Raw genomic sequence first — 110,413 nt, 5'->3', positions numbered from 1 at the left:
CAGCGCGGCGTTGCCCTGGAACGACTCCCGCTTGTTCCACGCTCGCAGGAACGTCTCCTGCGTCATGTCCTGGGCGTCCTCGTAGTTCGCGAGCATCCGGTAGCAGTGCACCTGCAGCTCACGCCGGTGGCGCTCCGTGATGAGCGCGAACCGCGCCGCATCGCCGGAGCGGGCGGCCGCGATGAACGTGGCGTCGTCGGCATCCAGCGGTCTGGCGTCGGTCATGGTCGTCGATCCTTCCACCGGTGCTAGGGGGCTGCCAGAACTGACGACGCGGCGGAGGATTTCTGATCGGTCAATTTCGGTTGCGCTGCCGGTTGCGGGCCTGCTCCACTGCGCGGGACCAGTCGTCAGGACGAGGAGAGGCACATGCGCGGAGCGTTCATGTTCACCCAGAAGGTATTCGTCGCCTATCTAGAGGACATGACGCTTGTCTCGCACCCTGAACTTGGGCATTCTCGCCCACGTCGACGCTGGTAAGACCAGTCTCACCGAGCGGCTGCTGCACACCGCGGGTGTCATCGACGCGCTCGGCAGCGTGGACGCCGGGAACACGCAGACCGACTCGCTCGCGCTCGAGAAGCAGCGCGGTATCACGATCAAGTCCGCCGTCGCGTCGTTCGTGGCCGGCGGCGTCGCGGTCAACCTGATCGACACGCCGGGCCACCCGGACTTCATCGCCGAGGTGGAGCGGGTGCTGGACGTGCTCGACGGCGCCGTGCTCGTGGTGTCCGCTGTGGAGGGTGTGCAGGCGCAGACCCGCGTGCTCATGCGCACGTTGCGGCGCTTGGGGATCCCGATGGTCGTGTTCGTGAACAAGATGGATCGGCGTGGCGCTGACGGAGAACGTGTGGCGCGCGAAGTCGCCGAGAAGCTGGAGACCGACGCGCCGATCTACTTCGGGTCCGCGATCACCGGTGACGGAGTGGATGAGCTGGTCGACGCCGTCACGACGTTGTTGCCGGTGACCGTCACGGCCGATGGTCCGCTGTCCGGCACGGTGTTCAAGGTCGAACGCGGCACGGCGGGGGAGAAGGTCGCGCTCGTACGGCTGTTCTCCGGGACCGTGCGTACGCGTGACCGGGTGAGAATCGGTGACAGCGAAGGCAAAGTCACCGCGATCGCGGTGTTCGAAGGCGGCTCGGCGGCGCGTCGTGACGTCGCCAGGGCGGGGCAGATCGCGAAGCTCCGCGGCCTCGACGTCCGCATCGGCGACACGATCGGTGCCGCACGCAACGACCGCGTGCACCACTTCGCGCCGCCGACGCTGGAAACCGTGGTGGAATCACGTGACCGGGTGGCTCTGCACGCCGCGCTGAAGCAGCTCGCCGAGCAGGATCCGTTGATCAACCTGCGGCTCGACGGCGACGACATCGTGGTCTCGTTGTACGGCGAGGTGCAGAGGGAGGTCATCGAGGCGACGCTCGCTCTGGAGTACGGCGTGGCCGTGACGTTCCGCGAGACGAGGACGATCCGCGTGGAACGGCTCCGGGGTGCGGGTGAGGCGGTGCGGTTCCTCGGCAAGAACCCGTACGCGGCCACCATCGGACTCCGGGTGGAGCCGGGGCCGGAGGAGTTCCGGTTGGAGGTGGAGCTGGGCTCGTTGCCGATCGCCTTCTTCCGGGCCGTCGAGGAGAGCGTGCGCGACACGTTGCGCACCGACCGGATCCACGACTGCACGGTCGTGATGACGCACTCCGGATACTCGTCGCCGGTGAGTGTGGCGGGCGACTTCCGGAGCCTGGCACCGATCGTGCTGCGAGAAGCGTTGCGTCGAGCGGGAACCGTGACGTGTGAGCCGGTGCACCGTTTCCGGCTGGAGATTCCGGAGGACGCGCTCAACGCGGTGCTCGTCGCACTGGGCAAGGTGGGCGCCGTTCCGCTGACGACCACCGCGACCGTCCTGAAAGGACAGATCCCCGCGGCGCGGGTGCATGAGCTGCAACGGCGACTGCCCTCGCTGACCCGTGGCGAGGGCGTGCTGGAAAGCGAGTTCGATCACTACGCCTAGCGCACGTCACCCCGGTCAGGGCTCGAGCTCCCGCATTGCCGACAGCTCGGCCGGTGGTGGTCCGGGATGGACGACGCCCAGCCGCTGGGTGGCTCTGGTCATGGCGACGTACAGGTCGTTGTGGCCGAGCCGCCCGGCGGTGAGGATCGCTGCCGGGTCGGCGATCAGGACCGAGTCGAACTTCAGCCCCTTGGCCTGGTCCGGGGTGAGCAGCACGATCCTGCCGGTCAGGTCCGGTGCGCTGGCGAGGGAGAGCGCGGCGGCCAGGAGCTCTATGTGTGCTCGCGGGGCGATGATCGCCAGCTGGCCGTCGGTGTGCGGGCCGGCCAGCCGGGCGATGTCGTCGGCCAAGTCGGCGTGGGTTGTGCGGACGCGCCAAGGCCGGTGTCCGGTCGAACGGATCGACCGGGGTGGCCGCATCGCGGGGTGGTGGGTGGTGATCAGGTCGGTGGTGGCGGCCATGATCTCGGCCGGGGTGCGGTAGTTGACGGTGAGCTCGGCGAGCCGCCAGCGGTCGTCCACGTGCGGCCGCAGCACGCGTTCCCACGACGAGGCGCCGGCCGGCGTCCCGGTCTGGGCGAGGTCACCGACGATCGTCATCGACCTGGTGGGACACCGGCGCATCACCATCCGCCAGTCCATTTCGGACAGTTCCTGGGCCTCGTCGACGACGACGTGCCCGAACGTCACGAGGCCGTCGCCGTCGCCGATCAGCGCGGCGGCCTCGTCCAGCAGCGGGATGTCCGTGACGCTCCAGTCGCCGGCCGGCCTGCCGAGCAGGTCCGACACCACGCGCTGCGCGGTCAGCGGCGGCCACAGGCCGTCGAGGGCGAGCTGGACGCCGGAGTCGGCGAGCAATGCGTCCCGCAGACCGGCCCGGTCGGTCTCGTCCAGCAGGGCTCTCGGACCTTCGTCCTGGCCGATCACGACACCCGCGGAGGCCAGCGCGCGCAGGTCGGCCTCGCTCAGCCGGCCGTCGGGGCTGCCGCCGTCGATCGCCTCACCGGTGTCGGTGAGCACGACCGCCTCCATGCCGTCGGCCAGGCCCTGCGCGAGGACGTCCACGATCTCCCGCTGGAAGACCAGCCTGGCCTGGTTGTGCGGCAGCCCGGTCTGCCTGGCCCTGCGCACGGCGCGGCGGCAGGCCGGCGGTTCGAGCCGCAGGACCTGCTGCTCGAACTCGACCTCGACCGGCTCGCCGGGAATCCGCACCCGCGACCGCACCGCGGCTGCCAGCCGTCCTGCCATGGCGGAACGGCCCTTGAGCACGGCGTCCTCCGGCGGATCGACCCCGCTGACACCGAAGCCGGGACAGAGGTCTTCGATGGTCGCCGTCACCACGCTGTTCTCGCCGAGGCCGGGCAGCACCTGCCCGATGTAGTCGAGAAAGATCCGGCTGGGACCGACGACCAGCACACCGCGGGCGCGCAGGTGATGATGCCGGTACAGCAGGTAGGCGACCCGGTGCAACGCGACAGCCGTCTTGCCCGTACCCGGACCGCCCTGCACGACCAGCACCCCGCGGTGCTCGTCCCGGATGATCCGGTCCTGCTCGGCCTGCAGGGTCGTCACGATGTCGGGCATCCGCCCGGTTCGGCCGGCGGTCACCGCGGCCAGCAACGCGGCCTCTCCTGTGAGGCTGTCGTCCTCGGGGTTGTCCAAATCCAGCAGTTCGTCGTTCAACGCGACGACGGTCCGGCCGCGCGTGGTGATCCGCCGCCGTCGCCGGACGCCTCGGGGAACGGCCGCGGTCGCCGCGTAGAACGCCTGGGCCGCCGGCGCACGCCAGTCCACCAGCAGCGGTTCGTCGTCCTCGTCCCGGAACAGCCCCAACCGGCCCAGGTAGATCCGCCGACCGTCACGCATGTCCAGTCGCCCGAAGCACAGTCCCTGCTCCGCAGCGTCCAGACGGGTCACCTCCGCCTGCCACACGGCCACCGCGTCCCGGTCCCCGCCGACCGCCAGGCGCGCTGCCGCCTGTGCACGCATGGCGTCCACACGGGCGTACAGGGCCGTCAGGTATCCCTGCTCGTTTGCGATTTCTCCGCTGGCCAAATCTCTGCGCTCCCCCTGCGGATCGGCGATCCGAGGTACCGAGGGTGCGCGACGAACTCAGCGAAGAACAGTCTTGTTCTTCCGGATGGCCTCAGCCGAGTGTCGGCGGCCCGCGCGTGCCCGACGAGGCCGCGCTCGCCCGCCGGCCCTTACGCGGTCGTGACGCGGCGTCCTGGCATCGACACCAGTCCGCGTCCGGTGGTCAGGGGCAGGTCGAGCGCGGTGAGCAGGCCGGGTGGTGCGTCGACCACCGCGGGAACGGCGTTGACCAGACGCATGGCGGTGGACGCCACGCCCGCGGTGTTGTGGTCGCCGTCGCCGCCGGTCAGTCGCAGGTCCAGCACGTAGTTGGGTTCGCCGGTGATCTCCACGCGGTAGCAGCCGGTGCCGACCGGCTGTGGCCAGTCGGGCGCGAGGTCCGGACGCAGTCTGGTGACGTGTTCGAGGACGAGCACCGGTTGGTCCGCGATCATGCCGCTGACGGTGAACCGCAGTGCCGCCATGGTGCCTTCGGCGATCGTGCGGCCCGCGGCAGTGAAGGGGGCCGGTGCCGGGTACCGCTCGTGGTGTTCGACGACCGAATCCAGCGGGACGTCCAGGGCGGCGGCCAGTTGCCGGACCACGCTGCCCCAGGCGAGCGAGAGCACGCCGGGTTGCAGCAGCAGCGGAGTGTGGTCGAGCGGCGTGCCGAAGCCCATGATGTCGAACAGCACCAACGGGTTGTCGTAGGTCGAGTAGTCCGTGATCTCCGAGCAGCGGATGAGGTCGATGCGCTGACAGGTGCCGGACAACAGCAGGGGCAGCCAGTCGTTGGCCCAGCCGGGGTCGATTCCGTTGACCCACAGCGAACTTCCGCCCTCGGCGGCGGCCTGGCGAATCGGCTCGATCAGCTCGGGTGGCACGGTGCCCTCCGGATAGGACAGGAACACCGGGCCACTGGCCACCACGTTGATGCCTGCCCGCAGCAGCAGGCACAGGTCGTCGATCGCCTCGGTCAACCGGTTGTCGGCCATCGCCGTGTAGACCACGCAGTCCGGCTTCGTCGCGATCAGCGCGGCGGCGTCCGTGGTCGCCCGGATTCCGAGCGGGTCCACCCCGGCCAGTTCCCCGGCATCGCGGCCGTCCTTGGCCGGATCGGACACCCACACGCCCGCCAGTTCCAGAGCGGGGTGGTCGATGATGCCGCGCAACGCCCACCTGCCGACGTTGCCGGTGCTCCACTGCACCACGCGCATCCGAGCCTCCTCAGAGATCAGGCAGGTTGAAGTCGAGGTTGGGCGCGCCGATCCCGCCGTCGACGCGCAGCACTGATCCCGTGGTGTAGCCGGAGGCACGTGACGCCAGGAACAGCACCGCGGCCGCGACCTCGTCGGGGTGTCCCAGCCGGCGCAGCGGCGTCGCCTGTTCCATCGAGGTCCTGATCTTCTCGTCGCGGGCGACCACGTCCAGCGCCGAGGTGTGGACCGAGCCCACGTCGATCGCGTTCACCCTGATCCGCGGCGCGAGGTCCGTGGCGGCCAGGCGCGTGTAGTGGGTCAGGGCCGCCTTCGCGGTGCCGTAGGCGAGGAACCCGCGACCGGCGAGCCGGCCCATGACGGAGGCGATGTTGACCACCGACCCGCCACCTCCGTCGAGCATGAGCGGGACGGCCGCACCGGTCAGCGCGTGCGCGGTGGTGACGTTGAAGTGGAAAGCGTCTTCCAGGAAGTCCGGCGTCGTCGTCAGGAACGTGTTCGGCATGGTGCCGCCCACGTTGTTCACCACCACGTCCAGCCGCCCGAACCGCTCGGCTGCCGTGTGCGCCAGCGCGGCCACGGCGTCCACATCGGACAGATCGGCCGGCACGACGACTGCCCGCCGCCCCAGTGCCTCGATCTTGCCCGCGACCTCTGCCAACTGCTCCGCGGTGCGCGCGCTGATCACCACGTCCGCGCCGGCCTCTGCCAGCGCCACCGCCGATGCCGCACCGATGCCGCGGCCCGCGCCGGTCACCACAGCTACCGCGCCGGGCAACCTGAACATGTCCGTCACCACCCGGCCCACTCTTAAGCTCTGGTGCTTAAAAGTCAAGACACGCGTGTTAACGTGGTGCCGTGGCCAGCGCGGACGCCAGGGAACGGATCATCGTCGCCGCCGAGCGGTTGATCGCCGAGCACGGCCCCGAGGTGCCGTTGCGCGACATCGCGACGGCCGCGGGCCAGCGCAACAACTCGGCGGTCCAGTACCACTTCGGCTCGAGGGACGGGCTGATCGACGCCGTCGCCGAGCACCGCATCGCCGACCTGGAGCAGCATCGCCTCGAACTGCTCGCCGAGAGCGAGGCGGCAGGCGTCGCGCAGGACGTCCGCGCTCTGGTCTCGGCGCTGGTGGTGCCGATGCTGACCGTCCCCTACGAACACGGCGCCACCCACTACGCGCGGTTTCTCGAACAGGTCCGCACTCACTCCGCGCTGGCCGCGGACACCAACCTCGACCGAGCAGGACGGGCCGCGGTCCGGCTGATCATCATTCGCCTCGACCGCGCGCTGCGGGACCTGCCGTCCGCGGTCAGGCGCCGCCGGCTGCGCGTCCTGCCCACCGTGCTGTTCGCCCTGCTCGCCGACCGCGAGCGGGCCGTGTGCGCGGGCGACCTGCCGCCGGACGACCCGCACTCGGCCGCCGAGCTGGTCGACCTGATCGTCGGCATGCTCACCGCCACGGTGTCCACCGCCGCGTCACGGTAGTGCGGGCGCCGGTCACGCGGAACCGGCCGCTCCGAAGGCGCGGGCCGCGAGCGCGCGCAGCTCGACGCGGCGGACTTTGCCGGTGGCGTTGCGCGGCAACGTGTCGACGAACCGCAGGTGCTTGGGCACCTTGTAGCGGGCGAGGCCGGCCTCGAGGTGCTTGTGCAGCGCGTCCTCGTCGAGGTCGGCGCGGGTGACGACGTAGGCGACGCCGACCTCGCCCCAGCGTTCGTCGGCCACACCGACGACGGCACAGGACTCGACCTCGTCGAGCTCGGCGATGACGGCCTCCACCTCGGCGGGGTAGACGTTCTCCCCACCGGAGATGATCAGGTCCTTGACCCGGTCGACGACGTGGGTCCAGCCGTCGTCGACGCGGACCACGTCGCCGCTGCGGAACCACTCGCCTTCGACGAAGCTGTCGCGGGACTCCCGCGGCCGGTCCCAGTAGCCGGCGAACACGTTCGGGCCGCGGACGAGCAGCTCGGCGGGCTCCGCGCCGAGCGGCGTGACGCGGTCGTCCTCGCCGAGCGCGGCGATGTCGGTGAAGAAATGTGGCACACCAGCGGAAACCGGGTGTTCCAGCGTGCCGTCGTGGGTGGCCATCGACACGCCGGGGGAGGCCTCGGTCATGCCGTAGCCCTGCAACAGCCGGACACCGCGGTCGAGCCAGGCTCGGGCGACACGTTCCATCACCGGTGATCCGCCGTAGAGCACACAGGTCAGCGAGCTGAGGTCGGTCGTGTCCCAGGACGGGTCCTGGCACAGCATCTGCAACATCGTGGGCACCGCGGAAAAGCCGGTGATGCCCGCCTGCTCGATGCGCGCGAGGATCGCGCCCGGATCGAACTTCGCGACCGGTTCGACACTGCCGCCCTTGAACAACGTCGGCAGGGTGATCTGGCCGAGGCCGACGCAGTGGAACAACGGCGCGACGCACAGCGCCCGGTCGGTGCTCAGCACGTCGAAGTGGGCGAGCTGGTTGACGGTGTTCCAGGTCAGGTTGCCGTGCGTGAGCACCGCCGCCTTCGGTTTCCCGGTCGTGCCCGAGGTGTAGAGCAGCAGGCACGGGTCGTCCAACGTCACCCCGGCCGCGGGCGGCTCACCCGCGGCCGGGATCTCCTGGTCGAAGTCCGAGGTCCGGAGCACGCGCGGCAGCGGACCGGCCGCCGCGACCAGCTCGTCGGCGTCCGCGCTGTGCACCAGCAGGGACGCGCCGCTGTCGGCGAGCATGTAGCCGATCTCCCGGCCGGACAGGCGGTGGTTGAGCGGTACGAAGATCGCACCGCACAGCGTGGTCGCGAACAACGTCTCGAACACGGTGATGTCGTTGACCCCGAGGTAGGCGACCCGGTCGCCGCGGCGCACGCCGAGCCCGGTGAGCACGGCCGCCAGCCGTTCGACCCGGTGTGCGAGCTCGGCGTAGGTCAGGGACCGGCCGGCCTGCACGAGCGCCGTGCGGTGCGGGGAAATGCGTGCCCGTCGCGCCGGCCAGCTGCCGAGGCCGGTGTTGGCGGGCCCGATGATCGACGAGCTCACGGTCGTCACCTCAAGCCAGTCGCAGCACGGGTTTGATCGTCACGCCGGCCAGCACGTCGTCGACGGCCTGCTGGATCTCCTCGAACGCGTAGTGGGTGACCAGCCGGTCGATCGGCAACCTGCCGGCGGCGACGAGGTCGACGAGCGCGGGGATCAGCGACTGCGTCTCGGCGTCGCCCATGGTGAGCCCGACGACGCGGCGGCCGGGCAGCATGAAGTTCACGTCGACGGGCACCTCGGTGCCGAACGGGGGCGCGCCGACGATCACCGCGGTGCCGCGGCTCGCGAGTGCGGAGATCGCCGTGCGCAGCACACCGGCGTTGCCGGTCGTCTCCACGACGCCGTCGACACCGCGGCCGGAGGTGAGCTTCGCGATCGCGTCGCCGAGGTCCTGATGCGTGGTGTCGACGGTGTCGGTGGCGCCGAGTTCGGTGGCCAGCGCCAGCCGATGCGGCACGCGATCGGCCGCGATGATCCGGGTCGTCGGGGTGAGCAGGGCCGCCATGATCGCGGACAGCCCGACCGCACCGGCTCCGGTGACGAGCAGGGTGGCGCCGGGGCGCGGGGCGAGCACGTTCCAGACCGCGCCCACGCCGGTCATGATCCCGCAGCCCAGCGGGGCGAGCAGGTCGAGCGGTGCGTCGGCGGGGACCTTGACCAGACTGCGCTCGTCGACGACGGCGTGGTGGGCGAAGCTCGACTGGCCGAAGAAGTGACCGCCGAGCGGGACGCCGTCGCGGGAGATCGGCGACGTCCCGTCGGCTCGTTCGCCGCCGATCAGGTTCGACGGCAGCCAGGTGTCGCAGTAGGCGGGGTGGCCGTCGCGGCAGTGCGGGCAGCGGCCGCACGAGCTGTAGCTCAGCAGCACCTGATCGCCGGCGGCGACCTTCGTGACCGAGGAGCCGACGTCCTCGACGATCCCGGCGCCCTAGTGGCCGAGCACACCCGGCAGCGGGAACGGCAGGTGGCCGGCGGCGACGCCGAGGTCGGTGTGGCAGACACCCGCGGCGACCACGCGGACGCGGACCTCGTCCGGTCGCAGGTCGTCCAGCGTCACCTCGGAGAGCGCGAACCCGGAACCGGCGGACTCGACGACGGCCGCCGTCGTTGTTGTGGGCATGGGGTTTCTCCTGCTGGGATCAGGGTGAGGGGATCGTTCTGCGGGATCAGGCGAGCGGAACGGTGACGGCCGGAGAGTCAGGCCAGGGAGATCACGACGGACTTGGTGCGCGTGTAGGAGGCGAGTGCCTCCGGGCCGTACTCACGGCCGTAGCCGGAGTCCTTGACGCCACCGAACGGGATCGCCGGATCGAGCATCGCCCAGTCGTTGACCCAGACGATGCCCGCCTGCAGCCGGGCCGCCACCCGGTGCGCACGGGCGAGGTTCTCGGTCTGCAGCCCGGCGGCGAGGCCGTAGGACGTGCCGTTGGCCATGGCGACCGCCTCGTCCTCGCTGCCGAACCGCTGCACGGTCAGCACCGGGCCGAAGATCTCCTCCTGCACGACGGGGGAGTGGTCGGGCAGGTCCGCGATCACCGTCGGCTCGAAGAAGAAGCCGTCCCGGTCCACGCGCCGCCCGCCGGTGACGATCCGGCCGCCGTCGGCCTTCGCCTGTGCGACATAGCGTTCCACTTTGGACAGATGACGTTCGCCTGCCATCGGGCCGATCACGGTCGCCGGGTCGAACGGGTCGCCGAGCGGGACGTGCGGCACGGCGTCGGCGAGCGCTCCCAGAACGGTGTCGTACAACGACGACGCGACGAGGAGACGGGGTCCGCCCATGCAGAACTGGCCAGTGTTGAACACGAACCCCTTGATCGCCGCGCCGATCGCCTTCTCGAGGTCGGCGTCCTCGAAGACGATGTGCGCCGCGTTGCCGCCCAGCTCCATCGTCATCGGCTTGAGCTGCGCGCCCGCCACGCTCGCCGCGTGCCTGCCGACCGCGGTGGACCCGGTGAACGCCACCTTGTCCACGCCGGGGTGGCGCACCAGGTGGTCGCCGATGTCCGCGCCGAACCCGGTGACCACGTTGACGACACCCGCGGGCACGCCGGCCTCGGTGAGGATCTCGGCCATCAGCAACGCGCTGAGCGGCGTGTCCTCCGCGGGCTTGTGCACCACCGTGTTGCCGGCCGCGAGCGCGGGCGCGATCTTCGAACTCGACAGGATCAGCGGGAAGTTGAACGGGGTGATCGCCGCGACCACCCCGATCGGTTCGCGGCGGGTGTAGGCGTGCGACGGGATCGGGATCTGCCGCGTCGCCCCGTCGATGCCCTGCGCCAGCGCCGCGTAGTACTCGTACTGCTCGGCGGTCGTCTCCACGTCGACCGGGCGGCACAACGAGACCGGCTTGCCGACGTCGAGGCTCTCCGTCGCGACGAGCTCGTCCGCCCTGGCCCGCACGACGTCGGCGACGCGGTGCAGGATCCGGGCGCGGTGTCTGCCGGGTGTCGCCGCCCAGCCGTCGAACGCGGCGCGTGCGGCGGCGACCGCGTCGTCCACGTCCGCTGTTCCGGCTCTGGCGACGGACGTCACGACGGACCCCGTGGAAGGGTCGACGACGTCGATCCGGCCGCCATCCGCGGACTCCTGCCACCGACCCCCGATGAACAACCTGCCAGGCGTGACGTCGGGGCGGCGCAGCATTGCGGCCGGCCGGTCGTCCAGTGTGGTCATGGTGGATTTGCCTTTCTGTGACAGGCTTCGGAGGAGAGGCAAGATCGAGTCGGGGAAGGTGAGGCGCTTGCGACCGTCGCTGATGTACGAGGTCAAGCAGGTGGAGCTCGCGGTGCGGGCACTCATGGACGAGGTGCTGCGCCCCGCCGGCGTGACGACCCTGCAGTACACCGCGCTGACGGTGCTGGCCGGCCGCGACGGCCTCACGTCAGCGGAACTGGCGCGCAACTCGTTCGTGACCGCGCAGACGATGACCGACATGGTCGCCGCACTGGAGCGGCGTGAGCTGATCGTCCGGGAGCAGGACCCCGCGCACGGCAGGAGGTTGCTGATCAGCCTCACGGCCAAGGGCAGGGCGTTCCTGGACGAGCACGCCGCCGAGGTCGCGGCGATCGAGGAACGGATGGTGAGCAGGCTCAGCAAGAACGAGCGAACCGCGCTGCACGACCTGCTCAACCGGTGCCGCGCCGCTCTCGCAGGCTCCTAGTGACCACGCATGGTTCAGCTCCTCGTCGAGCGGCGGTATCAGGGTCTCGAATATCAGGAATCCTGATATAGGGAGGATGCGCCTGCTTTGTTGAACTGTCAAGAAGTTCTTGGGTCTACCTCAGAGGTCCAGCACCAGGCGGGGTGACCGGGACCGGGACACGCAGATCATCATCGCGTCGCCCACCGCCCGTTCCTCGTCGGTGAGCACGGAGTCGCGGTGATCGGGTGTCCCGGCGAGCACGGTCGTCTCACAGGTGCCGCAGGTGCCTTCCTGACAGGACGACAGCACGGACACGCCCGCTCGTTCGACGACCTCGAGCACGGACTGCCCGGCCGGCACCCGCAGCACGGCACCGGTCCGCGACAGCTCGATCTCGAAGTCGTGCCGGGGCCCTTGTGCCGCACCGGTTTTCGGTGCGAATCGTTCGAGGTGGAGTGCGCCTTCCCGCCAGTCCGCACAATGCCGCTCGGCGGCGGTCAGCAGGCCTTCCGGGCCGCAGCAGTAGACGGCGGTGCCCTCGTCCGGCTGGCCGAGCACCGCCCGCAGGTCCAGCAGGCCGTGCTCGTCCTCCGGCCGGATCTCAACGTGGCCGAGGTGCTCGAGCTCGTCGCGGAACGCCATGGAGGACCGCGTTCTGCCGCCGTAGAGCAACCGCCAGTCGTGACCCGTCGCCTCGACCTGGGCGATCATCGGCAGGATCGGGGTGATGCCGATGCCACCAGCGATGAACAGGTAGCGCTTCGCCTCGACGAGCTCGAAGTGGTTGCGCGGCCCGCGCACCTCGATTTGCTGTCCCACGGCGAGAACGTCGTGCACGTGCCGTGAACCGCCGCGGCCGTCCGGTTCACGCAGGACGGCGACCTGCATGATCGAGGTGTCGTTCGGGTCGCCGCACAGCGAGTACTGGCGCACCAGGTCGTCGGCGAGTACGAGGTCGACGTGGGCGCCGGGTGTCCAGCCCGGCAGCGGGTCGCCGTCCGGGTGCCGCAGCGTCAGGAGCACCACGCCGTCGGCGATCAGTTCCTTGTTGTCCAGCAAGAGTTTCATGACGTGTGCCCCACGGGGTGATCGAGCAGCCACTCCCACAGCTCGACGGGATCTTCGAACTCGCGCTCGGCGGAGCAGTGGCACACCGCGCGGAGCCGGTCCGTGCCCAGCACCCAGTGGATGCGGAACACGCGGTCGCCGGTGAGCGCGTTCATGCCTTCTCGCACAGGCGCTTGAGCATCCGCCGTGCGGCGAGCCCGCCGGTGTCGATGTTGATCGACAGCTCCTGGTAGCCCTCCGGCTCGTTCGCGATGACCTGCTCCAGCACGTTCAACGCCACGACGTCCTGCATGACGACGGTGCGGTTGTTCTCGGCGAGGAACGCGGAGACCTCCTCGTCCCCGAGTGCGAAATCCCTGGCTACGCACCAGAAGTCGTGCGTCGAGGTCTCGGTCTCCGGTGTGATCGCGTACACGACCTCGACGTGGAACGCGTCCGGGTCGGTGCCGTCCGGGTTGGGCGCGGAGCCGACCGGCGCGATGCGACTGTGCAGTTTGTACAGGCACGGTGGCGTGTACTCGATGTCCTGCCAGCGCGCGATCCTGCCCTGCAGGCCGGTGGACTTGGCGTAGAACGGCGGGCATTCCGCGTCGTCCATGTGCCGGGAGACGTAGACGATGCCGGCGTCCTCGTCGACCTCGGTCGTGATCGGGGTGGAGGCGACCTCCGGTGTGCCGATGTAACCGCCGTGCAGGTATGTCTCGTGCGAGAGGTCCAACAGGTTGTCGACGAGCAGCTCGTACCGGGCGTTCAACGGTTCCATGCCGGCGACGGTCGTGTAGTCCGGCGAGACGAGCCACGGCGCACGCGGGATCCGCGAGGCGTCGGCGTTCGCCGGATCGCCGATGAAGACCCACACGAACGAGTCCTGCTCGACGACGGGGTAGGGGAGAAGCCGTGCGGTGCGCGGGATGCGGGTCTGGCCGGGCACGGCGACGCACTTGCCGCCGGCGTCGTAGGTGAACCCGTGGTACCCGCAGACCACCTGGTCGTCGACGAGCCGGGAAGGCTTCTGCGACAACGGGAAACGGCGGTGCACGCAGCGGTCCGGCATGGCCGTCACCGCGCCGTCGCGGGTGCGCCAGAACAGGATCGGCTCGCCGCAGATGGTGCGGTTGAACAGATCGTGCTCGATCTCGGAACCGTAAGCCGCGACGTACCACTGGTCGCGCGGGAAGCCGGTCATCGACGCTCCTCATCCGTGGTGGGAAACCACAGAGTGGCCCAGGCCACAGCCCGTGCCGTAGAGCACTTTCCGGAAAATGGAAGTCGATCCTAATTCGACAGTGCGCGGGAGATCGCCTGGGCGCTGGTGCGCACGAGCCGCGCCAGTGCGTGCGCAGTGGTGCTGCCGTGCCGCACGACCAGCGACACCGCGGCGACGACCTCGCCCTGCCGGTCGTGGATCGGTGCGCCGACCGACAGGGCGTCCATCGTGACCTGGCGGTCGCTGATCGAGAAGCCGTTCGACCGGACGTCGGCGAGCATCCGCCGCAACTGCGCCGGATCGGTGACGGTCTTCTCGGTATACCGGGCGATCGGTCCGTTGAGCACCTCCTCCTGCACCTCGGCGGGGGCGTGCGCGAGCAGGACCAGGCCGACACCGGTGGCGGTGAGCGCGAACCGGTCGCCGACGCGGGTGAGCACCGGCACCGCGCCGGAACTCGCGATCCGTTCGACGAAGACGAGCTCCGTGCCCTCCCTGACGGCGAGCTGCACGTTCTCCCTGGTGATCCGGGAGAGGTCTTCGAGGAACGGCAACGCGGCGTCGCGCAGCCCCGGACCGCGCGGCGCGAGCGAGCCGAGCTCCCACAGCCGCAGCCCGATCCGGTACAGCCCGTCCGCGCCTCGTTCGACGGCGCCCCACGCGCAGAGCTCCTGCATCAGCCGGTGCGCGGTGGACAACGGCATGTCCGCACGCCGGGCGAGATCGCTCAACGTCAGCTCGCGGCGTTCGGCGTCGAACGCGTCGAGGAGCCGCAACGCGCGGCCGATCACCGGCCCGGTGGGGCCCGCGGGCCTGCCCCTTCTCGACGTGGTCATTCCGCCATCTTCCCCCGGAACCGTCCAGGTCCACTTCGGACGAGCTGCGCCTCCTCACCCGCTGGTTGCGGTCTCCATCGGCTCTTGACGGGCTGAACCACCGAACTGCATACTCGCTTAACCTCAAGTTAATCGATTAAACAAGACGGAGACACAAGGAGGGGTGCCGCGATGGTCCGCGTCCGGATGGCAGATGTGGCGGCCCGTGCCGGTGTCTCCACGGCGACGGTGTCGATGGTCCTCAACGGGGTGAACTCGACGCGCATCTCGCCGCAGACTCAGCAGCGCGTGCGGGAAGCGGCTGAGGCTGTCGGCTACAAGCCGAACTCCGTGGCCCGCAGTCTGCGGACGCAGCAGACCCGCATGGTCGGCCTTGTCTCGGACACCATCGCGAGCACGCCGTTCGCCGGGCGGATGCTGGCCGGGGCGAACGATGTCGCTCGTGAGCAGGGTCATCTGGTGGTTCTCGTCGACACCGACCACGACGCCGAGGCTGAGCGCCAGGCTTTGCAGGCGCTGAACGGTCAGCAGGTCGACGCGATCATCTACGCGTGCATGTGGCATCGCGTGGTCGAGGTGCCGGCGGGTCTGCCTGAGGACGCCGTCCTGCTCGACTGCGTTCCCGCGGCGGGTGGTCGTGCCGCGGTCGTGCCGGACGAGCGAGCAGGCGGGGTGGCCGCGGTGCGCGAGCTGGTGGCGGCCGGGCATCGCCGGATCGCCTTCCTGGACGCCGAGGAACGGTTCGGCCTGGTCGCCTCGCGGCTGCGGTACGAGGGCTACCTCGAGGTTCTGGCCGAAGCCGGGATCGAGCCGGACCCGGCCTTGCACGTTCGCGCGGAACCGGTGGCGGGCGGTGGGCGAGAAGCAGCCCGGCGTCTGCTGGACCTTCCCGCCGGGCAACGGCCGACCGCGATGTTCTGCTTCAACGACCGCATGGCGATGGGTGCCTATGCGGCCGTGCACCACCGTGGACTTTCGGTTCCCGGCGATCTGTCGATCATCGGCTATGACGACCAGCAGCTGGTCGCGGCCGAACTCGACCCGCCGCTGACGACGGTCGCGCTCCCGCACTACGAGATGGGCCGGTGGGCGATGGAGGTGGCTCTCGGGTTGCTCCAAGCGGACCCGGCAGTCCCGCATCTCATGCCGTGCCCGCTCATCCGGCGGGCCTCGGTGGGCCCGCCGCCGGCGCAGTTCAGCGACTGACGGCCGACGGCGGATCTCACTTCTGCACTGCGAATCACATGGCAGTTGGCGCTGCCATCCGACCCGGAGGCGACGGCTGGTCGCGCTCCAGAGCAGAGAAAGAGACTCACGGTGAAGCGCAAGTCCCTCTCCACCATAGTAGCGGCAGGTGTGTCCGCGGTGCTCGCGCTGAGCGGGTGCGCTCGCGCGGGCCACGACTCCTCGTCCGGCGGTCCTGGTGAGATCACGATGTGGACCCACTCGGCGGGCAATCCGGGCGAACTGGCGGTGTACCAGCAGATCATCTCCGAGTTCAACGCGTCGCAGACCCAGTACAAGATCGTCCAGCAGAACTTCCCGCAGGGCTCCTACAACGAGGCGATCACCGCGGCCGCGACGGCGCGCAAGCTGCCCTGCCTGCTGGACATGGACGGCCCGGTGATGCCGAACTGGGCCTGGGCGGGCTATCTGCAGCCGCTGGGGCTGCCGGACGACCTGATCAGCTCCCTGTTGCCCACCACCGTCGGCCGCTACAAGGACACCGTCTACTCGGCGGGCTACTGGGACGCGGCGCTGTCGATCTTCGCCAGGAAGTCGGTGCTGGACAAGAACAACATCAGGATCCCGACCGTCGACATGCCGTGGACGCTCGACGAGTTCACTGCGGCCGTCACCACGCTGAAGGCGGCCGGGTACGGCACGCCGCTCGATCTGGGCGCCGCGGACAAGGGCGAGTGGTGGTCGTACGCGTACTCGCCGATGCTGCAGAGCGCCGGCGGTGACCTGATCAACCGCGGCACCATGAAGACCGCGGACGGCGCGCTGAACGGTCCGGACGCGGTGAAGTTCTTCACCTGGTTCCAGCAGGCGTTCAAGAACGGCTGGGCGGACAACGCGGGGCCCGTCGGCAACCAGCGCTTCATCGACGACAAGGTGGCCCTGAGCTACACCGGTGTGTGGAACGCCAAGGACGCACTCGCCGGCGTCGGCGACGACCTGCTGATCCTGCCGCCGGTGGACTTCGGCAAGGGCCCGAAGATCGGCGGTGGATCCTGGCAGTGGGGCATCTCGGCCGGCTGCCAGAACGCGGAGGGTGCTCGCGCGTACCTGAAGTTCAGCTTCCAGGACAAGTACCTCACCGCGTTCGCCGACAGCCAGGTGGTCATCCCGAGCACAGCGGCCGCCGCGAAGGCGTCGAAGTACTTCAGCGACACCGCGGCGCTGCACCAGTTCGCGGTGCTGTCGCAGAAGTTCGCCCTGGCCCGCCCGGCCACTCCCGGCTACCCGGTGATCTCCTCGACCTTCGAGAAGGCGGCGAAGGACATCATGAGCGGCGCCGAGGTGAAGTCCACTTTGGACACGGCGGTGAAGGCGATCGACACGGATATCGCGTCGCAGAACGGTTACGGCTTCTAGGTCGTCACTCCCGCCGGGCGGCAGCGCCCGGCGGGCTGAGAGGGAAGGTGCCTCCCATGACGGCGATCTCCTCGCCGGACTCCCGCGCCGTGAGCGCGGTCCCGAGATCGGTCGCCCGGCGCGGGATCCGCGGCGACCTGCGCTCCGAACGCCGCGCCGGCTGGGCGATGGCGGCCCCGGCGGTGCTGTTGCTGCTGGCGTTCCTGATCGTCCCGGTGATCCTCGGGTTCGCCCTGTCGTTCACCAACACCAGGCTGATCTCGCCGGAACCGACCAGTTTCACCGGATTCGACAACTTCGTCCGGGCCTTCACGGCCGATCCCACGTTCTTCCACTCGCTGCTGAACACGGTCGCCTTCGCCGCCGTCGTGGTTCCGGTGCAGGCCGGGCTCGGGCTGGTCCTCGCCGTCCTGGTGAATCAGAAGATCCGCGGCGCGGTGGCGTTCAGGGTCATCTTCTTCATCCCGGTGGTGACCTCGATCGTCGTGGTCTCGATCCTGTGGAAGTTCCTGTACCAGCCGGACGGGCTGATCAACTCCTTCATCGACACGATCACCTTCGGCGCCTGGCAGGGCATGGCGTGGCTGAACAACCCGAGCACCGCCCTCACCGCGATCATCGTGCTGTCCATCTGGCAGGCCGTCGGCTTCCACATGCTGATCTGGCTGTCCGGGCTGCAGACCATTCCCGGGGAGCTGTACGAGGCCGCGCGGATCGACGGCGCGGGGACCTGGCGGCAGTTCCGCGACGTGACGTGGCCGTGTCTGCGTCCGACCAGGGTGTTCGTGCTGATCACCATCACGATCGCCGCGCTCGGACTGTTCGTGCAGATCGACGTGATGACCCAGGGCGGGCCGGTGGACTCCACCTCGACGCTGGTCTACCACGCCGTCCGCATGGGCTATCGCCAGCAGCAGATCGGCTACGGATCGGCGCTGTCGCTGGTGTTCTTCGTGCTGGTGCTGATCGTCGCGTTGGTCCAGCGCTACCTGACCCGAGACAAGGACTGAGCCATGGCATCGCACACGGGCGAGCGCTCGCTGCGCCGCCGCCGGCGGCTCTGGATCTACCTGGCGATGGCCGGACTCGCCGTCTTCTTCCTGTTCCCGCTGGTGTTCATGTTCGTGTCCAGTCTCAAGCCCGACGGCCAGATCCTGTCCGACGTCGGCGGCTGGCGTGCGTTCCTTCCGGTCGGCGACATCAGCTTCCGCAACTACCTCGGTGTGTTCGACCGGGTTCCGGTCGGCCGGTTCCTGCTCAACTCGTTGTTCGTCACCACGGTCGTCGTGGTCGCGGGACTCGTGATCAACTCCATGGCGGGGTTCGCGATCTCCCGGATGCGCTGGACCGGCCGCGGGGTGGTGCTGAGCATCATCATCGCCACGCTGATCGTGCCGTTCGAGACGATCGCCGTGCCGATGGTCTACTGGGTCTCGCAGCTGCCGACCCTGCTGGTCCAGAACGGGCAGCTCGTCTACGACTTCGGCTGGCTGGACACCTACGAGGTGCAGATCATCCCGTTCATCGCCAACGGGTTCTCGGTCTTCCTGTTCGCCCAGTACTTCTCGACCATCCCGGCCGCGATCGACGAGGCGGCGCGGATCGACGGCGCCGGCTGGTTCACCATCTACCGGAAGATCGCCGTGCCGTTGTCGGGGCCGGCGTTCGCGACGGTCGCGATCCTCACCTTCCTGCCGGCCTGGAACCAGTACCTGTGGCCGAGCATGGTCGTGCAGGACGAGAACCTGCGGCCGGTCATGGTCGGCATGCAGTACTTCTTCCAGGACACCACCGCGTGGGGCGAGATCATGGCCTACACGTCGATGATCACGCTGCCGGTGCTCGTGGTGTTCCTCGCCTTCCAACGTGCTTTCGTCAGCAGCGTCGCCGCGAGCGGCGTGAAGGGCTGACGCGCGATCTCGTTCTCTCACACGACTTCTGAAAGGCTGTGGATGTTCGCGCTGCCCGAGTCCTGGGTCTGGGACTTCTGGTTCGCCGACGACGGCGAGCACTACCACCTGTTCTTCCTCTACGCCTCCAAGGCTTTGCGCGATCCGGACGCCCGCCACTACCGCGCCTCGATCGGTCACGCGGTGTCGACCGACCTGACGAACTGGACCCGGATCGAGGACGCGCTGGTCCGCGCTGACACCCCGGCGTTCGACGACCTGGCCACCTGGACGGGTTCGGTGGTGCGCCACCCGGATGGCACGTGGTTCCTGTTCTACACCGGCTCCACATCCGCTCCGGAAGGCAGGAACGTGCAGCGGATCGGCTGCGCGACGTCAGCGGATCTCGTGACCTGGCACCGTGTTCCGGAGAACCCGGTGCTGGCCGCTGATCCACGCTGGTACGAGACGCTCAACGCCGGCCTGTGGCACGACGAGGCGTTCCGCGACCCGTGGGTGTTCGCCGACCCGGACGGCGACGGCTGGCACATGCTCATCACCGCGCGCGCCGCCTCCGGCGAACCGTTCGAACGTGGCGTGGTCGGCCACGCGGTCTCGGAGGACCTGCGGCGCTGGGAGTTGCGCCCGCCGCTGACCGTTCCCGAGCCGCGGGGCTTCGGCCAACTGGAGGTCATGCAGGTCGAGGTGGTGGACGGCAGGCCGGTTCTGTTGTTCTCCTGCCTGGCCGAGCACGCCTCGCCCGACCGCAGGGCGACCGGGACGACCGGGGGAATCTGGGCCGCCCCTGCCGACGGCCTGCTCGGGCCGTTCGACATCGCGGCCGCAGAACCCGTCACCGACGACCGCTGCTACAGCGGGCGCCTGATCCGCCGCCGGTCCGACGACCGGTGGGTGCTGATCGCTTTCCACAACCGCGGCGAGCACGGCTTCGCCGGTGTCATCAGCGATCCCATGCCGGTGGCGTGGGACGGCAAACGCCTCAGCGTCATCGAATCCTAGAGATCTGGAGGTCGAATGAGCTCAACGACGAGCGGACTTCGCCTGCTGCGGATCGCCTTCGCCGCCGCACTCGTGCTGGCGACCGCGGCCGTGGGCCTGCCGAGTCCCGGTAGCGCCACCCCGGCGCAGGCCGCGGCCACATATCGCGCGCAGTACCACTTCACCGTGCCCGACCGCTGGAAGAACGATCCTCAGCGGCCGGTGTACCTCAACGGGAAATACAACTACTACTACCTCTACAACGCCGACTACCCGACCGAGGTCGGGACCGCCTGGCGGCTGGCGACGACCTCCGACGGGGTCGCCTTCGCGGATCAGGGCATCGCCGCGCCGAAGAAGACGAACGCGAACCACGACCTGTGGTCCGGATCCGCGGTCGTGGACACCGCGAACACCGCCGGTTTCGGCGCGGGTGCGGTGATCCAGCTCGTCACGCAGATGGATCACCCGACCCCTGCGCAGATCGCGAACGGCTCCGGGCCGCAGGCGCAGTTCCTGTGGTACTCGATCGACGGTGGCCGGACCTTCCGGCCGCACGGCGACACACCGGTGATCCCGAACGGCGGCCGCGGCGCCTTCCGCGACCCGAAGGTGGTCTGGGACGCCGAACGCGGACGGTGGGTCGCGGTGATCACCGAAGGAGACCGGATCGGGTTCTTCACGTCACCGGACCTCAAGACGTGGACCCGGCGATCGGAGTTCGCGAGCACCTACGGCACGCTCGAATGCCCGGACCTGTTCCAGATCCGCGCCGACGACGGCACCACGCACTGGGTCCTGGGCGTGAGCGCCAACGGCCGGGCGGCAGGGAAGCCGGAGACCTACGCGTACTGGACCGGCTCGTTCGACGGGAGTGCGTTCACCGCGGACTCGCCTGCGCCGCAGTGGCTGGACCACGGCTTCGACTGGTACGCCGGCGTCACCTGGGAGGACCAGTCCGCGCCGCTGGACCGGCGGTTCGCAATGGCCTGGATGAACAACTGGGCGTACGCGGACACCACGCCGACGAGAGCTTCCGACGGCTTCAACGGAACCGACTCGATCGTCCGGCAGATCACGCTGAAGCGCTATGCGGACGGGTATTCCCTCGCCTCTCAACCGACTTCGGCCCTGGCCTCGCACGCCGCGTCCGTGACGAACCTCGGCACCATCGAGGTCAACGACGGCCTGGTGCCGCTGGCGTACCACGGCACGGCGTACCAGCTGGAAACGGACGTCAGCTGGACCGAGCTGGACAACATCGGGCTGCAGCTGCGGGTGTCGGCCGACGGCACCCGGCACGCGGATGCCGGGATCTACCACGACTACAGCTACCTGAACCGGCGGCAGACCGGGCAGCCGGATCCTGGCGGGCCGCGGGGTGAGAGCAGCGCTCCGTGGAATCCGGCGAAGACCACCGCGCACCTGCGGATCCTGGTCGACCGGACCTCCATCGAGGTGTTCGTCGACGACGGCCGGTACGTGCACTCGAGCCAGGTGTTCGCCGATCCCTCGGACACCGGCATCAACCTCTATGCCACCGGCGGTAGTGCCACCTTCTCCAACACGACGATCACCGAGTTCAACGACCTGAACCAGCGCCCGGCCACAGTCCTCTCGGGGTTCGAAGGCTCCTCCTACGACCCCGGCTGGACCACCACCGGCAGCTTCACCGGCACCGGACCGCTGCCCTGGCACCTGCCGGGCATGGTCGGCAACGCGACGCTGGATACCTTCGCCGGCGGCGGCGACCCGGCCACCGGCACGATCACCTCACCGGCGTTCACCCTGGACCGCAAGCACCTGCACTTCCTGATCGCCGGCGGAAACCATCCGCACGGCTCGCCAGGGGAGACCACGATCAACTTGATCGTGAACGGCCAGGTGGTGCGAACGGCCACCGGGGACGACACGGGAGTGCTCAAACCACTCGACTGGGACGTCAGCGACCTGCAGGGGCAGAGCGCCCAGGTGCGGGTGATCGACCAGGCCACCGGCGCGTGGGGCCACCTCATGGTCGACCACCTGCTGCTGAGCGACTGAGCGGACAGACGGAGGCGAGGGCGGCGCGCCCGTCCTCGCCACTGTGCTCAGATCAGGTCCTTCCAGAACTCGACGGTGGTTTGGGGGTTCCAGGACGGGTCTCGGGCGGCGCTGACTGCTCGACCTCGGCGAGGTGACCGAGCACGGCGGCCAGGTAGTCCACCGGTTCCTCAGCACCACGAGTCAGCACCACGGCACGCCCGTCCTCTTCGAACGTCACCACTGCTCCGGGCCCCGGGTCCGGCCCGAGCCGATAGCCGCTTTCATCACCCAGTGCCGCCGCGAAATCGTCCCAGTCCTCGTGCTGGAACCCCTTGAGCCGGTTGACCCGCCGGATCTGGCGAGCCTTGTCCGCCGGCGGTGTGAAGACGAACAGCCTGCGGTGCGCCCCCAGCTCCCTGATCACCTGGAACTCGTACTGCAGCTCCGGCCAGTCACCCGGCGCCATGACCACGCACCGGGCCCCGGCGACCAGGTCGGCGAACTGCTCGCGCCACGAGTCGTCGGTGGCGTAGTGGCGGTCGAGCCCGTCGGGCGGGAGGTAGTCGCGCGGGTTGCCCAGGCCGTACCCGCGGCCGAGCCCATCAGCGATCGCCGGTGCGAAGTAGTCGTCGAACGGCATCGGCTCCGCGCGGCGGCTGAAGATCTTCCTGAGCTCCGGCCGGGCGCGCGTCTCCTCCTCGCCGCGTCGCCGGAAGCCGAACTGGCGGCGTTCGTTGCCGAAACCACGGATCCACACCACGGCCGGGCGCGGGTCGACCGGTGGCAGCGCGTCGATGCGGTCCGCTCGCCGTGCCGCGGAGTGGCACAGGGCCGAGAGCATCGCCATCGGCAGCAGCAACTGGATGCCGACCGTCGCGGGTTTGCCGTTCAGCAGCAGCGCCGCCATCACCAGCGGCGGTGTCACGGCCGCCAGGTTGCCCACTACCCGGAACGGAGTTCGTGGTCGCTGTCGTCTGCCGGACCGGACGAGCCGTGCGGGCAGCAGGTGCACGGCCAGAGCGAGCCCGCCCAACGCCGCCCCAACGCCGAGCATCATGGCGAGAACGACGAACGCGTCGTAAGCAGGACGGACCAGCACGGCGCCGAGGAACGCCCCGCCCAGCAGACCGACCAAGACGCTGATCATGAGGATCGCGGGCGTGACAGGGCCGGTGTAGCCCTTTGCCTGCGCCCGTCGCCACACCCGCATGAAGGTCGCGATCGCCAGGTAGGTCAACACCGCCGTCACGGCCACCGCTGCCGCGACGGCGAGCAGCGCGAGCACCACGCGGACCGCCACCGGCGTCTCCCCGACGTGAACCTCGACCTGTCCCAGCACGCGCGACTCCACCATCAGCGCACCGCCCCTCCCCGTGGCCGTGGACGAGTCCTGTTCTATGCCCGCCGCGCCCTCGCTCGGCACCGCTGAACAGAGGATTCGCCGAACGTGGCGTGGCCGGGAGGAATCGGGTCGTCAGGCTGTCCGTGCCCGACGATCCCCTCGCCGGAGCGGTCGACGGCTACCCGCGCCACGGCGACGATCCACTGAGGACACTCGCGTGACGGAGTTCAAGTTCAGGTCCACAAAGGACTTATGCGGCATGTTCGCGACGTGTCACGTGCCCGTGTTGCGGTATTGCCGGGCACACGCCGCCGGATGAGGTGTACCATTGCCGCCATCGGGGCCTGACTTCGTCAAATCTTCCCGAACCCCCTAGCGCCGTGCGGCTGCTGCAGCACCATTCACCGCGAGCACGCACAGGACGCAAAGAAAGTCGGAGCCCATGCAATCCCAGTACGTTTCCCGTGACGGCGTGCACGACCGCGGCGCGGATGATGCAGGTGTTGGATCCCATGACGGGACGCAGCCGACGGCCGCGTTCTCAGGGGACGGTCTCTTCAGCCACCCGGACATGGATCACCTCGACGCGAGGCCTGACTCGTCGCCCGACGGTGACCAGCGGTCCTACACCGGCTTGTTCCGCGAACCGGCTGACGCGCCGCAGCACCCCGGCGACACGGTCTGAACTCGTAGTTCGAGCAGTCGGCGTCAGCTCGGCCCGCCGTTGTGCGCTCACGGATCCGTGACGAGTTCGAACTCGGTGTCCAGCAGCCGTCGAGCGTCGAGATCGCCCCAGCCGGCGGCCTGCTCGAGCACGTCGGCGGCTTCGTCCTCATCGCCGTGCTCGAGCAGGAACGCGCCGAGGTGGTAGCCGGCGGCAGGCTCGCCGAGCTCGTCGGCCGTCCGGTACTCGCGTTCGGCGGCCTCGAGATCGTCGCGGCGACGGTGCAGGAACTTGGCGTAGTCGATGTGCGCCTGCTGGGCGTCCAGGTCGATGGCCACGCGCAGCAGCTGCTCTGCCTCGTCCAGGCGTCCCAGCTCGGCGTAGACCTCGGCGAGCGCGCAGTAGGTCGTCGGCCTGGCCGCGTCGAGGTGCTGCTCGGCGACGGTGAGCGCGGTGACGACGTCGCGCCGGTCGTGCAGGTGGGTGCGGACCAGGTTCGCGGGCGCCAGCGTGTCGCCCAGTTCGACGGCCCGCTCGAACATGCCCACGGCCTCGTCGAAGCGGCCCTGCTCGGCCAGGAACAACGCGAAGTTGTTCATCGCCTTGCTGTCGCCCGAGGCGACGGCGAGCAGGTATGCGTTCTCGGCGTCGTCGATCATGTCGAGGTCCGCCAGCACCTCGGCCAGCACGTCGGCGAGATCGTCGCGTCCCGTCGCGACCAGGGGACCGAGCAACTCGTGTGCCTCGATCAGCCGGCCCTGCTCGAGATACCCGAGGGCCAACAGCCGCGCGGCCGTGGGTTCTCCCGCCGCGACAGCCCGTTCGAGCACTTCGATCGCCCGCTCACGCGCTTGTTCGGTGCCGTTGTCGAGCAGTTCGGAGTCATGACGGCCCATCGGGCCTAAGTCAGGCTCACTCATTTGGTCACCCACAATCTGTGCGAAGGCTAACGCACTCGCGCCAGCTGGCTCACCACGCAGCGCCGCTCCCGTGTCGGCGCAAGGAATCCCGAAGCCGCAGGTCGGCGTGCCTGCGTCGCCGGAGCGAACAAATCTGTAGTGGCTGAGGTAGACATTCGCCTCTGGCTGGGTGTAGTGTTCTGCGTGTAGCGAGAGAGACAACGTCTTATCGGCACGGGAGATGACGAACTGCCCGTGGCAAGTGCAAGACGCAGCAAAGTCGGATACCAGAGAAGAAGGGGAGGGTCGCACGCCATCGGATCGCCCGCCGTCGGCTGAGTTCCGCCGGGCGGGTACCGCAGTTCCATCGGATTGGCAGGTGGTCTTCGGTTAAGCACAAGCAACGGTCCCCGCGGACCGCGCCCCTGGTGCGGATCACGCGGACAAAAGAAGCCGATCTCACGGTCGGTTGATGGAAGTGAAACCCACAAACCCTTGGGGCCCCGGTGCTACGCATCGGGGCCCCTCGTGACGCGGAGGCGCGATGACCCCAGAGACACCCCTTGACGATGACCACTACCCCGCCTACACCATGGGCCGCGCCGCGGAGATGCTCGGCACCACACCGGCGTTCCTGCGCACCCTCGACGAGGCGAAGCTGATCGAGCCGCAACGCTCGGCTGGTGGGCATCGCCGCTATTCGCGCATGCAGCTGCGCCTGGCAGCCCGCGTCCGCACCCTGATCGACGACGGCATCGGCCTGGAGGCCGCCTGCCGCATCGTCACCCTGGAAGACCAACTCGATGAGGCCAGGAGCCTCAACGCCCAGGCACCGCCCTCTCCGGCCCCCGGCGAGCCGTACCCGCCTCTGCGAGGTGTGTGACCACAGTGGATCGTCCTGAGTCCTCGTCCGAGAACTCAGGACGTGCGTGGGCAGGGGACCAGAGCCCACACAGACTTTCCCAGCGCACGTTGAACCACGCCCCACTGCTTGGCCAGCTGGTTCACGAGCACCAGTCCACGACCCCGTACCGAATCGGACGAGAGGGGTTGCAGGGCGGGTGCCGACGGTGATGCGTCCTCGACCGCGATCTGGACGACGCACGGCTCAGCCGACTTCCGCAGCCGCAGGCGCGCCGGGAACCGTGCGTGGTCGTAGACGTTGGCGACCAGCTCGGTGACGACCAGCAACACGTCCACGAGCTCATCCTGGTGGATGCCGGACAGCGAGGCCTCGGTCCATCGGCGCACCCGGCTGAGGTCGGCGACATCCCGGTCGAGCTCCAGCACTTGCGTCGCATCAGAGGAGGTCCTGCCGTTCGTCACTTCGTCCTCCTTGTGCATCACACCACCGAGCGAACTGGTCCCGAACATGCTCTTCGCACTGGGTTGGGTGCCCGCTCCTCGCGGTGGTGAACCGTCGCCCAGCCCACGGTTGGATCACCCAGCCGCAGGACAGCACCGGTCATGGGAAGCTGGCAGTCGCACGTGGTGCCGGTTGTACGTGGTGGGACGGAGGTGAAATGGAGAAGGACGGTAGTTCGTCGATCCGGCTGCGTGTCCTGGACGCGGTCACGGACGGGACGCTCAAGGAACTCGACCTCGACAAACTCCTCGAGGTGCTGCTGGAACGCTCTCGTGACCTGCTCGGAGTCGACACCGTCACCGTCCTGCTGATGGATCGCAGTGCCACGCAGCTGGTGGCGAGGGCGACCGCGGGCTTCGAGGAGGAGGTCTTCCAGGGAGTGCGCGTGCCGGTCGGCAAGGGCTTCGCGGGCCGCGTGGCCCAGTTCCGGGAGCCGCTCCAGATCGAACGCGTCGACGAGTCCACAGTGGTCAATCCGCTGCTGTGGGAGCACGGTCTGCGGGTGCTGCTCGGCGTACCGATGATCGCCGAGGGTGAGCTGACCGGTGTCCTGCACGTCGGCAGCACGACGTCGCGCCGGTTCACCGACGAGGAGATCGAGGCGCTGCAGCTCGTGGCCGATCGCCTCGCGGTAGCGGTCTACGTGGACCGGACCCGTTCCGAACGCGTCGCGGCGGCGATGTTGCAGGAAAGCCTGCTCCCCGCCCGTCTGCCGCGCACGGAGGGCTGGGAGCTGGCGGCCCGCTACGTCGCGGGCACGGAAAGCGGCGTCGGCGGCGACTGGTACGACGTGTTCGAGTTGCCCGGTGAGCGCTTGGGCCTGGTGATCGGCGACGTCGCCGGCAACGGACTGCGGGCCGCGGTCGTCATGGGACGGTTGAGGAGCGCGTTGCGCGCCTACGCGCTGGACTACGCGGATCCCGCGGAGGTTCTGGGCAAACTCGACCGCAAGGCCAGCCATTTCGAGCATGACACGATGGCCACGGTCGCCTACGGGATCATCGACAGGGCAACGGACCGGATGAGTCTCGCGGTGGCCGGACATCTGCCTCCCGCCCTCGCGGTGCCAGGCGACGAGACCCGGTTCGCCGATGTCCACGTCGGACCACCGATCGGTTTCGATCTGGGCAGCACCGGCCGCCGGAGCACCGTCGTCGAACTGCCGCCGGGATCCCTGTTCGTGCTCTACACCGACGGTCTCGTGGAACGCCGGGGGCAGGACCTCGACGTCGGTCTGGAGCGGCTGCGCAGGGCTGTCACCCCGGCAGGTCCTGAGGCAGCGTGCATTCAGATCATGGCCACGATGGTCGGTGACCGGCCGGCGACCGACGACATCGCTCTGGTGGCGATTCGCCACGAGTGATGGCGACACACATCGGGTAGCCATCAGCGACACGAGGAACTGGTGGTGATTCGCGGTGGCCGGACAGAACCCGCGCCGGGTGACGATGGTGCCGAACGGCCCGATGCTCGTCGAGGGACCGATCGAGATCGTCACCGACGACGGCATCACGCACACCAGTGACCGGTTCGTGGTCGCGGTGTGCGCTTGTCGCCGCAGCAAGCGCTATCCGTTCTGCGACACCAGCCATCGCAAGCGGGTCCGCAGTGACGACGCGTCCGCCTCCCACGAGGACAACAGGTGATCGGCGAGGCGTGACTCCAGGTGCTCCGTCGCCTGGATGCCGAACACCACGTCCGCCCTGAGCGACGGCTCCTGCTCCAGCAGCGAGCCGATCACGTCGTTTCGCATGATCTGCTCGTGCACGGCGTCGGCCTCGATGTGCTCGGTGAAGAACTCGGCACAACGCGGGTCGGCGTCCAACCGCGTCAACGCCTGCGCCATGCGCTGCGCACTCGGTCCCGTGGTGATCTCGGCGGCGGCGAAGTGGCCGACCAGCGCGCCGCGCAACGACCGGTGCAGGCCGAACATCGACATCATGTTGACGATCGTGATGGCCGGTGCCGGCACGTCGTCGAAGTAGTGCAGGTACTCCGCCGACATTCCCGCGCCCTCGAGGAGATCGGCGTACAGGCGTGAGTGCATCCGGTCGGCCCGGCCGCCCCCGTACTCGTCGAACTCCACCGCCACCAGAGCGGCCTTCGCCTTGCCCCGCAAGCGCGGAATCACCCACGCGTGCGGGTCTGCCTCCTTGTGGTGGTAGACCGAACGATGCGCGAAGTACTCGCACATCTGGTCCCAGGTTCCGTTGTCCCGCAGGTGGTGTGAGACGCCGCTGCCCGGAACGTGCTCGACCAGAATCGCTTCCAGAGTCCCGTCGAGATCGTCCCCGCCGTCCACATCGGACCGCAGCCGGTCGAGGAAGACGCGTTCGATCTGCGCGCGCAGACGCAGCAGCTCAGGATCCCACTCCCACGCAGGGTCCACGCCGTCGAAACCGCGATAATGCAGTTCGTACAACGTGTGCAGGGCGACGGTGAGGTCCTCGCCGTACGGATCGGCGGCCTCGAACACGATCTCGCGTCCGTCCGGTTCACCGTTCAGCGCGGCGACGACACGCTCGGACAAAGGGCCGCGAGGCGAAGGAAGTTGCACCCACCTGTCATACCCGCCCAGTGACGAGCCCATGCACGAGCGCCAGCTCGTCGCGTTCCTCCAAAGCGGACGTCACGTGTTTGAGCAGGTCGTCGAGCAACGCGGTCGCGGGCACCCGGCACTCCCGCCACGGGTCCACGCCGACGCCGTCGATCCCGTGTCTGGAGGCCGTCCACACCGCGGCGGCGAGCACGTCGTCCCGCACCGCGGGCGGTTCCTTCCCGGCGAGAACGTCCTCGTGAGCGGTGTGCACGAGCGCACGGGACAGTGCCGCCTGCAGCACCGCGTCGTCCACCTCGGCGGCCGCGTCCGCCACGCGGAACTCGACGGTCGGCAGCGTCGTCGCCAGGCGCACCAGCCAGAACGACTGCGCCCGGTCCACGAGCGTCCCGCAGGCCACCATCCGGTCGACGTGGGCGTCGTACTCCTCCGCGTCGGAGAACAGCGGAGGCACGCCCGCTCCCGGGAACCGCGACTGCAGCACCGTCCGCCAGCTCGCGTAGCCGCGGTCGGGGGAGTTGGCGGACAGGGCCAGCAGCGTGGGCAGCCACGGCCGCACGTGGTTCAGCACGGCCACCGCGGTCTCGCGGTCCGGCACGCCGACGTGCACGTGACACCCGGAGGCCTCGTAGTCCTCGACGACGCCCGCGTAGGCGGCGAGCACGCGGTGATACCGCGCACCGTCCGTGACGACCGGACGCGTGGCGGGTTTGATCGGCGTACCACGGGAAAGCAGCTCGAGGCCCTCCTCGCGCGCAGCGTCCGCGACCATCGCGCGGGCGTGCGTGAGGGCCTCGCCGAGCCTGGCCACGCTGGTGCACGGTCCGGTCGCGGCCTCGACCTGGGTTCCGGCCAGTTCGGCGTGGAAGTGGGTCAGATCGGTGTGGTGCAACCGAGCGAGCACAGCGTTCGCGCGCATGACCGTGCGCTGGGAGGCCGGATCGAAGAGCAGGAACTCTTCTTCCACACCAACGGTGTCGGCGCACGCGTCTGGCAAGTGACCGTCTCCGCTCTTCCTGGACGTTGCGAACTGCGGTTACCCGTACGGGGCAGGCACGAACCGCCACGGGCAACTCAAGCGTGGCCTGGGCCGACCGTGCTCGCGGTTCGCGGCCTCGTCGTGCGAAGAGGGCCCCGATCTCCGCGGAGATCGAGGCCCTCGTACAGCCGTGTCAGGACCGGACTTCGCCGGCAGCATCGCGGCCGTGCTGAGCCACGTCCTGAGCGGAGGACTTGCCCTGGTCGGCCGTGGTCCTGACCGCGTCCGTGGCAGTCTGCTTCACCTCGCCCGCGGCATCGCGGACGTCCGACGTCATGTCCTCCTTGAGGTGTTCGGCGGATTCGGTCAACGACTGCCTGACGGGCTCGATCACGTCGCTCGCCCGGTCACTGGCTTCGGCCACGAACTGTTGTTCGGCCCGGGATCTGGGCAGGAGTGAAGCGATCAGCAGGCCGCCGCCGAACGCGACGATGCCCGCCGCGATCGGGTTGCCCTGCGTCTGACGCATCGCCTGACGTGGGGCGTCCTGCACTGCTTCCACGGCGCGACCGGCGTTGTCCGCGACGGTTTCTTTCGCCTGGTGTGCGTGGTCCTGCACGGTCGAGGTGGCGTTGGTGGTGCCCATGATGTTGTCCCTCAACGAGGTGAGGCCGTTCCGGATCCGCTGCGTGCGACGCTGCGCGATGCGGCGCGGACTGGTGCGGTCGACGAGACGGTTGGCGTCGTCGACGAGGTCGGCCCTGGTGTGGTCGATCTCGCGCCTTATTTGGTCGGGTGTCGCGCCCATTCGGCGTCCTCCTTCAGGGATTCGACAGTGCGTTCAGGTTTGGGCGCCACCTGGCGGAGCTTGGTGCGGCCGGTGCTGTACAACGCGAAGCCGGCGATGCCCCACAGCGCGGCGACGATCAGGGCCGCCCAGCCGAGAGGCAGGACGGCGCCGAGCGCGAAGACCAGGGCGAGACTGAGCAGCACCGCGGTCATGTACCCGGCGAAGCCGGCGCCGGCGAGCATGCCGCCCGCCTTGCCCGCCTTCTTGGCTTCTTCGCGGATCTCGGCCTTGGCCAGTTCGAGTTCCTGGCGCATCAACTGGGAGAGGTCCTGCGCCAGTTCCCCGACGAGCTCTCCGAGCGACTCACGTTCGGCGGGAGCGGGAGGCAGACCCGTGTCAGGGCTGGACATACCGCGCACCTCCGGAGGGCACCGGATCCGGCGAGTACGGTTCCCGCAGCGCCGGATTCTGTTCGGTGCCGATCGCACCTCGTTCCTCGAAGGACGGAGCGGCGGCCGGCGCGTCCAGTTCATGGGCGGGCGCCGCGGGCGTTGCCGCGAACTCGGGTTCCGGTGCCGGTCGAGGCGAAGCGGCGGGCTGCTGACCGGTCGCGCTCTTCGCGACGCGGCCGACGAGGAACCCGGCCACCGCCGCGCCCAGCAGGAACGCGCCTGGCCGCCGCCGGGCGAAGTCCTGCGCGGAGTCGAGCAGGCCGCGGGCACCCCGCTCCTCCAGGTACCGCGCGGCCTGCCTGCTGGAGTCGGCGATCTGGCGCACGGCGCCTGCCGACATGGAGTCCTGCGAGGCGCCGTCGGCCATGGAGTTCAGTTCGTCGGCGATCCTGCCCAGCTGGGTGGACGCCTTCCTGGCCTGCTGTTCGGCTTCCTCGGAGATCCTGGTCCGCGCGTCGTGCAGCACGTGGTTCGCCTGTGTCCTGGCCTCCTGCGCCACCTGCCCGAACTGGTCCTGAGCGGTCGCCCGCACCTCCTCGGCGGCATCCTTGGCGTGGTCCATCACCGCGGCGCCTTCCTGCTTGGCGGTGTCACGAACACCGCCCATCTGGTTCTCGGTCACGACTGGCTCCTCAATGTCGACGGGTGCTCGCAGTGCGAGCTACCCCACGCAACCCGGTGCAAACCAGGTCGAGGCGGCGGAAGTTATTGCGAGACAAGGGTTTTGCGAGAAAGTTCGGGGGTAGATGCGCACCTCGGCGAACTCGGGGGCCGTTCCGGCGCTACCTGGCGTCCCGGGACGTCAGCAGGGTCAGCATTTCCGGCAGGTCGAAGAACCGGGCCACGTCCAGAGCGGATCGGGTCCCGAGGGCGGGATCCGCTCCCGCGTCCAGCAGAAGCTCGACCGTGCGCTCGGAACGGCGGAAGACCGCCGCCCCGAGCGCTGTCTGTCCCCGGTCGTTGACGCGCCCGGTGTCGGCGCCTCGCTCCAGCAACGCCGCGACGGTGCCGGGGTGGTCGTGATACGCGGCCAGGACGAGCAGGGAGTCGCCCGCGCTGGTGGTGAGGTTCACCGGGATCCCCGCGTCGATCGCCTCGGCCAGCCGGTCGGTGTCGCCGGTGCGGGCGAGGTCGAACATCGACCGCAGGATAGCGAGTTCCTGCTCGGTGAGCGCGTTGGTCACGACCGGACTCCTCAGGCGATCGTCGCGGGGAAGCGTTCCCACACCCGGTGGGCTTCGAGGAGGATGGTCATCTCCTTGAGGACGTCCGACGGGTCGTCGCCGATCACGATTCCCGGCTCGGTGCCGTACCCGGCCGCCTCGACGGCGGTGCGTCCGGTGCCCCACGCGCCTACGGCCTTCGCGTGGCGGAAGCACTCCTGGATCATGAGGACGATGCGGGGATCGACGGCGGTGCTCGGTGCGCCGGCTTTCGCGTCCCTGGCAGGCACGGCGTCCGGTCCGGGCGGTGGGCTGCCCGCGAGCAGCAGGGCGTCGAACTCGACCGATCGCGCGGTGAGTAGCGTCCGCTGGGCGACCAGGCCGCTGTCGGGGGTGAGCGGTCCGCCGGTGGGGGCGATCAGCAACGGGACCATGCCACCGGCCAGGATCGTCTCGCGGACCGTCCGCACGCCGTCGAGATCGGCCGGATCGACCACGATTCCGATGATGCGCCCGTCCGTCGGCCAGGTCCGCCCGATCTGCGACAGGGCAGGGCTCGGCGTGACCTTCCTGGGCCGCACGGTGGCGCTGGGGACGGGCAGTCCGAGTCCGATGGCCACCTCCTTGCACAGCACCGGGTCGACGTTGGCCAGCACTCGCAGCTGGCGTTCCTTGATGGCCTGCTCGTAGCACTTGCCGAGTTCGAAGGTGAACGCGCGCACGACGTGCTCCTTCTCGATCGGCGAGAGGCTCAGCCAGAACAACCTCGGTTGGGTGTAGTGGTCCGCGAACGACGTCGGCGACTGCCGGATCTTCACCGCCTTCGGCAACGGCTGGGCCACCTCGACGAACGGCCGGTCCTCGACTCCCGCCTCGAACGGATTGCCGCCGTCGAGGGAATTCGGCCGGTAAGGGGCGACACCGGCGTGTACAGCGTGCTGGTGGAACCCGTCGCGCAGCATGTCGTTGACCGGCACGTGCGGGCGGTTGATCGGGATCTGGTTGAAGTTCGGACCGGCCAGCCTGCTCAGCTGAGTGTCCAAATAGGAGAAGAGACGGGCCTGGAACAGCGGGTCGTCGGTGACGTCGATGCCGGGCACCAGGTTTCCGAGGTGGAACGCGACCTGCTCGGTCTCCGCGAAGTAGTTCGTGGTGTTGCGGTTGAGCGTCAGCATGCCGACCGGCTGCACCGGGGCGAGCTCCTCCGGCACGATCTTCGTCGGGTCGAGCAGATCGATGCCCTCGAACGTCTGCCGAGGCGTGTCGGGCAGGACCTGCAGGCCGAGCTCCCACTGCGGGTACGCGCCGGACTCGATGGCGTCGGCGAGATCGCGGCGGTGGAAGTCGGGGTCGATGCCGTTGATCATCTGCGCCTCCTCCCACACCAGGGAGTGCACGCCCAGCTTCGGCTTCCAGTGGAACTTCGCGAGCGCGGTCTCGCCGTCGGCGTTGACGAGGCGGAACGTGTGGACGCCGAAGCCCTCCATCGTGCGGTAGGACCGGGGGATGCCGCGGTCGGACATGTTCCACATGACGTGGTGGGTGGCTTCGGTGTGGGTGGACACGAAGTCCCAGAACGTGTCGTGCGCGCTCTGCGCCTGCGGGATCTCGCGGTCCGGGTGGGGCTTGCCGGCGTGGATGATGTCCGGGAACTTGATGCCGTCCTGGATGAAGAAGACGGGGATGTTGTTGCCCACCAGGTCGAAATTGCCCTCCTGGGTGTAGAACTTCGTCGCGAACCCGCGGGTGTCGCGAACGGTGTCGGCCGAACCTCGTGAGCCCAGCACGGTCGAGAACCGCACGAACACCGGTGTCTCGACGCCGTCGCCGAGGAAACCGGCCTTGCAGACGTTCGAGGCCGTGCCGTAGCCCACGAAAACACCATGCGCGCCGTACCCGCGAGCGTGGACGACGCGCTCCGGAATGCGCTCGTGGTCGAAGTGCATGACCTTCTCGCGCAGGTGGTGGTCCTGCAGCAGCGTTGGTCCGCGCTCTCCGGCCTTCAACGAGTGGTCGGTGTCGTACAGCCGTGCGCCGGCCGACGTGGTGAGGAAGTCGCCCTGCTGTCCGTTGGCCGACTGCGGTGCGCCGGTAGGAGCTCCTGTCGGCGACACCGTCTCCGGCCCGGTCTGGTCCGGCTTGGGCGGCAACGGTCCGCGCGGCTCGGTCGGCTCCTCGAGCGACGGCGGCTCGCTGCCAGGGGCACCGGGGATCGGCGGGTTCACCAGCTCGGTGACCTTGTCCACCGCCTTTTCGAGCGCTGCCTTCACGAGCTTGCCCGGCTTGTGGGTAGCCACTGCTTCCTCCTCGGGGCGGGAAACCTACGACTGGCAATACCCGCGCTCCGGCCGGATAAGCGTCGAAAGCTGTGGCTCATGGCAAGTGGCCTCGTACGCGATCTGGCGTACGAGGCCACGTCCTCGTGTTCATCGGGCCCACGCATCACCTGCCTTCCGTGACGGAGGGGAGCGCTGCCGAGCAGGCCTGCCGGTCGGAACGTGGTCCTGCCCGTGCGGGTGGAGCACGTCCCGGTACGGCGTCGGCGGGACCGGTCGGCGTGGTGCTGGGGAGAGCGGGGGCTCTCCCCAGTTCGCCGCGATGATCTCGTCGAACTCGGCGCGCACAAGGTCCTCGTCCTCGCCCACCAGCGCGAGGAACTCCTCGTCCAGCGTCCGCGTGGCCATGACCACCCCTGGTCAGGCGTCGATCTGTTTCACGTCCTGCTCGGTGTTCGTGATGGCGATCCTGCGCGGCTTCGCCTTCTCCAGCACCGGGATCCGCAGGGTCAGCACACCCGCGTCGTAGGCGGCCTGGATGCGCTCGGTGTCGAGAGTGTCGCCGAGGAACAGCTGGCGGGAGAACACGCCCAGCGGCCGCTCCGCGACCTGCATCTCGACGTCGTCGCCGGTGATGGCCGGGCGCCGCTCCGCCTTCACAGTCAGCACGTTGCGCTCAACGTCCAGCTCGATCGCCTCCGCGGACACGCCCGGCAGGTCGAACGCCACCACGAACTCGTCGCCCGAGCGGTAGGCGTCCATCGGCATCGCCGTGGGCCGTGACCACGTGCCCGGTCCGGTGAACACCTGCTGCGCCAAGCGGTCCAGCGCCCGGAACGGGTCAGTGCGCATCAACATCCGGCACCTCCTCGATGTTTCGACTGCTGTCAACGCGCACCTCGATTGTAGGATGTCATCGGAACGACGACAAGATGGATTGTCGTCAAAAAGACGACGGGAGCCGAACCGCAGTTCACCAAGGCGATGCGATCACGCTGATGATCACGTCGTTGATCGGCGTGGGGTTCGGCGCCGGATGGTGGTTCTCCGGCGCGGTCGCGGTGTCCGGCGGTGGGACCGTGCTGATGGTCCTGGGTGTGGTGATCGCCGCGGGCCTCGCGGGCTGGGTGTTCCGCTTCAGCCGGTCCGCGGGGCAGCTGCCTTCCGGCGGCGGACGCGAGGACAGCCCGTTCGGCAAGACGTACGGCATCGCGGTGCTGCTCATGGTGGTCGCGATCTTCGCGGGGTCGCGGCTGCTGACGGTGCTCGACCTGCCGCAGGCGGTGCCCGCCTGGGTGCTGTTCGTCGTCGGCGCGCACTTCGCACCGTTCGCGAAGCTCTTCGGTTCCACCAGGTTCCTGCTCCTGGCGGCGGTGCTGTGGGGCACGGTCGTGGCGGGCCTGCTGGACGGGCGGAAGCTCGCCGCCCTGGCTCAGCGATCTGTCGCCTGACCGGGTCAGCGGAGGCCGGACTGGGGAGTCGGTTCCAGCCGCACCGTGGACTCGGCTCCGCTCAGCAGTGCCGACACCGTGTCGACGACTGCCGCGCATCGGGGGTGGCTGTGGACGGCGTCCAGGACCCGTTCGCGGTCTGCTGCGTCCTCGAAACGACGGATCCAGACGAAGCTGTCCTCGTCGCCGGCCACGGTGAAGGAGCCGACCACGGTCATGCCCATCTCCAGGTGCAGGGGGATGACGGTCCCGTCCATGTACAGCGCCAGTTCGGCGCCGAGGCCGGCGCGGGCGTGTTCGGTGCGGATCTCGTAGAACATCGAGTTCTCCTCGTCGGCCGTCAGGACATCGATGCGGAGCGTTGGGCGGCGAGCGCGTAGACGTCCGGGGATCCCTCCCACGGGCAGGTGCGCCGCACGGCCCAGTGGGTGATCAGCCAGCGTCCGCCGAGCTTGCGCAGCTTCAGCTGCCAGTACCCGCGCATGGTGCAGTGGTCGACAACGCCGGGGTCCGCGGGGACGTGGTGGTAGGCGACCACGTGGGCGCGGCACTCGGCGTCGTCGCCCGACAGGCGCACGTCCAGGTTGGACGTGGCGTGGTGGGTGCAGTCGAAGCCGGTCAGGGTGTTGCTCGCCAGCGCGACCAGATCGGTGGCCGCCGTGGTGGTAGGTGGTGTGCCGAAGTGGTGGGTGGACAGGTCCAGCAGCACTTCGTCGGCGAGCAGCCGGCGCAGCGCGGCCCAGTCCCTGTCGTCCTGGGCGTGGGCGAGGCCGGCGACGACATCGGCGACGGCTGCGCGGTCGACCAGTTCTTCAAGTGTGTTCACGGCCGCACCTCCGCGCGTTCGATCAGCGGCAGCACCAGGCGGCTGGGATGCGCCGGTCCGTGGTGGACCCGGTTGACGGCGACGGTCAGGTCGTCCTCGGTGTCGGTGGCGATGGTGCCGCCGGTGTTCGTGTTGCGGTCGTAGCGGGGGAAGTTGCTGCTGGAGACTTCGAGCCGGATGCGGTGTCCGGCGAGGAAGACGTTCGAGGTGACGCCTGCGTCGATGGTCAGTTCGTACACCGTGCCCGGTTCCATGAGCGCCGGGTCGGTGAGGGAGTCGCGGTAGCGGGCGCGCTGGATGCCTTCGCACAGCAGGATTGCGCGGCCGTCGGGGTGCACGTCGACGAGTTTGCCGGTGAAGTCGGTGTCCGGCGCCGAGCTGGAGACGTGCAGCACGAGAGTGACGTGCCCGGTCACTTCGATCGGGCGCTCGAGGACGTCGGTGGTGAAGCACAGCACGTCGTCCCGCGCTTCGACCGCGGCCTGGTCGGCCGGACCGGGGTAGGCACCGGACGCGCCGGCCAGCACGGTGCCACCCAGCGTGGGAACAGGACGGCATGGATCGTGGAGACAGGTGTCCGTCGCCTCGACCCGCACGCCATCGCGTGTCAGGACTCCGTCGCCCGTGGCGGTGTTGGCGCGACCGCCACCGGCGAGGAAGAAGTCGGTGTAGCTGGTGTCCGGCAACGGCCAGTCCTGCTCGTCGCGCCACCGGTCGATGCCCATGACGAAGATCCGGACGCGGTGGGTGTCCGCGGGAGTGTCCGTCCGGCCGCGGACCCAGCGGTCGAAGAACCTCAGGTGCTCGCCGGTGACGTCGGCGGCTTTGATGCTGCCGGCGAGGCCGAACGACCGGTCCGGGAACGTGCCGAGGTCAGCGCCGTCGGGGTGGGCCCAGGGGCCGACGACGAGCCGCTGGCCGTCACGGGCCGAGGCGCTGCCGCCGTGGTTGCGCATCATCGTGTACGACCGGATGGTTTCGCCGATGAACACGTCGTACCAGCCGCCGATTTGTAGTGCCGGTACCAAGATGTCGCCGCAGTGGTCGATCGGGGCGACCTCCTGCCAGAACGCGTCGTGTTCAGGATGGCCGAGCACGTCGCCGAACCACGGAAGGTTGCGCGTCACGGCGTCTAGCCCGGAGAGCGGCAACGGATCGTGCAGCAGCCGAGGATCGTCCACACTGGACAGGAGTTTCTGCGCGTCGGCAGGGTCACCGCGGCCGTCGGCGAGATCTCGGCGCAGGTTGCGCAGCGCCGAAAGGGTGCTCCACGTGAGCACTGCGTCCTGGGACAACGCGCCGCCGGGGGAGTACCAAGGTGCGTGGTACAGGTCGGCGGAGCTCATCACGGGTGCGATGGCGCGCAGTGCCGGTGAGGCGTGCGCGGCCGCGAGCCATTGGGTGAAGCCCATGTAGGACCCGCCCCACATGCCGACCGTGCCGTCACACCACCGTTGCTCGGCCAGCCATGTGAGGGTGTCGGCACCGTCACGGCTTTCGTGGGTGCCCGGCACGAACGTTCCGGATGAGCGAGAGGTCCCGCGGACGTCCTGCGCCACCACCGCGTATCCGGCTTCCACGAACGCGAACACGTCCGGCAGCTTCGGGTTGCCGTACGTTCCGGCGTCGTCCTTGCCGTAGGGAGTGCGAATCAGCAGAACGGGGAAGGGGCCTGGACCTTCGGGTAGCCACACGTTCGTGGCGAGGGCGATGCCGTCGCGCATCGGCACGGTCAGGTCCACGTCGACGGAGAAGCTCATGCCCGCACCTGGTCCTGGGCCGAATTCTGGGGCGTGATCATCCAGTGGCTGAACGCGGCGTAGTGCCGGGCGAACTCCTGTGGTGTGGGAGCGTGCTCAACCGCCGCGGACAGTTCCGCGACGCGGGCGTACCGCGGCATCCGGTCGGCCTGGTAGGCCGCCAGTGCTGCGGGCACGTCGCCGGTCCCGGCGAGCAGGCCGCCGAGCAGGGCGGCGTCCTCGATGCCCAGCGTCGCACCGGCGGTGATGTGCGGCGACATCGCGTGTGCGGAGTCCCCTGCCAGTGCGACCCGTGCGGAAACCCAGTGCGGCAGCGGAGGTACGAGCATGACCTGGTTGTGCAGGATCAGCTCTTCCGGCGTCGCGCCGATCAGTTGAGCCAGGACTCCGTCCGGGCCGTCCTCCAAGTGGAGGGCGCGCTCCAACGCCTGCTGCTTGCGGGTACCGGTCAGTGGTGGTGACTTGAACTGGTTCACCAGCCAGTAGACGCCGCCGTCGTGGGTGCGCACGTACCCGCCCCGGCATCCGTCGGTGCCCAGGATCAGCCGGTTCCCCGCAACGGCGATGCCGTCGGCCGGAACGACCGCGCGCCAGACCTGATGGCCGCGGTGCTCCTGTGCCGGAGCGCCCGGCACCAGCTGCGTGCGCACCGCCGAGTACACCCCGTCCGCTCCGATGAGCACGTCCGCTTCCGCGCTGCTGCCGTCGGTCAACCGCACAGTGACACCGCCGGCGTGTTCCTCGTACTCGCGGAACCCCGTGCTGAGACGGATGTTCTCGCGTCCCACGGCATCGGCGAGCAGATCGTTCAGCTTCGCGCGGTGCGCCAACAGGTACCGGTGGTCCTCGACACCGAACTCCGGGGTCTCGAGCAGGCGCCCGGCGGGGTCGTGGAAGTACATCTCGCTGGGTTTGCCGATGGCGCGCACCTGCTCACCGATGCCGAGCTCGTCGAACACCGCCAGCGCGTTCGCCCAGAGCCCCAGCCCGGCACCGGCCGCGCGGATCTCCGGCGCCTGCTCGCAGATCACCACGTCGATCCCGGCCCGGCGCAGGGCGATTCCCGTCGTCAGCCCGACGATTCCGGCGCCGATCACCACAGCCCGCGTCACAGTCGTTCCCTCGTCATGTGCTTGTCCTCCAACGATTTCTTCCTGCTTTCGACAGTAGGAGCGATACCGGATTAACTCCAGTGCAACTCTGGCAAGGAACAATTTCGGATGTGATAATCGGTGAGTGGACTACATCGATCTGAATCTGATCGAGGCGCTGGACGCGCTGCTCGCCGAGAACAGCGTGACCAAGGCCGCTGCCCGGCTGCACACCTCGGCGCCGGCGATGAGCCGGGCCCTGGCCCGGTTGCGCCGGGTCTTCGACGACCCGCTGCTCGTGCGGGCCGGGCGCGATCTCGTGCCCACCCCGCGGGCGCTCGAACTGCGCGGTGAGGTGCACGCGATCGCCACCAGAGCCCGAGCGCTGTTCGCGCCGTCCACCACCGCCGATCCGCGAACCGCGGTGCGCATGTTCGACCTGCAGGTCACCGACATGCTCTCCACGACCTTCATCCCCGCGCTCATCGACGACCTGCGCGAGCAGGCACCCGGCATCTCGTTGCGGCTGCGGCCGGAGAACCTCGAGGACACCCCGGCCCTGCGAGAAGGCTTGGTGGACCTGGAGATCGGCAGCATCCGCCCCGGCGACTCGGAGATCCACTCGGAAGCGCTCGTCACCGAGACGCTGATCGGCGTGGTGCGGCCCGGCCACCCGCTCGCTGCGGCGAAGAAGGTGACGCCGCAACGGTTCGCCGAGGCCGATCACATCGTCGTGTCACGGCGTGGCCGGGCACACGGTCCGATCGACGAACAACTGGCAGAGCTGGGACTCAACCGGCGCGTGGTGGCCGTGGTGCCCACGTTCGCGAGCGCGCTGTTCCTCGCCTCGGAGACCGATGTCGTCTGCATCGCCCCGGCCCGGCTGGCACGCCGGATGCTGAACACGTTGGGGCTCCGCACGTTCCCGATCCCCCTTGCACTGCCGTCGGTGACCGTCGCCATGGCGTGGCATCCGCGCAACCACCACGACCGCACGCACCAACTGCTGCGCGAGCGCGCCCGTCACATCATGGCCACCGCCGCCGCGGAGGGCGTCAGTCGGTGACCTGCACGGCGGGATCTCCGCGGTGGCGCAGGCGGCGCACGACCTCGACGAACCCGGTCACCACCAACGCGAGACCGACGCCGACGGCGATCGCCAGGAGCGTGTTCTCCTGGAACAGCACGCCGCCGAGGTAGCCGGTGAGCGCGGTGTAGGCGCTCCAGGAAGCGGTGGCGAACGCGACGAACAGCACGTACCTGCCGAGCGGGAAGCCGACGAGGCCGGTGGACAACGTGGCCAGGTAACGCCCGACCGGGATGAAGCGCGTGGTCACCAGGATGAAGCCGCCGCGGGCGTCGAGCTCGCGGGTGAACCAGTCGTGCGCCGCGCGGCGTTTGGTGCCAGGCGGGAGACGCTTGAGCAAGCGCGTGCCGAACAGCCGTCCTGCCGCGTACGGGACCATGTCGCCGAGGAAGGCGCCGAGTGTCGTGGCGGCGATGACGAGCACGATGTCGGTCTGCCCGGTCGCGGCGTAGACGCCCGCGACGATCACGACGGGTTCACTCGGGATCAGGGGCAGGAACGAGTCCAGAAAGGACACCGCGATCAGCACGGCGTAGAGCCACGGCGAGGAGATGAGCGACTCGGTGAGCCGCAGCCAGTCGATCACGAAGGATCCTTTCGTGAATGGTCGTGAGGCCCGACGACGATCTCCGAGGACACGGCGCACGACACGCGGGCGACCACGCTGGAAAGACGTTCCTCATCGGTCAGCACGGAGTCGCGGTGCTCGACCCCGCCTGCCAGGACTGCCAGGCGGCAGGTACCGCACACCCGAAGCCCGTCCGGAGCCCAGACCGCGGTGAACGGCAGGGAGATTCCGGTGAGGTCGGCGGAGAACTGTTCCAGGTGAATCCGGCTCGCGCGCCAGTGAGCTGTCAGCGTTCGCACGGCTCGCATGAGCGGAGCAGGGCCGCAGCAGTAGACACGCACGTCGTCGTCCGGTTCGGCCAGATGTGGCCACAGGTCGAGCAGACCGTGGTCGTCACTGTGGTGCACGGTGTCCTCTGGGCCGCTGAACTCGTGCAGGAACGGGGTTTCCTCAGCGGACTGCGTCATGTAGAGCAGCCGCACAGCCGGATGACCCTGAGCGCACAACCGGCGCACCATCGCCCGGATCGGGGTGATCCCGATCCCGCCGGCGATGAACAGGTACCGGGGCGAAGGGTGCAGCGGGAACCTGTTGACCGGTGCGGACACCCGGAGTTCGGTGCCGACCGCCACGTCGTCGTGCATGCTCGCGGAACCACCCCGGCCGGCGCGGTCGCGCCGCACGCACACGACGTACTCCCGGGGCTCGCCGCCGCCCGGATCGACGAGGCTGTAACTGCGTTTGTGCCCGGCAGGGGTGCTGCTCCCAGGGCGACCTCGGTCGCAGCACAGCGCTTGGTCCGATGCGCGACTCCAGATCGCGGACCGAGGCCGTGTTGACCACCGAGACCCAGTTCATCGGTCCGTCCCCGGCGATGTTCGCGTCGGTGAAGCGCCTGCCCGGTTCCCCGCGCGAGCACCGGCACCACATCCGCCGGCAGGTCGAGCACGCGGGCGAAGAACCGCATCGCGGCGGCGATGCCTTCTTCCGTGCGCAAAGCGGCTTTCAGTGCCTCGTGTCCGGCCACTTGTGCGGTGAGGACATCTGTCTCCACGTCGAAGTGCGTGTCGAGACCGGAGAGGCGATGGTCCGAGACCAAAGCGAAGAACTCCTGCTTCGACAGCCCCGTCCGTGTCCCAGGTCGATACCCGCCGTCCGGCCGTGCGAACGCGAGCATCCGGTCGTGCGGAATCCCTTCTCCCGGCCGGAGCGCGACCTGGTTCAGTGGCTGCGCGCTGAGCGCTTTCACCGGGTAGCGGAACAGGTCCCGCACCGCGCCTTCGATGCTCACCACGGCGGCGACTCCGCCCAGGCCGTGGACGATGGCAGGGTTGTACGCGCGAATTGATGGGGGAACACGAATTTCTCGCTTTTCTGTCACTGCTCGACAATGGCGATCGCCGTGAGCCTCCCTTTTGAAACTAGGCAGGGATCAATGTGGCGACAAGTGCGTTCTCGGCAATGATGTGTTCGCCCTGGCGCAATCGGAGCGGGCATCGGGCCCCGGCGGGCGGGTAGCCGTGGATCGTGGGACCGACTATGGTCTCTGCCATACTCCCGAGTCAGGGGGAAGGCGCGATGAGCGAGCAGGACAGGCGGGGCACCAAGCAGCGGATGCTGGACAGCGCGGTTCTGCTGCTGCGAGAACGTGGTGCGGCCGGCGTGACGGTCGACGCGGTGCTGGCGCACAGCGGTGCGCCGCGGGGTTCCGTCTACCACCACTTTCCCGGCGGCAGGAACGAGATGGTCCTGGGCGCGGTCCGCCAGGCCGGGGACTACATCGCCGCCATGGTCAGCGAGTCGGCGGCCGAGGGTGACGTCCGGCAGATGGTGGACCGTCTCGTCGCCTTCTGGAAGCGGGCGCTGACCAAGACCGACTACCGGGCGGGCTGTCCCGTCGCCGCGATGGCCATGGACAGCCGTGACGTCGTCCCCGACGCCGGTGACGTGGTGCGGGAGATCTTCACCAGTTGGCAGGGCAGCCTCGCGAAGGCGTTGGCAGCCAACGGTTTCGCGGCACAGCGCGCACAGCGGCTGGCGACGTTGGTCGTGTCCGCGATCGAGGGAGCGATCATCCTCTGCCGTGCTCACCGTGACCTGGGCCCGCTCGACGACGTGCTCGTCGAGATCGCGCCCCTGCTCGAGCGACGAGACTAGGAGCCTGGCCCATGTGGAAACCCAGCGCCTGCATCCTCTGCGAGTGCAACTGCGGGATCGAGATCCTCGTCGGTGACGACGGCCGGTCGTTCGACAAGATCCGCGGCGACAAGCTCCACCCCGCGTCAGCCGGCTACACCTGCAACAAGGCGCTGCGCCTCGACCTGCACCAGAACGGCGACACGGGCCGGATCACGCACCCGCTGCGCCGGCGGCAGGACGGCACCTTCGAACAGATCGACTGGGACACCGCGATCAGCGAGATCGCGGCGCGCCTGGGCGAGGTCCGCGACACCTTCGGCGGCGAGACGATCTTCTACTACGGTGGCGGCGGTCAGGGCAACCACCTCGGCGGCGCGTACTCGCCCGCCTCGATGGCCGCGTTCGGCGCCCGCTACCGGTCGTCCGCGCTCGCGCAGGAGAAGACCGGCGAGTTCTGGGTCAGCGCCCGCATGCTCGGCAACCTGACCCGCGCGGACTTCGAGCACTGCGAGGTCGCGCTGTTCGTCGGCAAGAACCCCTACCAGTCGCACGGCTTCCCGCGTGCCCGTTCGGTGCTCAAGGAGATCGCCAAGGACCCGGCACGGTCGATGATCGTGATCGACCCCGTGCGGACCGAGACGGCGGAGCTGGCCGACTTCCACCTCCAGGTCAGGCCCGGCACCGATCTCTACCTGCTGACGGCGCTGGCCGCCGTGCTCGTGCAGGAGGACCTGATCGCCGCCGACTGGCTCGCCGAGCACGCGGACGGCCTCGACGCCGTCACCGCTGTCCTGCGGCAGGTACCCGTCGGCGACTACTGCGCCATCGCCGACGTCGAGGAAACGCTGGTGCGGGCTGTCGCCACCCGGATCGCCGCCGCGGACTCCGTGGCCGTGTTCGAGGACCTCGGGGTCCAGATGAACCGCGACTCCACGCTCGTGAGCTACGTCGAGAAGCTGGTCTGGCTGCTCACCGGCAACTTCGGCAAACAAGGCGCCCAGTACGTGCCCTCCAGCCTGGTGCCGATCGGCCGCGACCGCGGGCACGCCGACGGCGAGGGCCCGCGCAGCCCGGTCGCGGGCGCACGGATCATCAGCGGTCTCGTGCCGTGCAACGTGATCGCGGAAGAGATCCTCACCGACCACCCAGCCCGCTACCGGGCGATGCTGGTCGAGAGCGCGAACCCGGCGCACTCCCTGGCCGACTCGGCCCGGATGCGGGAAGCGCTCGCCGCGCTCGAACTCGTAGTCGTCATCGACATCGCGATGACCGAAACCGCACGCCTGGCCGACTACGTGCTGCCGGCGCCCACGCAGTTCGAGAAGTTCGAGGCCACGTTCTTCAACTTCGACTTCCCGCGCAACATCTTCCACCTGCGGCACCCCGTCGTGCCCGCGCCGGAGGGCCTGCTGCCCGAACCGGAGATCCACGCCCGGCTGGTCGAGGCGTCCGGCGCGCTCACCGAACAGGACTACGCACCGCTGCGCGCGGCCGCACAGGCCGGCCGAGCCGAGTTCGCGCAGGCGTTCCTCTCCATTCTGGCGGATCCGGCGAAGCGACGGCTCGCGTCCGTCTTGCTGTACCGCACGCTCGGCCCGACGCTGCCGCACGACGCCTCAGCAGCTGCGGTGCTGTGGATGGCCGCGCACGAGTGCGCCCGCAAGAACCCGGCCGGCGTCGAGAAGGCGGGCTACGGGTCCGGGCTCGAGGCGGGGGAGCGGCTCTTCGAAGCGATCGTCAACGGCCAGCACGGCGTGCACATCACCGACGACGAGTACGACGTCTCGTGGCGGCGCCTGCGCGGTGAGCGGATCAACCTCGCTGTGCCGGAGCTGCTCGCCGCGGTAGCCGCCCTGGGCGACCGGCCCGTCCCGCGGCAGGATCCGGACTGGCCGTTCGTGCTGTCCGCGGGAGAACGACGCGCCTTCACCGCCAACACGATCATGCGCGACCCCAGCTGGCGCCGGCGTGACCCGGACGGCCGCCTGCGCATGAGCGTCACCGACGCGACGCGGCTCGGCGTCACGACAGGCGACCGGGTCAAGCTCACGACCCGGCGCGGCAGCGCGGAGGTGTCCGTGGACGCCACGGACACCATGCGCTCCGGTCACATCTCGCTGCCCAACGGCCTCGGCCTCACGGTGAAGGAGCGCACGGGCGTTGCTCCCAACGAACTGACCGCCGCCGAGGACCGTGACGAGTGGGCCGGCACACCGTGGCACAAGCACGTGCCGGCCCGACTCGAACCACTCGCGCCCGAGGCGAGGTGAGGGGCGGCACCGGGTTCACTTCGTGATGCTGCCGGACAGCTGTGCGGTGCTGTCGCTGCCGGGCGAGCTGCTGCCGGCGGTCTGCGTCAGCAGCTGCCCGTTCGCGGTGGATGTCGCGAGCACGCTGCCGCCGCTGTGCCGCAGCACCAGCTTCCACTCGTGGCTGCTCGCCGCGGGGAACTCGAGAGTCCTGCTCCAGGGGAGCGCTACCGACGTCTCCTCGCTGGAACTTCCGTCGACGACCAGCGACAGCGACGAAATGGTGGCCGTTCCCGTCACCTCCAGCACGACCACGTTCGGTGCGGCCTCGGCCTTCGCGGTGGTGGACGACGGCGTCACCGCCACGGACGAGTCCGGCGCAGGCGCGGGCGTCCCGGTGCCGGCGCACCCGCTGAGAAGTCCCACGAGCAGCAATGCGGAGGTGAACCGTCGACTCATCCGCCAAGCCTGGCCGGAACCGGCCGGGACCCCTCCCCACTCCGGTGACCTCGACGGACAGTGCGATGAGGTCGTCATCACGCACAGGGACGTCACTTTCTGTGGCGACGCGCTTACCAGGGGAGATGTGAGCATAAACACTCGCCTATGACGTTGCCGTGTTCATTTCGTAATGTTGCCCGGCGTGTGACCATGCCCCTGTCCCCAACGCAAGGTGTTCTCCTGAATGCAGGGCCGACATAGACCGCCGCCGACAGCCAGCCGGAAGCTGCCCTTCGCAGTCGCCGTCACCCTCGGCGCGAGCCTGGCCGCGACCTTCTGGGTCGTCCGAGGTTCCGACCAGCAGGTCGATCCAGTCGGCGCGGCCGCCCTGCTGGCGGCCCCGTCGACCTCCGTCAGCCAGGACCTGCGGTCTGCCACGTCATCGAGCAACGCGCCGTCGTCCTCGCAACCTCCGGCGACCACGACGCCGCCTCCGGTGACCACGACCACCACGCCGCCCCCGCCTCCGCCCCCACCTCCGCCGCCCTGTCCGACCACGCTGGACGGAGTCAAGCCGCATGTGGCGCAGGTAGGCCACCACATCGCGGGCAAGTTCGGCGTCGAGGACATCGGCGGCGCCGCCGGCCGTGGCGGGTCCGGTGACCATCCCTCCGGCCTGGCGCTGGACTTCATGGTCAACACCGCCACCGGTAACGCCCTGGCCGACTACGTGCTGGCCAACCGCAAGGCGTTCGGCGTCACCTACGTGATCTGGCGCCAGCGCTACAACGACGGCAGCGGCTTCACGCCGATGGAGGACCGGGGTAGTCCCACGGCCAACCACATGGACCACGTGCACGTGTCGTTCCAGGCGAACGCGACCGTCAACGTCACCTGCTGATCTCTTCGAACGGCGTGGAGATGCCGCGGAAGAAGGTGCGGATGTCGTCCGCGAGCAGCTTCGGCTCCTCCATCGCGGGGAAGTGACCACCCTCGGTGAACTCGCTCCAGTGACCGATCGCCTTCCAGGGGTCCATCGCTCGGCGCACGAGCGGGTGGGTGTCGAACACGGCCCATCCGGACGGCACGCCGGCGGCCATGACCAGGTCGAGTCCGGAGTGCTCTGACTCGTAGTAGAACTGCGCGCTCGACGAGCCGCTGCGGGTGAACCAGTACAGGCTGATGTTCGTGAGCAGTTGGTCGCGGTCGACCGACTCGTCCGGTGTCCGGTAGCCGCCGCTGGTCCTGGTCCTGAACTTCTCGGCGATCCACGCGAGCTGACCGACCGGCGAGTCGGTGAGCGCCGGGCCGATCGTGTCGGGACGGTGGTCCTGCATCAGGAGATACCCGCGATCAGCCGCGTCCTCGATGCGCACCGCCTCGATCTGGGCGATCTCGTCATCGGACAGGCCATCGGGGAAGGGGAACTTGTCGCCGAGCAGTCCGAGCAACCGGGGGTCGACGCCGATGTGCGTGCCGATGACGCGCTCCGGGTGGAGCGCGGCGAGGCGGCCGGTGGTGCCCGCGCCGACGTCGGTGCCGTGAGCGGCGAACCTCTCGTAGCCGAGACGCGTCATGATCTCGGCGTAGGCGTCCGTCGTCCGCGCCAGTTCCCAGCCGGTCCCCGACAGCGGGGTGGAGAACCCGAAGCCGGGTAGCGACGGGATGACCAGGTGGAACTCGTCGGTCAGCAGCGGGACGAGTCGCTGGTAGTCGACGAACGATCCCGGCCAGCCGTGGTTCAGGATCAGCGGGGTGGACTCCGGGTTCGCCGATCGAACGTGGACGACGTGGAACGTCTGGCCGTCGACTACCGTCGTGAACTGGTCGTACTGATTGAGCTTCTCCTCCTGTGCACGCCAGTCGAATCCGTCGCGCCAGTACTCGGCGAGCTCCTTCAGGTACACCAGCGGGATGCCGCGGCTGAAGTCGGTGCGATCGTCTCGGCCCGGCACGTGGATCGGCCAGCGCGCGTGCGCCAGCCGGTTGCGCAGGTCGTCGACGTCCTTCTGCGGGATGTCGATGTGGAACGGCGTGAGTGCGGTGTTCTCGTTCATGACCATGACGTTTTCAGGCAATGCGGCAGGGTGGCTTCCGCAATTGCTGGAATGATCGAGAACATGTTGGAGACCTCGGCACGCCTGCTCGAACTGCTGTCGTTGCTCCAGCTCAAGCGCGACTGGACGAGCACCGAGCTCGCCGACCGGCTCCACGTGAGCACGAGGACCGTGCGCGCCGACATCGGCAAGCTGCGGTCGCTCGGGTATCCCGTCGATGCGCGCCCCGGCGTCGCGGGCGGGTACCGGCTGGCCGCCGGAACGGCGATGCCCCCACTGCTGCTCGACGACGACGAAGCTGTCGCCGTCGCGGTCGGACTGGGTGCGGTCGCGACCCAGAGGCTCGGCGTCGAAGAGACCTCGCTCACCGCGCTCGCGAAGCTGGAGCAGGTGCTGCCATCGCGTCTGCGTCGGCGCGTGGAGACTGTCCGCGAGGCGATGAGCGTTGTGCCAGGAGCCTCGCCGCCTCTCGATCCCTCGGTTCTCGGCGCGGTCGCTGCCGCGATCCGCGGCCACGAACGGCTCCGGTTCGGATACACGAAGCCCAGGGGCGAGGAAGAGGCGCGCCATGCGGAACCGCAACGGCTGGTGAGCTGGGGAGCGCTCTGGTACCTGCTCGCGTGGGATCTCGACCGTGACGATTGGCGGGTCTTCCGTGTCGACCGCATGGTTCCGTACGCACTGACGGGTGCGCGGTTCCGGCCGCGCGTGATCCCGGATGACAGCGCCGTCGAGTACGTGGTCAAACGCGTCAGCAAGGGGTCCTGGAAGTACCGCGCCCGGATCCTCGTGCACGCTCCCGCCGCCCAGGTCGCCGCGAAGATCCACATCCCGGTCGCGATCGAGGTGGTCGACGAGTCCACCTGCCGGGTCGAGGTGGGTGCCGACGACCCGGACCGGCTCGCGCTGTGGATGGCCCAGCTCGACGTCGACATCGAGGTGATCGACGGAGACGAGCTCGTGGCGGCGTTCGATCGCCTCGCGACGAGGTTCCGCCGCGCGGCCACACCGGCATAGCGGGTGGCCGGCGAACAGCCCGTTGAACGAGTCGTGTGCGAGATCAAGGCGCGTCCGTGCGGGCGGGACGATGCGCATCGCCGTCCATGATCCCTTGCCGCCGAACGATTTCGAGCGTCTGCACGACGAACTGCCACGGCCCGACGCCGAGCTGTCGCAGCCCTGGCGCGTGGTCGTGCGCGACCGTCACCACGGCACCGACGAACAGCAGCCACCAGAACGCCCGTGCAGGCCACCAAACCCGGCCGAGCCGGGCCTGGTGGAACGGGACGTGCCGCTCCTCGTCCTGCAGAATCCGATCCGCGACCTCAGCGGTGAGCGGGTCACGACTGCCGTCCCGCAACGCCCGGTAGTACCGCAGCGCAACGGTTTCTGCGATGAGCAGCACCATCAGCTCCAGTCGCAGTCCCAGCGCACGACGTAGCCGTACGAACACCGCGTCCGTCCAATGCGAACTGATCGTCGGCTGGCCGGCCGCCCGCAGCAGATGCTCCAGCATCCGCGCGTGGTTCTGCTCCTCGGCGACGAACAACCGCACCGCCGAGCCGTAGGTCCCGCCGCCCGCCTTGGCGATCAGGTTGGCGCCGTCGCCGGACTCGCCGACCTGGAACCGTTGCACGCTCTTGACGACGTCGGGGTGCAACCGGGCTCCGACGGCCCAGTCGGGATCGCCCATGCGCTTCCGGCGCGCGGCTTCGGCCTCGAAGTTCTCGACCCATGTGGTGAACATGATGGGAAGACGGCCGGATCACCGCACGCGTTGGCCGGGTTGTGGGGAGGTTCTGTGAAGGTTCAGCGTGCGTGTTCAGCAGGTGAGCCCACGGGTGCCCGATACGTGGCGACTTCGTGAGTAGCGTGGTGACCATGGAGAACGGCGGACCCAGCCGGACAGCGCTCGTCACCGCGTATGCCCGCGCCTACCACCAGATCGCTGACCGGCCACGGATCTTCACGGACCCTCTCGCGGCACGTCTGCTCGGCTACGCCACGGAAGAACTCCCGAAACTGGGCACGGCCGCCACCGATCGCCTCGGCGGCGCCGTGACAGACCGGTTCCGCCGTCTGTTCTTCGCCTCCAGGGCTCGCTTCGCCGAGGACGCCGTGGCCGGGGCCGTCGCCGCCGGTGTGCGGCAGGTCGTGATCCTGGGCGCGGGCCTGGACACTTTCGCCTACCGCAATCCGCACCGGGACCTGCGCGTCTTCGAGGTCGACCACCCCGCCACCCAGGCGTGGAAGCGGGAACGCCTTGCCACGACCGGAATCGACAGCCCCGAGACGCTGACCTTCGTGCCGGTCGACTTCGAAAGCCAAACGCTCGCAACGGAACTGGAAGCCGCCGGATTCAGCCGGACGGACCCGGCCGTGTTCGTGTGGCTGGGCGTCGTCTACTACCTGACCCCGGACGCCGTCCACGCCACCCTCGCCTACATCGCCGATCAGGCCCAGCCGGTCGAGGTGGTCTTCGACTACCTGAGGTCCGCGACCACCGACGCGGAACGTGCCCACCAGCGCGCACGCGCCGACCGGCTGGCCGCCGTCGGCGAACCCCTGTTCAGCTACTTCACTCCCGACGGCATCGCCGCCCAGTTGCGAGCGCTCGGGTTCACGGGTGTCGAGGACCACTCCGCCCCCGACCTGATCGTCGGCTATCTCGGCGGACCCGCGGCGTTCGAAGGCGAACCACCCCCGGCGCTGCACGCGATCCGCATGCTGCGCGCGAGCCGTTGAGTTCTCAGGGAAACAGCTTCCAATGCCCCTCGGAGACGACCTCGACGGTGCCGTCGGCAACCTTGACGGCCGTCTGGTCGTCGATCGCGTACGCCGGCCCCGCGATCTCGGCTGCCCATCTCTCGGCAGCGGCCATGGTGTTGTCCGGCAGGAGACCCAGGTGCGGGAAGATCGAGAAGTCGACGACCCCGAGGGTGCTGTCGCCCCCGTCGGGTGACGTCCAGTCGACGAAGTCGTCACCGATCCGGGGCGTCATCACCATGCTCCCGGCACTCAGCCCCACCCAGACGGTGTCCTGCAGCGAAGGCAGGAGGTCCGCCAGCCCGGAGTGCCGCATCCAGTGGCACAGGTACATCGCATCGCCGCCGCCCACCAGCAGGACGTCGGCCTCCCGCACCCAGGGCACCCACCGCTCCTCTCCGACGCTGGGCAACGCGGTCAACTCCAGAACTCCCAGCGACTTCCACCCCAGGTCGCACATGGGCAGTGGCGTCTGTCCGGTGATGAAGCGCCAGGCAGAGGCCGGCCCGCCCCAGGGGCTGCCGTACGTCGCCGTGGGGATGCACAGAGCACTGGAGTCGGCGATCGGCCTGCCCAGCAGGTCGGCCAGCGCATCGCGGATGCTCGGGTTCGTGACGCCTGCGGACGTGAGAAGAAGCCTCACGCGTGCCTCCTGTACGTGGCCGTCCTGACGCTCTGCTGGAGCGTCAGGAAGTCGGGTGTGTGGAAGGCAGACTGGACGCCACGGCGAAACTCATCGCCGTTGCTTGGTCAACGTGTTGCGGCGTCCGTGAGGATCGCTTCGAGTCGTGTCCGGCAGTCGGTCACGAAGGCGGGCCAGGTGTTGCGGTAGTAGGAGATTCCGGCGATGCCGACGGCGATGGCCCATGCTCGTGCTTGGGTCCAGGTGAGGTCGTCGATGTTCGTGGCGTTCCAGTACGCCTGTCGCGCTGGGTCGGGCAGGTCCCAGATCGGGGCGTGCTCGGCAGCGGGGAAGCCGACGGAGAGGCACCCGAAATCGATGACGGCGTGCAGCCTGCCCTTCGCGGCCAGGAGGTTGGCGGGCCTGAGGTCTCCGTGGAGCCAGACGTGAGGGCTTGATGGCTCAGGCAGCTCGATGGCTGTGCGCCAGAGTTGTTCCAACGTCTCGACGTCGAGGCTGCTGTCCTCGGTGGCCCGGCAGTTCGCGAAGTAGGCGCTGATGGCCTCCTCGCAGTCCTTCAGGGTGCCTCCGCGGTACCAGCTCAGGTCACCGGCGCGAGCGGCGCCCATGAGGTCGATGTTGTGCAGTTCGTGGACGAACGTCGCCAGGTCGGTTCCGAAGACGGCCCAGTCCTGGACGGCGTTCGAGGAGACTTCGGTCCCGTCGATCCAGCGGTAGACCGACCAGGGCAGCGGGAACTCGGGGGCCGGCGTGCCGGCGTGGACCGGTTCCGGGATCTGGCGCGGCAGGAGTGGTCCGAGCCTGGGCAGCCATGTCCGCTCCTTGTTCAGGGACCGAGCCTTGTCGGCTGTCCGCGGAAGCCGGACGAGGAGTTCGTCTCCCAGCCGGAACATGGTGTTGTCCGTGCCGGCACCCGCCGGGGCCAGTGGCAGTGAAGCCCAATCAGGGCGCTGATTCCGCAGAAGTGCCTTGACGACTGCCTCGTCGGTCGGGATCTCGTTCTCGTGGAGCATCACGGCGTAGATCCTTCCGCCGGTGGAGACACCGGACCAGCCAATTTCTCTGCTGTGTCGTCCGGGAATCAGCCGTCATCGTTGCGCAGCCAGGGCGGGGATCACGTCGAACTTGCGGTCCAATCCGGTGAGCCTGAGCGGCCGGAGGACTGCGCGGGTGCGGGCCACCACGATGAACTCGACCTCGGCGGTCACGGTGGCCTCCCACACGGCCATCAGGGTGGCCAGGCCGGCGATGCCGAAGAAGCTCACCGCGGTGAGGTCGACGATGAGATCCGGGCCTGCCTTGCGGACGTGCTCGTGGAGACGGGTGTGCAGTAGTGGACCACTGCGCAGGTCGACCTCGCCGAGTACCGCGATCACGACGGACCCTCTTCGGACGAGCTGTTCTGTGACGATGAATCGCACGGTGCCGGGGGATCTGCCCAGCTGGCGGGACACGCTCTGGTCGATCACGGGCGCCCTGGGCAGACGGACGGTGCTCACGGGGATTCTCCTCGGGGAACCGTGGCGACCGCGGGGTCCAGGCGGGCGGAGGGATGAGAAGCCGCACGTTAGGTATCAGCGGAGTCCACGCACAAGCCCGCGTCGGGTGCCACCACTCGTTCGGGTCGTCATGTGTGCCCGTTCGGCGGTGCAGCGGTTCGATCGCCGTCCCCGCCCAGAACTGAGGATCGGCCTCAGCCTGGGGAGTGCTGGGGCTGATCCGGCTCAGGCAGCACGGGGACGAGCCTCAGCGCGCGGTTGTGGCGCGGTTCGGTCCGCGTCTTGGCCTCGTCGACCTGCCGGATCAGCTCGTTGCGGACCTCGTTGAGTGCGGCCGGCAGATCCGGCTCGGACGAGGTGGCGACGAGGTGCAGGCGGGGAGTGCGGTTGATCCAGCACTCCAGGGTGACTCGTTGCTCGACGCCGCGACGGTCCTTCACGCTGATCTCGAGGTCGACCTGGTCGTCGTGGAACGAGCGCAGGCGCGAGCCGAGTGCGGCCAGACGTTCCACGACCCAGCCGCGTTCGTTCGAGAGGAAGCCGGTGGCGAGGTGCAGCCGGTTGGTGATCACCGCGCTGTCCTCTGGCAGTTCGCTCATCTGGTCACGATCCTTTGTGGAGTGTTTCTCAAGGTGGCCAGCAGGCCGCGCAGTGATGTGGTGGCCAGCCCGATGGTCGCGTCGCTCGCGCCGTAGGGGATCACGAACGTGTCGTCGTGCAGCAGCAGCGGTTCTGGCAGGGACGCCAGCTTGTCGGAAACAGACGCTCCACTGTGGACGGATCAGGCGAAGGGCCGCCGCGCCTGGTCCGGGATGTGACCGTGCAGGCTCAGCCTGCGCATCTCGACGTGCTCCCGGCGCGCGGGCAGCGTGATGCGATGCCCGTCCAGCGTGGTCAGGTCGATGGTGCGCACGGGGTGTGAGACGAACCCGTCGAGCTGAGTCCGCCGCCATCGGTCGGCGAGGTGGTAGTAGCTCAGCCACAGGGCGTCGCCCAGCTCGGCGAGCAGTGTGCGCGGCGAGCGCCGAAGCCGCTCGGAGACCGGCTCGGTCGATGGAGCGATGGGAAGGTGGGATGCCGACATCATGTCGGGGGCTCCCGTCCCCGGCCGGAAAACAGCCGGTTCAGTTTTTCGCCGAGTACGACGTGAGCTTGACCGCCCACGTACGAGGTGTTCCCAGCAAAATCAACACTACACCAATTCTGATTTGATCAACCAAACGTGCCTCCTGATTTTCTGTTGCGACTCCTCGCAGGTGGGGGCTCATTCGTTGATCCACCAAATGCCGGGCGGAAATATCGTGAGCGCGTAACATGAGGTTGAACACAAAAATCGGTAGAACGTAAACTCCATTCGGCTCGTCGGTGGGCCGCGATGTCCCCGCCCGGCCGCGTGCGCGACCGGGAACGGAGTGACCTGGATCAGTTCGTGGAGCGGATGGCTTGTGGTGTGGCCGGTAGGAGGCAGGCGTAGCTCAGCGGGAGCAGGCTCACGAACGTTCCACCGGCTCCGGTGCAGATGCCGCGGGCCTCCTGGACGCGGCGGTCGGCTGGGCTGAGGGGGTTGAACACGCAGACGTAGCCCACCGGGTTGGCGGTGAGGGAAAGCACGCCGCCGGTCGCGATGCACAGCTGGGTTGCGTTTTCCATGCCCGAGCCGGGGCCCGTGGACGGCGGGGTGCTCGTGTTCTCGCAGCTGGCGTGGATGTCGGGGTCCGGCGCGGGTCCCTGGCAGGTGTCGACGTCGAGACCGCCGTCGAGGCTGTCCTGGCTGCCGTCGACGGAAGCGCCGATGAGGTTGTCGGTGCCGGCGCTGCCGGAGATCGTGTCGATGCCCAGGCCGCCGGTGAGGGTGTCGTTGCCGGTGCCACCGGTGATGGTGTCGTTGCCGTCGCCGCCGTTGATCGTGTCGTTGAGGGCTGAGCCGGTGATGGTGTCGTTGCCGCCGTTGCCGTTGATCGTCTTGGCGGGATCAGTGCCGCCGCAGTCGATGGTGTCGTTGCCGGGACTTCCGGTCACGACCGTGTCGGTCTGGGTCACGCCGGCGCTCACGACGCAGTTGACGGCGGCCTGCGCGGTCAGCGGGGTGACCGCCCACAAGCCAGGGACCGCGAGAACTCCGGCCACCGCGGCGACGATCGTCCGGCGGATCTGACTCTGCTGGATCCTCATGTCTTCATTTCCCGAACACTGTTTGTCATAGCCGCTCGGCGCGAACGCGTCAGCGGAAAAGAATGCGCGAGCGACGCACAGGAGACCTTGTCGAACCAGGCTGTGCGGCGACTTGAGCATGCAAAAACCTCGGCTCGTGTTCTGCCTCCACGATCATCGCGGAGCAGGTCACGTCACCGAGGTCCGGGGTAACGAAAAGCAATCTACCCCTTCGTTCGCGAAGATCGATACCGCAGTCCCCCAAATGGCCCTCTTGGATGGCGTGTAATCATCGTAACCGCATCAAGACGGCTGCTCGGAACCATGTTGGTCGAATGTTCCTCGGCGGCCTGGAATTGTGTTGTCTTATGGGTTGTGTTAATGAATCAGGAAGGTCATCGGGTAGTGGTGGTTGCGCAATGTTGTCCGTTCTCGGTGCGAAAGCTCGGGGTCACGACTTGCAGGTGTCGGGTTCCATCAGCAGCTCGGCGACGGGACGTCGCGGAGCAGGTCATCGCCCGATCGCCGAAGGTCGCTGAACTGACGAGGATCACCAAGCCCAGGCCCGCTGACAGGGAGGCGCCGCACAGTCCATCGGCGTAAGTTCGAGGGTGCCGAGAGCACTTCACGCGCCGGAAACCGAACCGGCGCCGTGCTCGGCGTTTCCCCGAGAACGGTCATCGGACGACCGGGACGGGAGTGCCGGCACGATGTCGAGTCTGCGCACCTACAGGGTTCCTGTGCGGACCATCCTCGCGACCATCGGGCTGACCCTGGCCACGGTCGTCGCCGTGGTGTTCGTCATGCACGTCCAACGAGTTCTGGTGTGGATGCTCATCGCGGTCGTCTTCACCGTCGCGCTCTACCCGGCGGTGAACTGGCTGCAAAGCCACGTCAGGTGGTGCCGCCGCTCACTGGCGACCTTGGTCGTGTTCCTCGTGGTCTTCCTGGCATTCGGCGGAGTGCTCACGCTGTTCGCCATCCCGCTGGCAGAGCAGGGCACACAGCTGGCGACCCGGCTGCCGGACATGATCGCTGATGCCCGCGGCGGCAGAGGCGCGGTCGGCATCCTCCTGGAACGCACCAACGCGCTGGAGTTCGCCCGCGACAACGAAGAGCGCATCCGGCAGTTCGCCACCGGCCTGGGCACGCCGGCCCTGAACCTGCTGAGCAGCGCGGTCACCGGAATCGTCGCAACGATCTCCATCTTCGTCCTGTCCTACCTCGCGGTGCTGCAAGGCCCCAAGGTGGTCGACGGGACCCTCGCGTTGTTCCCCTCGCAACGCGCGCAGCGCATCCAGCGGGTCGGCCGCGAGTGCGCGAAGACCATCACCGGCTACATCTCCGGCAACCTGCTCATCAGCGCGATCTGCGGTGTGCTCACCTACATCGTGCTCAAGATCTTCGGAGTGCCGTTCGCCGAGCTGATCGCGGTCTTCGTCGCGATCGCCGACCTGATCCCGCTGATCGGCGCCACCCTCGGCGCGGTGGTCGCCGGCGTCGCCGCACTCATCCATTCGCTGCCCGCCGCCATCACAGTGATCATCTTCTTCATCGTCTACCAGCAGCTGGAGAACCACCTGCTGCAACCGGTGATCTTCTCCAGGACGGTAAAACTCAACCCGCTGACCGTGCTCGTCGCCTTGCTTCTGGCGACCGAACTCGCCGGAATACTCGGCGCACTGCTCGCCATCCCGATCGCCGGCGTCATCCAGGTCGTCCTCCGCGACATCTGGAACCACCGCGTCGGAGCGCCGGACGCCCGGCCTGATGCGTCAAAGCCAGCCGCGGCGCCGGAAAACCAGGTACAGGCCGGTGCAGACCAGAACCATGAGCAGCAGCGCGAACGGGTATCCCCACACCCAGTTCAGCTCGGGCATGTGGCGGAAGTTCATCCCGTAGATGGTGCCGATCAGCGTGGGAGCGAACAGGATCGCCGCCCATGAGGAAATCCTCTTGATCTGCTCGTTCTGCGCGTTGCTGGCTTCGGCCAGACGTTGCATCTCCTCGTTCTGCGCCTGGGTGACCAGGGTCGTGTTGACGGCGAGGACGTCGGCGAGCACGCCGCGGAAGCCGTCGGCCTGCTCGACCACGACGGTGGCGTGGTCGGCCACGTCGCGCAGGTGCCGCTGCAGTTCCTGGTCGATGCCGTGCTCCGCGAACCCGGCCGAGAGGCTGTCGAGGATCGTGAGCAGCGGGCGGGTGGCGCGCTGGAACTCCATCACCTCACGGGACAGTTCGTAGATTCGCCGCGACGCGTTCGGATCGCGGCTGAACACATCGGTCTCGATCTCCTCGATGTCGTTGCGCAGCCCGGAAATCACGGGCGTGCACCCGTCGACCACCGCGTCCAGCACGGCGTACAGCACCGCCACGGAGCCCAGCCGCAGCAGATGGGGCTGGGCCTCCAACCGGTGCCGCACGCCGGTCAGGCCCGGTGTGTCGCTGTGCCGCACCGTGAGCACGAAATTGGGGCCCACGAACAGATGCAGCTCACCGAACTCGACCCGCTCGGTGTCATCGCGGTAGTCGGCCGAGTGCAGCACCACGAACAGGATGTCGCCGTAGCGTTCGAGTTTCGGCCTTTGGTGGGCTGTGATGGCGTCTTCTACCGCCAGTCCGTGCAACCCGAGCTGGGTGGCCGCTTCCATCAGCTGAGCCTCGACCGGCCGGTAGAGGCCGATCCAGGCCATGCTGTCGGGCTGCCGCTCCAGCAGCCGGAAGGTGTCGGCCAGAGTGGCCGGCGACGCGGCATGCCGCCCGTTCAGGTAGACGACGTTGTTGATGATGCTGGTCATGCCGAGCAGTGCGGACTGGGCTCCGCGCGCGGCATTGGCAGGACGCCGCGATCACCAAGCGATCCACTGATGATCTGTTCGGCGACGGCACCGAAGTGCCGCTGGACGTGTTCGAGGTTGGGATGGACGTCGAACACGTCGTCCAGCCCGGTGATCATCAGTGGTCGCAGTACCACGGGTGTGTCTGCGACCAGGAACAGCCGGACGCCCGCTGCCGTAGCCGCTTCTCCGACAGTGACCAGGACGGTGAGACCGGCTGCTGCGAAGAAACTCACCTCGGTGAGGTCCACGACCAGTTGCCGACAGGTGGGCCGCAAGTGCTCGAGCAGCCGATCACGCAGCAGCGGGCTTGTGCACGAGTCGACCTCACCGCGCACCGCGAGCACGACAACACCGGGCGGGGCCGCGCACATGGTTGCGCTCGCGACCTGTACGTCTGGCTGGACGACTGCTGCGCGTGAGGATCGATCAGCCGACACACGGTGGAGGGCGGGCGTCATGGTGACATCTCCTTGATCGGAAAGCGTCCCTGCCAGAAGTTCGCAGACACAGCGGTCACGTGTCTGTCCAATCAGGACTGATCGGAATGGCTCCCGCTGCGTGCGTGGTCACGAGCGCGCGGATCCGGTCGATCATCAGTTCGGCCTCGGCCACGCTGAACAGGCCCAGCCCGACAGCACGCTGAATGGAAGCGACCGTGCTTCGACGGGGCTCCGCGATCCCCGCGATCGGCGCGCCAGCGGGAAGCTGATCGATGTGCGCAATGAAAGTGCCCCTCGGTCGGATGCCCGCCATGCCGGGGTCCAGGGCACTTTCCCGAAACAGTACGCGCTTCTCCGGACAACGTTGGATCATCACGCGCCCTTGCCGACCGGCGCGGACGCGGACGCCCGGCCGGGCACATGACACGTCGCGTCAGTCCGCTGACCTGTGCGTTCGTTCTCGGCGTGATCGGGCGCCGGACGACTCCGAGTTGGTGTCGTCGGTCTTCGCCGAACTCGAGGAGGCGACGGGGGATCCGGGAGTCACGGAGGCGCTGCTGGGTCGGTGGCTGCGCAGGCGCCCCGATGTCGAGCGCCACCGGGCCACCAGCGACCCGTGACTTCCTGCGAGGTTGTGGGGAAGTGACCGCGGGCCGGGTGGCACTCGCCAGCCACAGTGAGGGGCGATGACGGCGCTGGTGCTCGCCGCGGATGCTCCACCCGATCGGCGTGCCGCCGCGCTGATCATGCTGCAGCCGCTCGCGTTGCGGATGCTGGACGTGCTGGCCATGCGACTGCACGACCAGACCAGGCAGCTGGTCGAGTCAGGCGACGCCGTCTTCCCGTCTGACGTCGCACGACGGCTGAAGCCGATGCCCGTGTTGTTGTGCGCCATCGTGTTGTCCTGCCTGACGCGGGCCACGCGATGACCACCGCCGACGAGACGTTCTCCCCGGTCCTGACCAGTCACCTCAACGCCTTGCGGTGCTGACGACGGGATGAGATGTGACGCTCCAGGTCGCTAGGCGAGGCACTTCCAGCTGTACGGGTCGGCGATGGCGGCAGACCGGGAGAAGACGGCCTGCTCGTGCGGGTTCTGGCGCTGGCAGGCGTCGTCCAGGTTCATGGCCACCTGTGCGCCGGTGCCCGTGACGCAGCGCCAGTCGTGGGCGGTCGTCCCGGCGAGGACGACCCCGTTCACGGCGCCGATGGACGTGCAGTAGCCCTGCAGGTCGAGGCCGCCCTTCTCGGTGAACACCGGCGCCTGTGCGAGGGTCACGGTGACCGAGCTGGTACCGGCCGGCAGCCTGACGACCCCCTTGGCGCTGTCGACGGTGCCCGCGCTCGCCCTGGTGATGTTTCCGAGGAACGCGGGCACCTCGAAGCTCACGCCGCCCGCGGGGGTGGCTCCGGACAAGGTCAGGCTGATGTTCGCCCCGGACACGGTGATCGCCGCACCCATGCGCCTGCCGCCCGCGATGGGGTAGTTGCCGACGCTGGTGGTGGCGCCGTCGCGGAGCCACTGCTTCGGCAGGCCGCGGCCGACGATCACCGTGCCGTCGAGCTTCTCGGCGAGCAGCGAGTCCAGCAGCACCTTGGAGGCGTTGGCCTGTCCCCACATGTGAGGACTCGAGCCGCTGCCCGCGGTGCTGTGGGTACCGGGGGACCAGTTGCTCGTTCCCACGGCCTGAATTCCTTCCCACCACGAGAAAGGAGCGCTCTGCGCGTTCTGGACGAGGTACTGGTAGCCGTAGATGCCTTCTGAGCGGTAACGGGAGGAGGCCAGTCCCGCCGACCCGTAGCCGGCGTTGTAGGAGCTGCTCACGCCGGGGTAGCCGCCGAAGGTGTGCTGGGGCAGGCCCGACAGGCGGCTGAAGCCGTTGTCGTAGGTGGCGTCGATCAGGTCGATCATCGGGCCGGCAGGGCTGCTGCCCCACAGCTGCCCGTCCCACGCCCAGCGTCCGAACAGGAACATCGAGGCCCAGTTGCCGTTGTTGGTCTGGCCGCAGACGTTCGCGCTGCTGTTGGGAACGTCCATGGCACAAGGCAGATAGGACAGGCCGTTGGTCGAGATCGTGGTGTTCAGCCGCGCGTTGACCGCGCGCAGGAGGGTGTCGTACGTCCGGCCGGCCCAGGACGCCTCGGCCGTCTCGCCGAGGGTGGTGGCGATGTACCGGTAGGTGAGAAGCGCGAGCAACGCCGACTGGTTGTCGACGGTCCAGTGACCGGTGTGGTCCACCGCGACGGTCGCCTTCATGATGCCGCCGGGACCGGTGGCGTCGGCCTCGATCCTGCGGGCGGTCTGCCTGATCGTGGCGAAGTGGGCCCGGACGAAAGCGGCGTCGCCGGTCTTGCGCAGGTACACCGCCCAGGGCCAGTTGTACTTCCACGTCCCGTCCGGGTACATCCGGGTGATGTCGTTCGGGTCGTCCTGGGCGATCAGCGTCGGCAGGTAGTCCTTGGCCCGGTTCAGGTCACCCGCCTCCAGCAACTGCACCAGCATGCCGACGAGGTCGTGGTTGAAGATGGCGTCGTAGCCGTTCTCGCCGACGTTGAGGCGGTTGCCGTCCTTGACGAGGTTCGTGGTGATGTACCCGGCCCGGTAGGCGTTGGCCAGCTGTGGGTCGGGCACCTGGATCTGGGCGATCTGCGCGAGCTTGCCGTCCCAATAGGACGTCATGTGCGCGTAGTGGGCGTCGTAACCGCCGGCCGCCGTCAGTTCGGCGGCCGTGGGCCAGGCGTAACCCTGGCCGAACCGGTCGGCCGCGATCACGTAGTCGAAGTCGGTGGTCTGCCCCGGCCCGATGGTCGTCGACGGGCGGTTGAGCGGGAGGGTCCCGCCGGTCGGCGCCGGGTCCAGCACGTGCGCGACCGTGTCGTGGTTGACGACGCGGACCCGCGAGTAGATCGCGACGAAGTCCCGGTTGCCGATCGTCACCTCGTCACCGAAGTTGGTGATGGTGACGGTGCTGTTGTCCCGCTCGAACTGCGTTGTCAGGGCGGGGTAGTAGCCCCCGGCGTTGAACCACTGAACGCGTCCGGGGTTGTTGTAGATCCCGAACCGGACCGTGGTGTTCGGTCCGGAGTGGACGTCGAAGCTCCCGTCCTTGTGCGTGAGCACGCCGTAGTAGTCGCCCTCCCACCCGATCGAGGCGCTGTCGTGCTGCGTCACCGCGGCTCGCGCATCGCTGGAGTGCCACACCGGGGAGCTGCCGGCCAGGACCAGGGCAGCGGTGACGATCACGGCCGGCCACCCGCGCCGCCGTCGGCTGTGCGTCTTCATGATCGGCCTTCCCCTCCGAGCGCGCCCCGGTCGTGGACCTCCGCCGCCAAATTGGATCGTTAAAATTGGCGTGGACCAAACCCAACCACAGGCTCTCTCGGACTGTCAACGCTGGGAAAACTCCTGCAACGCCTTGGCTTTCGACTCGGCGGGGTGCTGTGGACCGATCCACCCCGTCAGCGTCACCCGACGCGAACGATCAGGCCCGGCGCCGGGACGAACCACGCACTACCAGCTCCGGCGCCAGCAGCGCCGCCACGGAAAGCACTGTCCCGTCAGGCGGGCACAGGGCTTCCACGATCCGCCGCCCGATCTCGGGGATCGGCTGGCGGACGCTGGACAGGTCGAGGACCTCCGCCGAAGGCGTGTCGTCGTACCCCACCAGGGCCACGTCCTCCCCAGGAGTCCGCCCAAGATCACGAACGGCCTGCAGGGCACCCGCCGCCAGGGTGTCCGAGGCCGCCACGAGAGCGGTCGGCGCATCGGCCCGGTCCAGGAGACCGCGAGCCATCCTCGCGCCGCTGATCCAGGTGTCCTCGCCACGCACGTTGAGACGGTGGCTGCCGGCCAGCAGACCGTGCCGGTCCATGGCCGTCACCCAGCCCCCGGCCCGATCGTCACCGACCCGGTGGCCGTCCGGAAAACCGAGAAACCCGATCCTCTGATGGCCGCACGCAGCCAGGTGCTCGACGACAACGGCGATGCCCGCCGCGTTGTCGACGTCCACCCAGCCGGTCGCATCGGCGGAGTCGGAGAACCGCCCGAAGCACACGAACGGCACCCCGGCGTCCCGCAGCATCGACGGCCGCGGATCGTCAGGCACCACGTTGTACAGCACGACACCCTCGACCGCCCCGCTGCGAACCAGCCGCACGCAGGTGACCACCTCGTTCTCCGCGTCGTCCACCGCGAACAACATCAAGTGCCTGCCCACCGCCTGACCGGCCTCGGCGAGCGCGTGCAGAAACCGGTCGTGCAGGTGAGCGAGCGAGTGGGAGGAGACGGGCTCGATGCGGCAAGCGATCATGCCGGCCGAACTGGAGCGCAACGCCCGAGCCGCCCGGTTGGGCTGGAACCCGAGGTCCGCGACAGCGAGCAACACGCGTTCCCGAGTCTCCGGCCGCACCTTCTCGGGGTAGTTCATCACGTTCGACACCGTCTGCTTGGACACCCCGGCGGCCACGGCGACGTCGGCGATCGTGACCGGGCCAGATCGCGGCGCGGCAGGCCTGGCAGGCGACTTCGCCACGACGAACACCCCTGACCTCATACCGCGCGCCACTGCGGACGCGATGCATCGAGTCGATCGATGAAATCCGGCTGACCAGTGACATCGTAAGGTAAGCCCGGGCGGTCGCAGGTGTCGTCAGGTGACAACACGGGCGTGATCACGTGGCCGGCGATGCGATCGGGTGTCCAACGTGGACGGTAGCGTGTGTTTCCGTGCGAGTGCTCCTAGTCGAAGACGACCACGAGTTGGGCGACCAGGTGTCCCGCCGCCTGCGGGCACGCGGGTTCGCGGTCGACCGCGCGTCCGACCTCGGCGAGGCGGACCTGAAGCAGTCCGTGCACCTCTACGACTGCGTGGTCCTGGACCGCGGCCTGCCCGACGGTGACGGACTCGACCTGCTCGCGGCGTGGCGGCGTGCTGGAGTGCGCGTGCCGGTGCTCGTGCTGACAGCGCTCGGTGCGGTGACCGACCGGGTGGCGGGCTTCACCGTCGGTGCCGACGACTACCTCGGCAAGCCGTTCGCCGTGGAGGAGCTGGAGGTCCGGGTGGTCGCGTTGTGCCGCAGGGGAGAGGCGCCGCGGAACACCCTGCTGAGCGCGGGCGGTGTGGAGATGGACCTGCCGCGCAGACGCGTCACCCGCGACGGCGTCGTGCTCACGTTGACCGGCAAGGAGTTCGCGGTGCTGGAACTGTTGCTCGCGCGGGCCGGCCGGGTGGTGACGCGGACCGAGCTCATCGAGCACTGCTGGGACGAGATGGCCGAGCCCATGTCGAACGTGGTCGACGCGGTGGTCGCGCAGTTGCGCCGCAAGCTCGGCGATCCTCCCGTGGTCGTCACGGTGCGCGGTGCGGGCTTCGTGGTGGAGCCGTGACCCGGCTGCGCCGGTTGCGGTGGTGGCTCACCGTTCTGTTCACCATCACCACTTCCGCGTGCCTGGCGGTGCTCGCGCTGCTGGTGGCCACGATCGACCTGCGGTCGCGGGAGGCCGCGGTGGACGCCGAGGCGAACCGGCAGGCCACCGGTCTGTCGAGGGCCGTCTACTTCCTCGACGGCGTGCTGCACCTGGAACCGCTCGCCGATGACTACCTCTCGCGCGAGGCCCACGGGATCAGGATTCTGGAGCGTGCGGACACCGGCTGGCAGACGCGGTTCGAACGTGGGAACGCCCCCTCGCCCGGTACCGAAATCGAGCCGGTGTTGCGGGACCAGGACACGGCGCTGCTCGCGCCGCACCTCGTCGGCGCGCCGGTCTGGAACGGCGACGCCATCGGCGCGGTGGTGCTGGTCGCGGCAAGCGACCGCCAGTCGCTGGCCGAGCACGACCTGCTGGTGCGCTGGCTGTGGATCGGCTGCGCGGCGCTCGTGGCGGTAGCCGCGGTGGGTGGTCACCTGCTCGCACACCTGAGCATGCATCCCGCCGTGCGGGGACTCGCCGAACAGGAGCAGTTCCTGGCAGAGGCGGCGCATGAGCTGCGCACGCCGCTGGCGACGTTGCGGCTGGTGTCGCGGGAGGAGGACGTCACCCGGCACGTCGACCGGCTGGGCAGGCTGGTCGACGGGCTGCTGACGCGGGCCCGCGTGCGCGGCGGTGCCCAGGAGGTCGAACACGTCGAGCTGTTCCTCGACCAACTCGTCGAGCAGGTGGTCGCCGAGATCGACGACACGATTCCGGTGCGGGGCGAGCGGACGATCGTGCGCGGCGACCCGGACCTGCTGGGTCAGGCGGTGCGCAACCTCGTGGAGAACGCGGTGCGGCACGGCGGTGGCGCGCGCGTCGAGGTGACCGGGCACGCCGTGGTGGTCGACGACGACGGGCCGGGACTTGGACGCAGCGGCAACGGCGGCAACGGCATCGGCCTCGCGATCGTGCGCTGGGTCGCCGGGCTGCACGGCGGCGACGTGGAGATCGGGGAGCGGGAGAGGGGCGGGGTGCGAGCCGTGCTGCGCCTGCCGCCGCCGTCCTCATGATTTCCTCACGATCCGCCACGCAGCCTGAGGCATGCGCAAAATCCTGATCGTGGCGGCGGCCGTCGCCATTCTGGCGCCGGTCGTGCCCATCGTGGTCCACGCGAGCAGCGAACCGTTCGCGGTCCTGCGGGTCGACCAGGTGGGCTTCGCCCCCGACGAGGCCAAACCGGCTTACCTGATGGCATCTCGCGACGTTGCCGACGAGCGGTTCTCGGTGCTCGACGAGTCGGGCCGCACGGTGCTGCGCGGGAACTTGTCGACCTCGTCCCGTTCGTGGAACGACAGGTACCGCGTGGTGCGGGTCGCCGACCTGTCCGCGCTCACCTCACCCGGCCGTTACGTCGTCGAAGCGGCTGGTGCGCGATCGAACTGGTTTCGCGTCGCCACGCGGCAAGAACTGTTGCGGCCGTTGGTGTCGAGCACCACGTCGTTCTTCCGCGCCCAGCGCGACGGCGCCGAGGTCGACCCGAACCTGCTGCGGCGCAAGCCGTCACACCTCGCGGACCGCGAGGCCGTGGTGTACGCGCCACCGCGCATCGACATGCAGCGCTACGAGCTGCTGGACAAGGCGCTGACCGAGATCGGTGGCCCGATCGACGCGGAAGGTGGCTGGTTCGACGCCGGCGACTTCCTGAAGTTCACCCACACGACGTCCTACGCCACCGCTCAACTGCTGCTGGCCCAACGCGACGGTGCGGCGGACGAACGCCTTGCCGCCGAAGCGATGCACGGAGTCAGGTGGCTCGACAAGATGTGGACCGGCGACGTCCTGCACGCCCAGGTCGGCATCGGCGTCGGCAACGACGGACTGCGCACCGACCACGACGTGTGGCGGCTGCCAGAGGACGACGACGCGCTCGACGTGAAGCCCGGCGATCGCGACTACCACATCAAGCACCGCCCGGTGTTCCCCGCGAACAACCCCGGCGAACCGGTGAGCCCCAACCTCGCCGGCCGAGTCGCCGCCGCGTTCGCGCTGGCCGCCCAGGTGACCGGTGACCGTCACTACCTCGATCTCGCAGCAGCCGTGTACGCCCGCGCCGACCACAGTCCGCGTGCGCTCGTCACCGCTTATCCGCCCGAGTACTACCCGGAGACCGGATGGCGCGACGACATGGAGTTCGGCGCGACCGAGCTCGCCCTGGCAGCGCAACGGTTCGGAGACGAGCGGGCAACCGGCTGGTTCGCCGAGGCCGCCGACTGGGCCACGTCGTACCTCGACGGCGACGGGCGGGGCTCGCTCGGCATCGCCGACGTGAGCGCGATGGCGCACGCGGACCTCGCCCCGCACCTCGGCGGCGAGCTCCGCGACCGCCTGGCGCAGGACCTGCGCGGTCACCTGCGCGACGCCGTCACCCTCGCCGAGAAGGACCCGTTCGGTTCCGGCGTCGCCTACTGGAATTGGGACTCGGTGCCGAAGACGTTCGGCCTCGTGCTCACCGAGGCGTACTACCGCAGGCTCACCGGCGACCAGGAGTTCACGGCCTTCGCCGGGCGCCAGCGGGGCTGGGCGCTGGGCGCCAACCCCTGGGGCAGGTCGTTCGTCATCGGCGCGGGAACCAGCTCACTGGACTGCCCGTCCCACGCGATCGCGAACCTCACCGGACAGTCGCCCGTCGGAGCCGTGGTGAACGGCCCCAACGCGGCCGAACAGTTCAAGGAGCTCAACACCTTCCCGACGATGCGGGCCTGTCCCTCGGACGGGTCGAACGCCCTGGCGGAGTTCGACGGTGCCGGGGCGCGGTTCCTGGACCACGCGGGCGCCTGGGCGAGCGCCGAGGTGGCGATCGACTTCACCTCCACGGCCCTGCTGGCGTTCGCGCTGTCCGCACACTGATGCGGAGGTCAGGCCGCGGGCTCCTCCTGGAGGGCACTGAGTCAGGTGTTCTCGGCCGGGTCGCTGGGACCGATCTTGCCTTCGACGTTCTTGCGCGGGACGCCTTCCACGTCCACGCAGAGCCCGAAGACGCGGTCCCTGGTGGTCCAGCCGTTGATCCGGCCTCGGTTGTTCCCGATCTGCACCCGCTGCCCGGCGATCGCGGTAACCCGGTGCAGGTAAAGGGTTCCGGCGACCCGCACCAGCACGATGTCGTCCACGTCGAGCTTGGCGGTGTCGACCGGAGCGACGGTCACCAACTGGCGGCTGCGGATCAACGGCACCATTGACGAGCCGGTCGGGCGGAACTGCACCTTTTCGCCACGCGCGACCCGAGCCGCAATTCCATCCAACATCCCCACGCGCTTTAGCTTCGGCGGTGGGCCGGACCCGCGCAATGCATTTTCGAGGCAGCGCAGCCACACCGTGTCGTCGCGAGGCACTACGCCGACCGCGTCCCCGCGGCGATATTCGATCGCTGCCACCCGACCCTCTGCGGCAGCATGAGGAGGCCGAGGTGACCGGAGGGGGGCCTGATGATCGCGCCAGGATCGGAAAGGCCTGTCCGCAAGAACGCGGTGCCGCTCGCCCTGCGCCTGTACGGCAAGGAATTGCGGCGCCACGGATTCATCACCGCGGGCGCACTCGTGTTGCCCGCGCTGGGCGTCACGTGTCAGCTGTATCTCGCGCCGTTGGCGGTGGGCGGGCTCGTGGGAAAGCTTGCGGGTGGTGGCGGCACGAGCCTCGGCACGGTCCTGCCGTACGTGCTGGCCTTCGGCGGTTTCATGCTGCTCTCGGAACTGTTGTGGCGCATCGGACTGCACTGCCTCAACCGCGTGGACGGCCGCGGGATCGAGAACCTGTCCGCCCTCGCGATGGACGAGCTGCTGGGGAAGGACGCGGCGTTCTTCCACGACAACTTCGCCGGGTCGCTCACCAAACGGGTGCTGAGCTTCGCGTTCCGCTTCGAGGACTTCGTGGACACGCTGGCGTTCAAGATCTTCGCCAACGTCATCCCGCTGGGTTTCGCCTGCGTCGTGCTGTGGAGCTACCACCCGGTGCTCGTCGCGGTGCTGGTCGGCCTGATCCTGGTCACGGGATGTGTGGTCGCGCCGCTCATCCGCCACCGCCAGCGGCTGGTCGACCAGCGCGAGGCAGCCATCGCCCAGGTGTCCGGCCACGTCTCGGACACGCTCACGAACATGGAGACGGTGCGGGCGTTCGCGGCCGAGCGGCGCGAGGGCGCGGAGCACCGGACCCGTGCCGCCAAGCAGCGAACGCTGGCGCTGCGGTCGTGGGACTACAACAACCTGCGCATCGACACCCTGATCGCACCGCTGTCCGTGCTCACCAACGTGCTCGGCCTCGTGGTCGCGATCGGGGTCAGCGGCGGGCTCGGCGTGGAGGCGATCGTGGTGACGTTCGCCTACTTCGGGAACGCGACGCGGATCATGTTCGAGTTCAACCAGATCTACCGGCAGGTGGAGAGTGCGCTCACCGAGGCGGCTCAGTTCACCGAACTGCTGCTCGACCCGCCGACCGTGCTCGACCTGTCGCACCCGGAACCGTTGCGCGTGAAGGACTCCCAGGTCCGGTTCGAGAACGTCGTGTTCACGCACGGCGGTGGCGAGCCGCTGTTCGACGGGCTCGACCTGGACATCCCGGCGGGCACGCGGATAGGGCTCGTCGGCCGCTCCGGCGGCGGCAAGACGACGCTCACCCGGCTGCTCCTGCGGCTGATGGACGTCGATCGGGGCCGTGTCCTCATCGGCGGCCAGGACATCGCCCGCCTGAGCCAGGCCGACCTGCGCGGCCTGATCGGGTACGTGCCCCAGGACCCGGCCATGTTCCACCGGACGCTGCGCGAGAACATCGCGTTCGCACGGCCGGGCGCGACCGACGCCGAGATCCACCGCGCCGCGCATGCCGCGCACGTGACGGAGTTCGTGGACGCGCTGCCCGACGGGTTCGACACGATGGTCGGCGAACGCGGCATCAAACTGTCCGGCGGACAGCGGCAGCGGGTCGCGCTGGCCCGCGCCATCCTGCGTGACGCCCCCATCCTGCTGCTGGACGAGGCGACCAGCGCGCTGGACTCGGAGAGCGAGGTGCTGGTCCAGGAGGCGCTGTGGCGGCTCATGGAGGGCCGCACGGCGATCGTCGTGGCGCACCGGCTGAGCACGGTCGTGCGGATGGATCGGCTGATCGTGCTCGACCGGGGCCGGATCGTCGAACAGGGCACTCACGCGGAACTGCTCGACGTCGACGGGACGTACGCGAAGCTGTGGCGCCACCAGTCCGGCGGCTTCCTCGACGAGGCGGTCAGTACTCGTTGATCAGTTCTCTCGCGGACTGATCAACGAGTACGAACCCACGAGCCGGAACGCTCATCGCGGGGCGATCCCGGCGAGCGGGACGGCGAACACGATCCGCTTGTCGATCAACGTGTCCGCGGCGTTGAAAGCGTGCTCGGTGGCCGTCCACAGCAGGCCGCTGCCGTGCTCGTAGTACAGGTCCTCCCCGCCGACGGCCCAACTGTAGGTGTTCATGTCCGCGGACCCGGCGAACATGAAGCTGTGCTTGTCGGCTGAGCTGCGGCCCAGGTAGTACTCGCCCTGCCACGTCTGCACGCCCTGGACGTTGCTCTTCGGCGTGGTCACGGCCTTGCTCGGCACGGCCTTGCCAGACGACGACGCGAGTTTTCGGGTGGACGCGTCGACGTCGTAGTGCACGACGCGGCCGCCGTCGATGGACAGGTCGGTGCTGCGGCCGTCCCGGTACTCGCCGACGACCAGCGTGTCCGGCGTCGTGCTGCGGTCCAGCGCCAGCGAGGAGTAGCACAGCGCGTTGGGCTGGGGCACGCACGGAGACGGCGGCGTGATCGCCTGCCGGTACGTCGCCACCTGCGGAACGACGTAGCGGTAGCCGTAGGCGTAGTACTTGCTGCCGATCTTGCCGATCACGTCGTCCTGGTCGGTGGCCACCTCCAGCACGCGTTCCATGTCGAACACCCGCAGGCCGCGCGAGGTGTCCGCGACGTACAGGTAGCGCCCCAGCCACGCCAGGCCGCCCGCGTGGATCGGCACCGCCCGGAAGTTCGACGAACTGGTCGGCTCCACCAGCAGCACGTGCCGGTACTTGCCGCTCACCCGGTCCACCAGGGACAGCCGTGCCCCGTGGTCCGTCTGCGTCCCGGCCTTCGCGGTGTCGTAATGCCAACTCACGGCCATGACCTTGTTCGGTCCCCATTGGCCGTCATCGTCCGCATCGGATGATCCGGTCACGCCCTGAGGCACCCAGTAGGACACCTTGCTGTCGCTGTCGTCCCAGCAGAACCGGTCGCTGCTGCGCAGGATCTGGTTTGCTTGCAACGGGATGTCCGTGCGGTCGTAGTACTCCGGCTGAGCCTGCTTGCGACTGGTGGAGCAGTCGTTCGTGGACCGGTTGGCCGCCGCCAGCACGTCCGACACCGGCAGGCGCGAACCGAGCGTGGACGCGAGCCCCGCTGCCTGCGTGTCCAGTGACCAGTCCGGCGTCAGCGAGAACGCGGAACCGTTCCGTTCGGTGATCTGGTTGGGCGCTGCGGTGGCCGGCGTGCCCGCTGCCAGCAACAACATCGCGACGATGAACCCGAGTCGTTTCACGGCGTCCACGTTCATGCCGTGGGAGTTGTCCAGCAACGGTTTGATCGGCCTGGACAATCATTCGCAGTCGAACAGAGGAGGTGCGGGTGGGACGGCCAGAACGTCCGCTCGACCCGAACGAAGGCCCGGTCCAGCGCTTCGCGTGGGAGTTGCGGCGCCTGCGCGAGAAGGCCGGATCTCCGAGCTACCGGGAGTTGTCCAGGAGGGCTCATTTCTCGTCCACCGCGTTGTCCGAGGCGGCGGGTGGCACGCAGTTGCCGACGCTGGCCGTGACGCTCGGGTACGTCGAAGCCTGCGAGGGGGATGCGGAGTACTGGGAACGGCAGTGGCGGGAGGTGGCCGCCGAGATCCTCGCGCCCGGTGATGAGAGCGCTCCCTATCTCGGCCTCGCGGCGTTCCAACCCGAGGACGCGGCGCTGTTCCGCGGGCGAGAGGAGCTCGTCGAGCACCTGGTGGGGGAGGTGGGGAAGCGGTCGTTCCTGGGGGTTTTCGGGGCGTCCGGATCGGGGAAGTCGTCGTTGCTGAGGGCCGGTCTGGTGCCCTCGCTGTCGTTGCCGGCCGTCGTCCTGACGCCGACCACACACCCGGTGCGGGAACTGACGGCCAAGACCGCGGACCAGCCGGGACTGGTCGTCGTGGACCAGTTCGAGGAGACGTTCACGCTGTGCGCCGACCCGGACGAGCGCGACGCGTTCGTCGCGGCGTTGTTGTCGTGTGACGCCAAGGTGGTCATCGGCTGCCGGATCGACTTCCTGGAGCGGTGTGCGGCGATCCCCGCGCTGGTCACCGCGCTGCGGGACGCGCAGGTGCTGGTCGGGCCGATGACGCCGGAGGAGTTGCGGCGGGTCGTCGTCGAGCCCGCCACTTCCGCCGGGCTGAAGGTCGAACCGGACATGGTGTCGGCGGCGGTGATCGACGCGCACGGTCAGCCGGGCGCCTTGCCGTTGCTCTCCCACGCGTTGCTGGAGACGTGGCGAAGACGGGAGAACAACAGGCTCACCCTGGCCGGGTACCAGGCCAGCGGCGGGGTGTCCGGTGCGATCGCGGCCACCGCCGAGCAGGCGTTCACGGAGCTGGGTTCCGCTGATCAGGCCGCGGCTCGGTCGTTGCTGCTCCGGTTGGTGCAGCCCGGTCAGGGCGCCTACGACCTGCGGCGGCGGGTCGCGCTGGACGAGGTGATGGGGCCGGCGTTGAACGCCCTGGTCACCGCGCGGCTCGTGGTGGTCGCGGACGGCAGCGTGGAGCTGGCGCACGAGGCGTTGACCAGGGCCTGGCCGCGGCTGCGGACGTGGCTCGAGGAACACCGCGAACGCCTTCAGCAGCACCAGGACCTCACGACGGCCGCGCACGCCTGGGACGCCGTCGACCGCGATTCCGGTGCCGTGTACCGAGGTGTGCGGCTGGAGGTCGCGCGGTCGCTGGCCGCGGACTCGCCGGTCGCGTTGTCGCAGCTGGAACGGGAGTTCGTCGCGGCGAGCGAGGCGCACGAGACCGCTGAACGGGCAGGCAGCCGGCGGCAGACCCGGCGGTTGCGCACCCTCGTCAAAGCCCTGGTCGTGTTGCTGGTGGCGTGCCTGGTGATCACGGGTGTCGCAGTGGTCCAGCGCCGTGCCGCCGTCGCCGGGGAGAAGGTCGCGTTGTCCCGGCAGCTCGCGTTGCAGGCCCAGGACCTCAGCGGGTCGCGGCCGGACACGGCGGAAGCCCTTGCCGTGCAGGCTTTCCGCACGTCACCGACGATCGAGGCGCGCGGTGCGTTGCTGAGCACCGCTGCCTACAAACCGCCGCGGGTGTTGCTGAAAGACCACCGCGGTGCGGTGCGGGCAGTGGCGTTCAACCAGGACGGCACGCTGCTGGCGTCCGCAGGGGACGATCGATCTGTGCTGGTCCGCTCGCCTTCCGAGACCGCTGCGCCGATCGCGTTGACCCAGCACTCGAAGCCGGTGCGCGCGCTGGCGTTCCACCCTTCCGCTCCGGAGATCGCCTCTGGTGGTGAAGACGAGCAGATCGTGTTGTGGGACCTGAACACGAATGTCGCCGCGCACGTCCTTCCCGTGGCGCACGGCCGGATCAACAGCATCTCCTACAGCGATGACGGCCGGCTGATGGTGTCCGCGTCGCAGGACGGCACGGTCATCCTGTGGGAAGGCGCTCGGGAGGTGCGGCGGATCCCGCATGCCCTCGGCGAGGTCCACGACGTGGCGCTGGGTGGTGACCTGGTCGCGCTGGCCGGGCAGAACGGCGTGCTCGTGCACAACCGGACCACGGGCGCGCAGCAGGTCTACCAGGACCATCGTGGGCCGGTGCTAACGGTGGCGTTGAGCAGGGATGGCGGTGCGCTGGCCAGCGGTGGTGCGGACAGCCAGGTCGTGCTGCGGGCCGGGGGAGAGCCGAGTTTCCTGCGGCGGCACACCGCGGGGATCAGGTCCGTCGGGTTCGGACCGGACGGCCGGATGCTGATGTCCGCGGCCGACGACGGCAGCGTGCGGTGGTGGTCGGTGCCCGACGGCGGCTGGCTGACCGGGCTGATCTCGCGCACCGGGGCGTTCTTCGCGGCGGGGCTGAGTCCTGACGGGACGAAGCTGGCGGCGGGCGGCGACGACAGCGTGAGCGTGTGGCAGGTCGCCTTGCCCGCGTTCACCGGGCATGCGGTTCCGCCGTTCGGCGTGGCCGTGGCGGCCAACGGCCGGATCGCGACCGGTGGCGCGGACAGGTCCATCAGGATCTGGGACCCGTCCGGGACGCAGATCACCGAACTCGACGCGCCCGCCAGGGTGAAGTCGGTCGCGTTCCACCCCGACGGAACCCTGGTGTCGGCGGGGGAGGACGGCGCGGTCACCGCGTGGGACCTGGAGTCGCGAAAACCCGTGCGCACCATCGCTGAGCACGACGGTCCGGTGACCAGCCTGGTGCTGGCCGGGAACCTGGTCGCCTCCGGCGGCGCCGATCGCACGATCAGGCTGGTGGACCCGGCTTCCGACGCGCCGCCGCGCAACTTCCCGGTCGCGCACACGGCCGAGGTGGAGGCGTTGGCCGTCAGTCCGGACGGCAGGGTGCTGGCCTCCGGGGGCAACGACGGGCGGATCGTGCTCTGGGACGTCGAGCACTCCCGTGAGCTCGCGGTTCTCGGTGAGCTCGGGAACGCGCTGCGGGACATCGCGTTCACGTCCGACGGCCGGACGCTGATCACCGGGGACGCCAGTGGCGCGGTGATCTTCTGGGACGTCGCGGCCCGCCGGCAGAGCGCGACCCTGCCCGGTCACCGCGGCGCGGTGCGGGAACTCGCGCTCAACGGCACCGGAACACTCCTCGCGGTCGCCGGCAGCGACACGGTGATCACGTTGTGGGACACCGGAACCCGCGAGCAGGTGGCCACGTTGACCGGCCACACCGGTCCGGTCAACTCCGTCGCGTTCAACGGCGACACCCTGGCGTCCACCGGCGCCGACCCCCGCGTGATCAGGTGGGACCTCGACCCGGACGCCGTGATCGCCCGCATCTGCGGCGCCCGCGTTGGCCGCTGTTGATTGGCCAGGGCGGTGACCTGCTGCTGGACAACACCGCGACCCCTACGAATGGCGGTGCACAAACCCGTTCGAGGGAAGGAAGACGGATGAAGCGCACCTTCGCGGCACTCGCGGTCCTGGCCAGCACGATGGGCCTGGTGCTGGTGGGCGGCCAGGCCAACGCGGCCCCGGAGTCGCAGGCGAGATTCGAGCTCGGCATCCAGTCGGCGGACGCCGGGATCAACGTCTACCGGGGATCGGACCTGGCGGGGTTCGGTGACTTCAACGCCGACCCGGATGGCAGCGTCCCCGGCGACGCGATCCGGGCCTGCGACTCGCTGGCGGACGGCTGGGGCGTCGAGACCCAGCTGGACGTCAACCCCGGGGCCACCTGGGACACCGACCGCGTGGTCAACACCCGCGGCCACGCGTCGCCGTACTGCAGTGGCTGGGCGAGCGGCAACATCGGGGAGAACACCCCGGTGGCCATCCGGGTCTGCCTGGTGAAGTCCGGCGAGACGCCGATCTGTTCCGGTAGGGCGTTCGGCGAGTCCTGACGCGAACCCCTCGTGGGTGTTCCCTCGCCGGGAGCACCCACGAGGGGTGGTCCAGGTCCGAGGTCGCGGAGGCACTCTTCAGCCGCGGCCGGTGCCGGACTTCTCCACCACGTCGACTGCTTCCCGTCGCGTCGGGCGGGTGCCTGCCGAGTAGTGGGCGACGCCGATCGCTCCGCCGATCGCCAGAACGAATCCGGCGGCCGCGGCGGTGGCGTACCCGGTGCGGACCTGGTCGTCGAGGTAGACGAGCCCGATGAGCGAGGACAGTGCGGTGTTGGTGGTGAACATGACCGCGGTGACCGTGGTCGGATTGCCCTTCTGCAACGACATCGCGAACAGCACCGCCGCCGTGAGTCCGTTGAGGGCCATGGCGATGACAGACGGCTCCAGGACGAGCTGCCACGCCTCGTCAGGGAGATGAAGAGTTCGTGCCGAGATCCCGACGAGGCTGAACGCGATACCGGCGCCGCACGCCAACGCCGCCGCCGCCCAGACGTGGTTGCGGCGCTGGGTGAAGAGGGCGATGGCCACGATCGGAATCGCCATGGCCGCGACGAGCCACCGCCACTGCGGCGGCAGCTCCCGTGCCGGGCCGGGATCAGCGGACACACCGAGCAGGACCAGGCCGACCGCGCCGACACCCAGCGCACTCCATCCCGGCACGCCGATCCGGGTACCCATGAAGGAGGAGATCGCCGCGGTCACGCCGATGCTGAACGCGAGCATCGACTGCACCAGGAAGAGCGGCAGCAGATGCAGGGCCGCGGCCGCGCAGGCGAAGCCGACCAGATCGACGCCGAGACCGAGGAAGTAGAGCCATTGGTGCCGCAGGGCGACCAGATCGAGCGACGTCCCACCGTAGGCGCCCGCACGCCGCACGCCCATCGACTCCAGGATCGAGCCGCTGCCTGACGCCAGGGTCGCCAGCACAGCGAGGACGTAGCCCAGCACCATCCGTCCATTGTGGCATTCGCGGTTCCGGGCGCGCGTTCGGCCTGATCCGCTGGGCGACGGTGGACGTGACGAGGTCGGGGTCGTCCCACATGGGCAGGTGGCCCGCCCCCGGCAGCAGCCGGGACTCGGCCCCGGTGATCTTCCGGCGGTAGCGGGCGGCCGCGTCCGCGGGTGGCAGGACCCGGTCGCGCTCGGCCCACGCCGGCACGACGGGCGCGGCTTCGTGCGGAGTGGCGCGTTCCCCGTGGTGGGTGACGTGCCTGAACGCCGTCCGGCGGGAGGCCGCGGTGCGGAAGGCCAAGGACGCGGACGGATGCGCCAGCCGCGCGTTGCGCACGGTGTTCTCGAAGAACCGGCCAACGCTCCGGGCGATGGGCTCGCCCGGATCCCACCCGCAGGCAGGCGACAGGGCGACGACACTGCGCGCCCGGCCACGCGTGGCGAGCACGATGCGGAGCGCCCCGATCTTCAGCACGTCGAGCTGTCGGTCGAGTGCGTCGGCGATGTCGGCGAGGGTGCGAACGTCACGGGGGAGCGGTGGTCCGCCGTGATGGGTCAGGAGACACGCTGAACCGCTGCGCATTCCACTGCCGCCACCGTCGACCACGTAGAGCGCGGCACTACACACCACCACGTCCGAGTTTTGGCACCCCACAGGCCCGCCGGCTCCGGGGAGAAGCTCCGGAGCCGGCGGAACGGATCAGGTGTGCGTGGGCCGGATCAGCACTCGCGCAGTTCGGACACGTACGCGGCCCTGCCGAGCTTGGACTCGCCGTGGTAGCCACCGGGCTCCAGCGTGAAGCACTCGCCGTCGTCGGCCCAGGCCCAGATGAATCGCATCCGGTAGGTGCCCAGGCAGCTGCTGCGGACGTTGGCGTACGAGCGCACCGGGGTCTTGGTCGTCTCGCCCTCGGTCAGCTTGACGCAGGTCGGGATCGACTGGACCGCCACCGGGGCGGCGGAGGCACCCGTGGTGAGTCCCGCCAGCGCGAGTGCGGCACCTGACACGGCCACCGCCACCCGCATGGTGCCCGCCATGGGCTTGTCAGTCTTCGGCATCGACATCGACATCTTCCTTCCTGGAAGTCGTTCGGAACGATGCCGATCTTGCGGGCCGCCGTCCTCCTCGCGTCCTCGCGCCGTCCTCGTCACTGGTCAGATCACTATGCTCGGCTTCGGGGGAGAGGGAGCCGATGGAGTTCTGCGTGCTCGGGCCGCTGGAGATCTGGACGGAACAGGGGAGGCTCGCGCTACCGGGAATCCGGCACCACCGCGTGCTGGTGGCGTTGCTGCTCGCACCGAACTCGGTGGTGCCGGTGGCGAAACTGATCGACGCCACCTGGGACGACGAGCCGCCGGTCACCGCCACGAAGCAGATCCAGAACAGCGTCTCCGCGTTGCGCGAGCGGCTGGGCGACGCCGGGCAGCGGGTCATCGTCACCGAGGGGCCCGGCTACCGGATCAACGTCCGGGAGGACCAGCTCGACCTGCTGCGCTTCGGCAGGGGAATCGACGAGGCACATCGGCTCGCGGAGAAGGGCGCACTGCGTGACGGCGTCCGTGAGATCCAGGCCGCGCTGAAGCTGTGGCGCGGACCGGTGCTGGACGGGCAGGGCACCGCCACGCTCGCCCGGCGGTCGGCGCGGCTCGAGGAGCAGCGCCTGGCGGCGTTCGAGTCGTGCATCGGCTGGCAGCTCGCACTCGGGCAGCACCGCGAAGTCGTCGAGGAACTGACCGAAGCGGTGGCCGAGCACCCGCTGCGCGAAGGGTTGCACGCACAGCTGATGCTCGCCCTTGACCGTGCTGGACGCCCGAGTGACGCGTTGCAGGTGTTCCAGCGGTTGCGGACGGGACTTGCCGAGGAGTTGGGGATAGACCCCGGCCCCGGCGTGCGCCGGCTGCACGAACAGATCCTGCGCCGCGAGCACCCGCTGGCGGAGCAGGAACGCACCACCGCGGCGCCGCCACCGGACGGGCTGGACCGGGCGGCGGGCGATCTCGCGGTGGCGATCACCCGGCAGTGGACCGCCGAAGCGGAGACGCGCTCGCTGAACCGGCCGGATCCGGTCCCGCTGAAGTGGTCCAGCACCGATCGCGACGTGGCGGCCGTGGCGTCGGCCGTGCTGGGCGGCCAGCCAGGTGTTGGCCCGGAACGGCTGGCGCTGAGCGGGGATCTCACCGACGTGGTCGCGAAGTTCCGGCAGATCCCCGCCCGGCAGCTCGTGGTGCTCGGCGAGCCGGGTGCGGGGAAGTCGGTGCTCGCGATCCTGCTCACTCTCGGCCTGCTCGCGAACACTCCGGCGGACGAGCCGGTGCCGGTGCTGCTGAATCTGGCCTCATGGCATCCGCAGGCCGAACACCTGCATACCTGGCTCGCCCGCCGGATCGTCGAGGAATATCCGTGGCTCGCCGGTGTGGCGGCGTACGGCAAGGGCGCCGCGCTGCGCCTGGTGCTCGAGGGCAGGGTCGTTCCAGTGCTCGACGGGCTCGACGAGATACCGCCGGAGTTGCGCGTGGCCGCGATCGACGCACTGGACCAGGCCGTCGCCTGTGGCCGCCCGCTCGTGGTGACCTGCCGCAGCGCCGAGTACGAGCTCGCCGTCCAGCAGACCGGTGCGTTCCTCTCCAGGGCGGCGGTGGTGGAGATCGAGCCGGTCGAGATCGAGGACGCGGTGAGCTTCCTGACCGCTCGGCGCCGCGCCGGTGAGGAACGCTGGCAGCCGGTGGTCCAGCGACTGCGGCAGGAACCGGCCGGGGCTCTTGCGCAGGCGTTGCGAACGCCTCTCATGGTCGACCTCGCGAGGACCGCGTACGCGAACCCCGCTACAGACCCCGCCCTGCTGTGCGACACCGTCCGGTTCCCCGACCGCGTGGCGGTGGAACTGCACCTGTTGGACTCGTACCTGCCCGCCGTCTACGTCCAGCGGCCGGACCCGCCTGGTCAGGTGGAGCGGCCGGTCCGGCGCCGGAACTACGATCCTGCGCAGGCCCAACGGTGGCTGGGTTTTCTGGCCCGGCAGGCGAGACGTGCCGGAGGGGGCGATCTCGCCTGGTGGCGACTGGAGGCCGCGGTGCCGCGACCGGTCGCCGGTCTCTACCTCGGCCTGCCACCGGCTGTTCTGTTCCTGCTCACGGGCTGGTTCGCCGCAGGCCCCGCCATCGGGATGGTCTACGGGGTGTCCTTCGCCGCCGCCGGGTTCGCCGCACACCGCTTCGGCCGCCGGCCAGGGCCGCGGCGAGTGGAAGCCCGCTTCACCGGCACCGCTGGCAGGTTCGCCCGCCGATTCGTGGTGGGGGCGGTGACCGGCGCCGCTCTCGGCTTCGGCTGGTCGCTCCCATCCGGCATGACCGCCCTGCTCTCCGTGGTCTTCGGCCTGGCCATCGGAGTGCACGTCTGGCTCGGCACGCCGCAGGACGTGAACCGGGTGTCGAGCCCTGGCTCCGTGCTGCGCGACGACCGCACCGCGACGCTGTCGTTCGCCCTGTCCTTCACGGTGTCGCTGGGCCTGTTCTTCGCGCTGGCGCTCATGCTCACTCCGGACGAACCCGCGACCGAGGTCTTGGACGGCCGGTTCGACGTGGTGCTCGGGCTGGCGGGAGGGGTCGCCGCCGGACTGCTGGGCTGGTTCCTCGTGTCGCGCTCCGGTGGGGTCGCCTACGGGATCGCCGGTGCGGTCATCGGCGGCCAGGTCTTCCTGCCGGACCCTGGCACGGCCCAGGCCTGGGCGGGAGGCTGCCTGTTCGGGCTCTCGGTCGGCCTGAGCGTCTGTCTGGCCAGAGCCTGGGGGGCGTTCGTGTTGACCCGATGGTGGCTGGCGGCGCACGGCCGGATTCCGTGGGATCTGCTCGCCTTCCTGGAGGACGCGCATCGCCGGGGCGTGGTGCGGCAGGTCGGTGCGGTCTACCAGTTCCGGCACGTTCGCCTGCAGGAGCGGCTCACGGACCGGTCACTCCCGCGATGACCACCGGTGGCCGGTGCGTCGGGTCGGGCTGACCCTGGTCACGAGCGCGCCTGGGTGCGCGGGCCCAGCAGACCGCGGACGGCGAGGTTCTCCATCAGCGCCGTGATGCCGAACGTCCAGTCTTCGGCGTCCTCGGCCGTGTTCACGACGTTCGTCAACGCGCCCAATCGGGGCGAAGAGATGCGGACGACGTCTCCCACCTTGTGGGTGAATCCTTCGCCGGGCTGGTCCCGGTCCTCGGTCGGGGCGAACATCGTGCCGGTGAACAGCGCGAAGCCGTCGGGATAGCGGTGGTGGGCGCCGAAGGCGTGGGAGACGAGGTCCTCGAGCTCCCGGCTGATCTCGGAGACCGGATTCACGCCGTGCAGCTCGAAACCGTCGGGGCCGGTGATGTCCAAGGCGATCTCGGTGGCTTTGGCGTCCGCCAGGGTGAACCCGTCGTCGAACAGCCGGAGGAACGGTCCGATGGCGCAGGAAGCGTTGTTGTCCTTCGCCTCGGTGAGCAGGAGAGCACTGCGGCCTTCGAAGTCGCGCAGGTTGACGTCGTTGCCGAGCGTCGCGCCGACCGGGTTGCCGCGCGAGTCCACGACCAGGACGAGCTCGGGCTCGGGGTTGTTCCAGGCTGAGCGGGCGAGAACGCCGATGTCGGCTCCCAGCCCCACCGCCGAGAGCACCGGGGCCTTGGTGAAGATCTCAGGGTCCGGGCCGATACCGACCTCGAGGTACTGCGACCACAGTCCCTCGGCCTGGAGAACCCTCTTCACCTCCGCGGCCTGCGCGGACCCCGGCTTCAGGTGGGAGATGTGGCCCTGGACGATCGCGCCCACCTTCCGGCGAACTTCCTCGGCCCGCGTGGGATCCCCGTCGGCGCGCTCTTCGATGACCCGCTCGAGCATGCTGCGGACGAAGGTCACGCCGGCGGCCTTGAGCACCTGCAGGTCGACCGGTGCCAGGAAGCGGGGAGCGGCGTCGGCCGGGTTCGTCGTAGCGGCCAGAACCTCGGCGAGCGGCCACGACGTGCCGCCTGGGTGATTCCTGACGATCTCCAGTGTGTCCGGGCGGTCGAGCAGTGACGAAACGGTCGATGTCAGCGGCGACAGGTCGACGACCTGGTCGCCGCGGATCGTCACGACCGAAGGGCCGCCGGCAGACGGGTCGAAGACCCTCGCGACGAGGGTGGCGTCCGCTGCGTCCTCAGGCAGAACGTTGGTGGCGTTGAGTGAGATCCCCATGGAAATCCTTCCTGCTCCTGCCTCGGCTTCATCGGTTTACCGCCGTACGGTCACGCAACGCCAAGTAACCGGCCGAGAGAGCAGCCGCCACCACGGCTCCGGCGCTGTTGTTGAACAAGTCCTGCGTCTCGCACAGGCCGCGTCCGACGAGCGGCTGCAGGATCTCGATCATCGCGCTCAACGCCACCGCCGAGACCAGCACGGCGAGCGGCCGTCGCGTCGCGAGCGCCGCGCACCACACGAGCGGCACGAACACCAGCGCGTTGAACAGCTCAGACACTCCGTGCAAGGAGAAGCCGTTGAGGAGGCAGAACTGCGTGCCGACCAACGCCCAGCCCGGTTGGGACCGCGAGAACGTCAGAGCGAGCACGAGGCCGAGGAAGATCCCCGCGAACACGGAGGAAACCGGCCGCCACCCGAACCTCCGTGCCGCGAACCACGCGCTCGCGCCCAGCACCACCGCTCCGACCACCACGCCGCCCGCGGTCAGCGGATCCGAGAACACGAAGAGGATGGCGTCCAGTGCCCACCGCACCTGATCCAGCACAGCTCAGAACCCCTCGCCCCACAACGGAATCCGATGTGGCGAAGCCTACTGGGCAGCGGGCCGCCGCCGGGTCGGTCGGAAAAGCAACGAGATCATGGTTGTTGAGGCGGCAAGGGGATGCTAGCTGTCAAGCGTTTGAGTTGACTGAGAGGGTTGTAAGGTCGCGGCATGACGCGGGATGACGATGAGCCGGTCGGTGCCGATGCGCCCAACCGGCTGCTGTGGGCGCTGCGCCGGGCCGAGCTAGGAGCACGGGCCCTCAAGGAGCAGCGGTTGCGCCCGCTGGGCCTGGCGACCGCGCACTACTCCCTGCTGATGTCGGTCCACAGCGAACCCGGCCTCACCGGCGCCGAACTGGCCCGCCGGCTGGACGTCACCCCGCAGGCGGTGGCTTCGCTGGTCACGAGGCTGGTCGACAAGGGGCAGCTGGAGCGTCAGCCGCATCCCCGCCACCGGCACGTCCAGGAGCTGCATCTCACCGACATCGGCCGCGAGGTGCTGATGTCCGCCGACGTTGTGGTCGACTCGATTGAGCAGCAGATCACCGAACGACTCGGTCCCGACGACGCCGCACGGCTCACCGCGCTGCTCGAAGAGGTGATCGACGCGGTCCGCGAGACGAAGCCCGCAGTTGAGGCGCCGGGGTCAGGGGCGCAGTAGGGTTTTGACGGCGCGGCGCTCGTCCATGGCGCGGTAACCCTCGTTGACCTGACCGAGGGGTAGTTCCAGGTCGAATACCTTCCCCGGGTTCATCTGGCCGGTGAGCACCCGGTTGACGAGGTCGGGCAGGAACCGGCGCACCGGAGCGGGGCCACCACGTAGCCCGACGTGGGAGTAGAACAGCCGCTCGCCGGAGATGCTCACGTCGTGTGGAACGCCGACGAAGCCGACGTTGCCGCCTGGTCGGGTCGAGTTCAGCGCCTGCTGCACGGCTTCGTCGGTGCCGACGCACTCCAGCACCGCGTCGGCACCGACGCCGGTCAGTTCTTTCAGCCGGGCCACCCCGGCGTCGCCGCGTTCGGTGACGATGTCGGTGGCGCCGAACTCGATGGCCAGTGTCTGCCGGGTTTCGTGACGGCTCATCGCGATGATCCGCTCCGCGCCGAGCTGCCGGGCGGCCAGCACTCCGCACAGGCCGACCGCACCGTCACCGACCACGGCGACGGTGCTGCCGGGCTTGACCTCGGCGGCCACGGCGGCGTACCAGCCGGTGCCCATCACGTCGGACAGGGCGAGCAGGCTGGGGACGAGCTCGTCGCCGGGCCGGTCGGGGGTGGCGACAAGGGTGCCGTCCGCCAGCGGGATGCGGACCGCCTCGGCCTGGCAGCCACCGACGAACTCGCGGTGCGTGCAGGAGGTCTGGTAGCCGGCTCGGCAGTGCGGGCAGGTGTTGTCGGAGGCGAAGAACGAGCCGATGACGAACTGGCCGGGCCTGATCGTGCGCACGTCGCGGCCGACTTCCTCGACGACGCCGACGTACTCGTGTCCGATCGGGTGGGGCTCGGTGACCGGGTTGATGCCCCGGTAGTCCCAGAGGTCCGAGCCGCACACGCAGGTCGCGGACAGGCGGATGACCGCGTCGGTCGGTTCGATGATCGTCGGGTCGGGAAGTTCCTCGATGCGAACGTCCCCTGGAGCGTGGATGACGGCTCCGCGCAAGGTGATGCTCCTATGTCCGGCGTAGTGGGATTGTCTGTTGTGGACGGATCGGGGTCAGCTGGTGTGGAACAGCTGTTTGGCGACCGCCATCGCGGACATGGCCTTGGGCCAGCCCGCGTAGAACGCCAGGTGCGTGATGGCTTCGATCAGTTCCTGCTCGGTCACGCCGTTGTCCTTGGCTCGGCCGAGGTGGTGGACGAGTTGCTCGGTGGCACCGCTGGTGACGAGGCCTGCCACGGTGATCAGGCTGCGATCACGTGGCGAGAGCTCCGTGCGTTCCCACACCTGTCCGAACAGGACGTCGTCGGTGAAACTCACCAGTGCCGGTGCGAAGTCTCCGAACATCTGCTGCGCGCCGGACGGTTCCTTGTCTGTCATGTGATGGTGTCCTTGTCTTCTGAGTCGGGTCAACGCGTGGTGGTGCCACAGCGGCATCGTCTGCGGTGAACGGGCACACTGGGGGACATGAACAGCGACAACGGCCGGTTGAAGGACCTGGGGGAGTTCCTGCGGGCGCGGCGGGGCGAGCTGAGCCCGCAGGCCGTCGGGCTGCCCGCCGGTCCTGTCGCCCGGCGGGTGCCGGGCTTGCGCCGGGAGGAGGTGGCGCGGCTCGCGGCGATCAGCACCGACTACTACCGGCGGCTGGAGCAGGGGCGGATGGCCGCGTCGGGGCCGGTGCTGGACGAGTTGGCCCGAGTGCTGCGGCTCACCGACGACCAGCGGGTCTACCTGTTCGAGCTGGCCGGGAAGCCCTCCGGCAAGGCGCGTGCCCGGTCGGCCCAGGTGATCAGTCCGCAGCTGCGCCGGCTGCTCGACCAGTTGCCGGAGGCGGCCGCCCTGGTCCTGGGCAGCGGCATGGACATCATCGCCTGGAACCGCCTGGCGGCCGCGCTGATCACCGACTTCGCCCAGATCCCTGAAGAGCGGCGCAACTACGTGCGAATGGTGTTCACCGACCCCGCGATGCGCACGCTCTACCCCGACTGGGCGGACGTCGCCCGCAAGGCGGTGACCAACCTGCACATGGACGCCGCCCTGCACCCGGACGACCCGCGGCTGGCCGAGCTGGTCCTCGAACTGTCCACTCAGGACGCCGACTTCCGGAAGTGGTGGCGCGGTCAGCACGTCGAGGGCAAGGGGCAGGGCACGAAACGGTTCCACCACCCGCTCGTAGGTGACCTCACGCTCGACTGGGACACGCTGATCTGTGACACGGCTCCGGACCAGCACGTGATCGTGCTGACCGCGCAGCCGGGCACCCCGTCGCACGACGCGCTGCGCATCCTGGCGTCCTGGGCCGGCGAGCACGTGCCGGCGGCCGGCACGGGTGACGGGGGACCGCTCGCCGCCGCGCGGCCACTGCGATAGGTGTCCATGTTCGCCGGTCATGTCGATGGTCAGCTCAGGGTCTTCACCAGCCTGTGGGCCAGCGGGACGGCAGAGGCCGGGTTCTGTCCGGTGTGGAGGGTGCGGTCCACCTCCACGTGAGGCGCGAAGGGGTCGCCCTCGCGGTAGTCCGCCCCCAGGTCGCCGACCAACCGGTCCTGCAGCAGCCACTTCGCCCTGTCCGCCAGGCCGTTCAGCTTTTCCTCTGCGTTGCTCAGGCCGGTGAGACGGTAGCCTGCGAACGGGGACTTCCCGGCACCGTCCACAGTGGCCAGCAGTGCCGCGGGACCGTGGCAGACCAGGGCCAGCGGTTTGCCCGAGGCCAGCCAGTCGGTCAGCAGGCGAGCGGACTCCGCGTTGTCGGGCAGGTCCTCCATCGGTCCCCAGCCGCCGGGGACGAACACGGCGTCGTAGTCGTCGACGCGGACGTCCTCGATCCGCATCGGGTGTGCCAGTTCGGTCGCGTCCCGCAGCGCGGCCTTCATCCGCTCCGCGCCTTCGGGACCGCCGTTGAACTCGGTCGCGAGGCTCGCGGGGTCGGCGGTGGGCGGGACACCGCCGGGGGTGGCTGCCGCGATCTCGTAGCCGGCCTCGGTGAACACCTCGTACGGACCGAGCGCCTCTTCTGCCCAGTAGCCGGCCGGCTGTTCGGTTCCGTCGGCCAGTGTCCAGTGGGTGGCAGCGGTGATCAGGTACAGGATCTTCGTCATCGCGTGCTCGCCCCGTTCAGCGCCTGCTGCAGGACGTGGCTGTCGGCGGCCTGCAGGAGGTGTGCGAGCTTGCCGTCCCGGACTGTCCACAGGTGGATGAACCGCGCGTCGGCTGTTTCCCCTGTCTTGGTCTCACCGTGGTAGTGCCCGACCACGAACACGTGGTCGTCGTCGGTGGCGTAGTACTCCTCGGCGTGCGCGGAGAAGGACTCGAATCCCGGCAGGAGCGCGCCGAAGAAGTCGTTCATCATGCTGTCGTAGCCGTGGTAGACCCCGCCGAACGGGAAGCCCGGCGTGATGTCCCAGACGATGTCCGGCGACATGATCTCCTTGGTCACGGCCGGATCGGCGTTCGAGTCGTACAGCCTGCGGGCGAGTGCGATGGTGGATGGTTCAGACACGCGTGTTTCCTTTGTGGACGTTGTGGATCGGTTGATCGATGACCTGCTGTCGTCAGCCTCGCAGTGAGTCGGTCGGAAAGCTCGTCGCGTGAGGGGGAGGGTTTTCTCCCCTGCAGGACCACCGTCGCGAATGGAACTCTCGCTCTGTCACAGGAGAGGGAGGCACATGCCCGGTCTCGAACTCGTCGTGCTGCTCGGTCTGGCGGTGCTGGTGGGTCGGATTGCGAGCGCCCGGTTCGGGATCGCCCCGCCGATCACACTGCTGGCCGCCGGCGTGCTGCTCGGTTTCGGGCCGGCGCTGCGGGCCGTGCACCTGCCGCCGGAGCTGGTGCTGCTCCTGTTCCTGCCGGTGCTGCTGTACTGGGAGAGCCTGAACACCTCGCTGCGGGAGATCCGCGCCAACCTGCGCGGCATTGTGCTGTTGAGCACGACCCTGGTGATCGCGACGGCGTCGGTCGTCGCGGTCGTGGCGCACGCGCTGGGCCTACCGTGGGGACCGGCGTGGGTGCTCGGCGCGGCCGTCGCACCGACCGACGCCACCGCGGTCGGTGTGGTCGCCCGGTTGCTGCCCAGGAGCCAGGTCACGGTGCTGCGGGCGGAAAGCCTGGTCAACGACGGCACCGCGCTGGTGATCTACGGGTTGGCGGTCGGCGTCACGGTCGGCGAGGAGCAGTTGGGTGCGGCGCACGTGGGCTGGCTGTTCCTGCTCGCCTACGTCGGTGGGGCCGCGGTGGGGGCGGTGACCGGCTGGGTCGCGGCGCTGGTGCGCCGCCGCCAGGCCGACCCGCTGACCGGGCAGGTCACCATGGTGCTGATCCCGTTCACCGCGTTCCTGCTCGCCGAGGCGATCCACGCGTCGGGCGTGCTGGCCGTGGTGGTGTCCGGGCTGATCATGAGCCAGGCCGCGCCACGGGTGGTGCGTGCCGAGATGCGCGTGCAGGCGCAGGCGTTCTGGACGGTCGCCACGTTCCTGCTCAACGCCGCCCTGTTCGTCCTGGTCGGGCTGGAGCTCCAGTCCGCCGTGCGCGGCCTGACCAGCACCGGCCTGCCGCGTGCGCTGACGATGGTCGTCGCGGTCACGGCGGTGGTGGTCGCCGTGCGGTTGGTGTTCCTGTTCACGGTGCCGTACGTGGTCCGCCTGCTTGATCGACGACAGGGCGTGCGTCATGGCGACCACCGTCCCCGGCTGGTCAGCGCGTTCGCCGGCTTCCGGGGCGCGGTGTCGCTGGCCGCCGCGCTCGCCGTCCCCGAACAGCTCGCCTCCGGTGAGCCGTTCCCGAACCGGGACATGATCGTGTTCGTGACCGGCGGGGTCATCGTGCTCACCCTGCTCCAGGGCCTGCTGCTGCCCGCGGTCGTGCGATGGGCCCGGTTGCCGCGTGACATCGCTGTGGAGAACGAACATCACCTCGCCGAGACCCGCGCCACCGAGGAAGCCCTGCACGCCATGCCCCACCTCGCCGCCGGCCTCGGCACCGACCCGGACGTCGTCGATCGCCTGAGCCGCGAGCTCGACAAGCGACTCCAGCTCCTGCGGGCCCACGGCGAAGGTGCCGCAGACCATCCGGCCGTGCGCCACGACGAGCACTACACCTCGCTGTACCGGGCGTTGATCGCCCACAAACGCGCCACCGTCGTGCGCTTGCGCGACGAACGCCGCATCGACGACACCGTGCTGCGCCAGGTGCAGGCCGGGCTCGACCTCGAAGAGGTCCGGCTGTCCCCGAACGGACTGGTGGAATGACCGGCTTGATCGACGTTCACGCTCACTTCGTCACCGATTCCTATGTGCGCCAAGCAATCGCGGCCGGCCACGTTCATCCCGACGGGATGGACCGGTGGCCCACCTGGTCGGTCGAGGCGCACCTGGAGTTGATGGACCGCCACCGCATCCAGACCGCCCTGCTGTCGATGTCCTCGCCCGGCGTGCACTTCGGTGACGACGCGGCTGCCCGCCGGCTCGCCCGCGAGGTCAACGAGGACGCCGCTCGTCTTGCCGCCGACCACCCGGCGAGGTTCGGCTTCTTCGCGTCCCTCCCACTGCCCGATGTGGACGGAGCTCTCGCCGAGATCGCCTACGCCGTCGACGACCTCGGCGCGGACGGCGTGGTGCTGATGACGAACACCGGCGGGACGTACCTGGGGGACAGGCGTCTGGAGCCGGTCTTCGCCGAACTGGACCGCCGCCGGGCCGTCGTCTTCCTGCACCCCACGTCTCCGGTGGGCTGGGAACAGTCGACGCTCGGACGGCCGCGGCCGATGGTCGAGTACATCTTCGACACCGCGCGGACGGTGACGGATCTGCTGATGTCGGGTGTGTTCGTCCGCTTTCCGGATCTACCGGTGATCGTTCCGCACTGCGGCGGCGCGTTGCCCGTTTTGGCCGACCGCGTCAACGAGTTCATGACGCAGTTCCTCGGCACGCAGGAGGCGGGCCGCACATCTGACGCGGTGGCGCAGCTTCGGCGGCTCCACTACGACATCGCCGGCCCGGCCTTTCCCCGTCAGGTTCCCGCCCTGCTCGAACTCGCAGACCTCGACCGGCTGCTGTTCGGCAGCGACTACTGCTGGACCCCGCCCTCGGCCGCCGACCGCCACATCGCGGCCATCGACGCCGTGACACCGCCGGTCGACGGTGCCACCTGGCGGTCGCTGACGACAGCCAACGCACGGCGCCTGTTCCCGCGGCTCACCCGATGAGACGACATGTCGGCCGTGGGTCAGGCGGTTTGGTAGTGGGGCGCCAGGCTCGGGCGGTTCCCGCTCGTGAGGAGCGCGCGTTCGCTCGTCTGGAACCGGTCGAGTGCCTCGGGGTCGGCCAGTCCCGGAATGCACACGGTCTCTCCGCGTTCGATGGCGATCGCGGTGGCCAGTGCGACGTCTTCCGCGGACATGGTGTCCGACTGGTCCTGGTGAGCGCCGTTGTTCCATTCGGTGGCCACCCGAGGGGGACAGACCACGGTGGCGCTGACGCCGGTGCCGGTCAGTTCGGCGGCGAGGGTCCGGGTGAACGCGACCGTGGCGGACTTCGCTGCCACGTAGAGGGTGCGAGCGGGCATCGCGGGCGCGTTGACACCGCCACTGAAGGCCAGCATGGAGGCGACCGTGGCGATGCTGCCGGTTCCCGCGGACAGCATCGTCGGCAGTGCGGCATGCGCGAGGCTGATCGGCGCGGTCGCGTTGAGCCGCCACAGCCCGTCGAGGTCGTCGGCCGGCACGTCCGACAGTCGTGCGTAGCCGGCCGTACCGGCATTGGCGACGAGCAGCCGGATGTCACCAGCCGCGGCCCTGGCTGTCGCGAGAGCCAGTCCGTCCGGGGTGGCGAGGTCGACCGGGAGCACCTCCGCGGTCGCGCCGAGGCGTTCGATCTCCGCGGCCATCTGATCGAGGCGATCGCGTCGGCGGGCGAGCAGGACCAGGTCGTAGCCGCGGGTGGCCAGGATCCGCGCTAGCGCGGCGCCGATGCCGCTGCTGGCTCCTGTGATCAGGGCGAGAGGTCGTGTTGACATGACGCCAGACTATCAAGTGCTTGATAGTCTGTGAACGCTTGACTGGGTTAAAGTGCCTGCGATTGGAGGAGGAGCATGACGCACATCCGAACCCTCGGCCAGGGTTTGCGAGTCTCGGCCATCGGTCTTGGCGCCATGGGCATGTCCCAGAGCTACGGGCCCAACCCCGGCGACCGCGACGCCATGATCGCCGTGCTGCGTGGCGCAGTGGAGCGCGGTGTCACGTTCTTCGACACCGCGGAGGTGTACGGGCCCTACGTCAACGAAGAGCTGGTCGGGGAGGCCCTCGCCCCGCTGCGTGACCAGGTCGCGATCGCCACCAAGTTCGGCTGGCGCATCGACGACGGCCGGTCCGTGGGGCTCGACAGCCGACCCGAGCAGATCGGGCGGGTCGCCGAGGCATCGCTGCGCCGGCTGCGGGTCGACACGATCGATCTGTTCTACCAGCACCGCGTCGACCCGGACGTGCCGATCGAGGACGTCGCCGGTGCCGTCGGCGAACTCGTCCAGGCCGGCAAGGTGCGTCACTTCGGGCTGTCGGAGGCCGCGGCGGACACCATCCGCCGCGCGCACTCCGTCCACCCCGTGACCGCCGTGCAGAGCGAGTACTCGCTGTGGACCCGGGAGCCCGAGCCGGAGGTGCTGCCCACGTGTGGTGAGCTCGGCATCGGGTTCGTGCCGTTCAGCCCTCTTGGCAAGGGATTCCTCACCGGCGCCGTCACCGCCGCCACCCGCTTCGCCGCCGATGACGTCCGTGCGAGCATTCCGCGTTTCACCGCGGAGAACCGCACCGCCAACCAGGTTCTGGTGGAGCACGTCACCAGCCTGGCGCGCGTCAAGGACGCGACACCGGGCCAGGTCGCCCTCGCCTGGCTGCTCGCCCAGCACCCGTGGATCGTGCCCATCCCCGGCACTCGCCGCCTCGAGCGGGTCGAGGAGAACGCAGCCGCCACCCAGGTGCCGCTCTCGGCGGACGAACTGGCCGACCTCGACGGCCTCGCGGCACGAACCGGTGTTCACGGCGACCGGTACAACGAGCACCACATGTCCCTCGTCGGCCGGTGACCGCTCGCGCGGTCACGGGACCAGGATCACCTTTCCCGCCGCGTGGCCGGTTTCGCTCAGTTCATGTGCCCTGGCGGCGTCGACCAGCGGGAAGCTCGTGGCGACGCGGACGCCGATCGTGCCGTCCGCGACGAGCCGGGCGTAGTCGGCGAGTTGCTCCCCGAACCGCCGGCTGCTGCCGGAGAACACGACGCCCAGGTCGAAGGCCCGCAGGTCGGTGATCGTCACGATCCGGCCGGTGCCGCCGCGCAGCTCGATCGACACGGGCAAGGCGTCCTGCCCGGCGACGTCGAAGACCGCGTCGACGCCCTGCGGCGCGAGGGCACGGACCCGGTCGGCGAGTCCGTCGCCGTAGGTGACCGGGATCGCGCCGAGCGACCGCAGGTAGTCGTGGTTGCGCGGTGACGCGGTGCCGACGACGGTGACGCCGCGGGCCACCGCGAGCTGGACACCGACCGCTCCCACCACTCCCGCGGCGCCGTGCACGAGCAGCGTCTCCCCAGCCGTCACCCCGAGGGTGTCGAGCACGCGGTCGGCGGTCTCCAGCGCCACCGGCAGCGCGGCGGCCGTCTCCCAGCCGAGGCCGACGGGCTTGAGCGCGAAGTCGTCGGCCAGGGCGTACTCGGCGTAGGAGCCGGTGACGGTCCAGGCCATCACCTCGTCGCCCACCGCGACTCCGGTGACGCCCGCCCCGACCTCGTCGACGACGCCCGCCGCCTCCAGTCCGGGGATCGCCGGCAGCTCAGGCGCCATGTCCGGCATCCATCCGCTGCGGATCTTGTAGTCCACCGGGTTGACGCCGGCGGCCACGACCTTCAGCCGCACCTGTCCTGGCCCGGTGTGCGGCTCCTCGACGTCCTCCAGCCGCAGAACCTCCGGACCGCCGAACTCGGTGTGAACGATCGCTTTCATTTCCCGCTCCCATGCTTCGGTGATGACTCCATCCTGGAGAGGGACCGGCCCCACCCAGGCTGTCCTTTCGGTCAGTTCGCCCTGAACGAAGGGACAGCCGGAACGTGCACTGCGCTGGCTAGGCTCGAAGCCATGGATCTGATGTCGGCCGTCGAGGTGATTCGGGCGCCGTTGAGCGAGACCCAGATGCGGCTGTCCGCGACCTTCGCCGAGGCGATCCCCCACCGGGCACTCGCCCAGCTGGCTGCCAACTGTCCGTTCGCGCCGTTCAAGACGCTCGGAGAGTCGCCCGGCGCGCCGGGGTCGTCCGTCACGATCGGCGACCTCGCCGAGATCAGGCCGCTGGTGCCCGCGCGGGGAACCTGGCAGGGACTGGCCACCGTTGCGGGCGTCGAGGTGCCAGTGGTGGCCCTGTCCAGCGACGCCACCGAACAGGGCGCACTGCTGGTCCTCGTGCGGACCGGGGACACCCCGGTGCCGGAGGAGGATCTAGCGTCCGCACTGGCGATGTGGGACCTGGTGACCGCCCACCGCGAGGGCCTGCGCAACGAGGCCGCGCCCGAATGGCTGGCCGTGTCCCGGGCCGCCGCGGCCGCCCGTGCTGTGGCCATCTCCGACCTCGGCGACGCCCACGGGGCCACGCTGACCGCGCTGCTCGGCGTCCTGCGCGACCGTTCGCTGAGCAGCGACGACGTCAGGACCCGCGCTGTCGATCTCGCTGTCACCGCGTTGCTCGAGTTGCGTGCGCAGGCCGAACTGGACCACGCGATGGCCGAAGAGCGGGCCGGTGCCGCGTTCGACCGGCTTGCCGAGTCGTTGAGCCGCGTGCTGCGCCCCCTCGGCGTGCTGCTGGAACTGGGCACACCCGGCGCGGAGGAAGGTGCCGACCGGGTGCTGCCGGCCGATGTCGCCGCCACGGCCCGCGCGGTGGTCCGGGCCGTCGTGCACGCGATGCTGGACGACCAGCGGCAGGTGCGGCGGCTCCACGTCAGCTGGAAAGTCGGCGCCGCGGAACTGCGCGCAACCGTGCGGGACGACGGTCCCGGCGCGCTGTCACGCAGCGCCCTCGACGCGCGCCGGGTCGGGGAACGGCTGGGCCCGCTCGGCGGACGGCTCGAAGTGGACGCGCTGCCGGGCTGGGGCACGACCGTGACCCTCGAAATCCCGCTCGGACCACCGGACACCCCACGCGAGGACCCGCTGACCGTGCTGGGCGCTCGTGAGCTGGAAGTGCTGGGGCAGCTGGCCCTCGGCCGGCGCAACCGCGACATCGCCCGCGAACTGCACATCAGCGAGTCCACGGTGAAGTTCCACGTGACGAACATCCTGGACAAGCTGGGCGTGGGCTCACGCGGCGAAGCAGCCGCACTCGCCCACGAGTGGGGTGCGGCCACCTCGCACGCCTAGGGCCTTCACGGTTTCAGCGTCACCGTCAAATTCCACCTGGTCTCATGGTTGAAGCAGCACCTTGATGGCGCCCTCCTGCTTCTTCTGGAAGATCTCGTAGCCGTGCCGCGCGTCGGCGAGGGGCAGCTTGTGCGTCGCGAAGGACTCCGTTCCCAAGGGGTCCTCGTCGGACAGCAGCGGCAGGATGTCGTCGACCCAGCGCCTGACGTTGGCCTGTCCCATCCGCAGCTGGATCTGCTTGTCGAACATCGTCAGCAGCGGCATCGGGTCGGCCATTCCGCCGTACACCCCGGCCAGTGAGATCGTGCCGCCCCGCCGCACGATGTCGATGGCAGCGTGCAGGGCGCTGAGCCGGTCGACGCCCGCTGTGCGCATCAGCTTGGCGGCCACGGGATCCGGGAGGAAACCGGTGACGTCCTGCGCCAGCTTCGCGACCGGTGCGCCGTGTGCTTCCATGCCCACCGCGTCGATGACGGCGTCCGGGCCGCGGCCGTTCGTCAGGTCGCGGATGTGGTCGGCCAGTCGTTTGCCGTGCTCCCGCAGGTCGAGCGTCAGGACACCGCGGGCCTTTGCTCGTGCGAGCCGTTCGGGAACGAGGTCGACGCCGATCACCGTGGCGGCGCCGCGGTGCAGTGCGATCCGCGCCGACATGTCACCGATGGGGCCCAGTCCGAGCACCACGACACTGGAGCCCTCACTCACGCCCGCGTACTCCACCGCCTGCCACGCGGTCGGCAGCACGTCCGACAGCAGCACGAAACGATCGTCGGGAGGGCCGTGCGGGACCTTGATCGGCAACGTGTCGCCGAAGGGCACGCGCATGAACTCCGCCTGGCCGCCGGGCATCTGACCGTAGAGCTTGGTGTAGCCGAAAAGCGCGGCGCCGGTGCCTTGTTCACGCACCTGGGTCGTCTCGCACTGGGAGTGCAGGCCCTGCCCGCACATGAAGCAGGTGCCGCAGGAGACGTTGAACGGCACCACGACACGGTCTCCCACGCTCAGCGTGGTGACCTCGGAGCCCACTTCCTCGACCACACCCATCGGCTCGTGACCCAGCACGTCGCCCTCGTCGATGAACGCTCCGAGCACTTCGTAGAGGTGCAGGTCCGATCCGCAGATTCCGGTGGACGTGATCCGCACGATCACGTCGGTCGGTTCCTCAAGCACAGGGTCTGGCACCGTGTCCACCCTGACGTCGCGCTTGCCGTGCCAGGCAACAGCTTTCATCGAGTCCTCCAGCAGGTTGGCGTCTCTTCCCGGCGTTCCCGGCTCAGGCACCGATAAACCCGTTGCGGGGCCGGGGGAGGACGTTGCGGGCCGCGGTCCTGCTCCACTCGAGCAGGAGCAGCGTCGCGTCGTCCTGAAGCTGCCCGCGCTGGTGGTCGAGCACCGCACGCGACACGCGGCGCAGGGTTTCGGGCGCGGGCAGGCCGGCCGCTTCGTGCCGTTCGGTGAGATCGACGAGACGCTCCACGCCGAACTGCTCGCCCCGCGGGTCGCGTGCCTCGGTGACGCCGTCGCTGTGGAGCAGGATCCGGTCGCCTGCCTGGAGTTGCTCGTGCCCGAGCCGCCGTGGCGCCGTGGCGAGATGGCCGAGTCCGAGCGGCAGGTGGACCGGGCTGTTCAACGCCTTGACCATCCGGCCGCCGCGCAACAGCAGGGCCGGCGGGTGTCCCGCGAGGATGTAGTGCAACGCGCCGGTCGCGAGATCCAGGTCGGCGAGCACCGCGGTCGCGAACGGAGCGTTGAGCCCCTCGGTCGCCTGCTGCCGCACGGCCTGGTCGGCCAGTTCCGCACCTTCGAGGAGCCCGAGACCGTTGCGGCGTGCGTTGCGCGTGGCTGCCAGCGCCACCGCGGTGGTGAGGCCCGCGTGCATGTCGTGCCCCATGGCGTCGAAGATCGAGACGTGCGCGCGGCCGTTGTCGACGGAGTAGTCGTAGCCGTCTCCACCCACCTCGTGATAGGGCTCCATCACCGCCGTCACCGTGAGTTGGTCGCAGGCGAAGGTCTGCGGTGGCAGCAGCTGCCACAGCAGTTCGGAGGCTGCCGAGAACGGTGTGGTGCGGCGAAGCACGTGCAGGAAGTCGCTGTAGTGGAGCTTGCTCATGACGAGATGCCCGAGAAGGCCGGCCAGCTCCCAGCAGTGCTCGCGGATCCACCGGTCGTCGGGGTCGCTCTCGTCGGGCAGGGTCGTCTGGAGCACGCCGAGCCGCTCGGTGCCGTTCAGCACCGGCAGCCACAGGTACGGCGGTGAGTCGCGCACGGAGATGATGTCGGTCCGCTGGAACGCACGTCCGGCCGTGGTGGAGTCCACCGGTAACGGTGGTCCTGCGTCGGCACGGACCGAGCGCAACCACTGTTGCCCGATGTCGACGACGTACAGGTGCGCGGTGATGCCGACCAAGGCGGTGGCCTCATCCACAAGTGCCGCCAGGTCGCCGGCCGTGGCCAGGTGCGCCCCGTTGATGATCCGGCGGAACGCGGCGTTCCAGGCCTCGGACCGTTCAGTCACGTGAGGCAGGGTTGCCGCGGAGGGGCTCGGCAAACGTGCCGGCCGCACGCCCTCGCCCGTCCGCCGGCCAAGGTGCACAACCATCTTCGAGTGGGAATGTCAGTGGCATGGACGACGAACGTGAGCTGCCGACGATCGACGACCTGGCCGAGCTCGCCGCCGCGCTCGACACGGCCCACCCCGGCGAGCTGTACGTGCGCTGGTCGAAAGGCCCCGCGGCGGATGTCGCGCACGGACGAACGCAGGCCAGCCGCGACGATCTCACCGGTGTGCGGCTGCCCGGCCTGTCGGCCAACCCGCTGCGGGTCGAGCAGTGGTGGCGCGACCGGCCGATCGAGGTGTGGCTGGCCCGCAGGCTGTACGACTACCAGCACCTGGTCGATCAACGCGGGCCCGCCGTCCGTCCGTGGGTGCTGATCGGGGAGGAGCGCGGCAGGGGGCCGGACAACGAACCGCTCGTCCGGTGCATTCGGCCGGTGGCATGGATTTCCGACGATCTGCTGAAAGAGGCTCAGCGGATCGTCGAGGCGCAGAACTCGGACGCGTGGGGCCCGTTGGACCGGCGTGGTGGCGGCCAGGGCGGCACGTGAGCGCGTCAGGGCGCGTCCGGGTTCAAGCCTCTGAACGTGCCCGTGGACCGCTTTCCACCCATGCCCAGGATCAGCGCGACCGCGTCCTCCGAGCACGCCCCCGGCGTCAGAACCTCCTGCAGCAGCAGACCGCGGATCGCGGCGACGGCGACGGTGGCCTTGGTCAGCGCTTCCCCGGCGGCGAGCCCTTCGCGTTCCGCCAGCGAGGCCAGCATCCTGGTGAGGTCGTCCAGCGACGAGATGAACTCGCGGAAGTCGTGCGGGCTGTAGGCGGCCAGCCCCACGACGTGGAAGAACCCGCGGATGCGCGACAGCTGCTCCGGCCGGGTGTAGGCCCGCCAGATCGCCAGGACGAGGTCGTCGAAGGTGCCCTGCCCTGCGTCCCGGAACAGCGCCTCGTTGTCGCGGGTCCGCTGCGCCGCGAGCATGGCCGCCAGGACGCCCGTGAGCGACCCGAAGTGGTACCGCAGGAGCGCGTGGCTGGTCTCGGTCCTGGCCGCGATCTCGCGGAGTGAGGTCTCCGGTGGCGGAAGGCCGTCGTCGAAGACGTCGAGAAGTCGCGCCAGGAGGCGCTCGCGTGCATCGCCGGTGCGTGCCGTGCTTGACAGGACCACGCCCGTAGTTTATCCATTGGACAAGCAATTTATCCATTGGAAAAACGGCCGGAGGGCTTGTGGGACGTTTCCAGGTGGTGGGCGCGATGGTCGTGGACGGGTCAGGCCGCGATCCGGGTGACGTCGCCGTCACGGTCGAGGACGGGCGCATCAGCGAGCTCGGTGCCTCCAGCGCGAACGGTGAGCGGCTCGACGCCGGTGGGCTGACGATGACGCCCGGCCTGATCGACGCCCACGTCCACCTGGGGCTGTCGAGCCTGGTGCAGCCGCAGTTCTCGTTCCAGATCAGTGCCGCCGAGATCGCGGCGGACATCTTCGCCACGGCCGGCGCGACGCTCGACGCCGGCTTCACGACCGTCCGGGACACCGGCGGGATCGACGGCGGTGTCGTCACCGCGATCGCGAAGGGCAAGGTCAGGGGGCCACGCGTGGTGTCGTGCGGGCCTGTTCAGTGCCAGACCGGTGGCCACGGCTACTACGGAGCCGAGTGGGAGCCCACCGAGCTGTGGAGCAGCCATCACGTTCCTGGTCTGTGTGCCCTGTCCATGATGGCGGGCAACGCGGACGAGCTGCGGCGCAACATGCGTGAGGCGTTCCGGCGCGGGGCGTCGTTCCTGAAGCTCTGCATGACCGGCGGGGTGGTGGGCGGCAACGACCGGCTGACCGACACCCAGTTCACCGTCGAGGAGATCGCCGTCGCCGTGCAGGAGGCCGCGGCGCGGGGCACCTACGTGACGGTGCACGCCCACAACAACGAAGGCATCCGGAACGCGGTCGCGGCCGGGGCGCGCTGTGTCGAGCACGGCACGGATCTCGACGAGCCGACAGCCACCCTGATGGCCGCTCACGGTGTTGCCCTCGTGCCCACGTTCACCGTCGTCGAGCGGCTGCTGCACGATCCTGCCGCGGCCGGCCTGGACGAATCGGCACGCGATCGTGTGGCAGGGGTGCGGGAGCGGATGGCCAGGGCGCTCGCCGTCGCCAAGGAGGCCGGGGTGCGGATCGGGCTGGGTTCCGACCTCATCGGCCCGGCCCAGGACCGCCGCGGCGAGGAACTCGGGTTGCGCGCACGGCTCGAGACACCGATGGACGCTCTCGTGGCGGCCACGAAGACCAACGCCGAGATCATCGGTCTGCCCGAAGTGGGCGTGATCGCACCCGGCATGCAGGCAGATCTCGTGCTCTGGAACGGCAACCCGCTCGAAGACCCGAACATTTTCGCCGACCCCGCCAACGCCGTACTCGTCGTCCAAGCCGGACGTGTTGTGAAGGATCTCCGATGAGCACCATGTTGCACGGCTGCCTGGCCGACACCGACTACTTCGAGCTGCGTTCCAGCAGTGGGCACGACTACGGCGTCTGGGTCACCACGCCGCCGCGCTACGACCCCGCCACAGCGCAGGCGCCCGTCGTGTACGTGCTCGACGGCAACTGGGCGGTGGGCCTGACGGCCCCGCTCATCATCACCCAGCAGGACCCCATGCAGAAGATCAAGCCGTACATCCAGGTCAGCATCGGCTACGCGGGCGAGGAAGCGGAGCGCTGGGCGAGGCTGCGCAACAGGGATCTCGTGCCACCCGGAGAGCCCGTCGCCCAGGAGTTCCTCGACGCGGTGGAGATGGGAGTCCAGGCGGGTGCGATGACCCGCGACGAAGCCGACGCCTACCTCGCCGAACTGCGCGACACCCGGGGCGACGCGTTCCTGAGCTTCATCACCGACGAACTGCACCCCCGGATCGAACGCGACTACGGCACGGCCACGAGCGGTCACGGCCTCTTCGGCTACTCCTACGGCGGACTCTTCAGCCTCTACGCCTGGCTCACCGGCACCACGCTCTTCGAAAGCGTCGGAGCGGGCAGCCCGGGCGTTGCCGGCGAGGACAGCCGGGTCTTCGCGCAGATCCAGGAACTGGGCGACCAGCCGGCCAAGCTCCACCTGACCTTCAACGACCGGGAGATCCTCGGGAACGTGCCCGTCTACCAGAACCTCACGAAGAACGCGGCCACCGTCCTGCACCGCCTCACCTCCCGCGGCGCGGCCGTCACCAGCGAGGTGCTGCGAGAAACGCACGTGACCGGTCTGCAGGCCTCGTTCCTCAGCTACCTCAGAACCTGCCGTGCCCTCTGACCGCTGCCCAACTGGTGACGATGAGCGTCAGATGTCGGTGATGTCGTCGCCGGGCTCGGAGCTGGTGTCGCGGGTAAGCAGCGGCATGGCGAACCACAACGCGCCGTAGACCAGCAACGCGAGGATGCCGATCAGCACGGCCACCCACCCGCCGATGATGACTTCGCTGATCAGCAGGACGGTGCCGGTCATCGCGATGGCGAGGAAGCCCAGTCCGGCCAGCAGGAAGGTGTTGCCCGCCGCGACGACGTCCTCGCGGCGGCCTCGGCGGAACAGCACGCGGTGCCAGGCCGCGGGCGCGGTCAGCAGGGCGACCGCCATGGCCGCGCACAGGACGGTCACCAGATGGATGCCGCGGACGAGTGACGATGCGGTGGCGTACTTGTCGGTGAAGGTGATGGAGAGCAGGAAGCCGAACAGGATCTGCACGCCGGCCTGGGCCACGCGGAGTTCCTGGAGCAGCTCGTTGACGTTCCTCGCCAGCCGGCGGTGCTCCGACTCTTCTGCATCGCTCACCAGGGATGTCTACCCGCGTGAGCGCACACGAAACGGCGTCATGGTGTGACGGATGTGTATTCGGGCGCAGAGCGGGTAGACGTCGCGTTGTGCGAAGGGCGTGGGTGGGCATTGCTGACCGCTTGGGAGTGGCGTTGCTCGCCCTCGTCCTGCACCGCGGGACCCGTGAGGTGGCGTGGGAGAACGTCGACTGGAGCTCGTCGTGACACAGGAGAGCACACCGATGAGAATCCTGGTGCTGCGGGCACTCGGGCTGGGCGACCTGCTCACGGCGGTGCCCGCGTTGCGCGGGTTGCGGCGGGCGTTCCCGAGCGCCGAGATCACGCTCGCCGCGCCCGCCTGGCTGGCTGACGCGGTGGCGAGGATCGAGGCCGTCGACCGGCTGCTGCCCACCGACGGCCTCACGCCCATCGCGTACGACAACCCCGATCTCGCCGTCAACCTGCACGGACGTGGACCGCAGAGCGTCGAGCGGCTCGTGGCCACGCGGCCCCGGCTGCTGATCACTCACGACGAGTGGCAGGCCGATCGGCACGAGGTGCTGAGGTGGTGCGATCTTCTGGAACAGCACGGAATCCCGTGCGACCCGGACGATCTGTGCCTGCCACCGATCGGACCGCGAACCGAACGGGTGGTGGTTCATCCAGGCGCGAGCCATGGCGCGCGCAGGTGGCCGGTGGACCGGTTCGCCGCGGTGGTGCGAGAGCTGGGAGGCCACGACGTCGTGGTGACGGCAAGCCCGCCTGAACTCGAAGCGGCTCGCCGGGTCGTGCCCGAACCCGTGTGCGGCGGCCTCGCCCAACTGCTGGATCTCATCGCCACCGCCGGACTCGTGATCTGTGGTGACACCGGCGTGGCGCACGTCGCGACGGCCTACGGCACGCCGTCTGTCCTGCTGTTCGGCCCTGTGTCACCGAGCCGTTGGGGGCCTCGATCCGGACCGCATCATGTGCTGTGGCACGGCGGAACGGGCGACACGTTCGCCTCCGAGCCGGATGCCGGTCTGCTGCGGATCACCGTGGACGAGGTCCTGGACGCGGTGAGAAGTGTCCGGCTGGTCACGGCAGACCGAGGTGCACGACCTTGACGGTGGTCATCTCGTCCAGCAGTTCGGGGCCGTACCCGAACCCCGTGCCGGACGCGCCCCGAGGCTGAGCCGCTCCACCGGGAGCGCCGCCGAACACGGCGTTCACCTTCACCGTCCCGACCGGCAGCGCACGCCAGGCCTTCTGCGCGTGCTCCATCGATCGGGTCAACACCGTTGCCGCCAGACCGTATTCGCCGGAGCACGCCTCGCGCAGGCCTTTGTCGAACGACGGCACGACGCACACCGGCGCCACGGGGCCGAACGTCTCCTCGCGCATGATCCGCATGTCCGCCGTGCAGTCGGCGAGCACGGTGGCGGGGTAGTGGGCGCCTCGTCCGGCCGGGATCTCGCCACCGGCCAGTGCCCGCGCACCCGCTGCCACCGCTTCGGCGACCTGGGCGTGCACGAACTCGCGATGCCTGTTGTCCACCAACGGTTGTGGGTTGGCATTCCAATCCCTCGCGCGGGCGCACAAGGCGTCCGTGAACGCGTCGGCGACCTCCTCGTGCACGTAAATCCGTTCTACCGACGTGCAGAGCTGGCCTGCGTTGGTGAACGCCCCGAGCGCCGCCTGTTCGGCCGCCCATCCGGGATCGACGTCCGCGTCGACGAGCAACGGGTCGTTGCCCCCGTTCTCCAGCAACAACTTCGCCCGTGACGCTTGGGCGATGTCACGTCCTGTCGCGGTGCTGCCGACATGCGCGACGACGTCGACGTCCTCGCGCACCAGCTGTGCTCCGACCGCACTGTCACCGATCAACGTTTGCAGCACATCCGCGGGAAAGTGCGGCCGCAACACGGTGTCGAGCAGCATGCCGGTGTGAGGGCAGCGTTCGCTCGGCTTGTGCAGCACGGTGTTCCCGGTGACCAGTGCCGCGCCGAGCAGTCCGCAGGCGACGGCCACCGGGTCGTTCCACGGTGTCAGCGCCACGACGACACCACGCGGTTCCGGGATCATGAAGTCCACGGCCGAGCCGAGCAGTGACCGTCCGCGGTGGACCGGGCCGAGCTCGGCGTACTGCTCCAGCGTGGACGCGCCCGCGAGCACGCCTTCCCGCGCGGACGCGAACGGCCTGCCCGTCTCGGTCTCCACCACGGTCGCCAGGTCACCGGCCCGCGCCCTGAGGTCCGCGGCGGCCGCCTTCACCGCCGCACCGCGTTCCGCTGCGGATGTGGCGGCCCATGCGGCTTGTGCCTTGCGTGCGGCCGCCACAGCGGTTGTCGTCTCGGCCTCGGTCGCGGCCGGGAGCCAGCCGACCAGCTGGCCGTCGAGTGGGCTGTGGACGTCGATGGCGTGCGTGGCGGTCATGCGATCCGGGTACCCGTGCCTCCCGGTCGAAACATGGAGGAAGCATGCCCGGACGAGAGGAACTTCCCAGCACGGTGGCGCGGTCGTCGAAGAAGGCACAGCGCACCTGGATCAAGGCCCACGACTCGGCCGTGGAGACCTACGGCGAGGGTGAGCGGTCGCACCGCACGGCGTTCTCCGCGCTGAAGCACTCGTTCGAGAAGGTCGGCGACCACTGGGAAGCCAAGGAGGAGAAAGGACCTTCCGATGCTCAGGCGGCCAGGAGCACGCCGGCGCAGGGCGAGACGGCCGGTGGCGTGGACGCGAACGCGAGCAAGGAACACCTCTACGACATCGCGAAGCGGCTGAAGATCGACGGCCGGTCGAGGATGACGAAGGACGAGCTGGTCGAGGCGATCGGCAAGGCGAACGACCGAGAGACCGCGGCGGCCCGTTCGTGAAGGTCGTCGTCACCGGCGCGACCGGCAACGTCGGCACCGCGTTGCTGCGCAGACTCGCCCAGGAACCCGACGTGTGCGTCCACGGGCTCTCCCGCCGTCCTCCGGCGGACGGGCCGCCCTACGACGGAGTCCGGTGGACACCGGTCGACATCGGGAAACCCGGTGCCGAGCAGGTGCTGGCCGAGGTGTTCGACGGCGCGGACGCGGTGGTGCATCTGGCCTGGCTGATCCAGCCGAGCCACGACGAGCGGATGCTGTTCCGGACGAACGTCGCCGGTTCCGAACGGGTCTTCGAGGCCGCTGCCGCCGCGGGTGTGCCGCACCTGGTGCACATGTCGTCCGTGGGCGCCTACTCGCCCGCATCGAAGAACCGCCGGATCGACGAGTCGTGGCCGGTCGACGGGGTGTCCACCTCCTCCTACAGCAGGCACAAGGCCGCGGTCGAGCACATGGTGAACCGCTATGAGTCCAGGTTGCTCGTTTCGCGTCCGCGGCCGGGGCTGATCCTGCAGCCCGACGCGGGCTCCGAGATCCGCCGGTACTTCCTCGGCAGGCTCGTGCCGAGAGCGCTGTTCCGGCATCGGATACCTCTGCTGCCGTTGCCGCGCGCGATGATCCTGCAGTTCGTCCACGCCGCCGACGTGGCGGACGCACTGGCACTCGTCCTGGCCAAGCGGCTGCCAGGCGCGGTGAACCTGGCGTCGGAACCTGTCGTCACTCCGCGTGTGCTCGCCGGACTGCTCGGCGGCCGGCATGTCCCTCTCCCCGCGTCGGCGTTTCGCTTCGCGGCGAACGTGACGTGGCGAGCACGCTTGCAGCCCACCGCACCGGGATGGGTGGATCTGGCGTTGAACGCACCGCTGCTCGACGCGTCACGCGCACATGACGAGCTGGGCTGGGAGCCGCGGTTCAGCGCGTACGAAGCTCTGCGCGGACTGGTCCGGGGGATCGCCACCGGAGAGGATGTCACAGCCAGTCCCGTTCTGTGACAGCGCGAAGCGCTTCGCTGAGTAGCGTTTCAAGCCGATTTTCCCGGCTAAATCTCCTCTATGGATCGGACCATCGAGGCGGTGCTCTTCGACCGCGACGGCACGCTCGTCCGTGATGTGCCGTACAACGGCGACCCGGCTCGGGTGGAGCTGATGCCCGGCGCTCGCGAAGCGATCAGGGACCTGCGCACGCACGGACTGCGCACCGGCGTGGTGAGCAACCAGTCGGGAATCGGCAGAGGACTGCTGACCGAAGGCCAGGTGCACGCGGTCAACGCCCGCGTCGAGGAACTGCTCGGGCGCTTCGGCACCTGGCAGATCTGCCCGCACCACCCGGACGACGGGTGCGCGTGCCGCAAACCTGCGCCCGGCTTGGTGTTCGCGGCGTGCGAGGCGCTTGGAGTGAGTCCAGAGCACACAGTCGTGGTTGGAGACATCGAGGCCGACGTCGTGGCCGCGTGCAACGCGGGCGCGACGTCCGTGCTGGTGCCCACGGAAGCGACCCGGCCGGAGGAGGTCGAACGCGCACCGCGCACGGCCGCGGATCTGCGTGCCGCGATCGGGATGATCCTGTGAGGACATTGGTGGCGCGGTTGGACAGTGACGGCGACGTGCTGCTCGCCGGTCCGGCGATTCGCGCGGCCGCCGCGGCAGGTGAGGTCGTGCTGCTGTGCGGGCCTGCCGGAGTGCAGGCTGCGGAACTGCTGCCCGGCGTGGACCGGATCCTCGAGTGGGAGTGCCCGTGGATCGCCAACCCCGCACCCGAGGTCCGGCCGATCGACATCGAGGCCGTGGTCGCACTGGTGCACGGGGTTCGCGCCGACGTGGCGTTGGTGCTGACGTCCTTCCACCAGAGCCCGCTACCTCTGGCTCTGTTGCTGCGGCTCGCCGGAGTGCCGAAGATCGTGGCGCGCTCGGTCGACTACCCCGGCTCGCTGCTGGACGTGCGGCTGACCGATGACGCGGACGTGCCCGAGGCCCAACGAGCGTTGCAGGTAGCGCGCGCGGCCGGATTCGAGCTACCACCAGGTGACGAGGGGGAGCTGGCTGTGCTCGATCCGCCCGACGCGGAACTGAATCACCCCGAACTGAGCCACCCGTACGTGGTGGTGCACCCAGGTGCGACGGCGCCCGCCCGCACTTGGTCGCCCGACCGGTGGGCGAAGGCCGTGGTCGCGTTGAACGCGGCCGGTCACCGCGTGGTCGTGACCGGCGGACCGGCGGAAGCCGGCCTGACCGGGCACGTCGCCGGCGCGTGCGGGATCGATCTGGGCGGGCGCACCACCTTCCGGGAACTGAGCGGCGTGCTGGCCGGTGCCGAGGCGGTCGTCGTCGGCAACACCGGCCCCGCTCACCTCGCGGCCGCGGTCGGCACACCGGTCGTGTCGTTGTTCGCACCGGTCGTGCCCGCGCCGCGATGGGCGCCGCACGGGAGACACGTCCTGCTCGGCGACCAGCACGCGCCGTGCCGGGACAGTCGCGCCCGTGAGTGCCCGGTACCCGGCCACCCGTGTCTGGACCTGGTGGAACCCGCAGAGGTCGTGGCGGCCGTCGTGGAGGTGACCCGGTGAGGATCCTGCTGTGGCACGTGCACGGGTCCTGGACGAACTCCTTCGTCCAAGGCCGCCACGACTACCTGATCATCGGCCCGCCCGACGGCATCGGGCTCGCCGGACGTCCTTGGCGTGCAACCGAAACACCTCTGACTGAAGTGGACGCCGACATCGCGGTGGTGCAGCGGCCGGAGGAACTCGACCGGGTGCCACGCGGCATCCCGGTGGTGTACCTGGAACACAACACGCCGAGCGCGCCGGGGCAGCGCCATCCGCTGGCGGACTGGGACGGGATCCTGGTGCACGTCACGCACTTCAACGACCTGATGTGGGACTGCGGATCCACCAGGACGGTCGTCATCGAGCACGGCGTGGTCGACCCCGGCCCGCTCTACACCGGTGAACTGGCCCGCGCGGCCGCGGTCGTCAACGACCCGGTCCGGCGCGGGCGGATCGTCGGCACCGATCTGCTGCCGCGGTTCGAGCCGATCGACGTGTTCGGGATGAACACCGAGCCGATCGGTGGTCTGGGCGACCACGATCTCGGTTCGCTGCACCGGGAACTGGCTCGTCGGCGCGTCTACGTCCATCCGGTGCGCTGGACCTCGCTGGGGTTGTCGCTCATCGAGGCGATGCACATCGGCATGCCGGTCGTGGCGCTCGCGTGCACCGAGGTCGTGCGCGCGGTGCCCGCGGAGGCCGGCGCTGTCTCGACGGACGTGGACGAACTGGTGCGCGCGACCAGGGAGCTGATCGCGGATCCGGCTCTCGCGCAGGAGAAGGGAAAGAGGGCACGCGAGTTCGCGCTGGCCCGGTACGGACTCGACGCGTTCCTGCGGAGCTGGGACGCCGTGGTGGAGGAGGTGGCGCGATGAGCGTCGAGAAGCACCTGAACGGACTGTCCGGCACGCTGACCGCCCTGCGGGTCCAAGCGCCGCGGATCACCCGTTGGGGCGCCACGCTCGCCCGCAGGCTCACCGAGGGCGGCAGGTTGCTCGCCGCGGGCAACGGCGGGTCCGCCGCCGAGGCACAGCACCTGACGGCCGAGCTCGTCGGCCGCTACCGGCACGACCGCGCGCCGTTCTCGGCGTTGGCGTTGTGCGCCGAGACGTCGAGTGTCACCGCGATCGCCAACGACTACGGCTACGACCAGGTCTTCGCCCGCCAGATCGCGGCGCACGCCCGGCCAGGCGACATCGTCGTGCTGCTGTCCACCAGCGGCCGCAGCGCGAACCTGCTGGAGGCTGCTCGCGCGGCCAGGACAGCGGGGGCGCAGGTCTGGGCGTTGACCGGTCCGGCACCGAACCCGTTGGCCGAGCTGGCAGACGACGTGCTGGATCTTCCCGGCGACCCGTGTCACGTGCAGGAGGCGCAGCTCGTCGCGGTCCACGCCCTGTGCGAGGCGTTCGAGGCCGCGCTGCCCGCGACCTTGCGGAGAGTCTCATGAGGTTCGTGGTGGTCGGGGACTCGCTGCTGGACGTCGACGTGGAGGGCACGGCCGAGCGGCTGTGCCCGGACGCGCCCGCTCCCGTCCTCGACGTGTCCGCCGAACGGGCCAGGCCCGGCGGTGCCGCGCTCGCGGCGACGATGGCATCGCGCGACGGCATGGACGTGACGCTGGTCAGCGCGCTGGCGGACGACGCGGACGGGCACCGGATCCGTTCGCTGCTGGAAGTGCCCGGCGTGTTCGGGCCTTCTGGCGCGCCGACGCCGGTGAAGACACGCCTGCGTTGCGGAGGAACATCCTTGGCGCGCATGGACCGCGGTGGCGGCCCGGCGGAGCCCAAGGCGACCGACGACATGCTTGACGCGGTGCTGTCCGCCGACTTCGTGCTGGCGTCCGACTACGGCCGCGGACTTCTCTGCGACGAACGGCTGCGGTCGGTGCTCACCCGCGTTCCCGTGGTGTGGGACCCGCATCCGCGTGGTCCCGCGCCGGTGCCCGACGCCCGGCTGGTGACGCCGAACCTCGCCGAGGCCACGGCGTTCAGTGGCCACACCGACCCGTTCGAGGCAGCGGAGGAGCTGTTGGCGCGGTGGCGATCGTGTGCGGTGGTGGTGACGCGGGGCTCGGGTGGAGCCGTGCTCCACTGTGGAGGGACACCGGTCGCGGTACCGGCGCCGAAGGTGTCCGTGCTCGACCCCTGTGGGGCGGGAGACAGGTTCGCCGTGACGGCGGCGGCTCGGCTGGCCGCGGGTGCCGCTCCCGATGATGCCGTGGCGGATGCCGTGCTTTCGGCCGCACGGTTCCTGGCCGACGGTGGTGTGTCAGGGCTGGCCGTTCCACCTATGTCCACTGTGGACTCCGTGCGGGCTCGTGGTGGCGTCGTGGTGGCTACGGGAGGATGCTTCGACGTGCTCCACACAGGCCATGTCCGCATGCTGCAGTCGGCGCGGGAACTCGGCGACTGTCTCGTGGTGTGTCTCAACTCCGACGCATCGGTGCGCAGGTTGAAAGGGCCGGAACGTCCGGTGAACCGGCAGGCCGACCGTGTCGAGGTGTTGCGCGCGTTGGCTTGTGTGGACGAAGTGGTGGTGTTCCCCGAGGACACGCCGGAACGCGTGTTGCGGGACCTGCGCCCGGACGTGTGGGTGAAGGGCGGTGACTACACCGCCGAGCTGTTGCCGGAGACGGCTGTGGTGCGGCACTGGGGCGGCCGGACGGTCGTCGCCCCGTACCACCGCGGCCGCTCGACGACCGAGATCCTGTCGAGGAGGGGCTGATGCTGGGCAACGTGCTGGTGACCGGGGGTGCGTCCGGACTGGGTGCGGCGGTGGTCGACGCCGTGCACGAGGCGGGTGGACGGCCCCTCGTGCTGGACAAGGCGGCGCCGTCGGCACCACAGGTCGCCGACTTCGAGTCGGTCGACCTGTCGGACACGGACGCCGCCGAACGGGCCGTGCGGGACCTGGTCGCCCGCAACGACGGCCTGAGCGCCGTGGTGACCGCCGCGGGCGTGGACAGGTGCGGACGGCTGGACGAGGTGCCCACCGCCGAGTGGGAACACGTCGTGCGGGTGAACCTGCTCGGAACGGTCGCGGTCGTGCGTGCGGCACTGCCGTACCTGGAGAACGGCCGGGTGGTGACCATCGCGTCGACCCTCGGGTTGCGGGCGGTCAGCGACGCCACGGCGTACTGCGCGTCGAAGTTCGGCGTCGTCGGCTTCACCCGCGCGCTGGCGGCCGAGACGGCGGGCAGCATCGGCGTGACCCTGGTCGTTCCAGGCGGGATGCGCACCCACTTCTTCGACGATCGCGACGAGCAGTACAAGCCGGCCGACACGGCGAAGCTGAACCCGCCCGATCGGGTGGCGGCCGCGATCATGTTCGCGCTGAGCCAGCCGGCGGGGTGCGAGGTGCGTGAGCTCGTGGTGGCCCACGCGGAGGAACCGTCCTGGCCATAGGGACTGGCACGCGAGCCGGTCAGCCCGCTAGCCGCTCCAGCGCCTCCGCCAGTGTCGGGTGGATCCGGAACACGGTGTCCAGACCTGTGACGTGAAGGGTTCTGAGCACGACGGCCCGATCCGCGACCACGCGCAGGTCTGCCGCGTCGTGATGGGCGACCAGCAGCACGTTGATGCCCGAGGAGTCGAAGAACGTCACCCCGCGCAAGTCCACGACCAGTGCCGCGGGGTGCCGTTCCAGCTGGGCGGTGAGTTCCGCACCCAGCCGTGGTGCGGTGCAGATGTCCACTTCGCCCTCGACGGCGACGACAGGAACTCCGCGCTGTCGCGATCCGTGCACAGAGCAAACGGGTGGGCGGTGGTCGAGCTTCTCTTCCAGCACGGTGACTCCACTCCTGGTGGGACTTTCACCGAGCTGGTGGCTCAACTCGACGTGCGAACTGCTGAACCATTCCACGGTAAGCCTTCGCACTGCGGTCCACAACGTGCGGAACTGGGGCAGGGGTCAGTCTGGAGGACGCCTTCCGCTCGACCAGCTGACCGACTGACTCGCCGCGGACCCGTGGTGCGGGCATGCCGCTGTCCGGTCTAGGTTCGTACCTGACGTCGGAACGGGTTGGGCTGACCGCGCGACCGCTGGCTAGAGGACGGGTGTTGGACGGGCAGCGTCGGGATCGGCTCACACGGGCGGTGGAGGAGTTCACGTCCGCGGCCTCCGGGCGGGCGGATCTCGCACAGGCGTTGTGCGCCGGTTGTGTCCGTGTCCTGCCTGGTGTGGACGCCGCCGCGTTGACCTTGCGCGCCAGCGCCCGCGCTGAGGAGATGGTCGGCGCGAGCGACGAGTGGGCCGCCCGGCTGGAGGAGATCCAGTACACGCTGGGGGAGGGGCCGGGTGTGGCGGCGTTCGAGAATGCCGCTCCGGTACTGGTCGCGGACCTGAGCTCGGACGGTGTGCGATGGCCGGGTTTCAGCGCGGCAGCGGCTGCGGAGGGTGTCGCGGCGATGTTCGCCTTCCCGTTGCAGGTCGGCGGCATCAGGCTCGGCACGCTCGACCTGTACGGCCGGCACGCCGGCAGGCTGACCGTCGCGGCGGTCGCCGACGCGGTGATCCTCGCCGACGTGGCGACCCGTGCACTGCTCGAGCAGAGCGAGCGCGCGGACGACGATCAGTTGCGGATGACGCTGTCGTACCAGGACGTGAACATGGCGACCGGGATGCTGGCCGCACAGCTGCGAATCAGCCTGGAGGACGCCTTCGCCCGGTTGCGCGCGCACGCGTTCGCCTCGGGACGTTCGGTGCTGGACGTGGCGCGTGACCTGCTGGCCAGGCGCATCCCGCTCGACCGGCTCGCGGACTGACCTGTGCCATCAGCACCAGGCGACGGTGGGTCGTATGCTGCGGGAGTGTCCCGTGCTCAGGATCAGATCGCCGTCACGTTGAGCGAGCTCACGGCGAACCTGGTCGACAGCCATGACGTCGGCTCGGTCCTGCGTCTGGTCACGGCCGCGTGCGAGAGCTTGCTGTCCGCGAGCGCCGTCGGCGTGATTCTGGCCGATCCGCGTGGCGGATTGAGCGTGGTGTCCGCGTCGGACGAGCGGACCCGGTTCCTGGAGTTGCTGCAGAGCCAGATCGAAGAAGGCCCGTGCGTGGACTGCGTCCGCGTCGACGCGATGATCGCCTGCCCGGACCTGACGGACGGCCCGGACCGCTGGCCGGCGTTCACCCGTGCCGCGGGCGAGGCCGGGTTCCGCGCGGTGCACGCCGTCCCCATGCGTCTGGCCGGCGCTGCGGTCGGCGGGCTGAACGTGTTCTACGCGGCGGTCACGCCGTGGGAGATGTGGCAGGAACGGCTCGGGCAGGTGCTCGCCGACCTGGCGGTGCTGGGCCTGTCGCAGGAGCATGACCCGGCGCGCACGCACCGGCTGACCGCGCAGACCCTGACCACGCTCAACGACCGCGTGATGCTCGCTCATGCGATCGGCATGGCCGCGGGCGCGCTCGGCACCGGCACGGACGAGGCCCGTGGCCTGATCCTCGACTACGCCGCCACGCATCGGGAGGCGGTCCGCGAGGTGGCCCGCCGGCTCACGAGCGGAGACGTCGAACCGGCCGCGCTGCTACCGGCGGCGGACGCGAGCTAGTGGCGTGACCCGAAACGTCGGCGAGGCGCCCTGTCTGACTGCGAATTCCCCTGGCAACGTTCCGCGCCACACCACTAGTTGTGATGTCCAGGGAGGTTGGTCAGCCGGGTGATGGGTGGCTGGCCTCCGAGGGCGGAGTGGGCTCGGTGGTGATTGTAGAAATGGATCCAGCCGGGCAGGGCGGTTCGGCGTTCGGTTTGTGACTGGTAGTGGCGGGCGTAGGCCCAGCCGTCGGCCAGGGTGCGGTGGAAGCGCTCGACCTTGCCGTTGGTCTGTGGCCGGTAGGGCCTGGTGCGTTTGTGCCGGATGCCGAGCTCGGCGCAAGCGTCGCGCCAGGCGAAGGAGCGGTAGGCGGAGCCGTTGTCGGACAGGACTCGTTCGACGACGACTCCGTGCTCGCGGAACCAGGTGACCGCTCGCCGCAGGACGGCGGTGGCTGTGTCGCCGCGTTCGTCGGTGTGGATCTCGGCGTAGGCGACGCGGGAGTGGTCGTCGACGACGGTGTGCAGGAAGGCTCTGCCGTTGCGTGGCACGTTGTTGCTGCCCTTGGGCAGGCCTGGGGTGGCGCGTCTGTTGCGGTCTCCTTGCCGGCGTCCGACGAACCGGTGGCCGCCGCCGTCGGGGATGTTGCCGAACTTGGTGACATCGACGTGGATCAGCGACCCAGGGTGGGGATGTTCGTAGCGGCGCAGTGGTTCGCCGGTGACGCGGTCGATGTGGGAGAGCCG

Annotated in this window: 111 protein-coding genes and 2 pseudogenes (1 of these 113 cut by a window edge); 50 read left to right on the top strand and 63 right to left on the bottom strand. The window is 69.4% G+C overall.

Annotation, left to right across the window (positions count from 1 at the left end; genetic code table 11):
• Positions 1-225 carry the 5' end (the start) of an RNA polymerase subunit sigma-70 gene (locus ACWGE0_RS06855; RefSeq protein ID WP_452259964.1) on the bottom strand. 783 nt of this gene lie to the left of the window's left edge, so only the first 225 of its 1,008 coding nucleotides appear in the window; it begins with the start codon at positions 223-225; its stop codon lies beyond the left edge, outside the window.
• 205 nt (positions 226-430) lie between these two features.
• On the opposite strand from ACWGE0_RS06855, the gene ACWGE0_RS06850 reads away from it, so the two are divergent.
• Positions 431-2,011 (top strand): GTP-binding protein, encoded by a 1,581-nt coding sequence (locus tag ACWGE0_RS06850; RefSeq protein ID WP_452259963.1) that lies wholly within the window; start codon positions 431-433, stop codon positions 2,009-2,011.
• 15 nt (positions 2,012-2,026) lie between these two features.
• Here the strand turns inward: ACWGE0_RS06850 and ACWGE0_RS06845 are convergent, their stop codons facing one another.
• The 3 genes from ACWGE0_RS06845 to ACWGE0_RS06835 form a co-directional block, all read right to left on the bottom strand.
• Positions 2,027-4,000 carry a HelD family protein gene (locus ACWGE0_RS06845; RefSeq protein ID WP_452260218.1) on the bottom strand — a complete coding sequence of 658 codons (1,974 nt, stop codon included), beginning with the start codon at positions 3,998-4,000 and terminating at the stop codon, positions 2,027-2,029.
• 215 nt (positions 4,001-4,215) lie between these two features.
• Positions 4,216-5,301 (bottom strand): NAD(P)H-dependent amine dehydrogenase family protein, encoded by a 1,086-nt coding sequence (locus tag ACWGE0_RS06840; RefSeq protein ID WP_452259962.1) that lies wholly within the window; start codon positions 5,299-5,301, stop codon positions 4,216-4,218.
• A gap of 10 nt (positions 5,302-5,311) precedes the next feature.
• Positions 5,312-6,100, bottom strand: coding sequence for an SDR family oxidoreductase (locus ACWGE0_RS06835; protein ID WP_452259961.1), 789 nt, complete (start codon positions 6,098-6,100; stop codon positions 5,312-5,314).
• Positions 6,101-6,159: 59 nt separating this feature from the next.
• On the opposite strand from ACWGE0_RS06835, the gene ACWGE0_RS06830 reads away from it, so the two are divergent.
• Complete coding sequence (locus tag ACWGE0_RS06830) at positions 6,160-6,789, top strand: TetR family transcriptional regulator (protein WP_452259960.1); 630 nt, start codon at positions 6,160-6,162, stop codon at positions 6,787-6,789.
• 12 nt (positions 6,790-6,801) lie between these two features.
• Here the strand turns inward: ACWGE0_RS06830 and ACWGE0_RS06825 are convergent, their stop codons facing one another.
• From ACWGE0_RS06825 to ACWGE0_RS06810, 4 genes and pseudogenes are all read right to left on the bottom strand, one after another.
• A complete protein-coding gene (locus ACWGE0_RS06825; protein ID WP_452259959.1) occupies positions 6,802-8,328 on the bottom strand; it encodes an acyl-CoA synthetase in 1,527 nt (508 codons plus the stop codon).
• A 10-nt stretch (positions 8,329-8,338) separates the two neighbouring features.
• A complete protein-coding gene (locus ACWGE0_RS06820; protein ID WP_452260217.1) occupies positions 8,339-8,929 on the bottom strand; it encodes a zinc-binding dehydrogenase in 591 nt (196 codons plus the stop codon).
• A gap of 57 nt (positions 8,930-8,986) precedes the next feature.
• A pseudogene (locus tag ACWGE0_RS06815) lies at positions 8,987-9,448 on the bottom strand (alcohol dehydrogenase catalytic domain-containing protein); the annotation flags it as partial.
• A 77-nt stretch (positions 9,449-9,525) separates the two neighbouring features.
• Complete coding sequence (locus tag ACWGE0_RS06810) at positions 9,526-11,004, bottom strand: aldehyde dehydrogenase family protein (protein ID WP_452259958.1); 1,479 nt, start codon at positions 11,002-11,004, stop codon at positions 9,526-9,528.
• A gap of 67 nt (positions 11,005-11,071) precedes the next feature.
• Here ACWGE0_RS06810 and ACWGE0_RS06805 point away from each other — a divergent pair, with 67 nt between their 5' ends.
• The gene (locus tag ACWGE0_RS06805) at positions 11,072-11,491 is read left to right on the top strand and encodes a MarR family winged helix-turn-helix transcriptional regulator (RefSeq protein ID WP_452259957.1); all 420 of its coding nucleotides are present in this window, start codon (positions 11,072-11,074) and stop codon (positions 11,489-11,491) included.
• A 120-nt stretch (positions 11,492-11,611) separates the two neighbouring features.
• Here the strand turns inward: ACWGE0_RS06805 and ACWGE0_RS06800 are convergent, their stop codons facing one another.
• The 4 genes from ACWGE0_RS06800 to ACWGE0_RS06785 form a co-directional block, all read right to left on the bottom strand.
• Positions 11,612-12,541, bottom strand: coding sequence for a PDR/VanB family oxidoreductase (locus tag ACWGE0_RS06800; protein WP_452259956.1), 930 nt, complete (start codon positions 12,539-12,541; stop codon positions 11,612-11,614).
• Entirely contained in the window at positions 12,538-12,696 is a 159-nt protein-coding gene (locus tag ACWGE0_RS06795; protein ID WP_452259955.1) for a hypothetical protein, read from the bottom strand. Before ACWGE0_RS06795 ends, ACWGE0_RS06800 begins: the two co-directional genes overlap by 4 nt.
• The gene (locus tag ACWGE0_RS06790) at positions 12,693-13,727 is read right to left on the bottom strand and encodes a Rieske 2Fe-2S domain-containing protein (protein ID WP_452259954.1); all 1,035 of its coding nucleotides are present in this window, start codon (positions 13,725-13,727) and stop codon (positions 12,693-12,695) included. Before ACWGE0_RS06790 ends, ACWGE0_RS06795 begins: the two co-directional genes overlap by 4 nt.
• 89 nt (positions 13,728-13,816) lie before the next feature.
• Positions 13,817-14,584 (bottom strand): IclR family transcriptional regulator, encoded by a 768-nt coding sequence (locus tag ACWGE0_RS06785; protein WP_452259953.1) that lies wholly within the window; start codon positions 14,582-14,584, stop codon positions 13,817-13,819.
• A 171-nt stretch (positions 14,585-14,755) separates the two neighbouring features.
• Between ACWGE0_RS06785 and ACWGE0_RS06780 the strand changes: the two genes are divergently transcribed.
• From ACWGE0_RS06780 to ACWGE0_RS06755, 6 genes are all read left to right on the top strand, one after another.
• A complete protein-coding gene (locus ACWGE0_RS06780; protein ID WP_452259952.1) occupies positions 14,756-15,790 on the top strand; it encodes a LacI family DNA-binding transcriptional regulator in 1,035 nt (344 codons plus the stop codon).
• A gap of 111 nt (positions 15,791-15,901) precedes the next feature.
• A complete protein-coding gene (locus tag ACWGE0_RS06775) occupies positions 15,902-17,185 on the top strand; it encodes a sugar ABC transporter substrate-binding protein (protein ID WP_452259951.1) in 1,284 nt (427 codons plus the stop codon).
• A gap of 56 nt (positions 17,186-17,241) precedes the next feature.
• Positions 17,242-18,195: a carbohydrate ABC transporter permease gene (locus ACWGE0_RS06770; RefSeq protein WP_452259950.1), complete on the top strand. Its 954-nt coding sequence runs from the start codon at positions 17,242-17,244 to the stop codon at positions 18,193-18,195.
• Positions 18,196-18,198: 3 nt separating this feature from the next.
• On the top strand, positions 18,199-19,095 hold the full coding sequence (locus ACWGE0_RS06765) for a carbohydrate ABC transporter permease (RefSeq protein WP_452259949.1): 897 nt from the start codon (positions 18,199-18,201) through the stop codon (positions 19,093-19,095).
• Between the two features lie 42 nt (positions 19,096-19,137).
• Positions 19,138-20,094, top strand: a complete 957-nt coding sequence (locus ACWGE0_RS06760) for a glycosyl hydrolase family 32 (RefSeq protein WP_452259948.1) — start codon at positions 19,138-19,140, stop codon at positions 20,092-20,094.
• A gap of 15 nt (positions 20,095-20,109) precedes the next feature.
• Entirely contained in the window at positions 20,110-22,116 is a 2,007-nt protein-coding gene (locus ACWGE0_RS06755) for a glycoside hydrolase family 32 protein (RefSeq protein WP_452259947.1), read from the top strand.
• 52 nt (positions 22,117-22,168) lie between these two features.
• On the opposite strand, the gene ACWGE0_RS06750 is transcribed toward ACWGE0_RS06755, so the two are convergent.
• Entirely contained in the window at positions 22,169-23,452 is a 1,284-nt protein-coding gene (locus tag ACWGE0_RS06750; RefSeq protein ID WP_452259946.1) for a hypothetical protein, read from the bottom strand.
• Positions 23,453-24,172: 720 nt separating this feature from the next.
• On the bottom strand, positions 24,173-25,024 hold the full coding sequence (locus ACWGE0_RS06745; protein WP_452259945.1) for a tetratricopeptide repeat protein: 852 nt from the start codon (positions 25,022-25,024) through the stop codon (positions 24,173-24,175).
• A gap of 523 nt (positions 25,025-25,547) precedes the next feature.
• Here ACWGE0_RS06745 and ACWGE0_RS06740 point away from each other — a divergent pair.
• The gene (locus tag ACWGE0_RS06740; RefSeq protein WP_452259944.1) at positions 25,548-25,886 is read left to right on the top strand and encodes a MerR family transcriptional regulator; all 339 of its coding nucleotides are present in this window, start codon (positions 25,548-25,550) and stop codon (positions 25,884-25,886) included.
• Positions 25,887-25,921: 35 nt separating this feature from the next.
• Here ACWGE0_RS06740 and ACWGE0_RS06735 read toward each other — a convergent pair whose 3' ends face one another.
• Positions 25,922-26,329: an ATP-binding protein gene (locus ACWGE0_RS06735; RefSeq protein WP_452259943.1), complete on the bottom strand. Its 408-nt coding sequence runs from the start codon at positions 26,327-26,329 to the stop codon at positions 25,922-25,924.
• A 197-nt stretch (positions 26,330-26,526) separates the two neighbouring features.
• Between ACWGE0_RS06735 and ACWGE0_RS06730 the strand changes: the two genes are divergently transcribed.
• Both ACWGE0_RS06730 and ACWGE0_RS06725 read left to right on the top strand, forming a co-directional pair.
• Positions 26,527-27,732 (top strand): PP2C family protein-serine/threonine phosphatase, encoded by a 1,206-nt coding sequence (locus tag ACWGE0_RS06730; RefSeq protein WP_452259942.1) that lies wholly within the window; start codon positions 26,527-26,529, stop codon positions 27,730-27,732.
• A gap of 85 nt (positions 27,733-27,817) precedes the next feature.
• Positions 27,818-28,015 (top strand): CDGSH iron-sulfur domain-containing protein, encoded by a 198-nt coding sequence (locus tag ACWGE0_RS06725; protein ID WP_452260216.1) that lies wholly within the window; start codon positions 27,818-27,820, stop codon positions 28,013-28,015.
• Here ACWGE0_RS06725 and ACWGE0_RS06720 read toward each other — a convergent pair.
• The 9 genes from ACWGE0_RS06720 to ACWGE0_RS06680 all read right to left on the bottom strand — a co-directional run bounded on the left by ACWGE0_RS06720 (position 27,937) and on the right by ACWGE0_RS06680 (position 35,444).
• On the bottom strand, positions 27,937-28,959 hold the full coding sequence (locus ACWGE0_RS06720) for an iron-containing redox enzyme family protein (RefSeq protein ID WP_452259941.1): 1,023 nt from the start codon (positions 28,957-28,959) through the stop codon (positions 27,937-27,939). The two genes, ACWGE0_RS06725 and ACWGE0_RS06720, sit on opposite strands and share 79 nt — an antisense overlap.
• The gene (locus tag ACWGE0_RS06715) at positions 28,934-29,923 is read right to left on the bottom strand and encodes a carboxylate-amine ligase (protein WP_452259940.1); all 990 of its coding nucleotides are present in this window, start codon (positions 29,921-29,923) and stop codon (positions 28,934-28,936) included. The genes ACWGE0_RS06720 and ACWGE0_RS06715 overlap by 26 nt, the downstream gene beginning before the upstream one ends.
• A 175-nt stretch (positions 29,924-30,098) precedes the next feature.
• A complete protein-coding gene (locus ACWGE0_RS06710; protein ID WP_452259939.1) occupies positions 30,099-30,713 on the bottom strand; it encodes a DUF3618 domain-containing protein in 615 nt (204 codons plus the stop codon).
• A complete protein-coding gene (locus ACWGE0_RS06705) occupies positions 30,689-31,105 on the bottom strand; it encodes a phage holin family protein (RefSeq protein ID WP_452259938.1) in 417 nt (138 codons plus the stop codon). The genes ACWGE0_RS06710 and ACWGE0_RS06705 overlap by 25 nt, the downstream gene beginning before the upstream one ends.
• On the bottom strand, positions 31,092-31,769 hold the full coding sequence (locus ACWGE0_RS06700; RefSeq protein WP_452259937.1) for a hypothetical protein: 678 nt from the start codon (positions 31,767-31,769) through the stop codon (positions 31,092-31,094). Before ACWGE0_RS06700 ends, ACWGE0_RS06705 begins: the two co-directional genes overlap by 14 nt.
• Positions 31,770-31,929: 160 nt before the next feature.
• On the bottom strand, positions 31,930-32,331 hold the full coding sequence (locus ACWGE0_RS06695) for an ankyrin repeat domain-containing protein (RefSeq protein WP_452259936.1): 402 nt from the start codon (positions 32,329-32,331) through the stop codon (positions 31,930-31,932).
• A gap of 11 nt (positions 32,332-32,342) precedes the next feature.
• Complete coding sequence (locus ACWGE0_RS06690; RefSeq protein WP_452259935.1) at positions 32,343-34,607, bottom strand: catalase; 2,265 nt, start codon at positions 34,605-34,607, stop codon at positions 32,343-32,345.
• A 129-nt stretch (positions 34,608-34,736) separates the two neighbouring features.
• Positions 34,737-34,994, bottom strand: coding sequence for a hypothetical protein (locus ACWGE0_RS06685; protein ID WP_452259934.1), 258 nt, complete (start codon positions 34,992-34,994; stop codon positions 34,737-34,739).
• A gap of 12 nt (positions 34,995-35,006) precedes the next feature.
• A complete protein-coding gene (locus tag ACWGE0_RS06680; protein ID WP_452259933.1) occupies positions 35,007-35,444 on the bottom strand; it encodes an Hsp20/alpha crystallin family protein in 438 nt (145 codons plus the stop codon).
• A 140-nt stretch (positions 35,445-35,584) separates the two neighbouring features.
• Here ACWGE0_RS06680 and ACWGE0_RS06675 point away from each other — a divergent pair, with 140 nt between their 5' ends.
• Entirely contained in the window at positions 35,585-36,037 is a 453-nt protein-coding gene (locus ACWGE0_RS06675) for a DUF7010 family protein (protein ID WP_452259932.1), read from the top strand.
• Positions 36,038-36,042: 5 nt separating this feature from the next.
• Here ACWGE0_RS06675 and ACWGE0_RS06670 read toward each other — a convergent pair whose 3' ends face one another.
• The 4 genes from ACWGE0_RS06670 to ACWGE0_RS06655 are packed head-to-tail and all read right to left on the bottom strand — an operon-like array spanning position 36,043 to position 39,735.
• Positions 36,043-36,357 (bottom strand): NIPSNAP family protein, encoded by a 315-nt coding sequence (locus ACWGE0_RS06670; protein ID WP_452259931.1) that lies wholly within the window; start codon positions 36,355-36,357, stop codon positions 36,043-36,045.
• 20 nt (positions 36,358-36,377) lie between these two features.
• On the bottom strand, positions 36,378-36,863 hold the full coding sequence (locus tag ACWGE0_RS06665; protein WP_452259930.1) for a nuclear transport factor 2 family protein: 486 nt from the start codon (positions 36,861-36,863) through the stop codon (positions 36,378-36,380).
• A complete protein-coding gene (locus ACWGE0_RS06660; protein WP_452259929.1) occupies positions 36,860-38,623 on the bottom strand; it encodes a CocE/NonD family hydrolase in 1,764 nt (587 codons plus the stop codon). The genes ACWGE0_RS06665 and ACWGE0_RS06660 overlap by 4 nt, the downstream gene beginning before the upstream one ends.
• Positions 38,620-39,735: an FAD-dependent monooxygenase gene (locus ACWGE0_RS06655; RefSeq protein WP_452259928.1), complete on the bottom strand. Its 1,116-nt coding sequence runs from the start codon at positions 39,733-39,735 to the stop codon at positions 38,620-38,622. The genes ACWGE0_RS06660 and ACWGE0_RS06655 overlap by 4 nt, the downstream gene beginning before the upstream one ends.
• Positions 39,736-39,859: 124 nt before the next feature.
• Between ACWGE0_RS06655 and ACWGE0_RS06650 the strand changes: the two genes are divergently transcribed.
• The gene (locus ACWGE0_RS06650) at positions 39,860-40,780 is read left to right on the top strand and encodes a LysR family transcriptional regulator (RefSeq protein WP_452259927.1); all 921 of its coding nucleotides are present in this window, start codon (positions 39,860-39,862) and stop codon (positions 40,778-40,780) included.
• On the opposite strand, the gene ACWGE0_RS06645 is transcribed toward ACWGE0_RS06650, so the two are convergent.
• Positions 40,770-41,387 carry a DedA family protein gene (locus ACWGE0_RS06645; protein WP_452259926.1) on the bottom strand — a complete coding sequence of 206 codons (618 nt, stop codon included), beginning with the start codon at positions 41,385-41,387 and terminating at the stop codon, positions 40,770-40,772. The two genes, ACWGE0_RS06650 and ACWGE0_RS06645, sit on opposite strands and share 11 nt — an antisense overlap.
• Entirely contained in the window at positions 41,384-42,013 is a 630-nt protein-coding gene (locus ACWGE0_RS06640; RefSeq protein ID WP_452259925.1) for a hypothetical protein, read from the bottom strand. Before ACWGE0_RS06640 ends, ACWGE0_RS06645 begins: the two co-directional genes overlap by 4 nt.
• 191 nt (positions 42,014-42,204) lie before the next feature.
• Here ACWGE0_RS06640 and ACWGE0_RS06635 point away from each other — a divergent pair, with 191 nt between their 5' ends.
• The 3 genes from ACWGE0_RS06635 to ACWGE0_RS06625 all read left to right on the top strand — a co-directional run bounded on the left by ACWGE0_RS06635 (position 42,205) and on the right by ACWGE0_RS06625 (position 45,778).
• On the top strand, positions 42,205-42,717 hold the full coding sequence (locus ACWGE0_RS06635) for a hypothetical protein (protein WP_452259924.1): 513 nt from the start codon (positions 42,205-42,207) through the stop codon (positions 42,715-42,717).
• Positions 42,718-42,947: 230 nt separating this feature from the next.
• Complete coding sequence (locus tag ACWGE0_RS06630; RefSeq protein WP_452259923.1) at positions 42,948-43,526, top strand: TetR/AcrR family transcriptional regulator; 579 nt, start codon at positions 42,948-42,950, stop codon at positions 43,524-43,526.
• Between the two features lie 11 nt (positions 43,527-43,537).
• Positions 43,538-45,778, top strand: coding sequence for a molybdopterin-dependent oxidoreductase (locus ACWGE0_RS06625; protein ID WP_452259922.1), 2,241 nt, complete (start codon positions 43,538-43,540; stop codon positions 45,776-45,778).
• A gap of 15 nt (positions 45,779-45,793) precedes the next feature.
• On the opposite strand, the gene ACWGE0_RS06620 is transcribed toward ACWGE0_RS06625, so the two are convergent.
• Positions 45,794-46,216, bottom strand: a complete 423-nt coding sequence (locus ACWGE0_RS06620) for a hypothetical protein (protein WP_452259921.1) — start codon at positions 46,214-46,216, stop codon at positions 45,794-45,796.
• Between the two features lie 226 nt (positions 46,217-46,442).
• Between ACWGE0_RS06620 and ACWGE0_RS06615 the strand changes: the two genes are divergently transcribed.
• Positions 46,443-47,099 carry a hypothetical protein gene (locus tag ACWGE0_RS06615; RefSeq protein WP_452259920.1) on the top strand — a complete coding sequence of 219 codons (657 nt, stop codon included), beginning with the start codon at positions 46,443-46,445 and terminating at the stop codon, positions 47,097-47,099.
• On the opposite strand, the gene ACWGE0_RS06610 is transcribed toward ACWGE0_RS06615, so the two are convergent.
• Positions 47,089-48,255, bottom strand: a complete 1,167-nt coding sequence (locus ACWGE0_RS06610) for an epoxide hydrolase family protein (RefSeq protein WP_452259919.1) — start codon at positions 48,253-48,255, stop codon at positions 47,089-47,091. The two genes, ACWGE0_RS06615 and ACWGE0_RS06610, sit on opposite strands and share 11 nt — an antisense overlap.
• 63 nt (positions 48,256-48,318) lie before the next feature.
• Here ACWGE0_RS06610 and ACWGE0_RS06605 point away from each other — a divergent pair, with 63 nt between their 5' ends.
• Positions 48,319-49,272 (top strand): helix-turn-helix transcriptional regulator, encoded by a 954-nt coding sequence (locus ACWGE0_RS06605; RefSeq protein ID WP_452259918.1) that lies wholly within the window; start codon positions 48,319-48,321, stop codon positions 49,270-49,272.
• 43 nt (positions 49,273-49,315) lie between these two features.
• On the opposite strand, the gene ACWGE0_RS06600 is transcribed toward ACWGE0_RS06605, so the two are convergent.
• Positions 49,316-50,002: a ferritin-like domain-containing protein gene (locus tag ACWGE0_RS06600; protein WP_452259917.1), complete on the bottom strand. Its 687-nt coding sequence runs from the start codon at positions 50,000-50,002 to the stop codon at positions 49,316-49,318.
• Positions 50,003-50,136: 134 nt separating this feature from the next.
• Here ACWGE0_RS06600 and ACWGE0_RS06595 point away from each other — a divergent pair, with 134 nt between their 5' ends.
• Entirely contained in the window at positions 50,137-51,000 is an 864-nt protein-coding gene (locus ACWGE0_RS06595; RefSeq protein ID WP_452259916.1) for a class I SAM-dependent methyltransferase, read from the top strand.
• A 4-nt stretch (positions 51,001-51,004) separates the two neighbouring features.
• Here the strand turns inward: ACWGE0_RS06595 and ACWGE0_RS06590 are convergent, their stop codons facing one another.
• From ACWGE0_RS06590 to ACWGE0_RS06565, 6 genes are all read right to left on the bottom strand, one after another.
• Complete coding sequence (locus ACWGE0_RS06590; RefSeq protein WP_452259915.1) at positions 51,005-51,664, bottom strand: Type 1 glutamine amidotransferase-like domain-containing protein; 660 nt, start codon at positions 51,662-51,664, stop codon at positions 51,005-51,007.
• A gap of 107 nt (positions 51,665-51,771) precedes the next feature.
• Positions 51,772-52,677 (bottom strand): aminoglycoside phosphotransferase family protein, encoded by a 906-nt coding sequence (locus tag ACWGE0_RS06585; protein WP_452260215.1) that lies wholly within the window; start codon positions 52,675-52,677, stop codon positions 51,772-51,774.
• 75 nt (positions 52,678-52,752) lie between these two features.
• A complete protein-coding gene (locus ACWGE0_RS06580; RefSeq protein ID WP_452259914.1) occupies positions 52,753-53,163 on the bottom strand; it encodes an STAS domain-containing protein in 411 nt (136 codons plus the stop codon).
• 194 nt (positions 53,164-53,357) lie between these two features.
• Positions 53,358-53,762: an HPF/RaiA family ribosome-associated protein gene (locus tag ACWGE0_RS06575; RefSeq protein WP_452259913.1), complete on the bottom strand. Its 405-nt coding sequence runs from the start codon at positions 53,760-53,762 to the stop codon at positions 53,358-53,360.
• A gap of 182 nt (positions 53,763-53,944) precedes the next feature.
• A complete protein-coding gene (locus ACWGE0_RS06570) occupies positions 53,945-54,250 on the bottom strand; it encodes a hypothetical protein (RefSeq protein WP_452259912.1) in 306 nt (101 codons plus the stop codon).
• Positions 54,251-54,585: 335 nt separating this feature from the next.
• Positions 54,586-55,335, bottom strand: coding sequence for a calcium-binding protein (locus tag ACWGE0_RS06565; protein ID WP_452259911.1), 750 nt, complete (start codon positions 55,333-55,335; stop codon positions 54,586-54,588).
• Positions 55,336-56,024: 689 nt separating this feature from the next.
• On the opposite strand from ACWGE0_RS06565, the pseudogene ACWGE0_RS06560 reads away from it, so the two are divergent.
• A pseudogene (locus ACWGE0_RS06560) lies at positions 56,025-57,032 on the top strand (AI-2E family transporter); the annotation flags it as partial.
• Between the two features lie 57 nt (positions 57,033-57,089).
• Here the strand turns inward: ACWGE0_RS06560 and ACWGE0_RS06555 are convergent.
• The 3 genes from ACWGE0_RS06555 to ACWGE0_RS06545 form a co-directional block, all read right to left on the bottom strand.
• Entirely contained in the window at positions 57,090-58,112 is a 1,023-nt protein-coding gene (locus ACWGE0_RS06555) for a magnesium and cobalt transport protein CorA (protein WP_452259910.1), read from the bottom strand.
• Positions 58,109-58,525 (bottom strand): STAS domain-containing protein, encoded by a 417-nt coding sequence (locus tag ACWGE0_RS06550; protein ID WP_452259909.1) that lies wholly within the window; start codon positions 58,523-58,525, stop codon positions 58,109-58,111. The genes ACWGE0_RS06555 and ACWGE0_RS06550 overlap by 4 nt, the downstream gene beginning before the upstream one ends.
• A gap of 142 nt (positions 58,526-58,667) precedes the next feature.
• Complete coding sequence (locus ACWGE0_RS06545) at positions 58,668-58,970, bottom strand: hypothetical protein (RefSeq protein ID WP_452259908.1); 303 nt, start codon at positions 58,968-58,970, stop codon at positions 58,668-58,670.
• 310 nt (positions 58,971-59,280) lie between these two features.
• Here ACWGE0_RS06545 and ACWGE0_RS06540 point away from each other — a divergent pair, with 310 nt between their 5' ends.
• The gene (locus tag ACWGE0_RS06540) at positions 59,281-59,523 is read left to right on the top strand and encodes a hypothetical protein (protein ID WP_452259907.1); all 243 of its coding nucleotides are present in this window, start codon (positions 59,281-59,283) and stop codon (positions 59,521-59,523) included.
• A 92-nt stretch (positions 59,524-59,615) separates the two neighbouring features.
• On the opposite strand, the gene ACWGE0_RS06535 is transcribed toward ACWGE0_RS06540, so the two are convergent.
• Both ACWGE0_RS06535 and ACWGE0_RS06530 read right to left on the bottom strand, forming a co-directional pair.
• The gene (locus ACWGE0_RS06535) at positions 59,616-61,877 is read right to left on the bottom strand and encodes a hypothetical protein (RefSeq protein ID WP_452259906.1); all 2,262 of its coding nucleotides are present in this window, start codon (positions 61,875-61,877) and stop codon (positions 59,616-59,618) included.
• Positions 61,878-62,076: 199 nt separating this feature from the next.
• A complete protein-coding gene (locus ACWGE0_RS06530) occupies positions 62,077-63,126 on the bottom strand; it encodes a LacI family DNA-binding transcriptional regulator (protein WP_452259905.1) in 1,050 nt (349 codons plus the stop codon).
• Positions 63,127-63,320: 194 nt separating this feature from the next.
• On the opposite strand from ACWGE0_RS06530, the gene ACWGE0_RS06525 reads away from it, so the two are divergent.
• The 3 genes from ACWGE0_RS06525 to ACWGE0_RS06515 are packed head-to-tail and all read left to right on the top strand — an operon-like array spanning position 63,321 to position 66,914.
• Positions 63,321-63,980 carry a response regulator transcription factor gene (locus tag ACWGE0_RS06525; RefSeq protein ID WP_452259904.1) on the top strand — a complete coding sequence of 220 codons (660 nt, stop codon included), beginning with the start codon at positions 63,321-63,323 and terminating at the stop codon, positions 63,978-63,980.
• Positions 63,977-65,077 (top strand): ATP-binding protein, encoded by a 1,101-nt coding sequence (locus ACWGE0_RS06520; protein ID WP_452259903.1) that lies wholly within the window; start codon positions 63,977-63,979, stop codon positions 65,075-65,077. Before ACWGE0_RS06525 ends, ACWGE0_RS06520 begins: the two co-directional genes overlap by 4 nt.
• 31 nt (positions 65,078-65,108) lie before the next feature.
• A complete protein-coding gene (locus ACWGE0_RS06515) occupies positions 65,109-66,914 on the top strand; it encodes a glycoside hydrolase family 9 protein (RefSeq protein ID WP_452259902.1) in 1,806 nt (601 codons plus the stop codon).
• Between the two features lie 41 nt (positions 66,915-66,955).
• On the opposite strand, the gene ACWGE0_RS06510 is transcribed toward ACWGE0_RS06515, so the two are convergent.
• The gene (locus ACWGE0_RS06510; protein ID WP_452259901.1) at positions 66,956-67,315 is read right to left on the bottom strand and encodes a hypothetical protein; all 360 of its coding nucleotides are present in this window, start codon (positions 67,313-67,315) and stop codon (positions 66,956-66,958) included.
• 174 nt (positions 67,316-67,489) lie between these two features.
• Here ACWGE0_RS06510 and ACWGE0_RS06505 point away from each other — a divergent pair, with 174 nt between their 5' ends.
• The gene (locus ACWGE0_RS06505; RefSeq protein WP_452259900.1) at positions 67,490-69,289 is read left to right on the top strand and encodes an ABC transporter ATP-binding protein; all 1,800 of its coding nucleotides are present in this window, start codon (positions 67,490-67,492) and stop codon (positions 69,287-69,289) included.
• 51 nt (positions 69,290-69,340) lie between these two features.
• Here ACWGE0_RS06505 and ACWGE0_RS06500 read toward each other — a convergent pair whose 3' ends face one another.
• Positions 69,341-70,654: a hypothetical protein gene (locus tag ACWGE0_RS06500; RefSeq protein ID WP_452259899.1), complete on the bottom strand. Its 1,314-nt coding sequence runs from the start codon at positions 70,652-70,654 to the stop codon at positions 69,341-69,343.
• Between the two features lie 29 nt (positions 70,655-70,683).
• On the opposite strand from ACWGE0_RS06500, the gene ACWGE0_RS06495 reads away from it, so the two are divergent.
• Together ACWGE0_RS06495 and ACWGE0_RS06490 are read left to right on the top strand one after the other, a co-directional pair.
• Positions 70,684-74,121, top strand: a complete 3,438-nt coding sequence (locus ACWGE0_RS06495) for an nSTAND1 domain-containing NTPase (protein WP_452259898.1) — start codon at positions 70,684-70,686, stop codon at positions 74,119-74,121.
• An 86-nt stretch (positions 74,122-74,207) separates the two neighbouring features.
• Positions 74,208-74,657 carry a hypothetical protein gene (locus tag ACWGE0_RS06490; protein ID WP_452259897.1) on the top strand — a complete coding sequence of 150 codons (450 nt, stop codon included), beginning with the start codon at positions 74,208-74,210 and terminating at the stop codon, positions 74,655-74,657.
• 78 nt (positions 74,658-74,735) lie between these two features.
• Here the strand turns inward: ACWGE0_RS06490 and ACWGE0_RS06485 are convergent, their stop codons facing one another.
• The gene (locus ACWGE0_RS06485) at positions 74,736-75,611 is read right to left on the bottom strand and encodes a hypothetical protein (RefSeq protein ID WP_452259896.1); all 876 of its coding nucleotides are present in this window, start codon (positions 75,609-75,611) and stop codon (positions 74,736-74,738) included.
• 97 nt (positions 75,612-75,708) lie between these two features.
• Here ACWGE0_RS06485 and ACWGE0_RS06480 point away from each other — a divergent pair, with 97 nt between their 5' ends.
• Positions 75,709-76,182: a hypothetical protein gene (locus ACWGE0_RS06480; protein WP_452259895.1), complete on the top strand. Its 474-nt coding sequence runs from the start codon at positions 75,709-75,711 to the stop codon at positions 76,180-76,182.
• Between the two features lie 149 nt (positions 76,183-76,331).
• Here ACWGE0_RS06480 and ACWGE0_RS06475 read toward each other — a convergent pair whose 3' ends face one another.
• Complete coding sequence (locus tag ACWGE0_RS06475; protein WP_452259894.1) at positions 76,332-76,670, bottom strand: hypothetical protein; 339 nt, start codon at positions 76,668-76,670, stop codon at positions 76,332-76,334.
• A 134-nt stretch (positions 76,671-76,804) separates the two neighbouring features.
• Between ACWGE0_RS06475 and ACWGE0_RS06470 the strand changes: the two genes are divergently transcribed.
• On the top strand, positions 76,805-79,573 hold the full coding sequence (locus ACWGE0_RS06470) for a BTAD domain-containing putative transcriptional regulator (protein WP_452259893.1): 2,769 nt from the start codon (positions 76,805-76,807) through the stop codon (positions 79,571-79,573).
• A 38-nt stretch (positions 79,574-79,611) separates the two neighbouring features.
• On the opposite strand, the gene ACWGE0_RS06465 is transcribed toward ACWGE0_RS06470, so the two are convergent.
• Together ACWGE0_RS06465 and ACWGE0_RS06460 are read right to left on the bottom strand one after the other, a co-directional pair.
• A complete protein-coding gene (locus ACWGE0_RS06465) occupies positions 79,612-80,805 on the bottom strand; it encodes a fumarylacetoacetate hydrolase family protein (RefSeq protein WP_452259892.1) in 1,194 nt (397 codons plus the stop codon).
• 28 nt (positions 80,806-80,833) lie between these two features.
• Entirely contained in the window at positions 80,834-81,352 is a 519-nt protein-coding gene (locus tag ACWGE0_RS06460) for a VanZ family protein (protein WP_452259891.1), read from the bottom strand.
• A 168-nt stretch (positions 81,353-81,520) separates the two neighbouring features.
• Here ACWGE0_RS06460 and ACWGE0_RS06455 point away from each other — a divergent pair, with 168 nt between their 5' ends.
• Complete coding sequence (locus ACWGE0_RS06455; RefSeq protein WP_452259890.1) at positions 81,521-82,012, top strand: MarR family winged helix-turn-helix transcriptional regulator; 492 nt, start codon at positions 81,521-81,523, stop codon at positions 82,010-82,012.
• Here ACWGE0_RS06455 and ACWGE0_RS06450 read toward each other — a convergent pair.
• The gene (locus ACWGE0_RS06450; protein ID WP_452259889.1) at positions 81,998-83,011 is read right to left on the bottom strand and encodes a zinc-dependent alcohol dehydrogenase family protein; all 1,014 of its coding nucleotides are present in this window, start codon (positions 83,009-83,011) and stop codon (positions 81,998-82,000) included. The genes ACWGE0_RS06455 and ACWGE0_RS06450 overlap by 15 nt on opposite strands.
• A 54-nt stretch (positions 83,012-83,065) precedes the next feature.
• Complete coding sequence (locus ACWGE0_RS06445; RefSeq protein WP_452259888.1) at positions 83,066-83,389, bottom strand: carboxymuconolactone decarboxylase family protein; 324 nt, start codon at positions 83,387-83,389, stop codon at positions 83,066-83,068.
• A gap of 87 nt (positions 83,390-83,476) precedes the next feature.
• On the opposite strand from ACWGE0_RS06445, the gene ACWGE0_RS06440 reads away from it, so the two are divergent.
• Positions 83,477-84,379 (top strand): helix-turn-helix domain-containing protein, encoded by a 903-nt coding sequence (locus ACWGE0_RS06440; RefSeq protein ID WP_452259887.1) that lies wholly within the window; start codon positions 83,477-83,479, stop codon positions 84,377-84,379.
• A gap of 29 nt (positions 84,380-84,408) precedes the next feature.
• Here ACWGE0_RS06440 and ACWGE0_RS06435 read toward each other — a convergent pair whose 3' ends face one another.
• On the bottom strand, positions 84,409-85,107 hold the full coding sequence (locus tag ACWGE0_RS06435; RefSeq protein WP_452259886.1) for a type 1 glutamine amidotransferase domain-containing protein: 699 nt from the start codon (positions 85,105-85,107) through the stop codon (positions 84,409-84,411).
• Complete coding sequence (locus ACWGE0_RS06430) at positions 85,104-85,508, bottom strand: nuclear transport factor 2 family protein (RefSeq protein WP_452259885.1); 405 nt, start codon at positions 85,506-85,508, stop codon at positions 85,104-85,106. The genes ACWGE0_RS06435 and ACWGE0_RS06430 overlap by 4 nt, the downstream gene beginning before the upstream one ends.
• A gap of 166 nt (positions 85,509-85,674) precedes the next feature.
• Here ACWGE0_RS06430 and ACWGE0_RS06425 point away from each other — a divergent pair, with 166 nt between their 5' ends.
• Both ACWGE0_RS06425 and ACWGE0_RS06420 read left to right on the top strand, forming a co-directional pair.
• The gene (locus ACWGE0_RS06425) at positions 85,675-87,252 is read left to right on the top strand and encodes a Na+/H+ antiporter (protein ID WP_452259884.1); all 1,578 of its coding nucleotides are present in this window, start codon (positions 85,675-85,677) and stop codon (positions 87,250-87,252) included.
• Positions 87,249-88,208: an amidohydrolase family protein gene (locus tag ACWGE0_RS06420; protein ID WP_452259883.1), complete on the top strand. Its 960-nt coding sequence runs from the start codon at positions 87,249-87,251 to the stop codon at positions 88,206-88,208. Before ACWGE0_RS06425 ends, ACWGE0_RS06420 begins: the two co-directional genes overlap by 4 nt.
• Positions 88,209-88,228: 20 nt before the next feature.
• Here ACWGE0_RS06420 and ACWGE0_RS06415 read toward each other — a convergent pair whose 3' ends face one another.
• Complete coding sequence (locus ACWGE0_RS06415) at positions 88,229-89,017, bottom strand: SDR family NAD(P)-dependent oxidoreductase (protein ID WP_452259882.1); 789 nt, start codon at positions 89,015-89,017, stop codon at positions 88,229-88,231.
• Between the two features lie 75 nt (positions 89,018-89,092).
• On the opposite strand from ACWGE0_RS06415, the gene ACWGE0_RS06410 reads away from it, so the two are divergent.
• Positions 89,093-90,082 (top strand): aldo/keto reductase, encoded by a 990-nt coding sequence (locus tag ACWGE0_RS06410; RefSeq protein ID WP_452259881.1) that lies wholly within the window; start codon positions 89,093-89,095, stop codon positions 90,080-90,082.
• A gap of 12 nt (positions 90,083-90,094) precedes the next feature.
• Here ACWGE0_RS06410 and ACWGE0_RS06405 read toward each other — a convergent pair whose 3' ends face one another.
• Positions 90,095-90,994, bottom strand: coding sequence for an NADP-dependent oxidoreductase (locus ACWGE0_RS06405; protein WP_452259880.1), 900 nt, complete (start codon positions 90,992-90,994; stop codon positions 90,095-90,097).
• A 132-nt stretch (positions 90,995-91,126) separates the two neighbouring features.
• Here ACWGE0_RS06405 and ACWGE0_RS06400 point away from each other — a divergent pair, with 132 nt between their 5' ends.
• A complete protein-coding gene (locus ACWGE0_RS06400; RefSeq protein WP_452259879.1) occupies positions 91,127-92,401 on the top strand; it encodes a LuxR C-terminal-related transcriptional regulator in 1,275 nt (424 codons plus the stop codon).
• Between the two features lie 42 nt (positions 92,402-92,443).
• On the opposite strand, the gene ACWGE0_RS06395 is transcribed toward ACWGE0_RS06400, so the two are convergent.
• Both ACWGE0_RS06395 and ACWGE0_RS06390 read right to left on the bottom strand, forming a co-directional pair.
• Positions 92,444-93,628 carry a zinc-dependent alcohol dehydrogenase gene (locus ACWGE0_RS06395; protein WP_452260214.1) on the bottom strand — a complete coding sequence of 395 codons (1,185 nt, stop codon included), beginning with the start codon at positions 93,626-93,628 and terminating at the stop codon, positions 92,444-92,446.
• Between the two features lie 43 nt (positions 93,629-93,671).
• Complete coding sequence (locus tag ACWGE0_RS06390) at positions 93,672-94,913, bottom strand: PP2C family protein-serine/threonine phosphatase (RefSeq protein WP_452259878.1); 1,242 nt, start codon at positions 94,911-94,913, stop codon at positions 93,672-93,674.
• A gap of 107 nt (positions 94,914-95,020) precedes the next feature.
• Here ACWGE0_RS06390 and ACWGE0_RS06385 point away from each other — a divergent pair, with 107 nt between their 5' ends.
• Entirely contained in the window at positions 95,021-95,503 is a 483-nt protein-coding gene (locus ACWGE0_RS06385) for a DUF6098 family protein (RefSeq protein ID WP_452259877.1), read from the top strand.
• Positions 95,504-95,508: 5 nt separating this feature from the next.
• Here ACWGE0_RS06385 and ACWGE0_RS06380 read toward each other — a convergent pair whose 3' ends face one another.
• Positions 95,509-96,117 (bottom strand): TetR/AcrR family transcriptional regulator, encoded by a 609-nt coding sequence (locus ACWGE0_RS06380; RefSeq protein WP_452259876.1) that lies wholly within the window; start codon positions 96,115-96,117, stop codon positions 95,509-95,511.
• 59 nt (positions 96,118-96,176) lie between these two features.
• Between ACWGE0_RS06380 and ACWGE0_RS06375 the strand changes: the two genes are divergently transcribed.
• Entirely contained in the window at positions 96,177-97,400 is a 1,224-nt protein-coding gene (locus ACWGE0_RS06375; RefSeq protein WP_452259875.1) for an amidohydrolase family protein, read from the top strand.
• A complete protein-coding gene (locus tag ACWGE0_RS06370; protein ID WP_452259874.1) occupies positions 97,397-98,245 on the top strand; it encodes an alpha/beta hydrolase in 849 nt (282 codons plus the stop codon). The genes ACWGE0_RS06375 and ACWGE0_RS06370 overlap by 4 nt, the downstream gene beginning before the upstream one ends.
• Positions 98,246-98,272: 27 nt before the next feature.
• Here the strand turns inward: ACWGE0_RS06370 and ACWGE0_RS06365 are convergent, their stop codons facing one another.
• A complete protein-coding gene (locus ACWGE0_RS06365) occupies positions 98,273-98,761 on the bottom strand; it encodes a DUF6328 family protein (protein ID WP_452259873.1) in 489 nt (162 codons plus the stop codon).
• A gap of 223 nt (positions 98,762-98,984) precedes the next feature.
• On the opposite strand from ACWGE0_RS06365, the gene ACWGE0_RS06360 reads away from it, so the two are divergent.
• Positions 98,985-99,848, top strand: coding sequence for a glycosyltransferase family 9 protein (locus ACWGE0_RS06360; protein ID WP_452259872.1), 864 nt, complete (start codon positions 98,985-98,987; stop codon positions 99,846-99,848).
• On the opposite strand, the gene ACWGE0_RS06355 is transcribed toward ACWGE0_RS06360, so the two are convergent.
• Positions 99,820-101,157 (bottom strand): aldehyde dehydrogenase family protein, encoded by a 1,338-nt coding sequence (locus tag ACWGE0_RS06355; protein ID WP_452259871.1) that lies wholly within the window; start codon positions 101,155-101,157, stop codon positions 99,820-99,822. The genes ACWGE0_RS06360 and ACWGE0_RS06355 overlap by 29 nt on opposite strands.
• A 44-nt stretch (positions 101,158-101,201) precedes the next feature.
• On the opposite strand from ACWGE0_RS06355, the gene ACWGE0_RS06350 reads away from it, so the two are divergent.
• The 8 genes from ACWGE0_RS06350 to ACWGE0_RS06315 are packed head-to-tail and all read left to right on the top strand — an operon-like array spanning position 101,202 to position 107,543.
• A complete protein-coding gene (locus tag ACWGE0_RS06350; protein WP_452259870.1) occupies positions 101,202-101,597 on the top strand; it encodes a ChaB family protein in 396 nt (131 codons plus the stop codon).
• On the top strand, positions 101,594-102,586 hold the full coding sequence (locus ACWGE0_RS06345) for an NAD-dependent epimerase/dehydratase family protein (protein ID WP_452259869.1): 993 nt from the start codon (positions 101,594-101,596) through the stop codon (positions 102,584-102,586). The genes ACWGE0_RS06350 and ACWGE0_RS06345 overlap by 4 nt, the downstream gene beginning before the upstream one ends.
• Before the next feature lie 60 nt (positions 102,587-102,646).
• On the top strand, positions 102,647-103,162 hold the full coding sequence (locus tag ACWGE0_RS06340; RefSeq protein ID WP_452259868.1) for a D-glycero-alpha-D-manno-heptose-1,7-bisphosphate 7-phosphatase: 516 nt from the start codon (positions 102,647-102,649) through the stop codon (positions 103,160-103,162).
• Complete coding sequence (locus tag ACWGE0_RS06335) at positions 103,159-104,157, top strand: glycosyltransferase family 9 protein (RefSeq protein ID WP_452259867.1); 999 nt, start codon at positions 103,159-103,161, stop codon at positions 104,155-104,157. The genes ACWGE0_RS06340 and ACWGE0_RS06335 overlap by 4 nt, the downstream gene beginning before the upstream one ends.
• Positions 104,154-105,014, top strand: a complete 861-nt coding sequence (locus ACWGE0_RS06330; RefSeq protein ID WP_452259866.1) for a glycosyltransferase — start codon at positions 104,154-104,156, stop codon at positions 105,012-105,014. The genes ACWGE0_RS06335 and ACWGE0_RS06330 overlap by 4 nt, the downstream gene beginning before the upstream one ends.
• Positions 105,011-105,586 (top strand): D-sedoheptulose-7-phosphate isomerase, encoded by a 576-nt coding sequence (locus ACWGE0_RS06325; protein ID WP_452259865.1) that lies wholly within the window; start codon positions 105,011-105,013, stop codon positions 105,584-105,586. The genes ACWGE0_RS06330 and ACWGE0_RS06325 overlap by 4 nt, the downstream gene beginning before the upstream one ends.
• Positions 105,583-106,863 (top strand): D-glycero-beta-D-manno-heptose 1-phosphate adenylyltransferase, encoded by a 1,281-nt coding sequence (gene rfaE2, locus ACWGE0_RS06320; protein WP_452259864.1) that lies wholly within the window; start codon positions 105,583-105,585, stop codon positions 106,861-106,863. The genes ACWGE0_RS06325 and rfaE2 overlap by 4 nt, the downstream gene beginning before the upstream one ends.
• Complete coding sequence (locus tag ACWGE0_RS06315) at positions 106,863-107,543, top strand: SDR family oxidoreductase (RefSeq protein ID WP_452259863.1); 681 nt, start codon at positions 106,863-106,865, stop codon at positions 107,541-107,543. The genes rfaE2 and ACWGE0_RS06315 overlap by 1 nt, the downstream gene beginning before the upstream one ends.
• A gap of 19 nt (positions 107,544-107,562) precedes the next feature.
• Here ACWGE0_RS06315 and ACWGE0_RS06310 read toward each other — a convergent pair whose 3' ends face one another.
• On the bottom strand, positions 107,563-107,925 hold the full coding sequence (locus ACWGE0_RS06310; protein WP_452259862.1) for an STAS domain-containing protein: 363 nt from the start codon (positions 107,923-107,925) through the stop codon (positions 107,563-107,565).
• Positions 107,926-108,194: 269 nt separating this feature from the next.
• Here ACWGE0_RS06310 and ACWGE0_RS06305 point away from each other — a divergent pair, with 269 nt between their 5' ends.
• Together ACWGE0_RS06305 and ACWGE0_RS06300 are read left to right on the top strand one after the other, a co-directional pair.
• Positions 108,195-108,902 (top strand): GAF and ANTAR domain-containing protein, encoded by a 708-nt coding sequence (locus tag ACWGE0_RS06305; RefSeq protein ID WP_452259861.1) that lies wholly within the window; start codon positions 108,195-108,197, stop codon positions 108,900-108,902.
• Between the two features lie 45 nt (positions 108,903-108,947).
• Positions 108,948-109,685, top strand: coding sequence for a GAF domain-containing protein (locus ACWGE0_RS06300; protein WP_452259860.1), 738 nt, complete (start codon positions 108,948-108,950; stop codon positions 109,683-109,685).
• A 74-nt stretch (positions 109,686-109,759) separates the two neighbouring features.
• Here the strand turns inward: ACWGE0_RS06300 and ACWGE0_RS06295 are convergent.
• The coding region (locus ACWGE0_RS06295; RefSeq protein ID WP_452259859.1) for an IS481 family transposase at positions 109,760-110,413 on the bottom strand (654 nt) is incomplete at its 5' end.

The organism is Lentzea sp. NPDC054927 (assembly GCF_053610285.1).
The sequence above is the reverse complement of the archived record's forward strand: the minus strand, read 5'-3'. Positions and strand labels throughout refer to the sequence as shown.

Bases quoted from the DNA above. Each gene is read 5' to 3' on its own strand.
- ACWGE0_RS06540 (WP_452259907.1), top strand. From the start codon at position 59,281: ATGACGGCGCTGGTGCTCGCCGCGGATGCTCCACCCGATCGGCGTGCC.
- ACWGE0_RS06340 (WP_452259868.1), top strand. From the start codon at position 102,647: ATGGATCGGACCATCGAGGCGGTGCTCTTCGACCGCGACGGCACGCTC.
- ACWGE0_RS06730 (WP_452259942.1), top strand. From the start codon at position 26,527: ATGGAGAAGGACGGTAGTTCGTCGATCCGGCTGCGTGTCCTGGACGCG.
- ACWGE0_RS06370 (WP_452259874.1), top strand. From the start codon at position 97,397: ATGAGCACCATGTTGCACGGCTGCCTGGCCGACACCGACTACTTCGAG.
- ACWGE0_RS06605 (WP_452259918.1), top strand. From the start codon at position 48,319: ATGTTGGAGACCTCGGCACGCCTGCTCGAACTGCTGTCGTTGCTCCAG.
- ACWGE0_RS06425 (WP_452259884.1), top strand. From the start codon at position 85,675: ATGCCCGGTCTCGAACTCGTCGTGCTGCTCGGTCTGGCGGTGCTGGTG.
- ACWGE0_RS06660 (WP_452259929.1), bottom strand. From the start codon at position 38,623: ATGAGCTTCTCCGTCGACGTGGACCTGACCGTGCCGATGCGCGACGGC.
- ACWGE0_RS06315 (WP_452259863.1), top strand. From the start codon at position 106,863: ATGCTGGGCAACGTGCTGGTGACCGGGGGTGCGTCCGGACTGGGTGCG.
- ACWGE0_RS06615 (WP_452259920.1), top strand. From the start codon at position 46,443: ATGCAGGGCCGACATAGACCGCCGCCGACAGCCAGCCGGAAGCTGCCC.
- ACWGE0_RS06600 (WP_452259917.1), bottom strand. From the start codon at position 50,002: ATGTTCACCACATGGGTCGAGAACTTCGAGGCCGAAGCCGCGCGCCGG.
- ACWGE0_RS06710 (WP_452259939.1), bottom strand. From the start codon at position 30,713: ATGGGCGCGACACCCGACCAAATAAGGCGCGAGATCGACCACACCAGG.
- ACWGE0_RS06455 (WP_452259890.1), top strand. From the start codon at position 81,521: ATGACGCGGGATGACGATGAGCCGGTCGGTGCCGATGCGCCCAACCGG.
- ACWGE0_RS06490 (WP_452259897.1), top strand. From the start codon at position 74,208: ATGAAGCGCACCTTCGCGGCACTCGCGGTCCTGGCCAGCACGATGGGC.
- ACWGE0_RS06845 (WP_452260218.1), bottom strand. From the start codon at position 4,000: ATGCGTGCACAGGCGGCAGCGCGCCTGGCGGTCGGCGGGGACCGGGAC.
- ACWGE0_RS06535 (WP_452259906.1), bottom strand. From the start codon at position 61,877: ATGAAGACGCACAGCCGACGGCGGCGCGGGTGGCCGGCCGTGATCGTC.
- ACWGE0_RS06810 (WP_452259958.1), bottom strand. From the start codon at position 11,004: ATGACCACACTGGACGACCGGCCGGCCGCAATGCTGCGCCGCCCCGAC.
- ACWGE0_RS06410 (WP_452259881.1), top strand. From the start codon at position 89,093: ATGACGCACATCCGAACCCTCGGCCAGGGTTTGCGAGTCTCGGCCATC.
- ACWGE0_RS06740 (WP_452259944.1), top strand. From the start codon at position 25,548: ATGACCCCAGAGACACCCCTTGACGATGACCACTACCCCGCCTACACC.
- ACWGE0_RS06755 (WP_452259947.1), top strand. From the start codon at position 20,110: ATGAGCTCAACGACGAGCGGACTTCGCCTGCTGCGGATCGCCTTCGCC.
- ACWGE0_RS06325 (WP_452259865.1), top strand. From the start codon at position 105,011: ATGAGCGTCGAGAAGCACCTGAACGGACTGTCCGGCACGCTGACCGCC.
- ACWGE0_RS06485 (WP_452259896.1), bottom strand. From the start codon at position 75,611: ATGGTGCTGGGCTACGTCCTCGCTGTGCTGGCGACCCTGGCGTCAGGC.
- ACWGE0_RS06515 (WP_452259902.1), top strand. From the start codon at position 65,109: ATGCGCAAAATCCTGATCGTGGCGGCGGCCGTCGCCATTCTGGCGCCG.
- ACWGE0_RS06790 (WP_452259954.1), bottom strand. From the start codon at position 13,727: ATGACCGGCTTCCCGCGCGACCAGTGGTACGTCGCGGCTTACGGTTCC.
- ACWGE0_RS06785 (WP_452259953.1), bottom strand. From the start codon at position 14,584: ATGACCACGTCGAGAAGGGGCAGGCCCGCGGGCCCCACCGGGCCGGTG.
- ACWGE0_RS06840 (WP_452259962.1), bottom strand. From the start codon at position 5,301: ATGCGCGTGGTGCAGTGGAGCACCGGCAACGTCGGCAGGTGGGCGTTG.
- ACWGE0_RS06575 (WP_452259913.1), bottom strand. From the start codon at position 53,762: ATGAGCGAACTGCCAGAGGACAGCGCGGTGATCACCAACCGGCTGCAC.
- ACWGE0_RS06435 (WP_452259886.1), bottom strand. From the start codon at position 85,107: ATGACGAAGATCCTGTACCTGATCACCGCTGCCACCCACTGGACACTG.
- ACWGE0_RS06570 (WP_452259912.1), bottom strand. From the start codon at position 54,250: ATGATGTCGGCATCCCACCTTCCCATCGCTCCATCGACCGAGCCGGTC.
- ACWGE0_RS06680 (WP_452259933.1), bottom strand. From the start codon at position 35,444: ATGTTGATGCGCACTGACCCGTTCCGGGCGCTGGACCGCTTGGCGCAG.
- ACWGE0_RS06385 (WP_452259877.1), top strand. From the start codon at position 95,021: ATGGACGACGAACGTGAGCTGCCGACGATCGACGACCTGGCCGAGCTC.
- ACWGE0_RS06620 (WP_452259921.1), bottom strand. From the start codon at position 46,216: ATGAGTCGACGGTTCACCTCCGCATTGCTGCTCGTGGGACTTCTCAGC.
- ACWGE0_RS06470 (WP_452259893.1), top strand. From the start codon at position 76,805: ATGGAGTTCTGCGTGCTCGGGCCGCTGGAGATCTGGACGGAACAGGGG.
- ACWGE0_RS06350 (WP_452259870.1), top strand. From the start codon at position 101,202: ATGCCCGGACGAGAGGAACTTCCCAGCACGGTGGCGCGGTCGTCGAAG.
- ACWGE0_RS06705 (WP_452259938.1), bottom strand. From the start codon at position 31,105: ATGTCCAGCCCTGACACGGGTCTGCCTCCCGCTCCCGCCGAACGTGAG.
- ACWGE0_RS06360 (WP_452259872.1), top strand. From the start codon at position 98,985: ATGAGAATCCTGGTGCTGCGGGCACTCGGGCTGGGCGACCTGCTCACG.
- ACWGE0_RS06550 (WP_452259909.1), bottom strand. From the start codon at position 58,525: ATGTGCGCGGCCCCGCCCGGTGTTGTCGTGCTCGCGGTGCGCGGTGAG.
- ACWGE0_RS06465 (WP_452259892.1), bottom strand. From the start codon at position 80,805: ATGGGGATCTCACTCAACGCCACCAACGTTCTGCCTGAGGACGCAGCG.
- ACWGE0_RS06505 (WP_452259900.1), top strand. From the start codon at position 67,490: ATGATCGCGCCAGGATCGGAAAGGCCTGTCCGCAAGAACGCGGTGCCG.
- ACWGE0_RS06760 (WP_452259948.1), top strand. From the start codon at position 19,138: ATGTTCGCGCTGCCCGAGTCCTGGGTCTGGGACTTCTGGTTCGCCGAC.
- rfaE2 (WP_452259864.1), top strand. From the start codon at position 105,583: ATGAGGTTCGTGGTGGTCGGGGACTCGCTGCTGGACGTCGACGTGGAG.
- ACWGE0_RS06420 (WP_452259883.1), top strand. From the start codon at position 87,249: ATGACCGGCTTGATCGACGTTCACGCTCACTTCGTCACCGATTCCTAT.
- ACWGE0_RS06685 (WP_452259934.1), bottom strand. From the start codon at position 34,994: ATGGCCACGCGGACGCTGGACGAGGAGTTCCTCGCGCTGGTGGGCGAG.
- ACWGE0_RS06725 (WP_452260216.1), top strand. From the start codon at position 27,818: ATGGTGCCGAACGGCCCGATGCTCGTCGAGGGACCGATCGAGATCGTC.
- ACWGE0_RS06630 (WP_452259923.1), top strand. From the start codon at position 42,948: ATGAGCGAGCAGGACAGGCGGGGCACCAAGCAGCGGATGCTGGACAGC.
- ACWGE0_RS06625 (WP_452259922.1), top strand. From the start codon at position 43,538: ATGTGGAAACCCAGCGCCTGCATCCTCTGCGAGTGCAACTGCGGGATC.
- ACWGE0_RS06750 (WP_452259946.1), bottom strand. From the start codon at position 23,452: ATGGTGGAGTCGCGCGTGCTGGGACAGGTCGAGGTTCACGTCGGGGAG.
- ACWGE0_RS06670 (WP_452259931.1), bottom strand. From the start codon at position 36,357: ATGTTCTACGAGATCCGCACCGAACACGCCCGCGCCGGCCTCGGCGCC.
- ACWGE0_RS06405 (WP_452259880.1), bottom strand. From the start codon at position 90,994: ATGAAAGCGATCGTTCACACCGAGTTCGGCGGTCCGGAGGTTCTGCGG.
- ACWGE0_RS06720 (WP_452259941.1), bottom strand. From the start codon at position 28,959: ATGGGCTCGTCACTGGGCGGGTATGACAGGTGGGTGCAACTTCCTTCG.
- ACWGE0_RS06610 (WP_452259919.1), bottom strand. From the start codon at position 48,255: ATGAACGAGAACACCGCACTCACGCCGTTCCACATCGACATCCCGCAG.
- ACWGE0_RS06745 (WP_452259945.1), bottom strand. From the start codon at position 25,024: ATGAGTGAGCCTGACTTAGGCCCGATGGGCCGTCATGACTCCGAACTG.
- ACWGE0_RS06765 (WP_452259949.1), top strand. From the start codon at position 18,199: ATGGCATCGCACACGGGCGAGCGCTCGCTGCGCCGCCGCCGGCGGCTC.
- ACWGE0_RS06400 (WP_452259879.1), top strand. From the start codon at position 91,127: ATGGATCTGATGTCGGCCGTCGAGGTGATTCGGGCGCCGTTGAGCGAG.
- ACWGE0_RS06475 (WP_452259894.1), bottom strand. From the start codon at position 76,670: ATGCCGAAGACTGACAAGCCCATGGCGGGCACCATGCGGGTGGCGGTG.
- ACWGE0_RS06800 (WP_452259956.1), bottom strand. From the start codon at position 12,541: ATGAAACTCTTGCTGGACAACAAGGAACTGATCGCCGACGGCGTGGTG.
- ACWGE0_RS06565 (WP_452259911.1), bottom strand. From the start codon at position 55,335: ATGAGGATCCAGCAGAGTCAGATCCGCCGGACGATCGTCGCCGCGGTG.
- ACWGE0_RS06440 (WP_452259887.1), top strand. From the start codon at position 83,477: ATGAACAGCGACAACGGCCGGTTGAAGGACCTGGGGGAGTTCCTGCGG.
- ACWGE0_RS06770 (WP_452259950.1), top strand. From the start codon at position 17,242: ATGACGGCGATCTCCTCGCCGGACTCCCGCGCCGTGAGCGCGGTCCCG.
- ACWGE0_RS06820 (WP_452260217.1), bottom strand. From the start codon at position 8,929: ATGACCGGCGTGGGCGCGGTCTGGAACGTGCTCGCCCCGCGCCCCGGC.
- ACWGE0_RS06555 (WP_452259910.1), bottom strand. From the start codon at position 58,112: ATGACCAGCATCATCAACAACGTCGTCTACCTGAACGGGCGGCATGCC.
- ACWGE0_RS06355 (WP_452259871.1), bottom strand. From the start codon at position 101,157: ATGACCGCCACGCACGCCATCGACGTCCACAGCCCACTCGACGGCCAG.
- ACWGE0_RS06395 (WP_452260214.1), bottom strand. From the start codon at position 93,628: ATGAAAGCTGTTGCCTGGCACGGCAAGCGCGACGTCAGGGTGGACACG.
- ACWGE0_RS06675 (WP_452259932.1), top strand. From the start codon at position 35,585: ATGATCACGTCGTTGATCGGCGTGGGGTTCGGCGCCGGATGGTGGTTC.
- ACWGE0_RS06780 (WP_452259952.1), top strand. From the start codon at position 14,756: ATGGTCCGCGTCCGGATGGCAGATGTGGCGGCCCGTGCCGGTGTCTCC.
- ACWGE0_RS06640 (WP_452259925.1), bottom strand. From the start codon at position 42,013: ATGCACGACGACGTGGCGGTCGGCACCGAACTCCGGGTGTCCGCACCG.
- ACWGE0_RS06415 (WP_452259882.1), bottom strand. From the start codon at position 89,017: ATGTCAACACGACCTCTCGCCCTGATCACAGGAGCCAGCAGCGGCATC.
- ACWGE0_RS06585 (WP_452260215.1), bottom strand. From the start codon at position 52,677: ATGCTCCACGAGAACGAGATCCCGACCGACGAGGCAGTCGTCAAGGCA.
- ACWGE0_RS06795 (WP_452259955.1), bottom strand. From the start codon at position 12,696: ATGAACGCGCTCACCGGCGACCGCGTGTTCCGCATCCACTGGGTGCTG.
- ACWGE0_RS06445 (WP_452259888.1), bottom strand. From the start codon at position 83,389: ATGACAGACAAGGAACCGTCCGGCGCGCAGCAGATGTTCGGAGACTTC.
- ACWGE0_RS06595 (WP_452259916.1), top strand. From the start codon at position 50,137: ATGGAGAACGGCGGACCCAGCCGGACAGCGCTCGTCACCGCGTATGCC.